Raw genomic sequence first — 110,027 nt, forward strand, 5'->3', positions numbered from 1 at the left:
TTGCGGTCGCCCTCGACGATGTCGAAGGGCGCGAAAACTGTGGATCGGGTCATTGGCGGAAAATGGTCGTTCGCTGGCCTTCGGGGAGGATGCTATCGTCATTCCACGAAGACGACGTGTACGCAATGCCGTTGTTTAGCCAAGGTTTCCCGGGAAATCTGGCACGGGGCGACGGTCGTGCGCCGGGAGCCTTCCTAAATCGATTGGAATTGGTCAAAACGGCGCGTTGACATGCGCCCGGACTTTTCCGAAAAGGGGCGCAGAGAGATGCTGATGTGGTTCTTGAGGGGTTTTAGGATGGGTTCCGACGGCGGGCAGCGCGCGCGCTTTGCCTTAGCCATGCCGCTCCTGACGCTCGCCGTGGGACTGTCAGCGATGGTCACAGCTTCACCGGCGCGCGCCGACTTCCGCGTCTGCAACGCCACGCAGAACCTGGTCGGCGTCGGAATCGGCTATCGGGCCAAGGCCGGCTGGATCACCGAGGGCTGGTGGCACATCGAGGGATCGAGTTGCAAGACGTTGATCGAAGGGCCGCTGTCATCAAGGTTTTACTATCTTTATGCAGAAGACGCCGAGCGCGGTGGACGCTGGGACGGCCCGATCAACATGTGCGTGGCTGAAAAAGAGTTCAAGATTGCCGGCGTAAGCGACTGCGTCGCCAGGGGCTTCCAGCGCGCCGGATTCCAGGAATATGACACGGGCGAGCAGGCAAGCTGGATGGTCCAGCTCACCGACGAGCCCGCAACGGGAGGCGCTCCAGCCGCCCCGGGAACGAATAGTCAATGAGACGTAGCCGCAAGGTCAAGATCCTAGCCACAATCGGTCCGGCATCTTCCTCCGAGGAGATGCTGAAAAAGCTGTTCGAAGCCGGCGCCGATGTGTTCCGCATCAATATGAGCCATACCGATCATGAGCTGATGCGCACGCTGGTCGCCCGCATCCGCGCGGTCGAGGAAAGAGTTGGCAGGCCGATCGGCATCCTGGCCGACCTGCAAGGCCCGAAGCTGCGCGTCGGCAAGTTCGCCAATGGCAAGGAAGTCTTGACCCTGGGCCAGACATTCACCCTCGACGACAATCCCGAGCCCGGCACCTCGACAAGGGTCTACCTGCCGCATCCTGAAATCCTGAGCTCGGTCGAGGCTGGCCATCGCCTCCTGATCGACGACGGCAAGCTCGAACTGAAGGCGGTAAAGAGCGACGGCAAGTCGATAGTCTGCACCGTTATTGCCGGCACCACCATTTCCGACAAGAAGGGCGTCAGCCTGCCAGATACCGACCTGCCGGTCGGCGCGCTGACCGAGAAGGACCGCAAGGACCTCGACGCGGTGCTCGCCACGGGCGTCGACTGGGTCGCGCTATCCTTCGTGCAGCGGCCGGAAGATCTGGCCGAGGCGCGCAAGATCGCCCGTGGCCGCGCGCTGATCATGGCCAAGATCGAAAAGCCACAGGCCGTGGCCCGGCTGGCCGAGATCATCGAACTGTCCGACGCGCTGATGGTCGCCCGCGGCGATCTCGGCGTCGAAATGCCGTTGGAAGCGGTGCCCGGCATCCAGAAGCAGATCACGCGCGCCGCGCGCCGCGCCGGCAAGCCGGTGGTGGTCGCGACGCAGATGCTGGAATCGATGATCACCGCCCCTGTGCCGACCCGCGCCGAAGTGTCCGACGTTTCGATCGCCGTCTTCGAAGGCGCTGATGCCATCATGCTGTCGGCGGAATCGGCGGCGGGCGCCTATCCGGTCGAGGCGGTGGCGATGATGAACCGCATCGCCGCCAAGGTCGAAACCGATCCGACCTATGCCGGCATCATCAACGCGCAACGCTCCGAGCCGGAAGCGACCGGCGCCGATGCCATTTCGCTGGCCGCCCGCGAGATCGCCGAAACGCTGAAACTGTCGGCGATCATCACCTACACGGCATCGGGCACCACCGGCCTGCGCGCCGCGCGCGAGCGTCCGCAGGTGCCGATCATCGCGCTGTCGCCGATCCTCAACACGGCGCGACGGCTGTCGCTTTTGTGGGGCACGCATTGCGTCGTCTCGCCCGATGCCACCGATCTCGACGACATGGTCAACCGCGCCTGCCGCATCGCGCTGGAAGAAGACTTCGGCAAGCCGGGCGACCGGGTCATCATCACCGCAGGCGTGCCGCTGCGGACTCCGGGATCGACCAACATGCTGCGCATCGCCTATGTCGGATCGGAAACAGCCGGCCGGTAGTCGGCCGCCAGCGTCGTTGCAGTCCCCAGCGCTCTTGCCGCGGCTTCCGCGTGGTTTCTTCGCTGGAGGAACCGTCGCGCGCGAGGAATGGGGTCATGCAGATATTGATTTGGGCCGAGCATCTTTCGCCGGTTGAGTTCGGTCTTATCGAGCAGATCGAAATCCACTTTCGCAATCGTGCAACGCCATCCGGCGTTGCGCGAAGCCCAGCTTCTTTCATGGTGTTCGAGCAACCGCTCTCGGGCGCAATAGCCATGATAGTCGAAAGCGATCAGGCCGTTCGTCACATAGATATGGTTTCCTGAAAAACCTTCGTCAGGAATGATCCGTTCGCCGTAAAATCCCTCCAAAGGCGGATGCTTGAGGAAGGTGCCGGCGAGAATGGCGCATGCGCCGTGACCGAAAAAGATGCGATCCGGCAGCGCCGATCGCTTTTCCGGATTTCTCTTTATGCCGTGTTTCAGGAGGTACATGCCGCTCTGATCCCAATGGCGGGCTGCGATGGCCGTTTTCGGTTGGCACGCATCAGGTCGGCGCGAGCTCCGCCTCAGGTTCTTTGATGTCGGCGCATTTGCCCGTGCCATATGTGTCGCCGGCAATCCGTGCCTCCACCGTCCTGGCGATTGCTTCCAGATCGATAGCCTTGCCGCCGACTTTCTCGATGGCGCCGACGACGAGGTCGGATGCGATCCAGTCTGGCTTATGACCGAGATTATGCACCCAGACGAGCTCGGCACCCGGGATGTCGCGCACCAGGCCGACGGAGTGGATCCGGGCATAGACGACCTTGTCGCGGTCGCCGGAGATGACCACGGTCGGGGCCGTGATCTCTTTGTAGTGCGGTGCGGCGGCGAGCGCATAGCGATAGAGGCCGGCAACGTCGGTGGCGTTGGCGCGAAAGGCCGACGGCCGCAGCACCAGCGGGATCGAGGTTGCGGCGAGATAATTGTCGGGCACCTTGTTGGGTGAGAAGACGCAGGTCGTTGCGTCCGCCATCCACAGCGTCCCGGCAGGATAGGTCAGCGTCTCGGAAAACAGCCGGCCGATCACCGGAATGGTGGTCAGGTCGTAGTACCAGGACGTCGCGCCGCCCGGCCAGGGATGGGTCGCCGGCGCCAGGAAGACCAGCCCGAGCGTCTTGTCCGCATGCTCGCGGCCGAAAGCCGCCGTCACCACGCCGCCGAAGGAATGGCCGACGATGATTGCCTTCTTGATGCCGAGACGGTCCATCAGGGCGGCGATGGTTGCGGCTTGCGCCGATGGGTCCTCATTGTTGCCTGGACCGCGGCCGGACCAGCCAAAACCAGGCCGGTCGAAGAACAGCATTTCGGCGCGGCTTTCAAGCAGCGGCCTGAGTGGCAGCATCTGGTCTTTCAAATTGGCGCTGGCGCCATGGATGAAGACGATCGGCGGCAGATCCGCACTGGCTGGGGCGGGGAGGTGGACGTAGTGGATGCGGGCACCGTCGATGTCGGCGAACGCCCCGACCGAAGGACCGCGGCGCTCGATCAGCCACGAGCCGGCGCGGGTGACGCCGACCAGGGCAAGGACAAGCGCCATCAGGAAGGCGAGCGCGGCATAGATCAGGTTCATGCAGGGATATACGGGATGGAGGGGGATAAGTTGTGGGGTAGGGCAGTAGGGCTGGCTCCAGCGCCAGCGCCTAATGGCTATTTCCTGATCTATCAAATGCCTTCGCCGGCAAGCTCTTCCGACAGGGTCGCGACCTGGTTCTGGGCGCTGCGCATCATCGGGTAGATGGCCAGCACCTTCTGCCAGGCCTCGAGCGCCGATTGCTTGTGGCCGGTCTCGGCCATGATCTGGGCCAGGCCCGACAGCGCGCCAAAATGGCGTGGCTCGAGCTGCAGCGTGCGGTCGATGTCGGCCATCGACTTGCCGTAGTTCTTCATCATGAAATGCACGGTGGCGCGACGGTTCCAGCCTTCGGCGTAGCTAGGCTGCAAGGTCACCACCTGGTCCAGGAAATCGAGCGCGACGTCGAATTTCTGATCATTCATCGCTTTTTGCGACCACTGCATCATCAGGTCGATCGAGGCGCTGCCGGACTGGAACCATTCGTTCCAGATGCTGCCGGCGATGCGCTCGGCGGCCTTTTCGTTGCGCTCGCGCTTCAGGTCGGAGAACAACTTGTCGAGCCGGGCCTGTTTCGTCATCGGCGTGGCCGGAGTGTCCGGAGCCGCTGGCTGGGCATCGGCGGGCGCCGGCTGACCATCCGCGGCCGCCACCGCGATCGGCCGATCACCGGCTTGGGCCGGCAGGGGGATGACGCCGGAAACCAGCAAAGTCGTCAAGAATACAAAAAGAATCCGCATCGCCCGAGTTTAATCCCGGGCGGCGGAACATCAAAGTGATTTTAGCGTGGGAAGGTCGGCTGGCCGACAAGCATCAGTGGGCGGAGACGAAAAAGCCTCCGGCCGAAAACTCAACCCTGGCGCGCCTTGTAGCGCGGGGCGGTCTTGTTGATGATGTAAACGCGGCCCTTGCGGCGAACCAGCTGGTTGTCGCGGTGACGCGCCTTCAACGCCTTGAGCGAATTCTTGATCTTCATGGTCTTGCCTGTCGGTCTGGACCCGGTTCGGGGTCGAATTTTTAAGGCGCGCCAGAAGACGCGCCTTTTGAACGGTGGGTGGCTCATAAACGAGGAGACTTGCCCATGTCAACCGTAAGTCAACCGCAAGCGCGCTCCGCGTCCCGATATCATCAAATATCCGCCATGTCGGCCCCGTGGCATTGCGCGGCCATGAGCCGGCTGGGATGATGTCGTCCATCGCAAGCGATTTGGGAACGACCATGCGCCGAATATTCCTCTCCTCCTGCCTCGTCATCCTGGCGGCGAGCTCGGCTGCCCGAGGGCAAGAATGCGACCGCTCCGACGACAGCCAGCAGATGATGAATATCTGTGCCGGCGAGGACTATCAGGCGGCCGACGCCAGGCTCAATGCGGCCTACCAGGCGCTGATTGGCTCCGATGATGCCGATGGCAAGAGATTGCTTCAGGTGGCACAACGCGCCTGGATCAGCTTCCGGGATGCCGAATGCGCGCATAACACCGCCGCCAGCCAGGGCGGGTCCATCCATGCGATGGAGGTCTCGCAATGCCTGACCAGGCTGACCAATGATCGCATCAAGCAGCTCGCCGCCTCCGCCAATTGCGAGGAAGGCGATGCAAGTTGCGCCAGCCCCGACGCGGACAGCGACGAGGTGCAATAGGCGTGTCTGGTATCAGCCGCGGCGGCTGATGCGGGTGAAATGACCCATCTTGCGACCGGGCCGGGCCTCGGCCTTGCCGTAGAGGTGCAGCATCAGGTCGGGCTCGGCGAGCAAGGCGGGAACGCGCAGCACGTCGTCGCCGATCAGGTTCTCCATCACGCAATCGGAATGACGGTTCGAGCTTCCCAATGGCAGGCCGGCAATGGCGCGGATATGCTGCTCGAACTGCGAAACGATGCAGGCGGCTTCGGTCCAATGGCCGGAATTGTGGACGCGGGGCGCGATCTCGTTGGCCAGCAGGGAGCCGTCGGCCGGTACGAAGAACTCGACACCGATGACGCCGACATAGTCGAGCGCCGACAGGATTTTCGTCGCCGCGTCTTTCGCGTCCCGCGCGGTCGCCGGCGCAACGCCGGCCGGCAAGGTCGATGTGTGCAGAATACCGTCGCGGTGCACATTCCAGGCTGGATCGTAGGCGGCGACAGTGCCGTCCAGCCCTCGCGCGGCGATGACGGAAATCTCGCGCTCGAACTGCACGAAGCTTTCCAGGATCAGCGGCACATTGCCCATCCCCTCGCAGGTGCCGGCGAAACCGCCGGCTTCCATGTTGCGGAAGACGCGCTGGCCCTTGCCGTCGTAACCCATTCGCCGCGTCTTCAGGATGCCGCTGCCGCCGAAGGCCTTCAGCGCCGCCGCCAGCTCGTCGTCGGTGTCGACTTGATGGAACGCGGCGGTGGCGATGCCGATGCCGTTGAGGAATGTCTTTTCGCTCACCCGGTCCTGCGCCACGTCAAGCGCCCGCGGCGGCGGATAGACCGGCACTTTGGCGGCAAGCGCGGTTGCGGCGGCGACCGGCACGTTCTCGAACTCGTAGGTGACGACGGCGCTTGCAGCCGCCAGTTCGGCAAGTGCTGCCGGATCGTCATAGGCGGCCGTAATCTGCCGGTTGGCGACCTGTGCCGCCGGGCAATCCGGTTGAGGCTCCAGCACGATGGTGCGATAGCCGAGCCGGGCGGCGGCCATTGCCAGCATGCGGCCAAGCTGGCCGCCGCCAATGATGCCGATGGTCGATCCGGCGGGCAGGCTCACGGCGTATCCGTCGGTTCGGCCGCGACCTTGGCGGTCTGCGAGGCGCGCCAGGCATCGAGGCGCTGGGCAAGCTTGTCGTCGTTGAGCGCCAGCACGGCGGCGGCCAGCAGGGCGGCGTTGGCCGCACCAGCCTTGCCGATGGCCAGCGTTCCCACAGGAATGCCGGCCGGCATCTGGACGATCGAGAGCAGCGAATCCTGGCCCGACAGCGCCTTCGATTCCACCGGCACGCCGAACACCGGCAGTGGTGTCATCGCCGCCGTCATGCCGGGCAGATGCGCGGCACCGCCGGCGCCGGCGATGATGACCTTGTAGCCGGCGGCCTTGGCGCCTTTGGCGAATTCGTAAAGCCGGTCGGGCGTGCGGTGCGCCGAGATGATCAGCCGTTTGTGGGGCACACCAAGCGCCTCCAGCGTCTCCGCTGCCTGGCGCATCGTCGCCCAATCGGATTGGCTGCCCATGATGATGGCGACGTCGGCGCGTTGATCGTCCAAGCTTCTGCTCCCCGGCGACAAAGGCGCGCCTTAGCGGAATTCGCGCGGGGCCGCAAGGATTTCAGGCCATCGGCGAGATGCCGACGGCCATATTCCGGCTCATGCCGCCGCCTTGCGGAAGCGAGCGACGAAGTCGTCGAGCTCGGGGCGCTCCATGTCGGAGATCGCCCAATAGGAGAAGGCGCCGTCGCTCCAGTGCACCATCGAAAAGCCGCCGGAGGAAAGATCGTCCGGCTGGGTGGTCTTGCCGCCCTGCTGCGGTTCGGCGACCAGGGTGATCAGGTGCTCGCGGTGGCGGTAGACCAGTGCCGGTACCGGCCGGCCCGATATCACCTCGACCCGGCCGCCGATAAGAGCGAAACCCTCCTGGGCAAGATCCGGCGCCGGCGGCGAGACGCCGATGCGGGCGTCCAGCCACGGTTTGACCGTATGGCGGTCGGAGGAGACGATGTCGATCGGGCTCGCGGCGAGCAGGCTGCGGCGATGGCCGCTGGCGACGGCCGCGGCCAAGCCGTCTTCGGCGCCGTTGAACATTACCCATTGCGTTGCGCCGCTGGCCAGCACCGCGCTGATCATGATCGATGCCGCCATGGCGCGCCAGTCGAACGAGCCGAAGCGGCTTGCCCTCGGCGATCTCCGCGCCAGCGAAGGACGCGTCCCGGCTTCACGCCGCTGGCCGACGCCAGCGCCGGCAATCAAGCCCGGCAGCGCCGACGGCGTGCCGCGCTGCGGCTCTGCTGCCTCGGCTGTCGCCGGCTGCTCGGTGCTGACCATGCCGATCGCCGCGATGCGGGCCCGAAAGGCGTCGCTCACGTCGGGGCGCGGCAAGCGGCTGACCGCGCCTCGCAAGGCAAGGATGCGGGCATGTTCGGCGGCAAGCCGGGGATCGGCGGCGATGCGACGCTCCACCGCAAGGGCCGCCGCCGCATCAAGCTCGCCATCAACAAGGGCGTGGATCATCAGTCTGACACCTTCGGGATCATTGGGCAGTCCATCGTCATGGCCGGTCATGGCGCTCTCCCCAGTTCGGACGCCAGCAGGCCGCGGGCGCGGGCCAGCCTGGACATCACCGTACCCATCGGCACGTCGAGCATGGCCGCTATCTCGCGATAGCTGAGGCCGTTGATGTCGCGCAGCACCAGCGTTTCGCGAAACGGCTGCGGCAGGGCAGCGATCGCAGCCTCCAGTGCCGCCGTGTCGGCCCTGGCGATCAGGCTCGCTTCCGGACCATCCTCGTCCGGCAGGCTGGTGCCATGGGCGGCCGCCATGTCGTCGAGATCGCCGAGGTCGCCGACGGCCATCATGCCGCGCGGCCGGTTGCGCGCCATCCAGGTGTAGGAGGTGTTGCGCACGATGGTGAGCAGCCAGGCACGCGCATTGCCGCCGGCGTAGCCTGATATGCCGGCATGCGCCTTGATGCAGGCGTCCTGAACGACATCCTCGGCGTCGGCGGCATTGCCGGTCAGCCAGCGGGCAAGCGCCAGCGCGTCGCCGAGATGCGGCAGCACTACGTCGTTGAAACGCTCTGCCAGGGCCCTGTCGCTCAAAGCAGCACCATGATCCTCTCCGGAGCGGACAGGCCGTGCCGCCTCAAGATGCGACAGCGATTTTGCCTGGCTTGCAGGAGCAAAGCCCCCGGAAACGGGCAAAGTCGTCTGCCTTGCTGAAAGTGAATTCATCTGCGTCACCAGTGTCAAGCGCTATGAAAGGAGGGGCGCTATGAAAAGGAGGGGCGCCATGGAGAAGGGATTGATGACGATCATGCTCGGCAGCGCATGACGGCGGCTGACGCCGCAGCCGTGTTCGCTGTGCTCGCGATGATGGGGCATGCCAGTCTCCTCAACGCCAGCCGTGGCGTATGTCGAGGAGACTTGTTGAAGAGAGGATTTATTCCCGCGTGGGCAAATTCCGGCTGTTCACAGTCGCGTGATCAGCCGATGCCTTCGGCATGGTCGGTTTAGCGATCAATCCGGCCAGCGCAAGACGCCTGACGAATCCTTGCGGGCGACCTTCATCGCGTCGGCCGGGCGCTCCTTCGCGGTCAGCACGGCGCGCAGACGTTCGGCGACAATCTCCGCCTCGCCGGGGTGAAGGTTGCAGGGGTCGAGGAAAAAATGGCCGCGCTCGACCTCGTGATTGCGCACGATGATCGGCGGCGAGCCGGCGGCAAGGGCCGAGGCAAGACCGGCGGCGGTGAAGCGGCTCTCTGGGGAGACGAATATCTGCAGCCGGTCGAGTGGATTGGCGGTGGGGTCGGGAATGATGATGGCGACGATGCCGGGCAGTCCCTGCAGCGCGTCCTTCCACAGGTTCAGCGCTGCTTCCTCGCGCCGGCGGATTCCGGCATGGTCGCGCTTCTCCCAGGCTTCGAGCGCCGCCATGGTGCCGGCGATGCTTTCCTTGCCGACCTTCATGGCGCGCGCGACGCCGCGGTTCTGCAGATAGGCGGCCCGCACCAGATCCTTGCGGCCGGTGACGATGCCGCTGGTCGGCCCGCTCAGGAATTTATGGCCGCTGTAGATGACGACATCGGCGCCGCGCGCCAGAAAACCGCGCAGATCATACTCGGACGCGGCGTCGACGATCACCGGCACGCCCTTGGCGTGGCAGATATCGCAGAATTCCTCCAGCGACAGCATGCCGTATTGCACCGTGTGGTGGGCCACGACGTAGAGGGCCGCCGCCGTGCGCTCGTTGATCGCCTCGCTTACATGATAGTCCTGGGTCACGCTGACCGTGCCGGCGGGCACCACCCTGGCGCCGGCGACGCGGACCGACTGGTCGATCGGGGCGCCGTAATTGACGATGTGGCCGAGCTGGATGACGACCTCCGACTTGAGGTCGCCAGTGTCGTCGGGCAGGCGCTCGATGGCGAGCAGGCTGGTTCCGGTCATCGCACCGGCGATCGCCATGGTGATGCCGCTAGCGCAGCAAGCGGTGATGAAGCCGGCCTCGCCGCCGGTGAGGCGCGCGACGACCGTGCTCGCGGCGCGCTGCAGATCGTCCATTTCCACCCATTGCGAGGCCATTTCAGCCATGGCGGAGATCGCTTCCGGGACGATGATCGAGGCGCCGAGCGCGGTCATGGTGCCGGAGACGTTGATGATCGGCCGCAAGCCCAGCCGTTCGCGGATGGTGGTGTTGGAGCCGGTGCCGGAAGAGGTTTTCATGTGAGCTAATCCCGTGGGTGGCAGGTCAGGCGGCGATCTCGACGACCGCTTCGATTTCGACGGTGATGTTTCCAGGCAGCGAGCCGACGCCGATCGCCGAGCGGGCATGGCCGCCGATCTTGTCGAAGACATCGGCGAACAGGTCCGAGCAGCCATTGACCACTTTCGGGTGATCGCTGAAGGTCGGCGTCGCGTTGACGAAGCCGAGCAGCTTGACGACGCGCACGATACGGCCGAGATCGCCGGCGGCTGCATGCATGACGGCAAGCAGATTGAGCCCGGTCAGCCGGGCATGCTGATAGGCCTGCTCGACCGTCACGTCCTCGCCCACCTTGCCGGTGCAGAGCGTGCCGTCGGCGCGCAGGGGCCCTTGGCCGGAGAGGAAGATCAGCCGCCCGCTCTCGGCATGGGTGACGAAGTTGGCGATCGGCGTCGGCGGCTCGGGCAGCGTCAGGCCGAGTTCGGCGAGCCTGATATAAGGCGTCATGGATGAAGGCTCCTTGGGCGGCTTTGGCCGCCTGAGTTTAGAAATGCGAGGCTCGGAAGCGCGCCAGGAAAGTGCGGAGGCGTTCGTTGCTGGTCTCCGCCGCGAGGATCTCCTTCGGCGGCCCGACGGCGCTGACGCCGCCATCGGCCATGAAGACGATGCGGCTCGAAGCGTCGCGGGCAAAGGCCATTTCGTGGGTTACCATCAGCATGGTCATGCCATCCTCGGCGAGGCTGCGCACCACGGCCAGCACCTCGCCGACGAGTTCGGGATCGAGCGCGGAGGTGATCTCGTCGAGCAGCAGGATCTTCGGTTCCATGGCCACGGCGCGGGCTATGCCGACGCGCTGCTGCTGGCCGCCGGAGAGTTCGGCCGGCAGGCTGTCGGCCTTGTGGCCAAGGCCGACGCGCCCGAGCCAGTGTTCGGCAATCGATCGCGCCTCGGCTTCGTTCTTTCCCCTCACCTTGGTCAGACCCAGCATGATGTTGCCGGCCGCCGTCAGGTGAGGGAAGAGGTTGAAGCTCTGGAACACCATGCCGGTCTCGGCGCGCATGGCGGCAAGATCGCGTTCGCTACGGCGCTGACGCGTTCCGGCTTCGCGAAAACCGACCTCCTTGCCGTCGATGCGGATCGAGCCGCTGTCGTAGCTCTCCAGGAAGTTGACGCAGCGCAGCAGCGTGGTCTTGCCGCTGCCGGAAGGGCCGATGACGGTCACCACTTCGCCGCGCTTCACCTGAAGGCTGACGGAGCGCAACACGTCGACGGCGCCGAAGGCCTTGGAGACATCGCGCACGTCGAGCAGCGCGGGACTGGCGTTTGGGGCTTCGGACATCGTTGCTATTCCCGGATGAAGGAGAAACGCCGCTCGAGCCGCCGGCTGGCGAGCGAGAGTGCGTAGTTGACCGCGAAATAGAGGAGCGCGCCCAGTATATAGAGCGGCATCGCTTCATAGGTGCGGCCGATGACCTGGTTGATAGCCTGCATCAAATCGGTGATGCCGAGCAGCGACACCAGCGCGCTGCCCTTGACCGCGTCGGTGACGCCATTGATCCAGGGCGGCAGGAAGCGCCTGAAGGCCTGCGGAAAGATGACGTAGGTGAGCCTCTGGCGAAAGGTCAGCCCGATCGCCATCGCGGCTTCGGACTGTCCCTTCGGGATCGAGCCGACCGCGCCCCTGAGATACTCGATGACCTGCGCCGTCTTGAACAGGGTGAGCGCGGACACCGCGGCCCAGAACGATGGCAGATGCAGCCCGATCGCCGGCAGGCCGTAATAGACGAAGAACATCAGCACCAGGATCGGAATGCCGCGAATGGTGTCCGAGAAGATGCGCACCGCCCAGCGCAAAGGGGCGGGACCATAGACCAGGCCGACGCCCAGCAGGACGCCGGCGATGAGCGACAGCACCACCACCAACAGCGAGACCCACAAGGTCACGGCGAAGCCCTGGGCAAGGAAGGGCAGTGCGTAGAGGATCTGGCCAAGCATGTCAGCGCGCCGCCCTGAACCGGCGCTCGACGAGCCGCAGCCCGAAAAGCAGCGCATAGCCTGTTACCAGATACATCGCCGTGGTGACCAGGTAGACCTCGACGATGCGGAAGGTGTTGAAGTTGATCCACTGGGCGCCGAAGGTGAGTTCGGGCACCGAGATGACCGAGGCGATCGAGGTGTCCTTGAACAGCGAGATGAAGGTGTTGGAGAGCGCCGGCAGCGTGATGCGCAGCATGGTCGGCAGGCGCACGTGCAACAGCCTCTGCCACGGGGTCAGGCCGATCGCCTTGCCGGCGTCGAGCTGGCCGCGCGGGACAGCCTCGAGCCCGGAGCGAAACACCTCGACCAGATAGGCGCCGCTATAGACCGACAGGGTCAATACAAACGAGGTTGGTGCGCTGTAGGCCAGGTCGACCACGGTCGGCAGGCCGTAGAAGACGAGATAAACCAGCAGGATCAGCGGCACATTGCGGATGAATTCGACATAGGCGGCGATCACCGCCCGCACCACGCGTCCGGCCGAGACGTACCAGACAGCGAGCACCAGCCCGATGACAACGCCGATGGCGATCGAGATCACGGCAAGCTCGAGGCTGAGCAGCAGGCCGCCCCAGAGCTTGTCGAAATGCCGCCAGATCAGGTTGAAATTGAGGGCATAGCCCATGCATCCGCCTCGGTGTGAAGGACGTCGAGTCGATAACGGAAGGGCGACAACGCCACCCTTCCGCAATCCGGGATCAGATGACCGGGAAGCCGGGGTGACGCGCCGGCGGCTCCTGGCCGAAATAGTCCTTGAAGGCGGCGTCGTAGAGCGCCGATTCATGGCCGAACATGGCGATGGTGAAAGTCTGGTTGACGAAGGTCAGCCAGTCCAAATCGCCTTGCCGCAGTGCGGCGCCGTAAAGCATCGAATACCAGCTCTTGCCGGCATCGAAATACTTGTCGGGATTGCGCGAGGCGAGCCAGCGCACGGTGGACAGGTCGACCGCGGCGGCGTCGGCGCGCTTGGACTCCAACGCCTGCAGCACGTTCGCCTGGGTGTCGATCTGCAACACCTGGGCCTGCGGCAGAGCGTAGTGGACGGAACTTTCGGCGTCGACATTCTGCAGGATGGAAATGCGTGTCGCCGAACCACCGGCCAGCAGCTTGTCGAAGGTCTTGTTCTCGGCGGTCGGCAGGGTCAGCAAGGCAACGCCTTCGACATAGTAGGGCCGGGAGAAATTGATCAGTTGCGAGCGCTGCGCCGTCATGGTCATGAACTGAATGGTGATGTCGACCTTGTTGGTGGTCACGTTGGGAATGCGCTGGGCCGGATCCTGCATGACGAACTCGACCTTGGTCGGGTCGTCGAAAAGGCCCTTGGCGAGAATGCGGCCCATGGTGATATCCATGCCGACCAGTTCGCCGGCATCGTTCTCGAAATGCCAGGGCGCGTTGGTGCTGCCGGTCCCGACAATCAGCTTGCCTCTGTCGAGCACGGTGCGCAGCAGGCTGTCGGATGCGGCCTGTGCGGCGGCCTTCTGCGCATCGACGGCTGCCAGCACGCCGGCCGTGGCAAGTCCCGCCATTCCCAATTTCAGAAAATCACGTCTTCCGGATGTGTCGTTCACGGCGACCTCCTTTCGTGTTGTGTTCCCCTATGCACAGCCCATACACGCGGCAGTGATTATCAAAGATTGTCTCTTACAAGAGACGCATGTATCCTGTACAAGACAGATACTAGCACCGGGAATCGACAATGCAAGATGGTAGTGTTTTGGCTGCTTCGGCCGACGAGAAGGCGCCGGGGTCCCGTGAAAAGGGCCTCAACCGGGTCCTGGAGATCCTGGAGTTCCTTCACATGACGCAGCGTGCGATCGGGATTGGCGATCTCGCCAAGGGCGTCAATGCGCCGCGTTCGACCACCTACACGCTGGTGCGGTCGCTGGTCGACGCCGGCCTTCTGGAAATGGCCGGCGACGGCAATCGCGTCTATTTCGGCAAGAAGCTCTACCTCTACGGGATGGACTATGTGCGCGGCAACGACCTGTTGCGGCGCGGGCGACAGGAGGTCGACCATCTGTCGCGCGAGACGGGCGAGACCTCGGAATTGTGCATGCTGCAGAGCGGCCGCTACACGATCGTCCATTCCAGCCCTGGTAGCAGGCCGTTCCGCATCAGTTCGGCCACCGGCCTGCAGATACCGCTGCCCTGGACCGCGTCTGGACGGCTATTGCTTGCGGGGCTGGATAGAGCCGCGATCGAAGCCATGGTGTCTGATGACGATCTCGTGCTGCCTGACGGGCGCAAGCTGCGGCTCGACGATTTCATCGCGGACATCGCAAAGGCAGGGGTGACCGGCTACTGCGTCACCTCGGGCCTGGTCGACGCTTACACGAAATGCCTTGCCGTGCCGGTCTTTTCAGCGCCAGGCAAGGTCGAGGCGACGATGTGCCTGGTGGTTCCGATCGATACGTCGGAGGAGCGGACCGCCGATCTCATCGGCCTGCTGCGCGGCCGCGCCGCCGGGCTCTCGATCGGCGCATAGGCGGAAAGTGCCGGCGGCGCGATTCCGTCTCAGGCGATGATGTCTGGAATGATCCTGTCTTCCAGCTTCATCAGCCGGTCCTTGAGGAACAGCTTCTTCTTTTTCATGCGCTGGATCTGCAGCGGGTCGCAATTCATGGCGATCATCGCGTTGATCGCGGCATCGAAATCGGCGTGTTCCTGCTTCAGCCGGGAAAATTCGAGGCGAGTATCGGCCTGTTCCTGATCGGACATTCTCTACCGTCTGCACGTCTGCGGCGCCCAAAACTGGGCCTGGTTGGGCGGGGGCGGCAATTTCTGCCACCGGCGCGCAGCCCATATCACATTTCACGTTGTCGTGGAATGCTACCACGCAGCATTCGACATCGCTGCTCGATGGTGGCACACTGTCATTGTGCCGTCACAGATACGACCTGCGGTGGACGTGCCTTGGCGGCTGCAATCGAGGAAACCATGAAAGGGAGAACCAATCATGTCTCTTGCATCCCATCTTGATGAGTTGCAGCGGAAACACGGCGACATCGAACGCGAAATCGATGACGCGATGAATCACCCGTCGGTTGATGACCTCGAAATCGGGAATCTCAAGCGACGCAAGCTGGCACTCAAGGATGCGATTGAGAAACTGAGGGCGCAACCAACCACGCATTGATCCTCACCTGACATAGCCGCTCACCACTGGCGGTCTTCCTTGCCGGCGGCGCCAGCCGCCGGTGCAGTGATTGCGATTTTCAGCGCTGCACCATAAGCGGAAACTAATATCCTTCGGACCCATCTTGCCCGCTTGGCCGCTGCCAGCTCGTGGGCTGTTTCAGGTCCCGGCCGGGACCAATTGCTGCCAGTGGCGACCTGTCGCCATTGACAAGCCATCTTTGCTCCTCCACCTCATGCCGGACTTCAACGCATCGGCCCCGGCTTGTGCGTCCGGGTGGACGCACGCGCTTCAGAGAGACGCATAGCGCTCCAGAGACAAAAGGCTGCCGGCATGACCGGATATTTTTCTTCTCCCTTCCCCCGCCGCACCTCGGTCGGCGTCGATGTCGGCGGCGTGGTCGTCGGCGGCGGCGCGCCGGTGGTCGTTCAGTCGATGACCAACACCGACACGGCCGATATCGACCAGACAGTCGCGCAGGTCGCGGCGCTGCACCGCGCCGGCTCCGAGATCGTGCGCATCACCGTCGACCGCGACGAAAGTGCCGCCGCCGTGCCGCGCATTCATGAGCGGCTGCAGCGGCTTGGCATCAACGTGCCGCTGGTCGGCGATTTCCACTATATCGGACATAAGCTCCTGGCCGATCATCCGGCTTGCGCCGAGGCGCTGGCCAAGTACCGCATCAATCCCGGCAATGTCGGCTTCAAGGATAAGAAGGACCGGCAGTTCGCGGCGATCGTCGAGATGGCGATCAAACATGACAAACCGGTGCGCATCGGCGTCAACTGGGGCTCGCTTGACCAGGAGCTTCTGACGCGGCTGATGGACGACAACCAGGACAAGGGTTTCCCGCTGACGGCGCAGGAAGTGACGCGCGAGGCAATCGTGCAGTCGGCGATCCTGTCGGCCGAGATGGCCGAGGAAATTGGTCTTGGCCGCGAAAAAATCATCCTGTCGGCCAAGGTCAGCGGCGTGCAGGACCTGATCGCCGTCTACACCGAGCTTGCGACCCGTTCCAACCATGCGCTGCATCTCGGCCTCACCGAGGCCGGCATGGGCTCCAAAGGCATCGTCGCGTCTTCCGCGGCCATGGGCATCCTCTTGCAGCAAGGCATTGGCGATACCATCCGCATCTCGCTGACGCCGGAGCCCAATGGCGATCGCACCCGCGAGGTGCAGGTGTCGCAGGAACTGCTGCAGACCATGGGTTTCCGGCAGTTCGTGCCGATCGTCGCGGCTTGCCCGGGCTGCGGCCGCACCACCTCCACCGTGTTCCAGGAACTGGCGCAGAACATCCAGGCGGACCTGCGCAAGAACATGCCGGTGTGGCGGGAGAAATACCCGGGCGTCGAGAACCTCAAGGTCGCGGTGATGGGCTGCATCGTCAACGGTCCCGGTGAATCCAAGCATGCCGATATCGGCATTTCGCTGCCCGGCACCGGAGAAACGCCGACCGCGCCGGTCTTCGTCGACGGCAAGAAGGCGGCGACGCTGCGCGGGCCGTCGATCGCGGCGGATTTCGAGAAAATGGTCGCCGACTATATTGACCAGCGCTTCGGTCGGGGCGGCAAGGCCGCGGCAGAGTAAGCCAGATGCGGCGTTTCCCGTGGGTGGCGCTGATTTTCCTGTGTGGCATGGGCTGGTCGACGCTTGCCCAGGCGGATCCACCGCAATCGGCCAAGCAGCGGCTGATCGACAAGGTCTGTAACCTGATCCAGGCGCATGCCGATCAGAACGGCCTGCCTCGGGATTTCTTCGCCCGCCTGATCTGGAAGGAAAGCCGGTTCGATCCCAACGCCGTGAGCCCTGTCGGCGCCGAAGGCATTGCCCAGTTCATGCCGGGCACCGCCAAGATGCGGGGGCTTGAAAATTCCTTCGACATCAACCAGGCGATTCCGGCGTCGGCCAGATATCTCGCCGAAATGAAGGCCGGCTATGGCAATCTCGGTTTGGCGGCCGCTGCCTACAATGCCGGCGAGAGCCGGGTGTCGCGCTGGCTGAATTCCGGTGGCTTCCTGCCGATGGAGACGGAAAGCTATGTCTTCGACGTGATGGGCGAGCCGGTCGACAAGTTCACCGACCGGGCCTATGCCGGCAAAGTCGAGCCACTCGACGCCAAGCTGGATTTCGCGGTCGCCTGCCGCAAGCTGCCGGTGATCATGTCCAGAACCGTGGCGATGGCCTCAATCAACATCAAGCCATGGGGCATTCAGGTGGCGGGCAATTTCCGCCGCAGCGCCGCGATCAGCCAATGGCTCAGGGTACGGGGCCGTTTTCCGGCCCTGCTTGCCGGGCATGATCCGGTGGTCAGCCGAGTGCGTACGCCGATCGGCCGGCGCGGCATCTACGCGGTCCGGATCGGCGTCGACGACCGCGCCGCCGCCAATGTCATCTGCCAGAAACTGCAAAGCATCGGTGGCGCCTGCGTGGTGGTGCGCAACCGGTAGCCGAGGAGGGTTGGGCTGCACGGGGCACACGCCGTTGGAATGTGCCCATCGTATCCAGCAACGATTTCAGCTATAGCGGCGCCGGACCGGTGGGCTGGTCCGCCTTCGGCAGCTACAGGGACAGCGATGTTCGACGCGTACATTATCTGCGGCACGCCCAGAACCGGCAGCACCTTGCTGTGCAAACTGCTGGCGGCCACCAGAACGACCGGCGATCCACACTCATTCTATCGGCGGCAGGATGTGTCGGAGTGGGCCGAAGAATGGAACCTGCCGCCTCGCGACACGATGGGCGAGCTTGAATTCCAGCTTGCCTATCTCAATGCGGCGATCGATGCCGGCAAGGGTGGTACGGAAATCTTCGGTCTGCGCCTGATGCGAGAAAACCTGGACGAGCTTTCAGCGATCCTCGACCGGATTTTTCCGGGGCTTGTGTCGGACAAAGCGCGTTTCGAAAGGGCTTTCGGTCGCGTTCTCTACGTGCATCTGTCGCGTGAGAACAAGCTTGCGCAGGCTGTCTCCCTGGTCAAGGCGGAGCAGACCGGCCTTTGGCACGTCGCTCCCGATGGAACGGAGATCGAAAGGGTCGGATCGCCAGGAGAACCGCGGTACGATTTCCAGCGTATCAGGGACGAAGTCGCCGAGCTTGAGGCCTATGACGCAGCGTGGAACACATGGTTCGCCGAGCAAGACATAACGCCACTGCGGATTGGCTACGAGCGGCTTTCAAGCAGCCCGGCGGCGACACTGATTTCCATCTGTCAGGCCTTGGGCGTACAGTCGCCGAACGCCGGGGATGTGAAACCGGGTGTCGCGAAGCTCGCCGACGCGACAAGCCTCGACTGGATGCGCCGCTACCATCTGGACGCAACCGTCTGACGCCGGACGGAGTTCAGGCCGTCTTGGCCACCACCGTTTCGCTGAGCCAGGTGCCTATCTTGGCGCCGAGGCGATCGGGCGAAACGGGCTTGGGCAGATAGTCGTCCATGCCGGCCTCGATGCACTTGTCGCGGTCGCCCTTCAGCGCATGCGCGGTGACGCCGATGATCGGAATGTGGCCGCCCGACGACGCCTCGATCGCCCGAATGGCGCGTGTCGCCTCGTAGCCGTTCATTTCCGGCATCGAGACGTCCATCAGAACCAGCCTCGGATGCAGCGACCGGTACATCTCGACCGCGGTGCGGCCATTGCCTGCGATGCGGTAGCTCAAGCCCAGCCCATTGAGGATTTGGCCGAACACCATCTGGTTCACGTCATTGTCCTCGGCGATGAGGATGTCGATCGGGCTGTTCGGCGCGGCATTCGATTCCGGCACTGCCGCGATCGGCATGGCGGGGCCGCGGATAACCGTGAAGGCCGGCGGAGCCGGCTGAGGCATCGGTTGGATCGGTTCGCGAATGAAGTGCGCCTTGCCGACCTGCGAGCGCGCCTTCTGGATGACCGAGATGACGGTGCCGAGCAGGACCGCCGAGCGCGCCGGCTTGGTCAGATGCGCCGATATACCGAAGTCGATGATCATCTTGCCGAAATCGACCTGGTCGACCGAGGTCAGGATAACGACTGGGATGGTGGACAGCCGGCTGTCGGCGGCGATGGCCCGGGCGACATCGGCGCCGTTCATGCCGGGCATCTGATAATCGAGGATGATGCAGTCGACGCTGGCGCCGAGCTGGCAGGCGCGATCGAGGAAGGCGAGGCCAACCGCGCCGCTTTCGGCGGCGGCGCAGTCGAAGCTCCAGCTTCTGAGCTGTTCTAGCAGGATCTCGCGGTTGACCGGATTGTCGTCGATGACCAGCACACGCGCGCCGGTGACGTCGACCGGCACGATGGCGTCGCGCGCCTCGGCACGGTGGACCGGCAGCGGCACGGCGAACCAGAAGACGGAGCCGCGGCCGATCTCGCTCTCGACGCCGATCTTGCCGGCCATCAGGTCGACGAGGCGGGCGGCGATGGCGAGCCCAAGGCCGGTACCTTCGTGACGGCGGGTCGAGGAGCCATCGACCTGAGCGAACTTCTCGAACACGTTCTGCAATTTCTCGGCCGGGATGCCGATGCCGGTGTCCTCGACGCGCAGCTTGAGCTGGACGACGTCGTTGACGGTTTCGCCGCCGACATCGATCAGCACATGGCCCTTCTCGGTGAATTTCACCGCATTGCCGACCAGGTTGGTGACGATCTGCCGGAAGCGGCCGGCGTCGCCGACGACATAGGCCGGCAGCCTGGGATCGACGCGCACGATGAGTTCCAGGTTCTTCTCGGCGACGCGCGCCGAGACAAGCGTCGCCACGTCCTCCACCGCTTCCGAGAGGCGGAAGGGGGCGGGGTCGAGCGTCAACTGCCCGGCATTGATCTTCGAGAAGTCGAGGATGTCGTTGATAATGGTGAGCAGCGCGTTGCCCGATTTGACGATAACGTCGGTGAACGTCTTCTGGCGCGGGTTGAGCTCGGTCTTGGCCAGCAATTCGGCCATACCGAGCACGCCGTTCATCGGTGTGCGGATCTCGTGGCTCATATTGGCCAGGAATTCCGACTTGGCGCGGTCGGCGGCCTCTGCCTTGAACAAGGATTCGGCCGACTGGGCAAAGGCGCGACGGATCGCCTGTTCCATCGGGCGGAAGATCCAGAAAGCGACGATGCCCAGGACGGCAAACAACAAGCCGCTTGCCCACAAAAGCAGCCGGTCGCTGGACGCGTCCGCCTGATGGCGTTCGTCGTCCATCGCGGTGCGGACACGCACCAGCATGGGCTGAACGAACAGGTCGTTCTGGTTGCGGATCTCGCGAGTGCTCCATTCATCGGTCTTTTGCGCCACCGACATCAGGTTGAAGTTGCGAACCATGTCACGCGGCGACCAGAACAGGTCGCCATTGACCGAAGCGGCCGCGAGCTCGCTGACGGTCTTGGCCGACAGGCGCGGGCGGATCGCGGCGAGCTGGGCGGTCAGGGTCTCGATCTCGCCGGTCAGCCGCTCGGAATGGTCGCGCGCCGAAGCCGTCAGCGCATCGCGCGTCTCGATCCGCCAGGCGGAACTGGTTGTCTCGGCGAAGCTGGTGGCGTTGCGCAGATCGCGGGTGAAAATGACGAGATTGCTGCTCAGCGCATCGATTTCATGGCGCAAGGAATTGACGCGATTGAGCGCAACCATGATGGCGGCTGAAGCCAGCGCGAAAACCAACAATCCTGAAAGATAACGTATCCGGACGGACCGGATAAAGGAAGAATATTCCGGCATGCGCAACCCCAACACATACGCATCATTCTAAGGATTGGGATTACGCTTCATTTACATTAAGATTTCGTTGGTGGACCGCAGGTGCACCGCGCAACCGACATGAGCCTGCCGTCAGCTGTTACGGGTTGCGACGAAGATCGCCGCGGCCTTCAGCAGGGCAGCCTTTTCGCCATAGGGTTCGAGCAGCGCGTGCGCCTGGCCGACGAGGCCGTCGAGCTGCTTGCGTGCCCAATCCGCACCGTGCAAGGCCACCAGCGTACCCTTGCCCGCGGCGGCATCCTTGCCGGTCGCCTTGCCCATCTGCTCGGCGTCGGCCGTCAGATCCAGCAGGTCGTCGGCGAGCTGGAAGGCCAGGCCGATCGCCGAACCGAACTCGGCAAGCCTTTCCAGGTCATCCGACTGTGCGCCGGCCAGGATCGCACCCGCCTCGCAGGCGAAGCGGATCAGCGCGCCAGTCTTCATCGCCTGCAGTGTTATGATGCCGGCCTCGTCCGGTCGCACCTGCTCGGCTTCGAGGTCTAGTTTCTGGCCGCCGACCATGCCACCGGCTCCTGCGGCGCGGGCGAGCGCCAGCACCAGGGCTGCGCGCCGTTTGGCCGGCAGCGCCGTCGCTTCGCCGGCGATGATGTCGAAGGCAAGCGTCAGCAAGGCGTCGCCCGCGAGGATGGCGGTGGCTTCGTCAAAGGCCTTGTGCACGGTCGGCTGGCCGCGGCGCAGGTCATCGTCGTCCATCGCCGGCAGGTCATCGTGGATCAGCGAATAGCAATGCACGCATTCGAGCGCCGCCGCGACGCGCAACGCCGCTTCGCCATCGGCGGAAAACAGGGCGGCACTTTCCATGACCAGGAAGGGGCGCAGGCGCTTGCCGCCGTTCAACACGCCATGGCGCATCGCCGCCATCAGACGATCGGGCCGAGCGATCTCACCCGAAAGCGGTCGGTCGTCGAGCAAGCGACGCAGCATCACCTCGACGGCGGCCGCGCGCCTGATGAGCGCCATTTCGAACGCCATTTCGTCGTCATTCGTCATGGCCGGGACCGGTAGCCGACACTCAGACGTTGCGCAAGAAGGCAAGCGCCATTATGCCGGGGCGGTAAGAGCCCGTTTGGAAACTCATCTCCTGCGGTCATCTGAAGGCGTTTTCCGCGCTTCCGGTGTTCACGTACTCGAATGTACGCTCCGCTCCGGTTCTCGAAAACACCCTCACATGACTCACGGGAGCCAGTTTCAAAGCGAGTTCTCTGGCATGGGTTGGGCGGCTTGGCGGAACCGATCGTCGATCATGAGACCGAAAAGCTGGACATGGCGACGAGATCGCGAGGCGTGAGCCGCCGCAGTCTCAGGCGCTGGGTCCGGCGCGGCATCGTCGTGGCCGCCGTGCTGGCGCTCATCCCGGTGGTGCTGACCTTTCTCTACCTGCCGTCCTTCGTGCATCCAGTGTCGACGCTGATGCTGAAGGATCTCGCGACATTCTCCGGCTACGACCGGCGCTGGGTGTCGATCGATGATGTCGCGCCTGTGCTCGCCCATTCCGTCATCATGTCGGAGGACGGGCAGTTCTGCTTTCATCGCGGCGTCGATCTTGGCGAGCTCAGGGGGGTCGTCGATGATGCGCTGGCCGGCGAGGCGACGCGTGGTGCCTCGACCATCACCATGCAGACGGTGAAGAACCTCTTCCTGTGGTCGCGGCCGCTGGGCTCGGTGCGCAAGGTCGTCGAACTGCCGCTGGCCGTCTATTTCGACGCGGTGATGTCGAAGCGGCGCATTATGGAGATCTATCTCAACATCGCCGAGTGGGGGCCCGGCATCTACGGCATCGAGGCGGCGGCGCGGCACCATTTCGGCATTTCGGCAAAGCAGCTGTCCAGACGGCAGGCGGCCCTTCTCGCCGTCACGCTGCCCAATCCGATCGCCCGCAATCCGGCAAAACCAGGGCCGGGCTTGAGAAGGCTCGCCAATCTGATCGAGCGGCGCGCCGGCCGCTCCGGCGCCTATGTCGGTTGCCTGGACTAGCCGGTATAAAAAAGATTCACCACAGTGCTGGCCAAAACGGTGTCAGGCGTGTATAGGCACCCGACTTTCTCAGATTTAGGCCCCGACATGGCCCTTTCACGAGGGCGGGCGGGGCTTTTGACCATGTAGTGGAGCATATCCATGGCCGTTCCGAAACGCAAAACCTCTCCGTCCAAGCGCGGCATGCGCCGCTCGGCCGACGCCCTCAAGGCCCCGACCTATGTCGAGGACAAGAACTCCGGCGAAATGCGCCGCCCGCACCACATCGACCTGAAGACCGGCATGTATCGCGGTCGCCAGGTGCTGACGCCCAAGGAAAGCTGAGACCAGCTTTTCCCAAGCAACCGAGTTACAAAAGACCGGCTTCTGGCCGGTCTTTTTGCGTTTTGGCCTTGCCCTGCGCGCCGGCTACTTCAAGCGCTGAGCTTTTTTGTCTCGTCTTTCATGTCGGCCGGGCAACCGGCTGACATGGTTGTTGCATCCGGTATTCGACCGTGTTTGCGGCCGCGCACGAAAAATCTTGACGCCGTGCCTGTGGGGCATTCTACAGAAGGTGCCCCCATATGGAGACGCCAGATGTTCGGTGCCGTCCCGCTTTTGATCGTGCCTTTCGTGCTCTACAATCTCGGCCTGCTCGGTATATTCGGCGGCGGCGACGATCCGTGGGCGAGCGAGATGTTCTCGTTCCGCATGATGTCGGGCGGGGTGTTCTCGATGACGCTCGGCGACCTGATCGTGCTGATCGGGCTGATTTTTCTGTTCCTTGAAATGGTGAAGTCGGCGCGCACGACCACCGCCTCGATCATGGACCATCTGTTGTCGACGCTTGTCTTCGTTGCTTTCCTGGTCGAGTTTCTGCTGGTGAAGGGTGCCGCGCACTCCATCTTCTTCACGCTGCTGATCATCGCGCTGTTCGACGTGCTGGCCGGGTTCGCGGTGTCGATGCGGTCGGCCAGCCGCGACATCAATTTGAGTTAGACCGGAACCTCAGCCCGGATCGGCGGCGAAGCCGGCGGCTTCGATGCCGGCAATCGCGGCCGCCTCGTCATTGTCAGACGTGTCGCCGGAAATGCCGACAGCGCCGATGACACTGCCTGCCTTGTCGCGGATCAGCACGCCGCCGACGACCGGCAGCACGCGTCCACCCGACACGTCGGAAATGCCGGCAACCAGATGCGGGCGCTCCTTGGCGAAGGCCTCGACCCTGCGCGAGCCCATGCCGATCGCCAGCGCGCCATAAGCCTTGCCGGCCGACATTTGCGGGCGCAGGAACGAGGCGCCGTCCTGGCGCTGGAAGGCGACCAGGTGCCCGCCGGCGTCGAGCACCGAGACGCCGAGCGGCTTGAGCTTGAGGTCGGCGCCCCTGGCGAAGGCGGCATTGATGATCTCGACGGCTTTTTCGAGCGACAGAGCGGTCATGGCAATCTCCTGTTGAACAGCCCAATCATCGCCGGCCAGCCGGACCAGGCAATCCCGCTTTCGGTTGAAATTGCTTCCCGCGCAGCAGCGGGACGAAGGCGTGCCTGTCGGATGCGTTACGACCGCTCGATCCAGGACGAGGCATTGGCGGAGAGACGGGGCTATTTTTTCTTGGCGCGGGCCGGCTTCTTGGCAGGTGCGGCAGGCGCGTTGGCTAGATCTTCGGCTTCCTTGGCCAGCCGCAGCGCCCGCAGCTTGTCGGTCTTGGCCTTGCGGGCATCGCTCTCGGCGACGTATTCGGCCATGGCTTTCTGCCGGACCGTCGCCGCCTCTTCCTGCTTCTTGAAGCGCAGATCGGCACGCGCGCGGGCAGTGTCCCTAGAGTTCTCAACCAAGAGCGTATCCAATCCCGTGAAGTGTGATTTCCGTCCTTTGTAGCAGAGCCGGCCTTTCAACGGGGAAAATAGTTGGTCAGACGGCCGGGCTGGCGTTGCGGGCCTTTTCGGCAACCACCGCTTCATAGGCGGCCTGCAGCGTCGCGCGGACAGAGGAGCCGGGCGCTGTGTCGAGGGGGGTGCCGAGATGCTCATGGCGCAATTCGTCCATGAATTTCTCCCACATTGGAGGTCCGCCCTTTTCCAGGAGTTCGGCGCGGATCGAGAGTTCCTCGCTTGTCGGCAGCCAGACGCGGCCCCAGGCGCCGAGATGGGCCAGGATGGGCACCAGCGTGATGGCCATCTCGGTCAGGCTGTAGATCGCCTTCTGCTTATGACTGGGGTCGTCCGCCTTGGTCAGCATGCCGAGCTCCATCAGCCGCTTCAAACGGTCTGCGAGGATGTTGGAGGCGATACCCTCCATCGAGCCGTTGAGCAGCTCGCGAAAATGGCGCCTGCCGCCGAAAATCATATCGCGCAGGATGATCAGGCTCCAGCGATCGCCGAACACCTCGAGCGAAAGGTTGATCGGGCAGCCGGACCGGCGATCGAGGGTCATTCCATTTTCTCCACAAAAACCGGTTGCATTATTGTATCGGTTTTATTATCGTGCAACCGATTGCAAAATGCAAGCAGATGAGGAGGCCATGAAACGACGAGCAAAGACCGTCCCGAGATCGTATCGGAAGCCTTTGGCGATCCGGCGGATCCGGCGCTGCTGCTGATCATGGGCGCGATGGCCTCGATGCTGTGGTGGCCGGAGGCGTTTTGCCGGAAGCTCGCGAATGCCGGCCTTTACGTGATCCGCTACGACAATCGCGACACCGGTCGGTCGACCAAATATCAGGTGGGGCAGCCGCCCTACACTTTCGACGACATGGCTGACGACGCGATAGCCGTTCTCGACAGTTACGGCATCGGCAAGGCGCATGTCGCGGGCATGTCGATGGGCGGCATGATCGCGCAGTTCGTCGCGCTCCGGCACCCTTTGCGCGTCGCTTCGCTGACCGTGATCAGCAGTTCGCCCGTGGGGACCGACACGTCGCATCTGCCGCAAACGACCGATGCCTATATCGAGCATTCGGCCGATGGGGCCAAAGTCGACTGGGCGGACCGCCGCCAGGTCATCGACTTCATGGTCAGCGATGCACGCGCGATCGCCAGCACCGCGCATCGGTTCGACGAGGCCGGGATGAGGGCGTTCATCGAGCGGGATTATACCAGGTCCGGCGGCTTGCTCAGCGCCACCAATCATTTCATGCTCAAGGGCAATGACCAATGGAAGGGTCGCCTGCACGAACTGGCGGTGCCGCTTCTGGTCATCCACGGCACGTCGGATCCCATCTTTCCGGTCGAGCATGGCGAGGCCTTGGCCCAAGCAGTTGCCGGCGCGAAACTCCTTCGTGTCGAAGGCGGCGGTCACGAACTGCATCCGGATGACTGGCCTGATATAGAAGCCGCCATTGTCGAGCATGTCCGATCCAGCTGAGACTTCGTGGGCGAGCCTTGACGAGCGAGGCCTGCCGCAATAGTTAAGTAAATGCTTCAGTGTTTCCACAGAACAGATGAGCACAAGAATGTCCCTGACGCTGCATTTCCATCCGCTGGCCTCCTTTTGCTGGAAGCCGCTGATCGCGCTCTACGAGAACGCCACGCCTTTTGCGCCTGTCATCGTCGATCTGGGCGACGAGCAATCGCGCGCGGCCTTTCTGAAGATATCGCCGACCGGCAAGATGCCGGCGCTGCGCGACGACGCGCGTGACCGGACGGTGCTGGAATCGACCATCGTCGTGGAATATCTGGCCACGCACTATCCGGGACCGGCCGAACTCATTCCAGCCGACATCGATTTGGCGCTGGCTGTCCGCCAGGCCGACCGCTTCTATGATTTCTATGTGCAGGAGCCGATGCAGAAGATCGTCGGCGACAGGTTGCGGCCGCAGGACAAGACCGATCCATTCGGTGTCGAGCAGGCGCGGAGCCAGCTGCGCAATTCTTACGCCATCATCGAACGGGAGATGCAGTCGAGGGAATGGGCTGTGGGCGATGTCTTCACCATGGCCGATTGCGCGGCGTCTCCGGCGCTTTTCTATGCCAACAAGGTCGAACCGTTCGGCGATAGGCATCCCGCCGTGAAGCGCTATCACGACCGCCTGCTGCAGCGTGCCGCCTTCACCAGGGTGATCGAGGAGGCGCAGCCTTACTTCAAGTTCTTTCCCTACAACAACGGCTGATCGCGATGCTGCACGATCCCGCCCAACTCGACCTGATGTTCCAGGCGCTCGCCGATCCGGCGCGGCGGCAGATGGTCGACCGGCTATCACGCGGCCCGGCGTCGGTGAGCCAGTTGGCCGAGCCGCTGGCGATGTCGCTGTCGGCGGTCGTCCAGCACCTCAATCTCCTGGAGGCGAGCGGCCTCGTGCGCACGCAAAAGGTCGGACGGGTGCGCACCTGCCAGATCGAGCCGAAGGCGCTGCGCGCGGCCGAACACTGGATCAATGAGCGGCGCCTCTCATGGGAACGCCGGCTGGATCGGCTCGGCGATTTTCTTGCGGAGAACTGAAGAGGAGCATGCCATGTCAAAGAGAAAATCCGATCTGGTCCGCGGCTATTTCGCGGCCTTTCAGGCCGGCGACCGCGCCGTCATGGAGGCGACCCTTGCCGACGATTTCACCTTCACCAGCCCCTATGACGACGCCATCGATCGCAAGGCCTATTTCGAGCGCTGCTGGCCGAACGGCAAGCTTTTCCGGTCGATGACGATCGAGCGGATCTGCGAAGACGGCAATGACATGTTCGTCCGATACAGCTGCGAGACGCTTGAAGGAAAGACCTTTCGCAACACCGAGCTGCATTCGTTTCGCGGCGACCAGTTGCGCAGCGTCGAGGTCTATTTCGGCGCCAGCTATCGCGGTGGCGCCTTCATTCCGCAGAATCCATCAAGCTGATCAACGAGGACCCAACCGTGGCCGAACGTTCCGTCGTTCATTCCACTTTTGTCATCGAGCGCTTCTATCCGGCCGCGCCGGCGAAAGTCTTCTTCGCGCTTAGCAACCCTGACGCCAAGCGACAATGGTTCACCGATCCAGACAATCCCCTGCCTGGCCGCTTCGAGATGGACTTTCGCGTCGGCGGCAAGGAGATCAACGCTGGTGGGCCAAAGGATGGGCCGATCCATGTCTACACTGCCACTTACTGGGATATCGTGCCCGACCAGCGCATCGTCTACAGCTACGACATGCTGTTCGGCGATATCAGAATCTCGGTGTCGCTGGCCACGATCGAATTTTTTGCCGAAGACAAGGGCACGCGCCTGGTGCTGACCGAGCAGGGCGCTTTCCTCGATGGCCATGACACGTCCGGCACACGCGAGCATGGGACCGGGGTGTTGCTCGATCTGCTCGGCAAGTTTTTGCGGATGGAAACCTGATCGTTGTGGCTGCTGATCGAAGAAGATCAGGCTTCCCAGAATTGGTCGAGCCAGATGTTGAGTCTGAGGAAGCCGGCATTGCTCACCGTATAGACACGCCGCGTGCCTTCAGCCTTGGCATTGACCAGCCCGGCGTCGAGCAACACTTTCAGATGCTGTGATACCGCCGGGCGGGAGACTGGCAGCCCGGCCGCCAATTCGTTGACGGTCTTCGGACCGCGTCGAAGTTCTTCCAGAAGATGGCGCCGATTGGGATCGGCGATCGCCATGAAGGCGTCGGAAAACATCATGCCTCATTTGTGAGGCAAAGTTTTTCAAATCTCAACTGTTTGCTTCTGCTTTTCTTCTCGGATCGAGCCGCAATGCTTCGGGGGTCACCGAACGGTCGGCCGGCTGCGTCTTGAAGGCATCGCGATCTCCGATCGGCACCGGCGCGCGGCGGCTGATGCGCAGCAGCGTGTAGCCGGCCAGCGACAGATGCGCGAAGGCTGTCGCCAGGAACAGGCCCTCCGGGCGCATCCAGCCCATCAGGGCGGCGGCCAGCAACGGCCCGATCATGGTGCCGAAGCCGTAAAGCAGCAGCAGCCCGCCCGACACCTTGACGAAATCTTCCGACCGGGCGTGGTCGTTGGCATGCGCTACGGCGATCGAATAGAGCGTGTAGGCGAAAGCGCCGTAGGCGGCGGTGAAGACGAGGACGAAGACCGCCGAGCGCGGCTCGAACAGGAAGATGAGCAGCGCAAACAGCGCCGCGCCGAAGGCGGCACCGGCCAGCACGAAACGCCGGTCGGTCTTGTCGGAGAGGCGCCCGGCCGGAAGTTGCATGGCGGCGCCGGCGACGACCACCAGGCTCATCATCAAGGCGATCTCGGCGGTGGAGATTCCGATGCGGGCGCCGTAGACGGCGCCGAGCGTGCCCCAGGCGCCATTGGCGATGCCGATCAAAAGGCAAGCGATCGCCGACACCGGCGAGTTGGCGTAGAGTCCTTTGACGTCGAGCTTGACGTCCTGCAGCGGCTTGGGATGCGAGGCGGTCGACACGGCCGTCGGGATCAGTGACAGGCAAAACAGGATGCCGGTGATCATGAACAACGACGCCGATTTCACGTCGCCGCCGGCGACGATCATCTGGCCGCCCATGATCGAGGCATAGGTGACCATCATGTAAAGGCCGAAGACGGTGCCGCGGTTCTCGTTGGTGGCCTTTTCGTTGAGCCAGCTCTCGATGACCATGAAGGCGCCGGCCATGGTAAAACCGGTGAAGGCACGCAGCAGGATCCAGACATACTCGTCGATGACCAGGCCCGTCAGCAGTGCCACGATGGCGCCGGACGCGGCAAAGGCGCCGAAGGCGCGCACATGTCCGGCGCGGCGCACGATGCGCGGCGCAAAGAAACAGCCGGTGACGAAGCCGCCGGCCCAAGCCGTCCCCATCAGGCCGAGCGAAGCGGTCGAGAACCCTTCCACCTGGCCGCGCAAGGGCAGCAGCAGCCCGTGCAATCCCGATGCCGCCAGAAGAAAGGCGGTGCCGCGAAGCAGGGAAAGGATCGGTCTGTAGGCTGCGAGCATTTTTTGATCCGACTGGGGGACTGGGCGGGGACGCGGCTTTGAAGACAGTCGCATTCGGGCTTTTCGGCGGCGGGCGATTGCCCCAGCGATTTATCCGCGGCGGAACAGCGCCTCGGCAGCCGATTTGGTGGTGTCCTTGGTCTTGAGTTCGGCCTCCAGCCGGGCGATCTCGTCGCGCAGGATACCGATGCGCTCTGACAGTTCACCGACGGAAAGCAGCGACAGGTCTTGCCCGATCTCGTGCGGACGTGCCTTCTTCTTGGGTTCGTCGTCGAAGATCGCCATGGCTGCTCCTCCTCCGCCAGACCAGATTGGCCATTTGCCTGATTTGGCAATGAGCATACATAGGGCAAGGGCGTCGATGCAAACAGCCGGTAAGAGTGCGGCGAGGAAAGACGGAAAACTTCATGGCGAGCGGACAGAAAATTCCGGCACGAATGACGGCGATCGCTATCTCGGAGCCGGGTGGCCCAAGGGTGCTGAAACCGGAAACGCGCGACGTACCGCAGCCCGGCCCCGGCGAAATCCTGATCAAGGTGCATGCCGCCGGCGTCAACCGGCCGGACGTGCAGCAGCGCAAGGGGGCCTACCCGCCTCCGCCCGGTGCATCGGACCTGCCGGGCCTCGAGGTGTCGGGAGAAGTGGCCGCTCTTGGCGACCAGATATCGCGCTGGCGCATCGGGGACAGGGTCTGCGCGCTCACGCCCGGCGGCGGCTATGCCGAATATGTCAGGGTTCATGCAGGCAGCGTTCTGCCACTGCCGGCGGGCTTCACCCACACGGAAGCGGCGGCGGTGCCGGAAAACTATTTCACCGTCTGGCACAATGTGTTCGAACGCGGCGGCCTGAAGAAGGGTGAGACGCTGCTCGTCCATGGCGGCTCGTCCGGCATCGGCACCACGGCGATCCAGCTCGCCTCGGCCTTCGGCGCTTATGTGATCACCACCGCCGGATCCCAGGAGAAATGCGACGCCTGCCTGAAGATCGGTGCCGACCGTGCGATCAATTACCGCGAGCAGGATTTCGTCACCGCGGTCAAGGAGGTGACCGAAGGCCGAGGCGCCAACGTCATCCTCGACATGGTCGGCGGCGACTATGTCCAGCGAAACTACGAGGCCGCCGCTGTCGAGGGCCGGATCGTGCAGATCGCGGTTCAGGCAGGCGCTGTCGCCAGTGCCGATTTTTCCAAGGTCATGGTCAAGCGGCTGACCCATACGGGCTCGACGCTCAGGCCGCGCACAGTCGAATTCAAGGCGGCGATCGCGGCGGCGCTGGAGGCACAGGTGTGGCCTCTGCTGGGCACGCGCAAGGTGGCACCGGTGATGGACATGATCTACCCGCTCACCGACGCCTGGCGTGCGCATGAGCGGATGGAGGAGGGCGAGCATATAGGCAAGATCGTGCTCGACGTCGGCTAGGACGTCGGCATTTTCGGCTCGGGCTGACCGGCTCGACACGGTCTGACCAGCGCCCTTGTCTCCTGCCTACAAGATGAACAGAAGCTTAATGGTGCAATGCAGCATTTGCATCATTGCTATGCAAAATCGGCTGTTCAAGTCCCGCCCGATGATCACTATTTGAGCATCATCGAAACGAACCCAATTCAGGAGGACTACCATGAACCCGATCCGTGCTTTCCGTAACTGGCGCATGTACAACGAGACCGTTCGCGAACTGAACCGCCTCAACGCCCGTCAGCTCAGCGACCTCGGCATCAACCGCGGCGACATCGAGCGGATCGCCCGTCAGGCGATCTGATTGCAAGCGCGACCCGCCGCAAGGCACGGTCGCAATGCAGAGCCGCCGCAGACGCTTGTCGTCGCCGGTTCCAAACCCGCTGGACCCTGTCCGGCGGGTTTTGTCTTTTGGGGGGGATTGGATTCATCTCGGCTTCGGCGTGATATGCCATGGCGATCCGCGGCAAATGCGGCGGCAGGGTTTGGACCGCCGTGGCAAACGTTAGCCTCACCGCGTGCCTTGGTTGGCCACGTCGTTCCCAGCTCTTCCAAAAACGTTGCGAAACGACCTGAGAGCAGTTATACAGGCCGCGAATTTCCCATTTTGGTGGCTCTAAACCACCGCCCGCGCGGGAACGCGGGCGAACGAGAAGGATTTGCACATGGCCAATACGCTGCTTATGCCCAAGGCGACCGCCGTCTGGCTGGTCGACAACACCGCGCTTTCCTTTGAGCAGATCGCGCAGTTCTGCGGGCTGCATCCGCTCGAGGTCAAGGCGATCGCCGACGGAGAATCAGCGCAAGGCATCAAGGGCATGGATCCGATCATGACCGGCCAGCTGACCCGCGACGAGATCGCGCGCGCCGAGAAGGATCCGAACCAGCGCCTGAAGCTTTCCGACCCCAAGGTGCGGGTACCCGAATCCAAGCGCAAGGGTCCGCGCTATACGCCGCTGTCGAAACGTCAGGACCGGCCGAACGCCATCCTGTGGCTGGTGCGCAATCATCCCGAACTGAAGGACGCGCAGATTTCGCGCCTCGTCGGCACCACCAAGTCGACGATCGAGCAGATCCGCGAACGCAAGCACTGGAATTCGGCCAATCTGCAGCCGATGGACCCGGTGACGCTGGGTCTCGCCTCGCAGATCGACCTCGACATGGAAGTCAACCGCGCCTCGCGCGGCCGCGAGCAGGCGCAGCCGGTCGGCGACACGCTGCTGCCGGCGGCATTGACCGAGCGGTTGGTGCCTGCACCGGAGAAGCCGAAGGACGAGGACGCGGAGCTCGATGCAAACGCCGTCTTCGCCAAGCTGTCGGCGCTGAAGTCGAAGGACACCGATACGGACGACGAGGAATAGACTTTTCGCCAACGCAACAAAATAGCCCGCTTCGAGCGGGCTATTTTGTGCGGCCCGGCAAGTCTCAGCTTCGCGCCGCGCGGTCGGGCGCCATGCCGTAGTCCTCGCTGCGCTCCACCGCCCGGTAAAAATCGGCAAGCTGCTTGCCGCGCTCCGGCTTGAAGATCCGGCCGGCGATGACCACGGAGGCAATGCGGTCGATGCGGAAGGCGCGGAAATCATCGCGCATCTCGCACCAGGCGACCAGCGTCCACACCTTGCCCCAGAACCACAGGCCGAGCGGCCTGATATCGCGCGCGGTACCGCGGCCGGCTTCGTCCGAGTAGTCGATGGTCAGCACCTGGCGCTTTTCGACCGCGCGCTCGATCAGGTCGATCGCCTCGCGGGCGGCATCGCTGACCACCCACATCGGCGTGTGGATCTCGGTGCGGGCGATGCGGTCTTTCTCGGCATCGGGCAGCACGGCACCGATCTTGACCAGTGCTTCGTCGGCGGCCCGCGCCATGGCGGCGCCGCCAAAGGCGCGCACCATGCGGGCGCCGGCTACCAGCGCCACGATCTCGTCACGCGTGAACATCAGCGGCGGAAGGTCGAAACCCTCCCTCATCATATAGCCAACGCCAGCCTCGCCGTCGATCGGCACTCCGGTCGACTGCAGGTCGGCTATGTCGCGGTAAATGGTTCGCTCGGAAACCTCGAGCCATGTGCCGAGCTTCTGGGCGGTGACAAGGCGGCCACCACGCAGATGCTGCACGATTTGAAAGAGCCTGTCGGCGCGGCGCATCGTTTGCTTCCCCAGTGTTTTTCCCATGCATGCCGTGGCTCCCTGACCGGATCCACTTCCACATGACATGCATTACGGCTTCAGCCCTTCGCGCTTGCGCTGCGCGGCGACGAATTCCGCGCCGAAGGACAGTTTCCTCGTTGTCGGCGTCTTCGCATCGAGAACGCGCCAGAAGGGAGCGACGTCGCTGAGCGTCATGCCGCGCTCGAGATCCTCCTTGGCAGCCTCGGCGACCGTGCGCGGATGATAGCCCATGGTGACCGGGCATGTCACTTCGGCGCCATGCTCGATGGCAAGGGCCGTGCGCAGCGCGAGAACGTCCATATCGACGCCTTCGGGGATGGAGCGGATGAAATCGTCGACCTGGCGCGCGGTCGGCACCAGCATGGGCTGGCCTTCGATAACGTCCCCTACCGTGCGCGGCGTTGGCTTCACGCCGTTGATGCCAGGCGCGTTCAGCCTGTCGTTCCAGTGTTTCATCGATCGTCCTTGGCCGGCCATGCGCATTGTCCCACCATCGCACGCACCTCTTGACAGCATACTGTCAGGAGGCTTCAGCATACTCCTTGGCGAACAGCGTCCGCATCCGCGCGAGTTCGCTGCCTTTTTCCGGGTAGAGCGTCTGCAGGAAGGCAAGGGCGAAAGTGCCGGGCGCCGAACCTGGCGCGGACACGATTTTGCCGTCGGCCACGGCATGTGGCACATCCTGATAATTGCCGTCGCCTGCATAGCCGGACTCGTGACGGCTGATCCAGTCACGGCCATTGCTGGTATGTCTGGCGTTCTCGAACATGCCGGCTCGGGCCAGCGCCAGCGTTCCCGCACAGATGCCACCAGCGACACCGCCGCGCGATGCGACAGCCATCAGCAGTTCGGCAGCATCCGGCGGCGTCTTGCCCGCCCAGTGGTCGGAACCGATGACGGCCACGGCATCGAGATCGGTATTCTCATTGATGCTGGCCGAGCGGTCTGGCGTCAGCTTAAAACCGCTGATTCCGGTCACCGGCTTGCCGTCGGGCGTCAGCGACACGGCGCGAGCGCCGAACCATTCGACCGCCGAGGCCGCCAGCAGCCCATATTCCCAGTCGGCAAAACCTTCGATGAACAGAAAGCCGATTGTCTTCTGATCGGACATGAGCTCGCTCCATCCCTCGCGCGCCGGACTTGATATCTGGGTGCTGACGCGTGAGCATCCAACCGCTGCGTTGAAAATTTTCGTCTCAATTGCCGTGATGTCGACGCTCGGCATACATGTCCGGCCAGCCGATATCCTTGCGAATGTCTGCGGGCAGCGCGTTCATGAACCGCTGGGTCCGGATCTCGTTGCGCATCGTGCGGATCTTGCCGACATAATGCTGCATGCCGCGCAGAATGGTAAAACCGTTCATGACCAATCTCCTCTCTCTAACCGGAGACACTATCGCACACCCCTCCTGACAGCAGTCTGTCAGGAGGATGGCAGGTCGTGTGGCGACTGTTCCGTTCTTGTCGTGACGGGTCGCGCGAGCGCGGATTGTTCACTAAGGAAGGGTTAATCGAGGCAGTATTGTTCATAGCTTGGCGACGAACTGTCGGGATAGGCGGCCTTCAGCGAAGTGACCGGAGTTCTGATATGAAAGGAGAAAATTCTTCCCCAAAAACAGGGAGACCACCATGAGCTTGCAACTGACAGGAATTCACCACCTGACCGCCATCACCGCCAATGCGCCCGGCAATCTTCACTTCTACACGAAGGTGCTGGGGCTGCGGCTGGTCAAGAAGACAGTGAACCAGGACGATACCTCGGCCTACCACCTCTTTTACGCCGACGGCGAGGCAACGCCGGGTACCGACCTCACCTTCTTCGACTGGCCGATCGGCCGCGAACGACGCGGCACACACAGCATCGCGCGGACCAGCCTCAGGGTCGGCAGCCAGGAGAGCCTTGGCTGGTGGAAGCAGCACCTTGCCAGCGAGGGCATCGTGACAGGAGAGATTGCCGATATCGGCGGCTACAAGTCACTGGATTTCGAGGACCCCGAAGGCCAGCGCCTGCGGCTCGTCAGCGATGGCGGCAAGGGCGGCAGCCATCCCTGGGCGCAAAGCCCGGTGCCGGCCGAGCATCAGATCCGCGGACTGGGGCCGATCGTTATCAGTGTTCCCGACATCACCAACACCGAGGCGGTGCTGGCCGGGGTGATGAACATGCGCAAGGTCCGCGACTATGCCTCGCCTGATGGCGAGGGCCAGGTCCACGTCTTCGAAATGGGCGCGGGCGGGCCGGCGGCGGAGCTTCATGTGGCCGTGCAGCCCGGGCTGGCACCCGCAAGGCAAGGCGCCGGTGCGGTTCACCATGTCGCCTTCAGGGCGCCAGACGAGGAGACGCTGCATCAGTGGACGGCGCGCCTGGCGGAATTCCGGCTGCCGTCAAGCGGCGAGGTCGAGCGCTACTACTTCCGCTCGCTCTATTTCCGTGAGCCGAACGGCATCCTATTCGAGATTGCCACCGACGGGCCAGGGTTCACCGCCGACGAGCCGCTGGAGACGCTGGGCGAAAGCCTTGCCCTGCCGCCGTTCCTGGAGGCAAAACGCGCATCGATCGAGGCTGGCCTCAAGCCGCTGAAGTAGATTGCTGCGCGGTCAAGGCGTGCGTCGCGTTCCGCTTCGGGTTCGCGGCGCCTTTTCTTTCCCGGAGACCGAACGAACCGCTTTGACAGGCGCAAGCGTTGCTGGTCAAAGGCAGCATGACGAAACTCCTCGCCCTTGTCATCGTCGGGTTCATGGTCATCCAGCTCATCAAGCCGCTCGGCTGGCCGGGGCTCAGGCGCCGCGGCGATTTCTGGAAATTGGCATTGCTCGCCATGGCGGCGATCTCACTGGCGGCCGTGCTCGGGCACTTGACATAGGGCCTGGCGACAGCTGCGGTCGCTCTTCAGCCGGCAAGCACTGGGCCGACGAGATGTTCCGCCCAGGCCCGGTAGCCGGCCTCCGAGGCATGAAACCCGTCGGAAGCAAAACCGGCCTCGGGGTTGGTGATCGGCAGGCGCGGCGCCGGCACCGCGCCGCGCTCCAGGCAGAGGCGCTCGCCCATCCGGTTCATCGCGGTGGCGCGGATCTCGAGGATCTTGCCGAGCAGCGATGGCATGGCTGGTGCACGCGTGAACTCCAGCACCGGCGACCATACCACGCGCGCCTCCGGCCATTTGGCGCGCAGCGCGTAGAGGAGGCCGCCGAACTCCTTCTTGAAGCGCGGCACGGAATGAAAATTCTTGGTGTCGTTGGTGCCGATGGCGAGCACGATATGCGTCCACGGATCAGCCGACAGATTGGGCAGGACATGGTCGCGGATCTGACCAGATGTCGCCGAATTGAAGCCGGCGGCACGCCAGCGCACAGCGCCGCCGGTGCGCTGTGCAATCATGACGGCAAGCTGCGCGGCAAGCCCGTTTTCGGAATTGCCGATGCCGACCGAGGCGGCGGAGGAATCGCCCAGCACCAACAGCGAGATCGCCGGAGCCTGGCCCGAGATCTCGTGCATGACCGGTCCCCGCGCCGGCAGCATGCGCGAGGTGCGGCGGCGGACACCCAAGCCCTGCCAGACATAGATCGGGAAGGCGAGCCAGGTGAGGAAGGTCGGAAAGCGTCGCATCGCTGGTCCATTGAACTGGTTTGCGACCAGCATCTAACGCATGTCGCGAGAGAGGTGAACGAGCATCTCCGGCGAAAACAGGATCGCCTCGAACGCTCTACCCCTTTGTTTTACGCAATTCCGAAGGCGCTCCGCACTTTTGCTGGTCAGCCATCGTGGCAATCGTGCTCCGCTTGCGGCTCGCCTGCATATTCGTCATGCAGCCGCACCCAATCCATCAGGTTGCGGTAGAGGCCGGTCTCACCCCGGCCCTTCGGCGTCAGGTCCAGATAGTGGTAGGCGCCGATCAGTTGTTCGCCGCCACGGGCACGCGAAACGAAGGTCAGGAAGATATCGCCGTTCTCGTCCCTGTAGAAAACGCTGGCGCCCGGAAGCTCCTTCGATGTCCGGGGTCGGGTCTCGAAGTTGTAGGTGGTGTCGCCAGCCGCGATCTGCCTGTCGGTGAAGGAGACCTGCATGTCGAAGTTGAAATCCGACGCATAGGACGACACCCAGTCGAACTTCCAGCCCATGCGCTGCCTGTAGGCTACAAGCTCGTCCAGCGGCGCGCGCGAGATCACTACCAGCGATACGTCGTGGTGCATGAGGTGCTGGTTGGCACCGTCGATATGATCGGCAAGAAAGGAGCAGCCTTCGCAATGATTGACGCAGCCCGGCCCGAACATGAAATGGTAGACGATCAGCTGGCTGTTGGCGCCAAACAGATCGGCAAGTTTCTTCGGCCCCCTTTCGGTCTCGAAGACGTAGTCCTTGCGAATTTTCAACCAGGGGAGTTCGCGCCGCTCGGCCGCGACGCGCTCGCGAAGCCGCGTCAGTTCCTTCTCGCGGGCCAGATGTGCCTTATGAGCCTCGAACCATTCTTCGCGCGAAACGACCTTGTTGCGATGCATGAACTTCTCCCTGTCTGCACCCCAAGGACGTACGGGATGGGCTCGCCCCGACATCGCCGCTGTCAGGAATGCTCAGAGAAAATAAGAATTCGAATGCCTTGACCCAAGGCCGGTGCGCCAAACAAAACCCGGGCACGTCTGCCCGGGTTCGAAGGGACGGATAGCAGGGGCTTCAGGCAGCCTGTTCCAGGCTCGCCTTCCATTTCCCAAGTGCCGCCAGGTGGTTCATGTGGGCGCGGTGGGTGAAGGCGGCCTGGCCGGCGGCGATGTTCGAGGCCTTGCCGCTCCATGCCTTCTGCGGGGCGGCCTGCAGCGCGCGGCCATAGGAGAAGGTCAGCTTCCACGGATGCGGGCCGATGGCGTTGATGGCATTGAGGTTGGCGGTCGCTTCCTCGTCATCCTGGCCGCCGGAGAGGAAGGCAATGCCCGGCACCGCGGCCGGCACCGTCTCGCGGAACAGCTTTATCGTCTTCTCCGCGACTTGCTCAGGACTGTCCACCGTGCCCGACTTCTTGCCAGAAAGCACCATGTTGGGCTTCAGGATCGTGCCTTCGAGGACGACACCGGCAGCGTGGAGCTCGTCATAGAGTTTTATCAGCGTCGCCTTGGAGACCTCAAAACAAGTGTCGATGTCGTGAGCGCCGTCCATCAGCACTTCGGGCTCGACGATCGGCACGATGCCGGCCTCCTGGCAAAGTGCGGCATAGCGGGCAAGCGCATGGGTGTTCGAGTTGATCGAATTGACCGAAGGCACGCCCTTGCCGGTGTCGATGTCGATCACCGCGCGCCATTTGGCGAAGCGGGCGCCGAGCTTGTAATAGTCGGCAAGCCGCTCGCGCAAGCCGTCGAGGCCTTCGGTAATGGTGTCGCCGGGAAAGCCGGCCAGCGGCTTGGCGCCGGCATCGACCTTGATGCCTGGAATTGCGCCCGCCGCCTTGATGATGTCGACCAGCGGCGTGCCGTCGGCGGCCTTCTGGCGAATGGTCTCGTCATAGAGGATGACGCCGGAAATGTATTTGGCCATCGCGTCCTTGGCGCGGAACATCATCTCGCGGTAGTCGCGGCGGCTGTCGGGGGTAGATTCGACGCCGATGACGTCGAAGCGCTTCTTGATCGTGCCGGAGCTTTCATCGGCGGCCAGCAGGCCCTTGCCGTTGGCCACAATCGCGGCGGCAATGTCTTCGAGACGTTCGCTCATCATGCTTCTCCTAACCGGTTGGTATCGGCCAGCAGGACACTACCGCCAAAGGAATGACGCCGGAAAGCTCGAATCGAGCGAAAATGGCCGGCGCTGCCGCCAGCTCCCTTCGAGTTGATCGAATTGCCGGTGAGCCGTGGTGCCCTCAGCGCTTCAGCACGTCCACGCCGGGCAATGGCTTGCCTTCCATCCATTCCAGGAAGGCGCCGCCGGCGGTCGAGACATAGGTGAAGTCGTCGGCGACACCGGCGTGGTTCAATGCAGCCACGGTATCGCCGCCGCCGGCGACCGAAACCAGCTTGCCCGCCTTTGTGCGCGCCGCCGCATGCTTGGCCGCCGCCACCGTGGCGTGATCGAACGGCTCGATCTCGAAGGCGCCGAGCGGTCCGTTCCAGACAAGCGTCGCGGCGCGGTCGATCCACTCGCCGATCATCGTCACGGTCTTGGCGCCGACATCGAGGATCATGCCATCGGCCGGCACGTCGGAGATGGCGATGGTCTCGCAGGCCGCACCCGCCTTGAATTCCTTGGCGACGACGCCGTCGACCGGCAGGATGATGGCGCAGCCGGCCTCCGCCGCTTCGATCATGATCTGCTTGGCGGTCGGAGCCAGGTCGTGCTCGCACAGCGACTTGCCGACATCGGTGCCGCGCGCGGCGAGGAAGGTGTTGGCCATGCCGCCGCCGATGACCAGCGCATCAACCTTCTTCACCAGGTTCATCAACAGGTCGATCTTCGTCGAGACCTTGGCGCCGCCGACGATGGCAACGACCGGACGGACCGGGTTGCCCAGGCCCTTCTCCAGCGCCTCGAGTTCGGCCTGCATGGTGCGGCCGGCGAAGGAGGGCAAGAGGTGCGCCAGCCCTTCAGTCGACGAATGGGCGCGGTGGGCGGCGGAAAAGGCATCGTTGACGAAGATGTCGCCATTGGCGGCGAGCCGTTCGGTAAAAGCGGGATCGTTCTTCTCTTCGGCCTTGTAGAAGCGGGTGTTTTCCAGGAGCAGCACGTCGCCCTTGTCCATTGCGGCGACAGCGCTGCCTGCCGTGTCGCCGATGCAGTCGGAGGCGAATCCAACGGGACGGCCGAGCACCTCAGCCGTCGCCCTGGCGATCGGCTCCAGCGAGAATTCAGGCGAGGGACCATCCTTGGGCCGACCGAAATGGGCGAGCAGGATGACCTTGGCGCCCTTGCCGGACAATTCGGCGATGGTCGGCGCGATGCGTTCAATGCGGGTGGCGTCGGTGACCTTGCCCTCAGCGACGGGAACGTTGAGGTCGACGCGCACCAGCACGCGCTTGCCGCTGATGTTGCCGATATCGTCCAGTGTCTTGAAGACAGCCATGCCGGTTCCCTTTCGTCTGAAATCGCCGGGACCATACCTCGCATCAATGACGATGCAAGGCTTTGGCTGGGGCCGGGTGCGAAATTTTGAGGCGGACGGGGACATAGTCCGTGAAGACCGCCCGGCCTATGTCAGCGGGCAAACGGTCGCCCGCCTCAGCTTTCGGCCGACGCTTTCTCGACCGGGGGCTCAGGGGCGTCATCCGCCTGTGTTGCCCCCCGCGCCTCAGCCGGCTTGCGCCAGCTGCGGATAAAGGCGGCGAGACGGTCGCCGATCTCGCCGGCGCTCAGGAAGACAGGCACGCGCGCCACCGGCGCGGTCGGCTCGAAGGACAGGCCGAGCCCGGTGATTTTGCCCTTGTCGTCGACGTCGCGCACAATCAGCTCGATCGGACCAAGCAGCACGCGGTCCGCATATTCGGCATGGCCGCCGAGCCGCGCCGTGACCAGCGCACCGACGGTCTGTTTCTGCTCGGCCTCGCTGAGACCGGGCGCATAGGCTGCTTCCAGTTCGGCGGCGGACCGTGCCGGATCGACGGCGAAGGCGCCGAAGAAATCGGCATCCTCCGGGTCGACGACGGCGCGGCTGGCGAACAGCTTGTCGAGCAGGCGGGGATAGCGATCGGGCACGAAGATGTAGACTTGATCGCCGGCGGCGAGCCGGCCCATGTCCTGGAAACGCATCGAGCGGCCGTCACGCAGCACCAGCGAGGGCCGCGCCCATCGCGGGATGCGTTCGCCGCGCGCCACCGGACTGCCCGGCGCCACACGATAGGCAAGGAGTTCGTGATGCGCGGAGCCGGGCAGTTCCAGTTCGACCTTGTCCAGCGGTCCGAGCCGGGCCGGCACGATTAGGCCGAGGCGCCGCGCCAGCGGGCCGACGGTCCAGCCCTGGATGACCAGGGACACCAGAACGATGATGAAGGCGGCGTTGAAGATGGTGCGGCCGTTTTCCAGCCCGCCGAGCAGCGGTGTGATGGCGAGCAGGATGGACACGGCGCCGCGCAGGCCGACCCAGGAGACGAAGGCGACTTCGGGACGCGGCAGGCGGAACGGGACCAGGCAGAGCCAAACCGCGACAGGACGGGCGACGAACATCAGGAACAGGCCAAGCGCTATCGCAGGCACCATGATCGCCGGGAACTGCGAGGGCGTCGCGAACAGGCCGAGGATGAGGAACATGATGATCTGCGCCAGCCACGACATGCCGTCCTGGAAGCGCTTGAGGATGGTGACAGCGCGGATGTCGGAATTGCCGGCGATGAGCCCGGCGATATAGACCGCCAGGAAGCCGGAGCCGCCGATGGCACCGGCGGCGGCAAAGACCATCAAGGACAGGGTCAGCACGAAGATCGGCAGCAGGCCATGGTCGAGGTTGAGCCGGTCGACAAGGCGCACGATGGCGAGGCCGCCGAGCACGCCGACGATCGCGCCAAGCCCCATGTTGATGAGGAAGCCGAGGATGAGATTGGTGACCAGGACATTGGCTTCGGGGTTGGCGTGGGCGGCGATGATCTCGACCAGCGTGATGGTCAGGAAGATGGCGATCGGATCATTGGTGCCCGATTCCACCTCAAGCGTGGAGCGCACGCGCTCGCGCAGATTGATCTCGCCGGCGCGCAGCAGGAAGAACACCGCCGCCGCGTCGGTCGAGGCGACGGCTGCGCCAAGCAGGAAGGATTCCAGCCAGCTGAGGTCGAGCAGGTAGTAGGCGGCGGCGCCGAACAGGCCGGTGGTGAGAAGGACGCCGAAGGTCGCCAGCGACAGGGCTGGTCCTGCCGCCTGCCGCAGGGCGTTGAGCGGCGTGCCGAAACCGGAATCGAACAGGATGACGGCGAGCGCCAGTGAGCCGGCAAAATAAGCGATGCGGGCATTGTCGAACTGGATGCCGAGCCCGTCGGTTCCGGTGGCGAGCCCGATGCACAGAAACAGGAGCAGGAGCGGGGCGCCGAAGCGAAAGGCGATCAGGCTCGAAAACGCCGCGGCGACAACAAGCGCCGTGCCGACCAGCGTAACGAGATAGATCGCATGCTCCATCCGTGATTTGCCCCTCGAATTCCTCTGCCTCCTGGCTTCACGGCAGAGTGGGGCGAAGGCGTGACCAGTGCAAGGCGGGAGGGTGGTTTTTTGCCCGGCGCCGCCGATTTTCGCGTTGCTGCTCCGGCAAATGAAAACGCCCGGACGAGGCCGGGCGTTTCGAGTGTCGGGAAGATCGATCTTCGATCAGGCGATGGTCTTGCCGAAAGCGACCGCGGTGTCGCCCATGCGGTTGGAAAAGCCCCATTCATTGTCGTACCAGGACAGCACCGAAACGAAGTTGCCGTCCATCACCTTGGTCTGGTCGAGCGCCATGATCGAGGAGCGCGGATCGTGGTTGAAGTCGATCGACACGTTCGGGTGATGGGTGACGCCGAGAATGCCCTTCAGCCTGCCGTTGGAGGCGGCGATGACCGCCTCGTTGATTTCCTGGACCGTGGTCGAGCGCTTGGCGATGAACTTGAAGTCGACGACCGAGACGTTCGGCGTCGGCACGCGGATCGAGATGCCGTCGAGCTTGCCCTTGAGGTCGGGCAGGACGAGGCCGATCGCCTTGGCGGCACCGGTCGAGGTCGGGATCTGCGACAGTGCGGCGGCGCGGGCGCGGTAGAGATCCTTGTGCATGGTGTCCAGCGTCGGCTGGTCGCCCGTGTAGGAATGGATCGTCGTCATCATGCCCTTTTCGATGCCGACCGTCTCATGCAGGACGGCCGCCAGCGGCGCCAGGCAGTTGGTGGTGCAGGACGCATTCGAGATGACGATGTGGTCCTTGGTCAGCTTGTCGTGGTTGATGCCGTAGACGACGGTCAAGTCAGCGCCGTCGGCGGGCGCCGAGACCAGCACGCGCTTGGCGCCGGCGGTCAGGTGCGCGGCGGCCTTGTCGCGGGCGGTGAAGATGCCGGTGCATTCGAGCGCGATGTCGATGCCGAGTTCCTTCCACGGCAGCTGCGTCGGATCCTTGATCGCGGTGACCTTGAACTTCTCCTTGCCGACGCTGATCTGGTCGCCGTCGACCGACACTTCATGCGGAAAGCGGCCGTGCACGCTGTCAAAGCGCAGCAGGTGGGCGTTGGTCTCGACCGGACCGAGATCGTTGACGGCGACGACATCGATATCCTTGCGGCCGGACTCATGGATGGCGCGCAGGATGTTGCGGCCGATGCGGCCAAATCCGTTGATGGCAACTCTGACAGTCATTTTTCTCTCCCGGGGAGCTGGAGGGCAGACGATTGATCCGCAGCTTCATAGCGGCGGACGGGCAAAGAATCCAGCCGCAGCGGGCTGGATTTAAATCGATTAGGTTGGGCCAGCCTGGCAAAACCGCTTTTCACGCGATCTCGCCGGGTATTTTGTTTCGTGCATGTCGTTATCTCAAGACCGCGACACACTTTTGGGCGACATGCCCGGGCCTCATCTGCCGTGCAGGCGGGCTTCCGCCGCCTTGGCGGCCGCCTCGGCGGTGATGCCGAAATGCGGATAAAGCTGTTCGATCGTACCGCTCGCACCGAAGCCGGTCATGCCGATGAAGATGCCGTCCGAGCCGATGAGATGATCCCAGCCCTGGCGGATGCCGGCCTCGATCGCCATCTTGATCGGTGCGTCGCCGATCGTCTTCTTGCGATAGGTGTCGGTCTGCTTGTCGAACAGTTCGAAGCAAGGCACCGAGACGACACGGGTCGGGTGGCCATGTTTTTCCAGAAGGTCGCGTGCGCCAAGCGCGATCTCGACCTCGGAACCGGTGGCGAAGATCGTCACGGCGGCCTCGCCGCTGGCGGCGGCGAGTTCATAGGCCCCCTGGCTGCTCAGGTTCTTTTCGGTGAACTCGGTGCGCACCGTCGGCAGGTTCTGGCGGGTCAGCGCCAGGGTCGACGGCGTCTTTTCGGATTCGAGCGCGATCTGCCAGCATTCGGCGGTTTCCACCGCGTCGGCCGGACGGAACACATTGTGGTTGGGAATGGCGCGCAGGGCCGCCATGTGCTCGACCGGCTGGTGGGTCGGCCCGTCTTCGCCCAGACCGATGGAATCATGGGTCATGACGAAGATCGAGCGGATACCCATCAGCGAGGCAAGCCGCATCGAGGGGCGGGCATAGTCGGAGAAGCACAGGAAGGTGCCGCCATAGGCAATGAGGCCGCCATGCAGCGTCAGGCCATTGATCGCGGCAGCCATGCCGTGTTCGCGGATGCCGTAATGGACATAGCGCTGGCCGTAATCGTCCGGCGTGATGTTCTTGGTCTGGCTGGTCTTGGTGTTGTTGGAGCCGGTCAGGTCGGCCGAGCCGCCGATGGTTTCCGGCACCGCGCCATTGATGACTTCCAGCGCCATTTCCGACGATTTGCGGGTCGCGATCTTCGGCTTGTCGGCTGAAAGCTTCTTCTTGTAGTCGGCGATGACGGCGTCGAAATTCGCCGGCAGCTTGCCACTGGTGCGGCGCTCGAACTCGGCCTTCAGCTTTGGATCGGCCTTGGCCAGGCGGCCTTCCCAGTCCGTGCGCGCCTTGACGCCGGCCTTGCCGGCGGTGCGCCAGGCGTCGAGAATGTCAGCCGGGATCTCGAAGGGCGGCGAGTCCCAGTTGAAGAACTTGCGCGCGCCAGCGATCTCATCTGGGCCGAGCGGCGAGCCGTGCGCCTTGTTGGTGCCGGCCTTGGTCGGGGCACCGAAGCCGATGGTCGTCTTGCAGGCGATCATCGTCGGCTTGTCGGAATGGCGGGCGGCCTCGATGGCATAGGCGATCGCTTCCGGATCGGTGCCGTCGATGTGGCTGGCGTTCCAGCCGGAGGCCTGGAAGCGCGCGACCTGGTCGGTGTTGTCGGCGAGCGACACCGGACCGTCGATCGAGATGTTGTTGTTGTCCCAGAAGACAATCAGCTTGTTGAGCTTGAGGTGACCGGCAAGGGCGATGGCTTCCTGGGAAACACCTTCCATCAGGCAGCCGTCGCCGGCCAGCACATAGGTGTAGTGGTCGACAAGGTCGTTGCCGAAGGCGGCGTTCATGATGCGCTCGCCGAGCGCGAAGCCGACCGAATTGGCGAGGCCCTGGCCCAGCGGGCCGGTCGTGGTCTCGATGCCGGTGGCGTGGCCATATTCGGGGTGGCCGGCGGTTTTCGAGCCCAACTGGCGGAAGTGCTTGATCTGGTCGATGGTCATGTCTTCGTAGCCGGTCAGGTGCAGCAACGAATAGAGCAGCATCGAACCATGGCCCGCCGACAGGATGAAGCGGTCACGGTCGGCCCAATGCGGGGCCTTGGGATCGTATTTCAGGAAGCGGGTGAACAGCACCGTGGCAATGTCGGCGCAGCCCATGGGCAGGCCGGGATGGCCGGAATTCGCCTTCTCGACGGCATCCATGGAGAGAAAACGGATCGCATTGGCCATCCGGTCATGTTGTTCACGCGACGTCATGGTACCTCCAGGGTGGGGGTTTGGGGGCTTGGGAGAGCCCTTGAAAAGGGTGCGCGACACATAGCAGGCGCGGGCTTTTAGTCAACAAATCGGGTGCAGATTTGCCGGTCTTGTGATGTCGGCGGTGGACCTACTTTAGCGTTAGCGGGGGACAGTCGCGAGAGCTTTATTGACGTTGCCTTCACCCGGTGCCTAATGTTTCCGGGATAACGCGTTCTGAACGCGAACGATTCGGTGATGGGCAGGGCACAGGACGAAGCCATGACCGGGGAAACCACGCTCAAGGAAGTGATCGCCAGGCTGAGCAAGGCCATCGAAGGGCTGGAAAACGCCGTCGCGGCCAAGCTCGAGCATGAACGCGACTATTCGGAAGCCGAGGCCGAAGTACAGCGGATGAATGCCGACCGCTCGCGGTTGGCGCAGGAACTCGACAATTCCGAAGCGCGCGCCGAACGGCTGGAAGACGCCAACAAGGAAGTGTCGCGACGGCTGGTGACCGCGATGGAAACCATCCGCGCCGTGTTGGACAGATAGGAGCTGGCCCGATGGCACAGGTCACGGTTTCAATCGACGGCAAGCAGTACCGCATGGCCTGCGACGAGGGCCAGGAAGAGCATCTGATTGATCTCGCCGAGCGTTTCGACCGCTATGTCTCGCACCTGAAGGATTCCTTCGGCGAGATCGGCGACCAGCGGCTGACCGTCATGGCCGGCATCATGGTGATGGACGAGCTTTCCGAGCTGCAGAAGCGCGTCAAGGGCATGGAAAGCGAAGTGCTGACCTTGCGCAAGACGCGCGACGAGGCGCTGACCAAGGCCGACAAGAGCGACAGCGTGCTGACCAGCGCGCTCGGCGCCCTGGCGCAGCGTATGGAAGATTTGTCGGCGACGCTGGCAATCAACAAGGCCTGAGGCGTCTTCGCTGATCCCTGCCGCTTGTCTCATGCCCGATACCACGACGTATTTTTGGCCTGATCCCGCGTGTGGGGAAAAATTTTTGCCCATCGAGTGAATGGCCGTCATCTCCAGCGTTTAATCAGTCGCGCTGCGGTGCTACGATCAGGTGCCGGGCGCCGGGCGGCGAAGATCCGGCCACATTCACAAGGGGTAGGGATAGGTCATGAGTCTTCGTATCAACGATATCGCGCCGGACTTCACCGCCGAGACCACGCAGGGAGCCATCAAATTCCATGACTGGATCGGCGACGGCTGGGCGATCCTGTTCAGCCATCCGAAGAATTTCACGCCGGTCTGCACGACCGAGCTTGGCACGATGGCCGGGCTCGAGGGCGAGTTCAAGAAGCGCAACGTCAAGATCATCGGCATTTCGGTCGACCCGGTCGAAAGCCATGGCAAATGGCAGGACGACATCAAGACGGCGACCGGCCATTCGGTGCATTACCCGCTGATCGGCGACAAGGATCTCAAGGTCGCCAAGCTTTATGACATGCTGCCAGGCGGTGCCGGCGAAACTTCGGAAGGCCGCACACCCGCCGACAACGCCACCGTGCGCTCGGTCTACGTCATCGGGCCGGACAAGAAGATCAAGCTGGTGCTTACCTACCCGATGACCACGGGGCGCAACTTCGACGAGATCCTGCGGGCGGTCGATTCCATGCAGCTCACCGCCAAGCATCAAGTGGCGACGCCAGCGAACTGGAAACAGGGTGAGGACGTCATCATCACCGCCGCCGTTTCCAACGAGGATGCGATCAAGCGCTTCGGCGCCTACGAGACCATCCTGCCCTATCTCAGGAAGACCAAGCAGCCCTCCGCCTGAGCCAGCACGCCGGAATGGTTTCCGGCGTTTTCCGCTCCTGTGAACCAAGTCATGCTTGACTGGTTCGTCGGGGCGGACAACCATGCTCACGGTGGGTTCCGGCGGAGAAAATCGTTCCTGCCGGCTAGGTCTGGGGAAGCCGGGCGTGCAGATAACTTTGGCGAAGCCGCAGGTCAGCGGCTTTTATGACAAGCCGACCGGGGCCATCCAGTATGTCGTCGCTGACCCGGCGACGAAGCGATGCGCCATTATCGATCCGATCCTCGACTTTGATGAAAAATCCGGCGCGACGAGTACGATGAGCGCGGATAGCTTGCTCGATTTCATTGGGGAAAACGGGCTGGAGCTCGAGTGGATCCTCGATACCCATCCCCACGCCGACCATTTCTCGGCGGCGCATTACCTGAAACAGAGGACCGGCGCGCCGATGGCCATCGGCGACAGGGTCGTCGACGTCCAGGCACTGTGGAAGGTGACCTATAACTGGCCGGACTTTCGGGCTGACGGCTCACAATGGGACAGGCTGTTCGCCGAGGGCGAGACCTTCCGGATCGGAACTCTTCCGGTCAGGGTGCTGTTCTCGCCTGGACATACATTGGCATCGATCACCTATGTGATCGGTGACGCCGGCTTCATCCACGACACCCTGTTCATGCCCGACAGCGGCACGGCAAGAACGGATTTTCCCGGTGGAAGCGCCGCGCGGTTGTGGCGCTCGATCCAAGGCATCCTGGCCTTGCCGGAGGAAACCCGGCTGTTCGTCGGCCATGATTACCAGGCCGGCGGGCGCGAACCGATGTGGGAAAGCACGGTCGCGGCGCAGAAGGCGACCAACATCCATCTTGTCGCCGCGCGTACAGAGGCCGAGTTCGTCGCGCTACGCGAGGCGCGCGATCGCACATTGCCGATGCCGCGGCTGATCCTGCATGCGCTGCAGGTCAACATCAATGGGGGGCGGCTGCCGGAGCCGGAAGCCAATGGCCGGCGCTACCTCAAATTTCCGCTGGATTCGCTTTGAGGCAACGGTCGTCCCGGCTGCGGCGTACAAAAAAAGGCGGCGCCAGTTTCCTGACGCCGCCCTGCTACTTCCTGCGCGAAGCCGGCTTTAAGCCGCCGGCTGTGCCTCGATCGTGCGCAGCGCCTGCATCTGGCGCTTGGCGGCGGCCTTGACCGCATCCTGCACCTTCTCGAAGGCGCGCACCTCGATCTGCCGCACGCGCTCGCGGCTGATGTCGAACTCGGCCGACAGTTCCTCGAGCGTCAGCGGCTCCTCGGCGAGGCGGCGCGCCTCGAAGATGCGCCGCTCGCGATCGTTGAGCACGGCCAGAGCGCCCGACAGCATGCCGCGCCGGTTTTCCAGCTCGTCCTGCTCGATCAGCATCTCTTCCTGGCTTTCGTGGTCGTCGACTAGCCAGTCCTGCCATTCGCCGGACTCGCCTTCCGTCGCCCGGATCGGCGCGTTGAGTGACGCGTCGCCGGACAGGCGGCGGTTCATCGACACCACTTCGGCCTCGGAGACGTTCAGCCGCGTGGCGATCTCGGCGATCTGGTCGGGCTTGAGGTCGCCATCGTCCAGCGCCTGGATCTTGCCCTTCACCTTGCGGAGATTGAAGAACAGACGCTTCTGGTTGGCGGTCGTGCCCATCTTGACCAGGCTCCACGAGCGCAGGATGTATTCCTGGATCGAGGCCTTGATCCACCACATGGCGTAGGTGGCGAGGCGGAAACCGCGCTCGGGTTCGAATTTCTTGACGGCCTGCATGAGGCCGACATTGCCTTCCGAGATCACTTCGCCGATCGGCAGGCCATAGCCGCGATAGCCCATGGCGATCTTGGCGACGAGCCTCAAGTGGCTGGTGACGAGCTTGTGCGCGGCCGTGGTGTCTTCATGCTCGGCGTAACGCTTGGCGAGCATGTATTCTTCCTGCGGCTGAAGCATGGGAAAGCGGCGGATTTCTTCCAGATAGCGGCTGAGGCCGCCTTCACCGGAAACGATACTGGGTAATGACTGGGCCATGATAGCGCCCCCTCTCTATTGGAGTGATGCCCCCGAAACGCGGCAGGCATGTGACGCGAACACCAAAAGGCTCGCTCGCGACAACGGATCTTATACAGGAACAAAACCAGAAAAGACAGGCTTTTGTTCAACACGAAACAGTGTGTCACGCTGAAGTGAACAATGCCACTCAGGTTTTTTGATGGCAGGTTCAGAGCTTGCGAAACCCGCCGACGAGTTCCTCCATGTCCCCCGGTAACGGCGCCTCGAACCTCATCGTTAGATGGGTAGTCGGGTGCCGAAATGCAAGGAGCCATGCATGCAAAGCTTGCCGGGAAAATGCCTCGACCTGGCGTTTCAGCGGTTCGGGCAGCCGATTGGCCTTGGTGCGGAAGGCTAGCCCGTAGTCCGGGTCGCCAATCACGGGATGGCCGATATGGGCCATGTGGACGCGGATCTGGTGGGTGCGACCGGTTTCCAGCCGGCATTCGACGAGGCTAGCGGCAGCGAATTCCCGCTGGCCCTCGCCGAAACGCTCCTGCACGGCAAAACGGGTGACGGCGTGGCGTGCGTCGTCGCGGCCTTCCGGCACCACGGCGCGGCGAACCCGGTCGGAGGCGCGGCCAAGCGGTGCATCGATCGTGCCGGTCGGCCTCTGCGGTATGCCCCAGACCAGCGCCAGGTAGGCGCGCTCGAGATCGCCGGTCAGGCCGTGGTCGGCGAACGCCTCCGACAGAGCCTTGTGGGCACGGTCGGTCTTGGCGACCACCATGACGCCGCTGGTCTCCTTGTCGAGGCGATGGACGATGCCCGGGCGGCGCACCCCGCCAATGCCTGACAGGCTGTCGCCGCAATGATGAATCAGCGCATTGACCAGCGTGCCGGTCCAGTTGCCGGCGCCGGGGTGCACGACGAGCCCCGCCGGCTTGTTGATGACGATCAACTCGTCGTCTTCGTAGAGCACGTCGAGCGCAATGTTCTCGCCCTGCGGCTGCGCCGGCTCCGGTTCCGGCATGGCGACCGACACATTTTCGCCCGCGCGCATCTTGCGCTTGGTTTCGTCGACCGGCTTGCCGTCGATGACGACGGCGCCTTGCCTGATCAGCATCTGCACGCGACTGCGTGACATGTCCGGGCCAAGGGCTGTCGCCAGCCACTGATCGAGGCGTTGGCCGGCCGCGTCCGCGCCGGCGACCAGTAAGGTGGGCGCGGCCTCTATCAACAGGTCCTCTATCAATTCGGGGGCCTCTTCGCTATGAGCGCTCATCGAAAAACCATTCCGGAATGTTTGCCATGGCCCGGCCCGATGCCGATGAAGAGCAGGAAAAGCCGCTCGCCCCCGAAGTCGACAAGCTGCGCGGCAAGCTCATCCGCTTCATGGCCATCAATCTCGGCCTGCTCTTTCTGGCTCTTATGGTGGTGATCGCGGCGATTGTCTACAAATCACGCAAGGCAACGCCGGTGAGCCCGCCGCTGGCCGGCGACGTCCAGGTGCCCGCCGGCGAACCGCTCAGCGGGGACATCGTGCTGCCGGTTGGCGCCAGGGTGGTCGGTCAGTCACTGTCGGGCAGCCGCCTTTCGATCGACGCCGAGCTTGCCGACGGCAGCCGTGCGATCTTCGTCTATGATATCGCCGAGCGCCGCCTGATTGGCCGTTTCGCGATCCGCAACAAATAGGCAGGCGCCAATGCGGCAAACACATTTGCCACGGACATGACCGGCTTCGCCGAACACCGTCGTGTCGCGACAGTGGCGCTGGCCGTCGCCAGCTATGACGAGGCGATCGCCTGGTATGTCGAGCGGCTGGGTTTTACGCTGACGGAGGATATCGATCTCGGCGGCGGCAAGCGGTGGGTCACGGTCGCGCCGTCCGACGGGCAGGGCGCCAGGCTGCTGCTGGCCGAGGCGTCCGACGAGACGCAGAGGAAAAGCATCGGCAACCAGACCGGCGGCCGGGTTTTTCTCTTCCTCGAAACCGACGATTTTGCCGGCGACCATGCAGCGATGCTGGACAAGGGCGTCGAATTCCGCGAGGCGCCGCGTCACGAAGCCTATGGCATGGTGGCGGTTTTCGCCGATCTGCATGGCAATCTGTGGGACCTGATCCAGCCGAAACGGTAACATGGGGGCGGCTTTTCATTCGATGCGGCAAAGCCGCCGAACCCCAGTTGCTTTTTCCCGGCCGTCAGCCTATATCGCCCCTTCTTGAGCGCGCCCATCGTCTAGCGGTCAGGACACCGCCCTCTCACGGCGGGAACAGGGGTTCGATTCCCCTTGGGCGTACCAGGCAACGTTCCTGTCGTTGACCTCCAGACAATCCTGCAGTTTCGGACCCGTCCCCCATGGGCTCCGCATGCCTCGAAAGAGCGCGCAAAGCCTGCGAGAGCCCGGGGCTTCCCATACCCCGAATCCACCCAATTTAAGTCAAGCCGCGACGCTTGAAAGCACTGCGATCTCTGATACTTGCGGTGCGGGGATAGCTTTCGCGGCAACGCGGGTTTTGGGTCGGGTAGAGTTTGGAATGGCCTCTGTTGGGACGACATGCACGCACTGCCATGGCGGTGGAAAGGTTTTCGACTGCTCGAGATGGCGTGCCTCAAAAGGGTATTGCTGCCCGCACGGGACACATCAAAGCGGTTGCCCGGGAAAGACCATGATATGCGCGCAGTGTGCCGGACTTGGAACGATACCAGAAACCGAGTTCAGGGCCGTCGCGTAGGCCGTCCTATCGCGACAATCATGGACATCGCGGCCATCTATTCCTAGCCTTGCGGGTGGGGACGGCAGGCAGGTTAAGGTTTGGTTTACCAATAGCCTGTCTACTGGGGACAATTCGCTTTCGGCCTGCGACCACGGATGTACTGGCGCAGTTGTCGAGGCGGAAAGGAAAGGTCGGCTCCGTGCCGGCCTTTTTGCTTTTTCGGGCTACATGGCTCGCATCGGCCAGGCGCCAGGGCGGCTTCGCAGTCGGCTTTCTTCGAACAACTTTTTGGCAAGGGATATTGTCATTGCCCATGTCGGCTCTACCATCGATCCCAGCAGTCCGGCGGGTTGCCGGACTGTCGTGACGATGAGGGCTTGCGATGAAACGTGTTGCAAAACTGGTGATTGCGGGTGTGATGTCGGCAGGTGTCGTATATGCATCGGCCGCAACGCTCAACACTATGGACGATGTCGGGACCGCGATCCAGTCCTGCTGGACACCGCCTGCCGGTGCCGGAGATTCGACTGTAACCCTGAGTTTCAGTTTCAAGCGCGACGGCACTCTGATAGGGCCGCCGCGACCAACCGCCGCCAAGGTGGCGGGCGACGACAAGGCACGTAAGGCATTCATCGATGCGGCAATAGCGGCGGTGAAGAATTGCACGCCGCTGAGTTTATCGCCGGAGCTGTCGCAAGGGATTGCCGGCAACGTGTTCACGCAGCAATTCGTTTCGCCCAAGCAATAGCGGTAGCGCCCAAAGAACGCCTGCCATGGAGCGGGCATCGGCACGGGTGTTCGTCGAACCGGAGAACCGGGTCGGGTGTCGTTTCCCCCGATCGCCGCAGATCAATGGCTCAGGCGCCGTGCTTCGGCATGCCGTGCCAGATCCGGGGTCTCGAAGACGTAGTCGCTCCAGGCCGATTCCGGAATCTGCCCGGCCAGATAGCACTCCAGTAACAGGTTTTGCTCGGGGTTGAGCGGCCGTGGGGCACGCCCGTGATCCAGCCCGAGGGAGTGAAAAAGGTTTCTTGTCAGCTCCGATACGGTGAAATGCATCGACATCGCGCGTTCTCCTTTGCGCCTCAACGCGGCAGTACGGGCAAAGGTTTCAGTGCCGGACACCGGTAACGCCTGATTGATCGCAGGCTCGACGCATCGGCCCGCCGACGGCCACCCAGCTCCAGTCGATCGAGGCCGGCCAGCGGACAGTGCGTGTGGTCGGCCCCGCCTTTTTCCCGGCTGAATGACCCACGAGTGTTCTCGCGGGAACGGCCGTCTTCGGAACAGGGGCCCGCTTCCCGGCGTTGTGGTCGATATCAGGCAGGGAGAAGCGCCATGGCCACGTTCAGGGAAATGCGGGTACTGGAGATCGTCGAAGACGGCTCCCTGACTACCGACCAGAAGATCGCTGAATTGCGCAAGATCGAATCCGAGGCGCGCGGGCTGCAACGGGCGGCGTCGGAGAGCCCGATGGGCGACGATGACGGCTGGCAGGACGATCTGCGCCAGGTTCGGCTTGCTCTCGACAAGCTCGGCGCCAAGGAACCGAGGAAGGGCGCGGCAACGCTATAGAGCCGAACCGTTCCAAAGCACGCCGCGTCGAAGCGGATTCAGGCGCCGCGCTTTAGGTCTTTGTTTTTATGCATTAGTCGCAAACCATGCGAACTCTTTGGCCGGGAGCGCTTACGTTCCTGCATGCCAATTGTTTTTCGGGGCCCGATGACGGAGGAGAGGGCGTTGTCGCCCTGGTCTGAGACCGTCTGTGAGGCGCAGGCTTAACGACCCTGCGCTCGTAAAACCGCCCAGGAGGCTGGGGTGGACCCGGAAAGGCGCTGTTGTCGACCTGCGGCTGGTAGTCGACATTGGGCGGCGGCCGGTCCCAGATTCGCCTGGCGTCGAGCGGCCGCGGAATAACCACCGTGCCGTCATAGCTGCGAGAGCAGCCGCCGCCGAAAAGCAGCGCCACGCCCAGCAAGAAAGGCCCTATCCGTCCGTACATTAGCAACACCCCTGTGCATGCTTATAGCGCGGCCTTGCTCCGCGCCACAACCGGACGGAATAACGCAGCAGGAACAGGCCGGTTGCGCCGTTAAGGTTAGCGGATCGTTAATGCTTCTGCGGCACATTCCGCCGACGGACCGCGGAGGGAGGGTTCGGCCTTGATTTTCGGGGTGGGGACAGCATGGCGGAATCGGACGAAGCAATCGGCGTGCGCGGCAAGCGCAAGCCCGGCAAGGCAGCCGCGCCTGGCGGCGATGGGCCATCCGGCGTCGACATGGATTGCGCCGACGCGCTGCGCCAACTCGTCGAAGCGGGCTCGGACTGGATTTGGGAAACCGACGCGGAATTGCGCTTTTCCTGGCTTTCCCAAGATTACCAGGCGGCAACCGGTATCGATCCGGCAATGGTGCTTGGCCGGTTCCGCTTCGATTTTCTCAACCAGGTCCTGAAGGGCAACCGCGGTGCGGCGGCGCATCTGGAGGATTTGCAGGCGCACCGGCCGTTCCGCGACTTCGTCTACGAACTGAAGGGAGGCCGCCCCGACTGCCGCTGGGTGCTGACGTCAGGCTTCCCGCGTTTCGACAGCGAAGGAAAATTCGTCGGCTATCGCGGCCTGGGCCGCAACGTCACCGCGCTGGCCAGCGCCTTCGAGGCCATGCAGCCGGCGGCTGGCGGCGATGCCGTCCAGCATCTCGCCGATCTCGAGCGGACGATGGATGCCATGCATATGGGCGTCGTGCTTCTGGACGCCAGGCTCGATACGCTCATCGTCAACAAGGCCTACCGCGATCTCTCCAGGATTCCGGACGGGGCCGTGACGGTAGGCGCGCCGTTCAGCCTGCTGATGGAACTCAATCGCCGCAACGGCATCTATGGCGACATCGACGAAGAGCAATGGCAGCGCTACCTCGCCACGCGCATCGAAGAGATCAAGGCCGGCACCGTGGCACCTCGGGAGTTTGCCCACACCGACGGGCGCACCATGATGTTCTCCGTCACGGCTCTGTCGGGAGGCAAACGCCTGCTGACCTACTATGAGGTCACCGAGGTCAAGCGGCGGGACGCCGAGATCGAGAATGCCAACGCCAAGATAGCCGAGACTTTCGCCAATCTCCGCACCATGGTCGATCAGATGCCGATCGGTGTTCTTGTCCTCGATGCCGACATGCGTGCCGAGGTCATCAACCGCGCCTTTTACGATTTCTGGCAGATCGACGCCCGGCGCGCCGAGACCGGCTGCAGCTTCCTCGATCTGATGGAAGCCAGCCGCGACATCGACCCGTATGGTTCGGACGACGCGACATGGCACCGGCATGTCGCCGAACGCGAGGCTGAAATCAGAGCCGGCACAGCTGGAGCGAGGCAGTTCCCGCGCAATGACGGCAGGACGCTGATCTCGTCGATGGCGCCGCTGGCCGGCGGCAAGCGGTTCATTTCCTATGTCGATGTCACCGACATGAAGGATCGCGAGGCCGAACTTGCCGAAGCGCTGGAAAAGGCGCGGCTGGCGGAAGCAGTAATCAACGGGGTCAAGGATCCGATCTTCGTCAAGGACGACAATCTGCGCTTCGTCTTCGTCAACGAGGCCTTCGCGGCGCTGTTCAAGCAGGCGCCGCAGGCCATGCTTGGCAGGCCGGGAAGCGATTTCCTCGGGCCGGACGAGGTCGCGCTGTTCGAAAGCAGCGAACGCGAGGTGCTGGCCGGCGGACAGCAATACGAAGTGGAAGAAAGCTTCAAGGCCGGCGGCGGCACCCGTTCGCGTATCGTCAGGAAGAACCGCGTCCGCATGGCAAGCGGCCGCGACTATGTCGCCGGCTTTCTGTTCGACATCTCCGACATGAAGCGGCGCGAGACCGAAGCCGAAGATGCGCGCAAGCATCTCGCCAGCGTGCTGGAATCGCTGCCGGCGGGGGTCATCATCTACGACCGCGACGACAAGTTCGTCTTCGCCAACCACAGGCTGCAGGATACGTTGCCGGCGCTGAAGCCTTTGTGGCAGCCCGGCCGCACCTTCCGCGAAGCGCTGGAGTTCGGCCATTCGGTGGGTTATTTCCGTTCGAGTGGCGATCCTGGGATCGACAGCCTGTACGAAGGCGATTCCGAACGCTGGCTTGACGGCATCCTGGCGCGTTACCGTCTGCCGAATTCCTCCTATGAGCGCCTCAATGCGGATGGCCGCTGGTACCAGGTCTACGATATGCGCACAGGCGACGGCACGTTCATCGGGGTGCGCGTCGACATCACCGACCTCAAGAGCCGCGAGGCGGCGCTTCATGATTCGATGCGCCAGATCGATCTCTTCCGCCATGTCATGGACGAGTTGCCGGTAGCCGCCTTCATCAAGGCGCAGGACCTGAGCATCGAATTCGTCAACAAGGCCTGGTGCGCGCTGACGGGTCTCGCCAAGGACGACGTCATCGGCCGGACCGACCGTCAGCTGTTCAACGGCGAGGAAGCGGAGGGCTTCAGCCAGGACGATACCGATGTCGTGACGAACGGCAATGTGCGCGAGGTCGAGGAGCCCGTCACCCATCGTGACGGAACGGTGCGGCAGTTGATGACGCGCAAGAGCCGCCTGGTGGCCACGGACGGATCGGTGCATCTGGTCGGATCCAGCACCGACATCACCGACGTCAAGGCGCGCGAGCAAGCTCTGGAAGAGAGCATGCGCGAGAACGAGGTGTTCCGCAGCCTGATCGACAACGTGCCGGTGTCGATCTACGCCAAGCGCTCCGATCTCAGGCAGTTCTATGTCAACAAGGGCTGGTGCGATCTCACCGGCTTCAGCAAGCAGGAGGCGATCGGCAAGACCGACGTCGAGATCTTCGGGCCGGATGGCGAGGCCTTCGTGGCCAGCGATCTCGCCGTGCTGCGTACCGGCGAGACCCAGGAGATCGAGGAGACGGTGCGCCTTTCAGACGGCAGCGTCAGGCATCAGTTCGCCCGCAAGGGCGCAATGATCGCCTCTGACGGTTCGCTCTACCTGATCGGTTCGACCACAGATATTACGGAACTCAAGCAGCGCGAGGCGGAGCTCAGCGAGGCGCGCCGGCGCGCCGTGCTCGCCGACCGCGCCAAGTCGGAGTTCCTAGCCAATATGAGCCACGAGATCCGCACGCCGATGAACGGCGTGCTGGGCATGGCTGAACTCCTGGCCAAATCCAATCTCGATCCGAAGCAGAAGACATTCACCGACATCATCGTCAAATCGGGCAACGCGCTCTTGACCATCATCAACGACATCCTGGATTTCTCCAAGATCGATGCCGGCCAGCTGGTGCTCGACCCGGCGCCATTCAATCTCGCCGAGGCGATCGAGGACGTGGCGACGCTGGTGTCGACACGGGCCAAGGAAAAGGATCTGGAGCTCATCGTGCGCATCGAGCCACGGCTCGAAAGCCTGTTCATCGGCGATGTCGGCCGCATCCGGCAAATCGTCACCAACCTGCTCGGCAATGCGGTGAAGTTCACCGATGAAGGCCACGTGCTGGTCGACGTGACCGGCGAACGGGTTCCAACGGGAACCAGGCTGACGATCTCGGTCACCGATACCGGCATAGGCATCCCCGAGGAAAAACTGAAACTGGTGTTCGAGAAATTCAGCCAGGTCGATACGTCCTCGACAAGGCGCCACGAGGGCACCGGGCTTGGCCTTGCCATCACCTCGCGGCTGGTCGATCTGATGGGCGGCGACATTGGCGTCGAGAGCGCCGAAGGCAAGGGGTCAACCTTCTGGTTCACCGTAACGTTGCCAGGGGCCGGGCAGCAGAGCGGGCAGCGCATCACGCCGGTGGACGTGACGGGCGCACGCGTGCTGATCGTCGATGACAACGCCGTCAACCGCGCCATCCTGACCGAGCAGATGACCTCGTGGACGTTCGATTCCTGCGCGGCCGAAAGCGGCGCCGAAGGTCTCAAGGTGCTGATCGCCGCGGCAGCTTATGGCGTGGCGGTCGACTGCGTCGTGCTCGACTACCAGATGCCTGAAATGAGCGGCGCCGAAATGGCGCGTATCGTGCGCAACACCGAGGGCCTCGCGGACACGCCGATCATCATGCTGACATCGGTCGACCAGTCGCTTGCCAACACCAGCTACCGCGATCTTGGCATCGACGCCCAGCTGATCAAGCCGGCGCGCTCCTCGGTGCTCCTGGAAACGCTGGTCGCGACCATCCAGCGCCATCGCCACGCCACCAGCGGCCACGCCGTTCAACCGCTCACGGGCGAGGCGCCCGAGGCGTCCCGGCCGCCGCCCCTGGCACCATCCGAGCAGCGCGCGCAATTGCAGCCGCCACAGGTTCGCCCCAGGTTGCCCGCGACGGCCGGCGGGCACAGGCTGGATATACTGGTGGCCGAGGACAATGAGGTGAACCAGATGGTGTTCACGCAAATCCTCGGCGAGACCGGCTATGGTTTCGAGATCGTCGGCAATGGCCGCAAGGCGCTCGACGCCTTCGGTACGCTCAATCCGTGCATGATCCTGATGGATGTCTCGATGCCGGAGATGAGTGGTCTCGAAGCGACGGCCGCGATCCGCCTGCTGGAGCAGGAGACCGGCACGCATGTGCCGATCGTCGGCGTCACCGCGCATGCGCTCAAGGGCGACCGCGAGCGCTGCCTGGAGGCAGGCATGGACGACTATCTGCCCAAGCCGATCAGCCCCAGGGCCCTGCTCGAGAAGGTCGAGCGCTGGGTCGGCGCCGGCCGTCAGGTCCACCGCAACGCGGGATAGAGCCCGCGTCGCCTGAATTGCAGGATCCGGGGAGGCAACAAGGAATCAGCGGAGATTCGCTGCTACCGCTGCGTGCAATGACTATGGTGCGATCGCGCCATATCAAAGGCCGTGTCCAGCCGGAACAATAGCGAAATCGAATTCCGCTCTTCTCAGTTACGGGCGGGAGCAGCGACCGCCTGCAAGAAACAGTGTCACTCTACCCCAACGGACCTGTTTTTGGCGATGGCCCGGCCATGACACGCTCTGGCTGCGAGCAACGCGCTCCCGTCCGGATTTTCTTCATTTGGGAAAAGCCTGGTCGAGTCCGGGGTGATTTCAGCCGGTCGGACGGCTCAAGCCCCTGATTCCGGGGGTAAACTCGGACCGCGCCGCGAGCGCCCGAGATCGGCGTCTTTCGCGTTACCGGCAACGCGTTACCGGGCTGACATGAAACTGTCATGCGACTGTTATAATCGAAGGCTATTGGCCTCAGCGGGCGCCGGCAAGAAGTGGCGCCGAGAGACCATCTTCCGAACAGGAGCAGGCCACATGAGACATTTCATCCGCTCGGCGGCCGTTGCGATTGCAATGGCTGCGGCGTCCACCCTCACCCTTTCCGCAGCAATGGCGGCTGACCTTTCCGGCGCCGGCTCGACCTTCATCTATCCGGTGTTCGCCAAATGGGCCGACACCTACAAGAAGGACACCGGCATCGGCCTCAACTATCAGTCGATCGGTTCGGGCGGCGGTATCAAGCAGGTCATCGCCAAGACCGTGACCTTCGGCGCCACCGACAAGCCGATGTCCGACGCCGATCTGGAAAAGAACGGCCTCGTGCAGTTCCCGATGGTGATGGGCGGCATCGTGCCGATCGTCAACCTCACGGGCATCAAGCCGGGCGAACTCGTCCTCGACGGCAAGACGCTGGCCCAGATCTATCTCGGCGCGATCACCACCTGGGACGATGCCGCGATCAAGGCCCTGAACCCGGACCTTAAGCTGCCGTCGACCGCTATCGCCGTCGTTCATCGTTCGGACGGCTCGGGCACGACCTTCAACTTCACTGACTACCTCGTGAAGCTCTCGCCCGACTGGAAGGACAAGGTCGGCTCGGATACGGCCGTCGAATGGCCGACCGGCGTCGGCGCCAAGGGCAGCGAAGGCGTTGCCAACACCGTCAAGCAGACCGACGGCGGCATCGGCTATGTCGAATATGCCTATGCCAAGCAGAACAATCTCTCCTACTCCAAGATGCTGAACGCCGCCGGCAAGGTCGTCGAGCCGTCGCTCGAATCCTTCGGCGCGGCTGCTTCGAACGCCGACTTCAAGGGCGCCAAGAACTTCAACGTCATCATCACCAACGAGCCGGGCGACGCCACCTGGCCGATCGCTGCCTCGACCTGGGTGCTGATCCACAAGACCCCGGACGATGCCGCAGCCACCGGCGAAGCGCTCAAGTTCTTTGCCTGGGCCTACAAGGACGGCAAGGAAACCGCCAAGGCGCTCGACTATGTGTCGATCCCCGATAGCGTCGTCGACCTGATCAAGGCTTCGTGGAAGGCCGACATCAAGGCCGACGGCAAGCCCGTCTACGCCGGCGAGTAATATCTTTCTGGAGGAGCGCCGCCCCGCGGCGCTCCTTTTCAATCAACACAAAGAGCCGAGCTTGACATGAGCGCTGCCCACGAAGCCTTGCCAGCCATTCGAGGTTCACGCGACGCCACCGTCAGACGGTTCGCGTTGACCGATTCGATCTTCCATGGGCTGACCCGCGCCGCCGCCATTCTCGTGCTGGTGCTGCTCGGCGGCGTCGCCATCTCGCTGTTCGCCGGTTCCTGGCAGGCACTGTCGACCTTCGGCTTCTCCTTTCTGACCACCGAGAGCTGGAATCCCGTCACCGAGAAATTCGGCGCCCTGGCGCCGATCTATGGCACCATCATCACTTCGGCCATCGCCATCCTGATCGCTGTGCCGCTCGGCATCGGCATCGCCATTTTTCTTACCGAGCTTTGCCCGCGTCCGCTTCGGCGCCCGATCGGCATGGCGGTGGAACTGCTGGCCGGCATTCCTTCGATCATCTACGGCATCTGGGGCCTGTTCGTGCTGGCACCGTTCCTGCAGACGACAGTGCAACCTTTCATCATCAACGTGTTCCACGGCATTCCCGGCCTTAACAGCCTGTTTGCCGGGCCTCCTTATGGCATCGGCCTGCTGACCTCGGCGATGATCCTGGCCATCATGATCCTGCCTTTCATCACCTCGATCACCAAGGATGTGTTCGATACGGTGCCGCCGGTGCTGAAGGAGTCCGCCTACGGCATTGGCTGCACGACCTGGGAGGTAACACGCCGGGTCGTCGTCCCCTACACCCGCATCGGCATCATGGGCGGCGTCATGCTTGCGCTCGGCCGTGCACTCGGTGAAACCATGGCGGTCACCTTCGTCATCGGCAACGCCCACCGGATCAGCGCCTCGCTGTTCGCGCCGGCAACGACGATCTCGGCAACCATCGCCAACGAATTCACCGAAGCCGTCGGCGATCTCTACACTTCCTCGTTGGTGGCGCTCGGCCTGATCCTGTTCGTCATCACCTTCCTCATCCTTGCCATCGCCCGCTACATGCTGATGCGCATCGATGCCCGTACCGGAGTCTGACCGATGTCGACAGCCGCATCGCTTCACCAGAGCCGCAAGCGCAAGAACGGCGTGATGATGACGCTCTGCGTCGTCGCCGCCGGCATCGGCCTTGCCTGGCTGGCGCTGATCCTCGGCGCGCTGCTCTATAAGGGCCTGTCGGGCGTTTCGCTCTCAGTGTTCACGGAAATGACCCCGCCGCCCGGTGATGCCGGTGGCCTGCTCAACGCCATCTACGGCAGCATCGTGATGACTATTATCGGCATCGTCGTCGGCACGCCGATCGGCGTGCTGGCCGGCACCTACATGGCCGAATATGGCCGCTTTTCGAAGCTCACCACCGTGGTGCGCTTTATCAACGACATCCTGCTGTCGGCGCCCTCAATCATCATCGGCCTGTTCGTCTACGAATTGATGGTGCGGCCGATGGGACATTTCTCGGCCATCGCCGGTGCCGTGGCACTGGCCATCCTGGTCATTCCCGTCGTGGTGCGTACCACCGAGGACATGCTCAACCTTGTGCCGAACGCTTTGCGCGAGGCCGGCACGGCGATTGGCGCGCCGCGCTGGGTGGTGATTCGTTCGGTGGCCTACCGCGCGGCGATGTCCGGCATCGTCACCGGCATATTGCTGGCCATTGCCCGCATTTCCGGCGAGACGGCGCCACTTCTTTTCACGGCGCTCAACAACCAGTTCTGGTCGAGCAATCTCAATGCGCCGATGGCCAGCCTGCCGGTGACCATCTTCCAGTTCGCTCTCAGCCCTTACGAGGAATGGCAGCAACTGGCGTGGACCGGCGCACTCATAATCACATTGACGGTTCTCGCGCTCAGCATCTTTGCGCGCAGCCTGACCGGACGCAGAGAGGACAAATGAGCCAGATGTTGTCTCCAGACATGACGATTGCGACAGACGCAGCCGCCAAGGCGAAGATCGAGGTCAAGAACCTCAATTTCTACTACGGCCAGTCGAAGGCGCTGAAGGACATCACCTTGTCGCTGCCCGAGCGCAGCGTGACGGCCTTCATCGGACCATCGGGTTGCGGAAAGTCGACGCTGCTGCGCGTCTTCAACCGCATCTACGAGCTCTACCCCAAGCAGACCGCCGAGGGTCAGGTGCTGCTCGACGGCCAGAACGTTCTCGACCGCTCGCAGGACCTCAACCTGTTGCGCACCAAGATCGGCATGGTGTTCCAGAAGCCGACGCCGTTCCCGATGTCGATCTATGAGAACATCGCCTTCGGCGTCCGCCTCTACGAGAAGATCGGCAAGGCCGAGATGGACGGCCGTGTCGAGCAGGCGTTGAAACGCGCCGCGCTGTGGAACGAAGTCAAGGACAAGCTCAACGCCAGCGGCCTCAGCCTGTCGGGCGGCCAGCAGCAGCGGCTTTGCATCGCCCGCACCGTGGCGGTCAAGCCGGAGGTCATCCTGCTCGACGAGCCGGCCTCGGCGCTCGACCCATTGTCGACCGCCAAGATCGAGGAATTGATCGACGAGTTGCAGGCCGACTACACGATCGTCATCGTCACCCACAACATGCAGCAGGCCGCGCGCGTGTCGAAGCAGACGGCTTTCATGTATCTGGGCGAGCTGGTCGAATTCGACAAAACCGAGAAAATCTTCACGTCGCCTCGCGAGAAGCGCACGCAGGACTATATCACCGGCCGCTTCGGCTGATCTCACGCATACGAGGACCAGGATCATGGCCGAACACACAGTCGCAGCCTTCGACGAGGATCTCGGACAGATCAGCAGGCTGATCAGCGACATGGGGGATCTCGCCGGCACGATGGTCGGCGGCGCCACCAAGGCGCTGCTGAATTCCGACAACGCGCTGGCACAGCGCGTCGTCTCCGACGACGCCATCATGGACGCGCGCCAGCGCGAACTCGATGATCGCGCCATCACCCTGATCGCCAAGCGCCAGCCGATGGCCGACGATCTGCGTCATGTCGTCGGCTCGATCCGCATGGCGGGCGATCTCGAACGCATCGGCGACCTTGCCAAGAACATCGCCAAGCGCGTCGGCTCGGTCGGCCTCACCGCCACGCCGCGCGACCTGTCGCATTCCATCGACTCCATGGCGCAGCTGGTACTGATCCAGGTGCAGGGCGTCGTCGAGGAATATGCGGCGGGCGATGCCGCCGCCCTCGCCAAGCTCAGGAATGACGACGAACGCATCGACGTCAAATACACTTCGGTCTTCCGCGAACTCCTGACCTACATGATGGAGGATCCCCGCAACATCACGGCTTGCACGCATCTTTTGTTCTGCGCCAAGAATCTCGAACGCATCGGCGACCATGTGACCAACATCGCCGAGAATGCGTATTATGTGCTGACCGGCACGCAACTGCCCGCCAACCGTCCGAAGCAGGACGAGACGGCGATGTCGGTGCCGGCGGCTTGACGGCAGGGATGATCGATCGATGATCGCGCCACGCATCATGGTGGTGGAGGACGAGGAGCCGCTGGGCGTGCTCCTCCGCTACAACCTGGAGTCCGAGGGTTACCAGGTCGAGGTGGTGACACGCGGCGACGAAGCCGAGATACGCCTCCAGGAAAACGTGCCCGACCTCCTGGTGCTCGACTGGATGGTGCCGGCGGTTTCCGGCATCGAACTCTGTCGGCGCCTGCGCATGCGGCCCGAGACGGAGCGATTGCCGATCATCATGCTGACGGCGCGCGGCGAGGAGAGCGACCGCGTGCGCGGCCTCTCGACCGGCGCCGACGACTATCTGGTCAAGCCGTTCTCGACGCCGGAATTCATGGCCCGGGTCAAGGCGCTGCTGCGCCGCGCCAAGCCGGAAGTGCTGTCCAGCGTGCTCAAGGTCGGTGACATCGTGCTCGACCGCGAATCGCACCGGGTCTATCGCAAGAAGAGCGAGATCCGGCTCGGACCGACCGAGTTCCGGCTGCTCGAATTCATGATGCGCCATCCCGGCCGCGTGTTCTCGCGCAGCCAGTTGCTCGACAATGTCTGGGGCGAGACGATCTACATCGACGAGCGCACCGTGGATGTGCATGTCGGCCGCCTGCGCAAGGCGGTCAACAATGGCCGCATGCCCGATGTGATACGCACCATCCGTGGCGCGGGCTACGCAATCCGCGAGGATTGAGATCAGGCCACGTTCTTGCCGGATCTCACCTGCACGCCCGGCGCGAAGATCTCCTGGTCGACGAAGGTGAGCGCGCGCATGGCGCAGCCCTCGCGGATCAGCGGCAATTCGTTCGGCTCTGTATCGAAGGAAATCGACGTCGAATGCTGGCCGCCGGCGGTCTGGGCGATGGCCTCACGCAAGGCCGGCTCGATCAGATCGAAGGCGGCGGCGCTGACGCCGACCATCGCAACCGGCGCCGGATCGATCAGCGCGAACAGGCTGCCAAGGCCATAGCCCAGCGCCTCGCCGGCCTTGCGATAGGCCTCGCGCTCCGGTCCGTCTCTTTCGCGCGCCGTAGCCGCCAATGCGCGCATGTCGGCGTCGCTGACGTCGACCGGTTTGGCGTCCTCACCCATCTTTCCTGCATTACGCCAGATGGCATAGTTGCCGGCATAGGCCTCGACGCAGCCGCGCCGCCCGCAGCGGCAGAGCGCGCCGCCCGGGCGATGGATCATGTGGCCGAACTCGCCGCCGGAGGAATGGGTGCCGGTGAACAGCTCGCCCTTCAGCACCAGGCCCATGCCGATGCCGTGCGAGAGCAGGATGGCGATGAAGTCGTCGCGGTAGCGCTCGGGGTCGCGCCAGCGCAGCGCCACAGCCATCATGTTGCAGTCGTTCTCCATGGTGGCGGGGATGCCGAATTCGGCTTCGAGTATATCGGCGAAGGCAATGTCCGTCTGCGGCGTGATCGGCGACCACAGCATGGCGCGCGCCTCGGTGTCTGTGATGCCCTGGATCGCCAGCGCGATGCGGGCAATGCTGGCGACATCGAGGTCGGGATCCTCGAGGCGGCGCCGGACGATGGCCACGCATTCGCCGATCAGCGCCTCGCGCGACATGGTCAGCGTGTCCAGCCGGCGCTGCTCCTCCGATATCACCTGGCCGGCGTAGTCGATGAGGGCGACGGAGAGGAAATTCAGCGACAGCACCACGGTCATGACCGCCGCGGCCTCGGGGTTGAGACAAAGGCCCACCTGCGGCCGGCCGCGTTTCAGTGAGCCGGCCTCGTTCGGCTTGCCTTCGCTCAGGATACCTTCGCCGATCAGGTCGGCTGATATCGCCGATATGGTCGAGTGGCTGAGGGCGGTAGTAGCGGCGATCTCGGTGCGCGAGGGCTGGCCACCCCGGCGCACGGCTCCAATCACCATTGCGCGGTTGCGCCGGCGCAGATCGTCGTGGCGGATTCCGACCGACATCATTCCCTCCCCGTCGCCGTGGTTCTTGACGCCCCCTCGAACACCTCCGGCAACGGGTCGAATACTGGCAGAAGCGGCTGGGGCTGTCATTTATTTATTGCGGGGCTCGAAAAAAGGCTTCTGGCACCTCAAAATGCGTCAGAATCAATGTTGACAGTGCTCAGGCGATGGACCAGTGTTTTTTCGAGGCTCGAAAAAATAGGGCCTTTGTGCCGGCCTTAGGGCCAGTTTGGTCGCGCCACACGCGGGCGCAGGGAGGATATCATGAAGAGATTCACAGTCGCCATTCTGGCGGGTGTCGCCATGTCGCTGACGCTGGCGTCGGTCGCGCAGGCAAAGGACAAGGTCATCGGCGTGTCGTGGTCCAACTTCCAGGAGGAGCGCTGGAAGACCGACGAGGCGGCCATGAAGAAGGCGATCGAGGCCGCGGGCGACAAGTACATTTCCGCCGATGCGCAGTCCAATCCCGGCAAGCAGCTGACCGATGTCGAGAGCCTGATTTCGCAGGGTGCCAATTCGCTGATCATCCTGGCGCAGGACGCGTCGGCCATCGGCCCGGCGGTACAGAAGGCGCTCGACGAGGGCATTCCGGTCGTCGGCTATGACCGCCTGATCGAGAACAAGGACGTCTTCTACCTGACCTTCGACAACAAGGAAGTTGGCCGCATGCAGGCCCGCGAAGTGTTCAAGGTGAAGCCTGAGGGCAATTACGTCTTCATCAAGGGCTCCGGCGCCGATCCGAATGCCGACTTCCTGTTCTCGGGCTCGATGGAAGTGCTGAAGGCGGCCATAGACAGCGGCAAGATCAAGAATGTCGGCGAAGCCTATACGGACGGCTGGCTGCCCGCCAACGCCCAGAAGAACATGGAACAGTTCCTCACCGCCAACGACAACAAGGTCGACGCCGTGGTCGCCGCCAATGACGGCACCGCCGGCGGCGTCGTCGCGGCGCTGACGGCGCAGGGGCTCGCCGGCACCGTGCCGGTCTCCGGCCAGGACGGCGACCACGCCGCGCTCAACCGCATCGCGCTCGGCACCCAGACCGTGTCGGTGTGGAAGGACGCGCGCGAACTCGGCAAGAACGCCGCCGAGATCGCCTCGCAACTCGCCGACGGCAAGAAGATGACCGACATCGCCGGCGTGAAGGACTTCACGACGCCTGGCGGCAACACCGTCAAGTCGCTGTTCCTGACCCCGGTGGCCATCACCAAGGACAATCTCAACCTCGTCATCGACGCCGGCTGGATCAAGAAGGACGAAGTCTGCACGGGCGTTGCCGCGGGCAGCGTCGCGGCCTGCAACTGAGCTTGATCGCCTGAAAAGTCGGAAACGCCGCGGCGTGGAACGGTCAGTGTTCTGAACACTGGCCGTTCCAATTTCCTTGTCTTCGCAATTCCGGACGAAAAACCCTTACGCACTTTTCCTGGAATTGCTTCCAAGCCGCGGCGTTTTCCCGACAAGATTTGTGTTTCCGCCGCTGGCGGCTAACTTCTGGGCTCTGGTCCGGCTCCGCGTCAGACGGCAAGCCGCTGGGAGGACATCATGACCGACACGACCTCAACCTCGCAGGCCGATACGGCGCGTGCGTCGGAACTCGGCGCGGTCGCGCGTTTCCTGAAGGCGACCGAGATCGATACCCGCATGCTCGGCATGATCGGCGCGCTGCTGCTGATCTGGGTCGCGCTGCATGTGATTTCGAGCCTGCGTCTTGGTGTCAATCCGCTCGATTTCGACAGCCGCACGTTCCTCACGCCACGCAATCTGTGGAACCTGTCGGTGCAGACGTCCGCGGTCGCCATCATGGCCTGCGGCATGGTGCTGGTCATCGTCATGCGCAACATCGACCTGTCCGTCGGTTCCGCCGAGGGCTTGATCGGCATGGTCATGGGCTTTGCGCAGGTACATTTCCTGGTTCGGTTCGTAGGACTTGAACTCGGCAACCCATGGATCTGGGTCCTGGCACTAGTCATCGGTCTGGCGCTCGGGCTTTTGATCGGCGCCTTCCAGGGCTTCGTCATCGCCTATCTCGAAGTGCCGGCCTTCATCGTCACGCTGGGTGGCCTGCTGGTCTGGCGCGGCGCCGCCTGGTGGGTCACGTCAGGCCAGACGGTGGCACCGCTCGACGCCACGTTCCAGCTTATGGGCGGCGGACCGGCCGGATCGATCGGCGCCACCTGGAGCTGGGTCGTCGGCATCGTCGCCTGCCTGGCCGTCGTGTTCGCGCTGTTCAACGGGCGGGTCCAGCGCAAGCGCTTCCGCTTCCCCCTGCGGCCGATCTGGGCCGAGACGCTGCTCGGCGTCGTCACCTGCGCCGTCATCATGGGCGCGGTCTGGCTGGCCAACTCCTATCCATGGCCGATCGGGATCGTGAACCGGTACGCGGCCGCCAACAACATCACCGTGCCGGAGGGCGGGCTGTTCATCGCCCACGGCATCGCCATACCGGTGCTGATGGCGGTCGCCGTCGGTCTGGTCATGACCTTCATCACCAACCGCACCCGTTTCGGCCGTTATGTCTTTGCTATCGGCGGCAATCCGGAAGCGGCCAATCTCGCCGGCATCAACACGCGCTGGATCACCATGAAGGTGTTCATGATCATGGGCGTGCTGGCCACGATCGCCGCCGCCATTTCGTCGGCCCGGCAGAACTCGTCCACCAATGTGCTGGGAACATTGGATGAGCTGCTGGTCATTGCCGCGGCCGTCATCGGCGGCACCTCGCTTGCCGGCGGCTCGGGAACCATCATCGGCGCCATGCTCGGTGCATTGCTGATGCAGTCGCTGCAGTCGGGCATGGTGCTGCTCGGTGTCGATTCGCCGTTGCAGAGCATCGTCGTCGGCGCCGTGCTGGTCATCGCCGTCTGGCTCGACACCGTCTATCGCAAGCGGGTTTAGGGATACGACCATGGCTGACAAAACCGCTCCCGTAAGGGCCCTCGCAACTGCGCCCACTGGCACGCCGCTGGTCGACATGCGCAACATCTCGATCGCCTTCGGCGGCATCCGCGCCGTCGACGACGCCTCGATCGATCTTTTCCCCGGCGAGGTCGTGGCACTGCTCGGCCACAACGGCGCCGGCAAGTCGACGCTGATCAAGATCCTGTCCGGCGCCTACAAACGCGATGCGGGCCAGATCTTCGTCAATGGCGAGGAGGCAGCGATTTCCAACCCGCGCGACGCCAAGAAATACGGTATCGAGACGATCTACCAGACGCTGGCGCTGGCCGACAATGTCGATGCCGCCGCCAACCTGTTCCTCGGCCGCGAACTGATGACCGCCTGGGGCACGCTCGACGACGTCGCCATGGAGGCCGAGGCGCGCAAGGTGATGGGGCGGCTCAATCCCCGCTTCCAGCGCTTCAAGGAGCCGGTGATCAAGCTGTCAGGCGGTCAGCGGCAATCGGTGGCGATCGCCCGCGCGATCCTGTTCAATGCCCGCATCCTGATCATGGACGAGCCGACGGCGGCACTTGGGCCCCAGGAAACCGCCCAGGTCGGCGAGTTGGTCAGGCAGCTCAAATCCGATGGCATCGGCATCTTCCTGATCAGCCACGACATCCACGACGTCTTCGAGCTGGCCGACCGTGTCTGCGTGATGAAGAATGGCCAGGTGGTCGGTACCGCCCGCACGACTGACGTCACGCAGGACGAGGTGCTTGGGATGATCATCCTGGGCAAATGTCCTCCAGGTGCCATACCGGGGCCGGGCGCGCTGAAGATCGCCGCCTGAGGCCGGTCAGGCCGCTTCGGGCACGCCCCGTTGCCGGTCACGTGATATGCCAGTGATCACGATGGTGTGGCCTGACCATTGTGTTGGCCCGGCGACTTGCCCATAAAAGGTCCTGTTTTGCTCATGGACCGCATCATCCGTTGAAGAAGCTTTTTCCAATCGTCGCGTTCATTGCCGTTGCACTGATCAGCATGACCATGGCGGGGTTCGCTTATTTCGCGACGCAGGAAGCCGCCCGTATCAAGTTCGAAGGGGCGGCCGATGACGCCCTCAACCGGATCGAGAGCCGCATCGACCTGCACCTGTCGCTGCTGCGCTCGACACAGGCCCTGTTCGACGCACGCAACGGCGATATTTCCCAGAACGAGTTCAAGGCATTCTTCAAGGCGCTGGATGTCGACAACAATTTCGCCGGCCTGCGAGGCATCGGCTTCCTGCGGCTGGTCAGGACGGGCGACGAGGCAGCGGTGGAACGCGACACCCTCCACGATTTCGGCGCCAGTCATCCGGTCTATCCGGATACGACGCAGGCCTGGCGCACGCCGATCGCGCTTTTCGAGCCGCTCGATCCGTCCAACCAGACCATCATCGGCTACGACATGTTCAGCGAGCCGGTGCGGCGTGCGGCGATCGAAAAAGCCATGGCCGACGACCAGCAGCATGCGAGCGGGCTGGTGCAACTCGGCCAGGGCATGGGCGTGGCGCAGACTTTCACGGGCTTCCTGGTCTATGTGCGGCTCAATGTGGAAACCGCACCGGAGGTCATCAACGCATCGCGGTCCTCGACCGCCGGCTTTCTCTATGCGGCCTTTCGGGCCCGGGACCTGTTCCAGATCGCGCTCAGCCGTGCGCCGCTGCTGCCGGTCAACACCGAGATCTATGATGGAGCGGTGAACGGCGACAATCTGTTGTTCCGCTCGGAGACGCCACCGGCCTCATCCCTGGGAGACCGGCTGCTGGTCACCCGCAAGATGACCGTGGCGGGACGCCCGTGGACCGTATTGTTCAGGCCAACCAGCGCCTTCTCGCAACCCTCTTCGCGCGCCATCCCCGTGATGCTGGGGCTGTTCGGCCTGCTCCTGGCAGGCGCCATCGCGCTGGTGGCGCGCTATCAGGAGCGAGCCTATGACGCGGTGTCGGCCTTGCACGAGACGACGGAAAAAAGCCTTCTCGAAAAGGACCTGATGCTGCAGGAGATGAAGCATCGCATCAAGAACTCCATCACCAGGGTGCTGGCGATCGCGCGGCAGACGGCTTCGCGGGCAACCGACGTCAATGAGTTTTCCGCTTCCTTCTCGGCCAGGCTGCAGGCGATGGCCGCCTCGCAGGACATGTTGACGCGCTCGCGCTGGCAGAAAGCCGACCTTGCCGATCTGCTGCGCATCGAGCTTGGCCAAGTGTTCGGCAAGGAACTGCCGGACGGGCTCCTGTCAGGCCCGGAGGTGCTGCTCGATGAAACAACGACGCAGGCGCTTGGGCTGACCTTTCATGAACTCGCCACCAACGCGCTGAAATACGGCGAAGCCGGCAATTTCGTTGGCGCTCTCAAGGTGAACTGGTCGCTGGAAGGGCGGGGGCGCGAGCGGACGCTGGCGCTGAACTGGCGGGAGGCGGGGAAGAAGAGGGTAGAGGCGCCATCGCGGACGGGATTCGGCACCAAGCTGATCGATCTCAATGTCACGCGCGAGCTGCGCGGCACGATCAGACGCGATTTTCAGGCCGATGGCCTCAAGGTGGAAATCAAAATTCCACTGGCCGGCTGAAACCCACCCGTCAGCGGCCCTAGCGGCCGACCCCCAGCCACGAAAATCCGGAGGCCCCTGGGCCTCCGGATTTTGACTTGTTATCGCTGAATCAGTTGCAGCGGGCCGTGTAGATCCGACCGCGATGGTCGCGATACTGGCAGTAGCCGTTGCGCAGGTTGCGAACCAGCAGGCCGGAACCGGCACCGACGGCCGCGCCGATCAGGGCACCCTTGCCGCCGCCGACCAACCCACCCACGCCCGCGCCGATCAAGCCGCCGCCGACGACGTCCTGCTCGGTCGAGGTACAGCCGCTGACGGCAACCACCGCAACCATGGCAATAAGTATTTTCCGCATAGAGTCACTCCTCACTTGTGTCCACACTTTGGTAAGCTCCAACCGCCATTTAGCACGAAACGACGGCCTTTGCTGCTGCAATTTATTGTTGGCTAAGGTCGTCTTTTTCTGGGCGGTTCGTGTTCGATGCCATGACGACGTTGGATACGGCCAACGAAGCGTCAAGACTACCATCTGGCCGCACCTTCCAGACAATCTGATCGTAGTCGTCCTCCAAGGCGGGATCGACCGCGAGGCATTTGGCGACGACATGCTGCGCCTGCCCCTGCACGTCGCCCATCGCGAAGGGGCGCTCAGCGGTGCATTCGTCAGCAGTCGCAAAAACACTGACAGGGACCTGCAATTCCCGACATTCGGCCATCGTGTTCGAGCAACCGATCACCAGCAGCAACGCGGCTATGTGTTCCATGACAGATGTTCCTCTGGCCGCATTAACGGCCGGCATCGTCAAAAAGTTCCTGTCATTCCAACAGCGTTACGCGAATAGTTCGGAGAAAACCGCGGCTCCTCACGCTGCGGCGTTAGCCTGCCCGGCGACTTCAATTGGCGCGACGGAGAGGAGAGCAGATTTAGTCAGGTCAACTGCCAGAAAATGGCCAGCACCATGATCGCGGCCGCGGCAAGAACGATCCCCTTCATCAACCCCCTACCTGCTTCAGGGAGTGCCTCCATGGAGGGTTCGGATTCCAGAAATTCGCCCATCGAAATACGGGCGGCTTGTTCCAATCTGTTCATGTCGGCAATCGTCAAGACATTCCTCCCGTACCGTGCTTCGAGCCTGCCAACAATCTCCGAAGGCGGGGCAGGTTCCGACGGTATCTGGGAAAAACAGCATCCGCGCTTATGGTGAACAGCCGGTTAAGGATTGTTGTTTGCCAGGCTCTCACTGCGTCTCGAAATTGCTGTGCGGCACGACAAGGCGATATTCGAGGTGGCCCTCGCCGATATCCAGGTTCGCGGTTCCGTTCAGGGATGCCGGCACCACCCGCTCCAACGCAACGCTTCCGAAGCGCCGTTGACCGCCGCCACCGCGATTGGCTTCTATCGTTTCGGCCCATGTCAGCGACAGCGCAACCTCCCCCGTGGCGGCAGCGTCGAGTTGGGCGGTAACCTCGACGAAGCCATCCGGCCGGGACAGGGCGCCGTAGCTCAACGAGTTGACGGCAAGTTCATGCATCGCCAGCCCGATATGCAGCGCGGCGTTGGGATTGAGGTAAGGATTGGCGCCACGAAAACGGAGGCTGTGCGACGGGTTCGCGCCATAGCGGCCGACCTGGCCCGCCACCAGTTCATGAAGGGCTGCCCCTCGCCAATTGGAGGATGTCACCAGATCCTGGGAGGAGGCCAGCGACTGCAGCCGGCCGCGGAAGCGCGTCAGGAAATCGCCGATGCCGTCGGAATAGCGACCGGTCTGGGTCGCGATGCTCTGGATGATCGCCAGGAGGTTCTTCGAGCGATGGCTGACTTCCCGCAGCAGCGTCGTCAACGTCTGTTCACGCCGCTTTTGCTCGGTCGTCTCGACCATGGTGGTGACGACGCCCTGTACATCGCCATCGTCGCCTCGGTCGGCATCGACCCAAATCTGAAACCAGCGAACGCCATTCTCGACCGGGACACTGATTTCAAGGCGCTGGGGATTGCCGGTCGCGATCACATCGCGCTTGGCGGCGCCGATGCGGTCGGTCTGCGCCGTCGGCAAAATGCCGTTGCCATCGACATCGTCGGAGGCCCACGGGGCGCGCATGTTGCGGGCCCATACGGTCTTCATCTCACGATCCTGATAGAGGACGGAAATGCCGGCATTGTGGAGCGCGTGGAGAAGAGCCCGGCCAAGCTGCATGCCGCTCTCGGCGGGATGCATGGCGATCACTTCATCGCCCCGTGCGCCTTCCTCTCTATCTGAAGTCCTCGAGCGCATCGGTCAACCTGTCCACCCCAACTCAGACTGAACCGCTCACCTGCCACATCGGTTCCAAATGAATCGGCATAACCACCCTTCCCAAAGCGGTCCGCCGGACGGCGTCCAGTAAAGGACACCGCCCGGCGGTGGCTGGAAACCGTTTGAGGGGTGCGGCTTCCAGTGTTCCTCTATTCAGTCGCCAGGCTCACGCCCGTCTGAAAAGGCCGGCCAAAAGCGAAATGACCAGGAATGCGAGGAAGATGAAGAACAATATCTGCGCGATACCGGCGGATGTGCCGGCGATGCCGCCGAAACCAAGCGCGCCGGCAATAATCGCCACGACGAGAAATACGAGCGCCCAGTAAAGCATGGTTCATCTCCTTCCAATGATACGGTGAAAACGTGGGTAAATGCGGTTTGTTCCACCATTCGCCGAAAAAGCCGATGCTTGCAAACCGTTCCAGGCAGCGCGGGCTGGAAATTCGCTGGCGGCCGATCCGGCTTGTCAAGAAGGCCACCGAATGCATCGCACCCAGTGGCCTTTATGTCCTTGTCCGGCTCGCGGAGGCCGCGATTTATGCAGCGGCCTTGGCCTGCCGGTCGAAGAAGAGCGCCTGGCTGATCAGCGCCTTCACCATGTCGGGATTGAACGGCTTGGTCACGAGGAAAGCAGGCTCCGGACGCTCTCCGGTCAGCAGACGCTCGGGAAAAGCGGTGATGAAGATTACCGGCACCGATGTCGACGAGAGGATTTCGTTCACCGCCTCGATGCCCGAGCTGCCGTCGGCGAGCTGGATGTCGGCGAGCACCATCTTCGGTCGGGTCTTGCCGAACATCGTCACCGCTTCGGCATGGGTGCGCGCCGTGCCCACCACCCGATGGCCGAGGCTCTCGACCATCTCCTCTATATCCATGGCAATGAGCGGCTCATCCTCGATGATCAGCACGTCGGTCGCCACCTGACGGGAAATCTCGTTGCTTGCCTGGGCAAGCAGCTCGGAGAACTGCTGGTCGCCGACATCGAGGATCTCGGCCGCCTCGTCCTCGCTGAAACCTTCGACGGCAACCAGCAGGAAGGCCTGGCGGGGAAGCGGCGCGATCGCATTGAGATTGGCGGCCGCGCGCTGTTCCCAGCCCGCCTGTGTCTGCTCTTGCGGAACGCGGATGGCAACCGATGTGAAGAGCTTGGCGAAAACCTTGTATAGTGCGATCCGGTCACTCGACGCCTCGGGGAAGATGTCGACATCGGCAATGATCGCCTCAAGCATCGCGGCGACCAGCGCGTCGCCGCTCTCCTGCGATCCCGAGACGGCACGCGAAAAGCGCCGCAGGAACGGCAGATGCGGAGCGATGGTGGCGGACAAGCTCATAATAGACGTCTCCCTCAGATGACGCGTTGAACGGATTCCAGGCTATGCCGATTGCAAGCCCCGTGGGAAACAACGCCGCTTTTCTGAAAAAGTTCCGCCGATATGGAACGAATCACCGGCAATGGCGTTTTAGTGCCGGGATGGGCAACCAGACGAGGGTGCCGCTTGCCTTGTGTTGTGTTGTGAGCGGCTTGAGTTCTGGGAAATAAAGGGCGAAATGAAGGACATGACCAAAGATATTCTGGCTGGCGTCACGGGCAGGCGCCGGAACGGCGACGGCGATCCGTTAGGGCCGAATTCCGAAATCGGACGCAAACTCAAACAATATTACGACGAGCTGGTCTCCGACAATGTGCCGGATCGCTTCGCCCAGTTGCTCAGCCAACTGGAACAGGCCGAACCCGCACAGAAGAAGGACTAGGGACATGGCAGCGGTCTCCCAAGGCTTCAAGACCGATCTGCTTGGGGCGATCCCGAGCTTGCGGGCCTTTGCCGTGTCGCTGACGCAGAATGCCGACAAGGCCGATGACCTCGTTCAGGAAACGTTGGTCAAGGCCTGGGACAAGCATGAAAGCTTCCAGCCCGGCACCAACCTCAAGGCATGGCTTTTCACGATACTGCGCAATGAATTCTATTCGCAAATGCGCAAGCGCGGTCGCGAGGTGCAGGACAGCGACGGCATCATGACGGCCCGGCTTGCAGTGCACCCGGCCCAGCACGGCCAGCTCGACCTCAAGGATTTTCGCGGGGCACTCGAGCAATTGCCGGAGGACCAGCGCGAAGCCATCATCCTGATCGGCGCATCGGGTTTTTCTTACGAGGAGGCCGCCGAAATCTGCGGGTGCGCGGTCGGAACGATCAAAAGCCGCGTCAGCAGGGCCCGCACGCGCCTGCAGGAAATCCTGAAAATCTCAGGTGAGGACGAGTATGGCCCCGACGCGATCTCGGCTCAGGTCACGGGAACGGCCGCGCATTGAAATGCGGGGCCGCATAACGGCGATTCGGGCGTTGTCGCGTCAGTCTCAGCCAGGGGAGCCGCGACCATAGGCCAGCGCCACGGCCTCGACGAGGTCTTCGCCCGAATAGGGCTTGGTGACCAGCCTTACCCCCGGGAAAGACGCCTTGATCTCATCCGCATCCGAATAACCGGACGCAAACACGAACGGGACGCCGGTCTCACGAAGGCCCGCGGCAAATTCGAGCGTCGAGGCGCCACCCAGCATCAGGTCGACAATGGCCGCGTCGAAATCCTTCGCGACCTTCCGGCCATCGACCTCGGCCAAATCGCGGGCAACCACCACCTCGCCTGCACCGTGGTCACGGCAGAGTTGCTCGACATCCATGGCGATGAGGAATTCATCCTCCAGGACAAGAATGCGCAATCCATCAAGTAATTGGGGCACAGGCAATTGCTCCTTGAAACGCCGGGAGTCATGATCGTAATTTGGTGTGTTGTCATTTAAAAAAGACATCCGCCGACAGGCCGATCTCGGCAACGCGCAAAAACAGACCTGCTCACGGCAGGCATTCGCAAGGGGTCGAAATGCCGAGCCAGACCGGGCGCTCTTCCTCAAGCCGTCAATACCCCTGCGAGCAATGCCCGTTGCGGGCCCTGCCGGTGTTCCGGGAGTTCGAGAAGCCGGAGCTTGCCTTCATCAGCAAGTTCAAGAAGGGAGAACTCGCGGTCGACAAGGGTGCCACGGTCCTCGTGGAAGGAAGCCACAGCGCGCATCTCTACACGGTGCTGTCCGGCTGGGCGTTCCGCTACAAGCTGCTGCAGGACGGCCGCCGGCAGATCCTCAATTACCTCATGCCCGGCGATCTCATCGGTCTGCAAGGCAGCGTCATGGGGGAAATGCAGCATTCCGTCGAGGCGCTGTCGCCAATGCTGCTTTGCGTGTTCGAACGCGACAATCTGCTCGAGATCTACCGCAACCATCCGGGCCTCGCCTACGACATCACCTGGATCGCTTCGCGTGAAGAGCGGATGCTGGACGAGAACCTGCTCAGTGTCGGCCGCCGCAGCGCAATAGAACGCGCCGCCTATCTTGTCGCCTTCATCGCCAGCCGCGCCAAGGTCGTGGGCCTGAACGGCACGCAGTCCATCCAGATACCGATCACGCAGCAGCACATCGCCGATACGCTTGGCTTGTCGTTGGTTCACACCAACAAGACGATCCGCAAGCTGATGGACCGTCAGCTGATCGTCTGGCGCGACGGCGGTTGCGGTGTCGTCGACATTGAAGGTCTGAAACAGCTCGCCGGCTGGGAGGGGCTGTCCGAGGGCCGCCGGCCGCTGATCTGACCGACACCTTGCCGGGGCGGATCGGGTGCGCGTGACCGGGTTTTCGGGTAGTTTGTCCCGACATCGGAACCTTGAGACGCAAGGCGCGTTTGAAATCGAGCAATCACAAGGAGTTAAGCAATGGCCACCGTCGCAGGGAAGACAGCCAACGAAGCGCGGACGAATCCGGATCTGGAAGCCGACATCAGGCAGCTGAAGGCCGATATCGACAAGCTCACCAAGCAATTGGCCAAGACCGGTGAACACGGCTACGGCACTGCGCGGCGCGCGGCAGCCGAAGGCGTCGAACAGTTGCGCGCCCAAGGGGAGGCCGCCTTCGACAGCTTGCGCGGTAATGCCAGGGATATCGAGGCGCAGATGGTGGCAAGCGTACGCGAAAAGCCGGTGACGTCGCTGGCTATCGCCGCGGGCGTCGGCTTCCTGTTCGCGCTGCTCACGCGTCGCTAGTTCCGCCGAGATGGGACTGCTGGCATCGTTGCTCTCGGGTTTCGCCTCGGGCGAAACCGTGGCCGCCATACGTCGAGCACGGACGGCGGCCATCGTCTATATGCTTGCCGCGCTGGCGGTGTTTTGCGGTATCGGCTTCCTGGTCGGCGCGGCCTATATCTGGGCATCGGCCCGCTATGGATCGCTGGCGGCGGCGATTGGTTTCGGTGTCGGCTTTCTGGTCATCGCAGGCCTTGTTCTTTTGACCCATCGGCTGATGTCGGGCACGCGGATGCGCCGCGAGGCTAGGCGGCGCAAGACCGACATGAAAGCGATCGGCATTACGGCCGCGCTCGCTGTGCTTCCGGCATTGCTCAAAGGTGGGCTCAAGGGAAAAGGTGGGCTCGGGGTTATTCTTGGTCCGGCCGTGGCACTCGCGGCCTATGCCATCTACCGCGAGAATGTGAAGTCCGACACCGACCACCACCCGGATGCCGGCGAGGGGTAGTCGCGCCGGCGGCCATGCTCACGTCATCTCGACAGATCTTCCAGCGGCATCGATATTTCGGCGAAGACCCCATCGCGCCGGAATTCATGGGTTACTTCGCTCGAAATGACCTTGGCCAGGCTGCGCCGGATGAGGATCGAGCCGAAGCCTTGCCGCTCGGGCCGCGCGACTTCAGGACCGCCGCTTTCGCGCCAGGTGAACACCAGGCGCCTGTCACCATTCTTGCCTTGGGCTTTCCAGTCGAGATCAACCTTGCCTGACGCAACCGACAGTGACCCATACTGCAGCGCGTTGCTGGCCAGTTCGTGCAAGATCAGCCCGAGGCCGACGGCCTGATCGGGCGACAGCAGCAGATCGGCGCCCGAGATTGCCAGCCGCGGCTGGGCGGCGTTGTCGAAAGGCCTGATCTCGATCTGGACGAGTTCGCGGATGCCGATACCGCGCCACTCGCGGTCGGACAGCAGGCCATGGGCGATACCCAGGGCTTGAAGCCGCGCGCTGAAGGCTTTGAGGAATTCGCTCGGCTGGCGGGCATGGCGCACGGTCTGCGTCGCTAGCGCCTGGACCGTCGCCAGCGTGTTCTTGACCCGGTGGTTGAGTTCACGCAGCAGGAGCCGTTGCCGTTCGTCACCGAGCTTGCGTTCCGAAATGTCGTAGTTGACGCCGAAAATCAGCGTCGGCTTGCCTTCGCCATCGCGCTCGATGACACGGCCGCGCGTGGCCACCCATCGCGGTGGATGGAAGCCATTCACCCGGTATTCGCCAAAATAGTCGTCACTGCCGGTCAAGGCATCACGAAAGCTGGTTTCGGTCTGGTGGACGTCGCGTGGATCGATGGCTGTCAGAACATCGCGGGCCCGCAACCGTGTCGAGCGCGGCAGGTTGAACAATTCCGGCAATCGGACGTCGCAGTCGATGACGTCGGTGCGGACGTCCCAGGCCCAACTTGCCAGCGAAGCAGCATCGAGGGCGACGGCGCGCCGCTTTTCCTCGCGCGCGAGCGCGGCTTCGGCGACAGCGCCGGTGCGGGTCGCGTGCTTCAGGGTGAACAGGCTGCCGGCGAGGCCGGCGAGCGTTTTCAACTGGTCCAGCTTGGACCGGGACGGGTGGGCACACGGCTTGCGGTGCATGACGCACAGGGTTCCGATCCGCGCTCCCGCGACAATGATCGGGACGCCGGCATAGAAGCGCACATGATGCTTGCCGGTCACCAGCGGATTGGCGTGGAAACGCTGGTCGGCCGCTGCGTCCGTCACCACCATCGGCTCATCGCCAGCGGCGATGGCGTGCGCACAGAAGGAAATGGCTGTCGTAATCTGTGTTTCTTCCATGCCAGAACAGGATTTGAACCATTGCCGATCGAGGTCGACAAGTGTGACCAGGGCGATTGGCGCGCGCATCACGGCGGCGGCAAAGCCGCCGATGCGGTCGAAATCCGGGTCGGCCGCCGTATCCAGCATCTCAAGCCAGTGCAGCACGGCCAGCCGGTGCTCGTCGTGCACAGCGCGCGCAACCTCGGCCGGCAGACCGGCTGCTGTTTCCACCCTGCTATTCAAACCAAGTTCCCGTGACTTGTCTTGATGTCCTTGCCGTCGCCCCGGGACAGCCCTGCAGCCGGAACCATCCTTGCGAGGGACCGTTACCCGAGCGTGATTTGCCGATCGCGTCAGCCGACGCGAAACCAGACGAGGACCCGCCATGGCCAGGAACATTCCCGAAAACAAAGCGCGTCAGGGGCGGTGGGGCTGGCATGGGTTCCGAATCCTGATCGCCGGACTGCTCCTGGTGCTCGTCGCCTGGGGCGTCGCCGAGATCTACGGCGTGTTGATCAAGGCGCCGAACAGCGACGAGCAACATGTCCCCACGCCGCCGAGCACCGGTCCGGCGCCATCCGGCTGAAGTCAGCACCCTGATGGCTTCACACAGCATCAGGCGGCCTTCACCTGGGCGACGCTGGCCGGCACCAGCACATTGAGCGCTCCAGGTTTGATTTCGATCGTCGTCTCACGATCGAGCCTGACCAGTTCGCCGTCCATGACGGCGCGGAATTTCCTGCCGCCGGAATGAATTTTGAGGGTCACCCTGTCGGCCTGGTGGATTTCGACATGTTCGTTGTCACGCCACTTGCCGAGCGCCACGTTAAACAAAAACTTGGCCAGTTCGGCGCGCTGCTGCGCTACCGTGACGTAAATGCCGAGCACGCCACCGGCCGGATTGTCGGCATAGGGCAGGTGACCTTCGCCGAAGAGATTGTTGGTCACGCCGAGGCCGGATATGCGGGCAGTCATCTCCGCTTCACCGATGCCGAGCGTGACCTTCATTGCCGGCGGGTTCTTGATCGTTGCCCAGGCTGCCTTGGCTGAAGCGCCGATCTTGCCCAGGCGTGAGCCGAATTCCATGCCCTGGCGCAGTTGCACCATCTTGGCATGCATGCCGATCGAGAACTGATGAACGAAAGGCTGGCCATTGGCCGTTGCCATGTCGACCGCGATGATTTCGCCGTCGGCAAAGGATTTCAGCGCCGCATCGAGCGACTGCGGAATACCAAGGCCGCGCGCGAACAGGTTCATGGTGCCGGCCGGCAATATGGCGAGCGCCTTTTTCCTGCCCATCAGCCTGGCGGCCGCGGCCGAGATGGTGCCGTCACCGCCTCCGGCGAGCACGACGTCGACGGTGTGGCGCGACGCAGCGCTGTCGAGAGTGTCCACGACGTCCTTGCCGGCAACGATGTCGATGCTGAGAGAGTGGCCCGCCGATTCCAGCGTCTGACGCATCCGGTCCGAAAAGGCGGCAAGATCGGTGGTGCGCAAGGTGCCGCCGTCCCGGTTCAGCACCGCCGCGAATTTCATGCCCCGCTCCGCTGATCACCTCAAACCCGACCGGGGTATCCCAGCCAGCGGCTGAAACGCGTCAAACCAGGAATAGTTCCGGCAGGGCGGAAACTCCGGCCAGACCCAGGTTTTCGGCAATGGGCAGTCAGATCCGCTTCTTGGGTTTTGGCTTCGGCCATCGCGGTTTTTGTCGGAACAACGGCATGGTCACGACGTTGTGAACCTGCAGAGATGTCGCGTCCGATCCCCAGCGAGGGGTTCAACCGGGCGCGGCATGTACGAAATCAGGCACGAGGAGAGACCATCATGATCCGCACCCTTTTAGCGACGACCGCCCTTGCGACAATGGTTGCAACCGGCGCCTTCGCGCAGAGCGCCGCAACCCCAGCCCCCGCGAACCAGCCCGCCGCCCAGGAGCCGGCCGCGACGGCGCCGGTACCGCGCGCTGAAGGCAGCATCGTCACCAACATCATCGGCGAAACCGTCTACAATGGCACTGGCGACAATGCCGAGAATATCGGCAAGGTCACTGACGTGGTCTTCGACAAGGACGGCATGGCGAAATCCGTCGTCATCGGCGTCGGCGGTTTCCTTGGCGTGGGAACCAAGAATGTCGCCTTCGACTACGACAAGCTGCAATGGGCCGAGAAGAACGGCGATCGCTGGCTGGTGGCGCAGACCACCAAGGACGAACTGAAGGCGCATCCGGAGTTCGACAGCAAGGCTTACGCGCCGGCCCCGGCCGCAGCGACGACCGCACAGGCGCCGGCCACATCGACCGATACCGCGCAGCAGTCCACGAACGCCGAGCCGGTCAAACCGGCTGATGGCAACCTCGCCACAAACATCATCGGTGAAAATGTCTACAACGGCACCGGCGATGACGCCCAGAAGATCGGCGATGTGAACGACATCGTGCTGACCAAGGAAGGCAAGGCGCAGTCGCTGATTATCGGCGTCGGCGGGTTCCTGGGCATGGGCGAAAAGAACGTGGCTTATGATTTCGCCAAGGCGCAGTGGGCACAGAAGAACGGCGACCGCTGGCTGGTGGCGCAGACCACCAAGGAAGAGCTGCAGGCGCAGCCGGATTTCAACCGCAAGGCCTATGATCCGGCGCCGGCAACGACGGCATCCAATGAACCGGCGCCAACCGCGCCCGCAGCGGCGCCGTCCGCCGCGACAGCTCCCGCCGCCGCTCCGGCGGACAAGACCGCGGCGGCGCCGGCTGACGCCACGGCTCCTGACCAGACACAGACCGCGGCCATCGACAAGTCCAAGCTTACCGAGATGCCGGTTGGAGAGATCAGGGGCGACGACCTGAAGGGCACGACGGTCTATGGCGCCAACGACGCCAAGGTCGGTGAGATCGGCGATGTGGTGCTGACCCCCGACAAGAAACCCGACGCCGTGATCGTCGATGTCGGCGGCTTCCTCGGCATTGGCGAGAAGGAGGTCGCGGTCGGCATGGATAATTTGAAGTTCATGACCGACAAGAACGGTAAGAAGTATCTTTATACGACCTTCACCAAGGAGCAGCTCGAGAAGCAAGCGGCTTACGACAAGGACTCCTACGCCCAGAAGCGCGACGAGCAGCGTCTGATCGTCCGGTAGAATACTTCGACAGACAAGGATACTTCGATAGGGAAGGATACAGGGCGGTAGGGTAATACCCTACCGCCCTGCTTGCGACGTGGAATATCCAGCCACTCCGTTTTCCGTCAGTTCCAAGAGGGCAAGCGACTGGTCGAGATGTTCGGCCCGCCAGGCGAGCAGCCTTTCGGCGAATTCCAGCCGGGTGGAACGATGTGCTGGGCTGCCGGCGAGGTTCTTCAATTCGCCAGGGTCGTCCTCCACATCGAAAAGCAGCGGCGGCAGGCCGCCGCCAAAATGCACGTATTTGAATTTCTTCGTGCGGATGACAGCGAGGTTGCACTGGCGCGAGGTGATGCCGAAGTGCCGTTCGGCTTCACCGCCGGCGATCGAGCGAAAGTCGAACTCCCAGTGCGCGGCGTCGCGCCAAATGGCGGGCGTTCCACCGCTCAGGAAGGGTTTCAGCGAGCATCCGTCAAGGTGCGGTTCGGGAGCCACGCCGAGCAGGTCGATGAGCGTAGGCAAAATATCCACCGCTTCGGTGAAGCGATCGACAGCGCTGCCGGCAGCCTTGCGGTGGCGTGGATCGCGGATGATCAGCGGGATATGGTAGCTGCCGTCGAAATAGCCGCCCTTACCCAGCATGAAGTGGTCGCCCATCATTTCGGCATGGTCGGAGGTGAGCACGATGATGGTGTTGTCCCACGCGGCTTCGGTCTTCAGCGCTTGCCACAGGCGGCCGAGCTGCGCGTCCACTTCCGAGATCATGCCGTAATAGATCGCCCTGATGCGGCGGAAATCATCCTCGCTCCAGTCGTGCACTTTGCCCGCGGCGCCGGGGCGGAACTTCGCTCGTTTTTGGCGATCGAGATCATAGGCGACGTAGGGGTGGCCCTGAGATTCGGCGCGCCAACTTTCCGCGCGGTGAAAAGCGGGGCCGTCCGCGGGATCGTATTGAGTGTTGTACGGTTCCGGTACGATGAAGGGCGGATGCGGGCTGATAAAGGAAAGATGCGCAAACCACGGCGTGGCCTCGTCCTGCTCGCCCAGCCAGCGGATGAACTCGCCGGCAAGGAAGGCCGTCGGCGTCTGGTCCCTGGAGTAGACGGGTGGCGCTTCGGTCACCGCACCGTCGACCTCGCCCACCGGACGATGAATGTCAGGACTTCCAGCGCCGGCATCGATGCCTTGCTGCCTCAGCCAGGACAGCCACTGCTTCTGATGTTCGGGCAGCAATTGGCGCGCCGTGAAGCCGGGCAGAACACCCTCATAGCTGTGCAACCGCGGATCGGCCGGTGCAAGCTGGCGCGGATCGAGCGACACATCGGTATAGCCGAACAAGGTCGGATCGTAACCGACGCTGCGCGCGGCGAGCGCAATATTGCCATGGCGGGCGTCGAGCGGCGTGCCGTTGCGGCAGACACGATTGTTCATCTGATAGAGGCCGGTGTAGAGGCAGGCACGGGCCGGTGAGCAAGGCGCCGCGCCGCCGTAATGGCGCTTGAACAGCACGCCGTCGGCGGCCAGCGCATCGGCATTCGGCGTCTTCACCTGGGGATGGCCGACAGCCGACAGGCAATCGCCGCGCCACTGGTCGCAAGTGATGAGAAGGACATTTGGCCGCCTGCCTTTTCCAGTCACTTGCGCTTACCCCTCTCCAGCACGTCGAATGCGCACATGGAACCGATTCCATCCACCGCGCAAGACCAGGGCTGTTTGCTAAACGGTGAACAAGGATCTTGGGATTGTTCACTTTTAAGGCACAGTCCATCCTGTGTTTGCAGCCTTTGCCTACTCGCTCGTATCCTCATATTGGCCAGGAGAGCGGCGAGGGCCGCACAAACACCAAGGGAAGGAGCAGAGACCATGCTCGACCAGATCAAGGGCCTGCATCACGTCACCTCGATGGCCAGGGATGCACGGCAGAACAATGATTTCTTCACCCACAAGCTCGGCCTGCGCCGGGTCAAGAAGACCGTCAATTTCGACGCGCCCGACGTCTACCATCTCTATTATGGCGACGAGGCCGGCACACCCGGTTCGGTGATGACCTATTTCCCGTTTCCCAACATCGGCAAGGGCCGTCCTGGCGTCGGCGAAGTCGGCACCACGGTCTATTCCGTGCCGGAAGGAACGCTCGCCTCTTGGGAAAAACGCTTCACCGACGAAGGCGTAACCAATGTCGCCCGCGAGGAAAGCTTTGGCGAGAAGCGGCTTGCATTTGCCGGCCCGGACGGCGATGGCTTTGCACTGGTCGAGGACAAGACCGACGGCAGAGCGCCCTGGGTGAAGGGCGGTATTGCCGCGGACGAGGCGATCCGCGGCTTTCACTCGGTTTCGCTGAGACTGAAGGATGGCGGCGCCACCGAGGAGCTGTTGAAGTTCATGGGTTACGAGGAGGTCGACAAGTCAGGCAATGTCAGGCGGCTCGCCGTCAAGAACGGCAATGGCGCCGATTTTGTCGATATCGAAACGCTGCCGACCGCACCCTTCGCCGATCTCGGCGCCGGCTCCGTTCATCATGTCGCCTTCGCCGTCGAGAATCGCGCCAAGCAGCTCGAAGTGCGCAAGGCGCTGATGGACACGGGTTATGGCGTGACGCCGGTGATCGACCGCGATTATTTCTGGGCGATCTATTTCCGCACGCCGGGCGGCGTGCTGTTCGAAGTCGCCACCAATGAGCCGGGTTTCGACAAGGACGAGGACACCGCCCATCTCGGCGAGGCGCTGAAGCTGCCGACGCAGCATCAGCATCTGCGGCAATATCTCGAACAGCATCTGCAGAAGCTGGAGGGCTGAGACGATGAGCAAGGACGCTTACGCCCACAAGGTGCTGCCTGGTTCGCCGGGTGGTCCGCTGCTTTTCGTTTTCCATGGCACAGGCGGCGACGAGAGCCAGCTTGTCTCGCTGGGGCGCGATCTCGCGCACCAGGCCACCATCGTCTCGCCGCGCGGCGATGTGTCGGAGCAAGGTGCCGCGCGCTTCTTCCGCCGCACCGGCGAGGGCGTCTATGACATGGACGACCTGGCGCGGGCCACGGCCAAGATGGCGGGCTTCGTCCAGGCCCATGTCGAGGCGGCGAAGCCATCGGCCGTGCTCGGCCTCGGCTATTCCAATGGCGCCAACGTCCTGGCTTCGCTGGTGTTCGAAACCCCTGACCTGTTCGACGCCACGGTGCTGATGCATCCGCTGATCCCGTTCGAGCCGCAGGTGAAGGGCAGCCTTGCCGGTCGTCACATCCTGGTGACCGCCGGCAGGCGCGATCCGGTCTGCCCGCCGAACCTGACGGCGCGGCTCGAAGCCTATTTGCGCGCCGACGGAGCCGATGTCACAGTGGAGTGGCACGAAGGCGGGCACGAGGTGCGGCCAAACGAAATCGAAGCGGCGCGGCGGCTTTTCGCCCCCATCGCCCAAGGAGTGTAGAGATGCCCGATCAATTGCCAGAGATCGAACTTGAAGATCGCGGCTCCAAGGGTCGCTACGTGCTGCGCGGCGCCGGCGGCGCCGAGGCGGAGATGACCTTCACCAAAATCGGCGAGCACCAGCTGATCATCGACCACACCGAAGTGCCGGACGCCTTTCGCGGTCAGGGCGCCGGGCTTCGGCTCGTCACCCGTGCCGTCGAGGACGCGCGGGCGGCAGGCAAGAAGATCATTCCGCTCTGCCCGTTCGCCAACGCCCAGTTCCGCCGTCACCCGGAATGGGCGGATGTGCTGAAGCAGTAGCCCCGCAAACACAAAGCGGATGTGCAGGAACAGAGCTAAACGGGCGGCCATAGCCGTCCCGTTGGCTTTGTAATTTGCCCCGGCGGCACATCTTGCCTAGATATGATACATCGCCCCGCCGACAAACAGACCGAATGATCCCCCATATGACCGAAACAGACCTCGTCCCCGTCTTTGACGGCCACAACGACACGCTGCTGCGTTTGCACCAGGCGAAAGACGCGGACGTCGAGAAGCTGTTCATCGAAGGGAAATCGGGCGGCCATATCGACTTGCCGCGCGCCAGGGCCGGCGGATTCGCCGGCGGCATGTTCGCCATCTTCCCGCCGCCGGTCGAGAAAGCGCGGCGCAGCGCCGTGCCTTCGGCGCCGAGCGACAGCGAACCGCTGCCGCCCGAGGTGCCGCGCGCCGATGCGCTCAACTCGACGATCGCGATGGCGTCCATCCTCTTCCGGCTGGAGCGCGCCGGTGCATTGGCGATCTGCCGCAGCGCCGGCGATGTGCGCAATGCCATGGCGCAAGGCACGATCGCCGCGGTGTTCCATATCGAAGGCGTCGAGGCGATCGATCCCGAACTCACCATGCTCGACGTGCTGCATGCCGCGGGCCTGCGCTCGCTCGGCATCGTCTGGAGCCGGCCCAATGCGTTCGGTCACGGCGTGCCGTTTCGCTTTCCGTCCTCGCCGGACACCGGTCCGGGCCTGACCGATGCCGGCAAGGCGCTGGTCAAGGCCTGCAATGAACTGAGGATCATGATCGATCTCTCGCATCTCAACGAGAAGGGTTTTCGCGACGTCGCGGCGCTTAGCGATGCGCCGCTGGTCGCCACCCATTCCAACGTGCATGCGATCTGCGGCCATTCGCGCAACCTCACCGACTGGCAGCTCGGCGCGATCCGCGACTCCGGCGGCATGGTCGGGTTGAACTTCGCCACCGGCTTCCTGCGCGAGGACGGCCGCATGAATGCCGACACCAGCCTCGACATCATGGTGCGCCATATCGATTCCCTGCTGCAGGCTTTGGGCGAGGATGGCGTCGGTCTCGGTTCGGATTTCGACGGCGCCATGATCCCGGCGGTCATCGGCGACGTTGCCGGCCTGCCGAAACTCATCGATGCACTGGCGGCGCGCGGTTTTGGCCGCGCGCTGATCGAAAAGATTGCCTACCGCAACTGGCTAAGCATGCTGGAAAGAACGATAGGTTAGGACGCCTTATTCGAAGCCCATGCGCTTCAGCCAGTCCTTGCCAACGCCGCGATCGCGAATGATCGGCAGCGGGTTTTCCGCATCGAGCCGAGCGCAAATGCGATAGACCTCCAGCGTCTCGGCGCTCATCTCGCCACGCTTATAGAAGAACATGGCGGCGGCATAGCGCGTGCGGCCAGACCATTTCTCGCCGAGCGGCGTGTTGACCAGCTCCCACTGTTCGGCGGCTTCACCTTCTTCCTGTTGCTTGCCCGCTTCCTCGGTCATGGTCAGAAATCCGCCGGCGGATTGGCGGTACGGCGGTCGAGCTTGATGAAGGGTCGCGCCACCACCTTGGCCCGTTTCATCAGCTTCTGGTACTGCAGCTCGCGCATGGCGTAGATCTCGACCCAGAGGTCTTCCACGACAGTATCGCCATAGGGCCGCGCCAGCGAGGCGATGGCGATGTTGCGCTTGGCCATCGGCGACCACATGGCGGCGCTGACCAGGCCGACCTCCTGGCTCTTCCTGTGATAGACGATCGCGTGTTCGGCTGGGACGTTGCCTTCGATCTCCAGTCCGACGAGGACATGCCGAAGCTTGCGTTTGGCGCGGGCCTCGAGGATGGCGCGGCGGCCATTGAAATGGCCCTTGTCCAGATCGACCATGAAGCCGAGCCCGATCTCGTCGGGCATGCGCAAACGGTCGGCGCGGATGGCATGTTCGGCGGTGGTGAAATCGGCGTTGGCGACTATCAGCCCAGCCTCGATACGGGCACGGTTGAGGGCGGTGTAGCCGATTGCCCTGATGCCGCGCAGTTCCCCAGCTGTCATCAGCCGATCCCACAGGCTCAGCGCCTTTTCGGCCGGAACGAACAGTTCGTAACCGAGATCGCCGGTAAAGCCGGTGCGTGAAATTATGGCCGTGCCGCCGTCGTGCGGGAATTCGGCAAGGTCGAATATTTTCAGCCTCTCGACACCGGCAAAACCGGCGTCGCGCAGCACAGCGAAGGATGTGGGCCCCTGCAAGGCGAGCCCGGCGACGGCCTCGGTCTCTTCCTCGACGATGACGTCGAAACCAAGGGCGCTGTCCAGCAGCCACGGCAGATGCCGCTCCTGCGAACACAGCCGGAAGCGGGTCGGCGAAAGTCGGAACAGCGTCCCGTCGTCCAGCACAAAACCCTCGTCGTCACACCAAGCGGTGTAATGAACGCGGCCGGTCCTGAGCTTGGTGACATCGCGCAAGGTGACGCGGTCGAGGAAGGCCTGGGCATCCGGTCCTTCGATCCGGTATTTGGTCATCGGCGAGATGTCGAAGAGTGCTGCCTGACTGCGGATGGCGAAATATTCGAGCTCCTCGTCCCAAAGCGAATGCGGCGCGCGGTAGCCGGCCCAATTGTACCAGTCCTGGGTCTTGGCCAGCGCGTCGAGGCGCGGCTGGAACGGCGTGCCGAGGCGCAGCGTGCGGAAGTGGGATTGGGCTGCGATGCGGGCTGTCAACGGAATGGAGGCTTGATGGGTCATGATGGCGCCATGGAGTGCAGCGTCGGCCAGTTGAGACATCAAGTCACCCCTTCATCGCAATGACGCGCCGCGCGGCATTCAATCCTGGCGCACCGGAAACTCCACCACCAGGATGCGAACCCGCGCCGGCCAGGAACAGCCCGTCGAGCGGCGTGTCGTAGCCCGACCAGCCGGACACGGGACGCGAGATCAGCATCTGATCGGCCTGCAACTCACCGTGATGCCAGTGGCCACCCGGCATGCGGTAGCGCTTCTCGATGTCCGCAGGGGTGAGCAGTTCGGCATGAATCACCGTCTTGCCGATGCCAGGCGCATAGGCTTCCAACTGGGCCATGATTGCCTCGAGGAATTTCGGCTTGCCGGCATCCCAGCTCTCTTTCAACCGATAGGGCGCGTATTGCACCACGGCGGACAGCACGCAGGCGCCGTCGGGCGCGAGCGACGGATCGGCGAGACTGGGCAGCGTGATTTCCATCACCGGCTCGGGCGAGAACTCGCCATATTTGGATGGATTGAAGGCACGTTCGACGTGGTCGGGAGAGGACGCGATCACCAGTCGGCCCTTATGGCCGGCGGCGTCGACACCGGCAAACCGCGGCGGCCGGTCGAGCGCCAGATGGAGCTTGGCGGCATCGCCCCTCATGCGGATGTTTTTCACTTTGCGCACGAAGCCGGTGTCGATCTCGCGCGGTCCGACGAGATCGAGGAAGGTGGTCGTCGGATTGATGGCCGAGACGATCGTTCGGGCGCGAAGCTCCTCGCCATTGTCGAGGGCAACGCCGACGGCGCGGCCTTTCTCGACAATGATCCTGGCGACGGGCATCGATGCGCGGATCATGACGCCAGCCTTTTCGGCAGCCGTGCGAATGGCGGCGACCACCGCGCCCATGCCGCCCTTTGGCAGCCATTGCGCTCCGGCAACACCGCCGCTCTCTCCGCTCAGACGATAATAGAGGCCGAGCAGCGAGGTCGGCGAGCGCGGGCCGAGATGGCTGCCGAGCGTGGCGTCGAAGGCGAGCAGCCCCTTCAGCCTGATATCGGCGAGCTGTTCGTCAAGCAGGTCGGCAACATTCATCAAAAGCACGCGCAGAAAGTCGCGCATGTCTTCCTTGCCAAGTTTCTTCAACGCCACCGCGGTGTGGCCGAGCGAAGCGGCCTCCAGCAGCGACATGCCGCCGAGATCGGGCGGTCGGTGCGACAGGAAGGGTTTCAGGATGCCGGCATAGCGCAGCAATTGTGCGCGCAATTCCTTCCAGGCGGACTGTTCCGACGGACTGGCGCCGGTCAGCATCTCGCCATAAGCGCCATGCAGGACAAGCGGCGGTCCATCTTTCGACAGTGCGACCGACGGCAGGAAGTCGGCGCGAGCGATCTGCAGCCCGTGCTTTTCCAGCTCCAGCGTTTTCACCACATCGGGATGCAGCCGGTTCAACACATGCGCGATGGACGAAGCGCGAAAACCGGGCGCAAATTCCTCGGTCCGCGCGGCGCCGCCGGGTTCGGCTCCTGCTTCCAGCACCAGCACCTTGCGGCCGGCCTTCCCCAGCGTGGCGGCAGCGACAAGCCCGTTGTGGCCGCCGCCGATGACGATGGCATCAGATGACGTCATGGGCCGGGCTCATATGCGAGGTGGATTTTGCGAGATCGCGCAGGATTTCGGCGGCTGCGTTGCGGCCGGGCGCACCCATCACGCCGCCGCCGGGATGGGTCGAGGAGCCGCATATATAGAGGCCGCCGACCGGCGACCGATACTGCGCGTAACCGGGCACCGGGCGGTTGAACAGCAGCTGGTCAAAGGTCAGCTCGCCCTGAAAGATGTTGCCTTCGGTGAGGCCGACCTCGGCCTCGATCTCGCGTGGCGTGCGCACCTCCATATGGACGATGCGGTCGCGGAACCCGGGTGAATAATCCGATATCTGCGCAATCACGCTTTCAGCAAAACCGTCACGATCGGCGTCCGTCCACTCGCGACCAGCGATCTTGGGCGGAGCGTACTGAACGAAGCAGCTCATGAAATGCTTCCCTGGCGGCGCCATGGTCGGGTCGAGCGTCGTCGGGATGACCATGTCGAGGAACGGATCGGCGGACCAGCGGCCGGCCTTCCAGTCGTCATAGGCGCGCTCCATGCGCTCCATCGAATCGGTGAAATGCATGTCGCCGCGATAGACCGGCGAGTCCTTCGGCAGCGCCGGGAATTCCGGCAGCGAATCGAGTGCTATGTTGACCTTTCCGGAGGATCCGCGAATCTTGAAGTTCTTCACCCGGCGAAGGAAGATGTCGGGCAGTTCCTTCTCCTCGACCAGCTTCAGGAAAGTGCGCTTCACGTCGGCATTGGAGACGACCAGCTTGCCGTAAACCTCCTCGCCGCCGGCCAGCACGACGCCCCTGGCTTTGCCACGGCTCACCAGCACATGGTCGACCTCGGCGCCGGTGCGTATGGTTCCACCCGAGGCCTTGAACGAGGCGGCCAGCGCCTTGGTCACGGCGCCCATGCCGCCGCGCGCATAGCCCCAGGCGCCGACCGATCCGTCGACCTCGCCCATATAGTGGTGCAGCAGCACGTAAGCGGTGCCGGGCGACATCGGCCCGAGTGCCGTGCCGATGATGCCAGACAGGGCGAAGTTCGCCTTGATGACGTCGGTCTCAAAATATTCGTCGAGGAACTCAGAGATAGACATGGTCCAGAAGCGCAGCGTCAGTGCCATTTCCTCGGCGGAGAGACCCGCGAATTTCTTGCCGAGATAGAGCAGTTCGCCGAGGTCGCGCGGGCGCAGGCTGGTTGGGTCCGGCGCGGTGCGCATCAACAGCGGCTGGATGAAGCGGCACTGCCGCGTCACGTCGCGGGCGTAGCGGTCATAGGCCTCGGCATCCCTTTTGGAGAAACGAGCGAATTCCCGTCGGTGCGCGTCGTGGTCGCGATAATTGGCGAGATAGTCGCCATCCCGGGTGAACACCGCGCCGCCCTCATAGGAGATGACTTGCAGGCCGAAGCGGGGGAGCTCCAGATCGCGCATGATCTCGGGTCGGAACAGCGAGCAGACGTAGGAGCAGTTGGAGTAGAGGAAGCCCGGCGTCAGCTCGCGGCTGGTGGCCGCACCCCCGACCCAGTCGTTCTTTTCCACAACCAGCACGTCGAGACCCGCGCGCTGTAGGTAACAGGCGTTGACCAGGCCATTGTGTCCGCCGCCGATGATGATCGCATCCCAAGCTTTCATTGTGGCCCAGTGCTCATCTGCGTCCCGCTCTTCATTTTCTGCGTGATCTGTCCCCTAATGCGTGGAATTTGGCACGGCACCAGCCATTGTGTCCAGCCATTCTGAATGAATGTTCAACAAATGATGTTGCGTTTTTCCGGACATGAGTTACGCTTTGCCGACGTTCGAACCCAGTAATCCGTCCATCGGGAACCGAGGCTGATGATTTGAATGGCAGACGCCACCCCGGAATATGACGAGGCCGCCATCATGAGCTGGGAGGCCATGCAGAAGGTGCTTGACAGTGCGAGCACCGTCCCACTCATCTTCGCGGGTGGAAGCCGGATGCAAAGGGATAGCCGGCGATGCTGGAGACCATCACACGCATGAAAACGGCAGACGCCAGGGACGCGCTTCTTGAACCGGCGCGGAAAGCCGAATCCGAGAAGCGCGGGCGCAAGGCCTCGAAGGAGGTCAGGCAGCTTCAGCTCATCGAGGCGACGATCGATTCGCTCGCCAAGCGCGGCTATTCGGAAACGACGATGGCCGATGTCGCCGACGGCGCCGGCCTGTCGCGCGGCATCGTCAATTTCCATTTCGAGAGCAAGGAAAAGCTGCTCGTCGCGACGCTGCAATATATGTACGACGAGTATTCCGCGCACTGGCGCAATGCCTTGCAAAAGGCAGGAGACGACCCCGCGCGGCAACTCCAGGTCCTCGTCGCGGCCGATTTCGACCGCTCCATCTGCAACAAGCGCAAGCTTGCCGCATGGTGCGCCTTCTGGGGAGAGGCCAAGTCGCGGCCGACCTACCAGGCGCTGAGCAGCGCGCGGGATGCCGTTTACCAGAATATATTCATCGACCTGTGCGCGGCTCTGAAACAGAGCGGCGACTACGCCTATGAGCCGCAGGTCATGGCGCTGGCGCTCAGCGCCATGCTGGAAGGCTTGTGGCTGCGGTTGATGATGGGAACCGAGGACACCACGCGGGAGACCTCCTTGCAGGCGGCCAATGAATTCCTGTCGGCGGCTTTTCCGAAACACTACCCGCTGAAGGCCGCCAGCCCAACGAGATCATAAGAAGAGACGAAACCATAAGAAACCGCAGAGGATGGAACAGCAATGAAGACACTGACAAGGCGCCTGACGCTGACGCTCGCGCTGGCGGGAACACTGGCGGCTTCGGCCGCGGCGCTGGCGATCGCGGCCGACAAGGATCTGATCGTGTTCGACTGGTCAGGCTATGAGGATCCGAGCTTCCACCCGAAATATGTCGAGAAGAACGGCGATTCGCCGACCTTCGCCTTCTTCGGCGACGAGGACGAGGCGTTCGAAAAGGTCCGTTCCGGCTTCAAGGCCGACCTTGGCCATCCCTGCTCGCAGAGCGTGACGAAGTGGCGCGAGGCGGGCCTGCTGCAACCGCTCGATACCTCGAAGATCACGGGCTGGAAAGACCTCAATCCCGGCATCATGGCGATGAAAAATCTCGCCACGACCGAGGACGGGAAAGCCTGGTTCATGCCTTGGGACTGGGGCAACACGCAGCTCACCTACAACTCCTCCAAGATCGACGAGAAGGACGTGCAGTCGCTGAAGGCGTTCGCCGATCCGAAGTTCAAGGGCCGCGTTTCGATCGGCGACAATGTCGACGATGCCTATGCGCTGGCGAGCCTCGCCATCGGCCTGAAGGACTGGACCAAGATGACCGACGACCAGTTCAAGCAGGCCTCCGACTTCCTGCGCCAGGTGCACAAGAACGTGCGCTCCTACTGGACCGATACCACCGACGTCGTCCAGCTTCTGAGCGGTGGCGAAGTCGATCTCGCCTGGGGCTGGAACGATGCGACCGTACAGTCGGTCGCTGCCGGCGTGCCGATCAAGTCTAAGAAGGACACGGCGGAAGGCATCTCGACCTGGGTGTGCGGCTACGTGCTGTTCAAGGATGCGCCCGGCAATACCGACAAGGCTTATGACTATCTCAACGCGGTCAACGATCCGGAGACCGCCAAGGTGCTGGTCAAGGACTGGGGCTACGGCCAGGCCAACGCCAAGGGCATGGCCGGCGTCGATCAGGCCATCCTGAAGGAAAAGGGCTATGACGACGTGCAGAAATTCGTCGACAAGACGCTGTTCCAGCAGCCGCTCCCGTCAGATCTCAAGCTCAAGATGATCGCCGAGTTCGAGAAGATCAAGGCTGGCTATTGAACGACAAGACAGAAAGAACCGACGTCGTCATCGTCGGCGCCGGCTTCACCGGGCTGTCGGCGGCGCTCGAGCTGAAGAGGGCCGGCGTCGGCTTCCTGCTGCTCGAGGCACGCGACCGCGTCGGTGGGCGGGTCGAGGCCATGTGGAACGGGCTTGGCGAGCGCATCGACAGCGGCGGCCAGTTCCTGTGCGAGGACATGCCGCAGCTGATGGAACTGGCCCAGGCTCGCGGCAAGACCTTCGTCGAGACTTATATCGAGGGCGATTTCATCACTTGCCCGTCAATGTCGGTCGGCCGGGCCGAACGGACCTATCACGCCTCGATGGCGATCCGCGAACGCATGAACAGCATCGAGCCCAACGATCCCGCCATTGCGGGATTGACCGTTGCCGAGTGGCTGGAGCGGCAGGATGACGTGGGCGAGGTCAAGGCGGCCTTCCGGTCGATGATCGAGGGCCTGTGGTGCCTGGCATTGGAGAGGGTGCCGCTCTGGTATCTGATCGACAATGACCGGCGTATCACCAATGAGGTGCCGGAGCTGCAATATTCCCTACGCGAGACCATGCAGTCGTTGGCCGATGATCTGGCGGAGGACCTCGGCGGCCGGGTGAGGCTCGGTGAACCTGTCACCCGCATCGAATACGGTCCGCCAGGGGTTCGTGTCGTCTCGAGCAATAGCGTGATCGAAGCGCGAGAAGTTCTGGTCGCCGTGCCGCCGGCGACAGCCGCGAAGCTCGATTTTACGCCCGCCTTGCCGGCAGCCCTGGAAGCGGCGCTCGGCGCCTGGGAAAGCGGCGCGGTGATCAAGGTCCTGGTGCGCTATCCCAAGCCGTTCTGGCGCGAGCGGGATTTGAGCGGGATGGTGATGTGGCGCGATCTGCCGGGGCTGTTTGCCTGCGACGCCAGCAGGGATCCCGATCATGCGGCGCTTGTCGTCTTCGTTGGCGGACCGCTGGCGCTGCGCTGGCACGAACTCGGCGAGTCGGATCTGCGGACGCAGGTGACGACGGAGCTTGTGGAGGCGCTCGGTCCGGAGGCGGCGGATGTTCTCGATTTCAACCGCCGTGACTGGACGCATGATCGCTGGAGCGGCGGTGCCTATAGCGACCTGATCGTCGATGTGTCGGCGAGGGGTGCCGAGGCCACCATTCTTGCCGGCGCACCGCCGGTGCATTTCGCGTCGTCGGAATTGGCGCCGTCATTCCCGGGCTATGTCGAGGGCGCGATCGTGGCCGGGCGTATCGCGGCGCGCAGGATCATCGCCGGAGTTCAGTCGGCCATCGCGACCAACGCTTCCGGATCATAGGCGAGGCGGATCGAGGTGCCGACTGGAATGTCATCGGCGCCGAAATCGTTGGTCTCGGTCACCGAGAGCGGCTTCTCCAGGCCAGGGATTTCGACGATCAGATGGGTGATCTCGCCGAAATAGTGGCGTTCCACCACCTTGCCGGCGACCTCGAACTTGGCTGTCGCATTGTCCCATAGCACGCGCAGGCGCTCCGGTCGGATGCCGAGCGTCGCGCCGCCGCCATTGCGCACGAAAGCCTTCGGCTTGTCGGTCTTGATACGGCCGAAACCCAGCGTATCGACGATCAGCGAGGTGCCGTTCTCCTCGACGATCTCGGCCTTGACGAAATTCATGCCGCCAAGGAAGTCGGCGACCTGGCGGTTGACCGGGTGCTGGTAGATTTCCTTCGGGGAGGCGACCTGCGCGATCTTGCCGCCGAACATCACGGCGATGCGATCGGACATTGCGAGCGCTTCATACTGATCGTGGGTGACCAGGACGAAGGTAATGCCGACGGCCTGCTGCAGGCGGCGCAGTTCGACCTGCATCTGCTCGCGCAGCTTCTTGTCGAGCGCCGACAGCGGCTCGTCGAGCAACAGCACCTTAGGTCGCATCACCAGGGCGCGGGCGAGCGCGACGCGCTGCCGCTGGCCGCCGGAAAGCTCCGTGGCAAGCCGCTTGCCGAGGCCGGTGAGCGAGACCTGCGCCAGCGCCTCCTCGACCCGGCGCTTCTCTTCGCCAGCCTGCAGCTTCAATCGTTTCAGCCCATAGGCGACGTTCTGCTCGACATTGAGGTGCGGGAAGATCGCGTAGCTCTGGAACACCATGTTTGTCGGCCGGCGATTGGCCGGTATGCCTTCCATGGGCTGGCCGCCAACCGCGATCGAACCGCTGGTCGGATTGTCGAAGCCGGCGATCATGCGCAAGAGCGTGGTCTTGCCGCAGCCCGACGGCCCGAGCAGCGAGAAGAACTCGCCTTCCCTGATGGTCAGGGAGGCGTCGTCCAGCGCCTTGAACGCCCCATAGCTGCGGGTGACATTGCGGATCTCGATCATCGCTCTTTCGGATTGGATCCCGTCCGCGTGAGGACGCTCGATCCGCGGCTGCTCAGGCATAGAGGCCTCCCTCGTTCTGGGTGCGTCTGGCCGCGCGGCGACGCAGGATTTCAGCAATTGTCATCAACAGGAAAGAGGCAACCAAAAGCAGCGTGCCCAGCGCCAGCACACCAGGCAGTTTCGAGGCGAAACGCAACTGGCCCCAGATGTAGATCGGCAGCGTCGCCTCGGCGCCGGTGAGGAAGAAGGCGATGATGAATTCGTCCAGCGAGATGGTGAAGCAGACCAGCAGGCTGGAAATGATCGCCGGCGCCACCATCGGCAGCGTCACGCGCCGGAAAGTGCCGAAGGCGCTTTCGCCGAGATCGGCGGAGGCTTCCTCGAGGCTGCGGTCGAAACCCTCGAAGCCGGAAGTCAGCACCGTCATCGAATAGGGAATGCAGACCAGGACGTGGCCGAGCACGACGGTGAACAGCGAAAGACTGAGGCCCAACTGCAGCATCACCAGCAGCATCGAGATGGCGACGATCACTTCGGGCAGCACAAGCGGGGCCATGATCAGACCGTTGATGGCGCGGCGGCCGGGATAGCGGTAGCGGGTGATCGAGCGCGCGGCGAGGATGCCGAGTACGGTGGAGAGGATGGCTGCCGAGACGCCGACGATCAGGCTGTTCCAGGCGGCATCGAGCAGCGCCGGCGTGCGCGGCAGGTCTTCGTACCATTGCAGGGTGAAGCCGGTCAGCGGGAATTTCGGCGTCGCCGCCGTGTTGACCGAGAAGATCGGCAGGAAGATGACGGGCAGATAGAGGAAGACGATATAGAGGAACGCATAGGCCGACAGCCAGCCGCCCGGCAGGAAGCGCCGCGCCTTCATCGCGCCATCCTTTGCAAGCCGCGGATGATCAGCACCGTGCCGCCGGCCATCAGAGAGACGATCAGCATGGTGGTGACGGAAAGTGCGGCACCGAGCGGCCAGTTGGCGGCTTTGCCGAACTGCGCTTGGATGGCATTGGCGATCATGACGCCATCCTTGCCGCCGACGAGCTTTGGCGTGACATAGTCGCCGACAGTCGGGATCATGACGATCAGCGCCGCGGAAATGATGCCTGGCGCCGACAGCGGCAAGGTCACGCGCAGGAACGACCGGAAGGGTCCATCGCCAAGGTCGGTGGCCGCTTCGACCAGCGTGCGGTCGACCTTCTCCAGGGACACGAAAATCGGCAGGATGGCGAAGGCCGCCCAGGCATGGGTGAGCGTGATGATGACGGCGCTCGAATTGTAGAGCAGGGCGGTCGACGGTTCGTCGATGATGCCCAGACCCATCAGGCCGGAATTCAAGACGCCGTTATAGCCCAGGATGACCTTCCACGACATCACGCGCAAGAGATAGCTGGTCCAGAACGGGATGGTTATGAGGAACAGCCACAGGCTCTTGTGACGGCCGCCATGGAAGGAAATGAAATAGGCGATCGGGTAGGCGAGGACGACGGTGAACAGGCTGACCGTCAGCGAGATGTAGAGCGAGCGCCACAACAGATCGCGGTAGATCGGCTCGGTCAGTGCGACGCGATAGTTTTCCAGCGTGAAGGTGCGGTCGATGGTCAGGTAGTGCTGCGTCCAGAAGGAATGGGCGATGACCACCAGGATCGGCAGGACCAGAAGGATGAGAGCGTAGAGAAAGGTCGGGCTGATCAGGGCAAAGCCTTGTACAGGCTCGGATTGCAGAAGGGCATTTCGTCTGGCCCGCGTCAGGCCCAACGGGGGCGACCCTTCCGCAGCCACCGTCATTGCCAGACCCCGGGGGGACGGGCTCCGGGTGCGATCTCGATTGCTGGCCTGGACTGTCCCGCCATACGGCATCCCATTGGGCTGGCGCCGGCTATTGTTCCCCTTGCCGGCTTTCTTTCATCATGCGCGCATCCGCGGATTGAAATCAAGCGCTAATTCTGCAATATTGATTGAACGGACATTCAAAATCATGCGAGCGGGGCGGCGATTTCGGCCGTGGCGAACCGGATTGATGCCCGGAAAATTCGGGGATGATGTGGAGGCGATGATGGCGGCTGTGAGGGATCTGAAGGCACGCGAAACGGCTGGCTCTGGCGGCGACGATGCGGTCGAGCTGGCCAGGCGTCATCTCATCCAGCCCTGGCCCTACGCCGGCTCCGTCGGTTCGGAGGCACGCGCGCTGATCGGCGAGGGCGATGGCATCTACATTACCGACAGCACCGGCAAGCGGCTGATCGACGGCCCGGCCGGCATGTGGTGCGTCAATGTCGGGCATCGTCGCGAGGAACTCGCCAAGGTGATGTACGACCAGGCGATGGCGCTGTCCTACAACACGCCCTGGTACACGATGAACGCGCCGTCGGCGGAGCTTGCCAAGCGCATCGCCGGCCATGCTCCAGGCGACCTCAGCCACGTCTTCTACACCACGGGCGGTTCCTCGGCGGTCGAGACGGCGCTGCGCTTCATGCAGTTTTACAACAATGTGCGCGGCCGGCCGGAAAAGAAGCTGATCCTGAGCCGTGGCGGCGCCTATCATGGCTCAACCTATCTCTCGGCCTCGCTCAATGGCCGCCCGCGCGACCGCGACTGGATGGATGGCGCCGACGAACTGGTGGTCAAGCTCGCCTCCCCCGACCCGTTCCGCCGGCCGAAAGGCATGAGCATCGCCGCTTTCACCGATTTCCTTGTCGACCAGTTCCGCGATACGGTCGCGCGTGTCGGTGCCGACAGAATAGGCGCGTTCGTCGGCGAACCCATACAGGCGTCCGGCGGCGTCATCATTCCGCCGGACGGCTACCTCAGGCGCATCCGCGAGATCTGCCGCGACAAGGATATTCTTTATATCTCCGACGAGGTGGTGACGGGCTTCGGACGTCTGGGCCATGTCTTTGCCTCGGGCGAGGTGTTCGGCATCGACCCCGACATGATCACTTTCGCAAAGGGCGTCACCTCGGGTTATTTCCCGCTTGGCGGCGTCATCATCTCGGAGCGGCTGCTGGAGGAATTACGCCGTTCCAATCATCCCGACGCGATGTTCGGCCACGGCCTGACCTACACCAGCCATCCGGTCGGCTGTGCCGTGGCCTTGAAGAATCTCGACCTGCTGGAAGAAAGCGTGCTTGCTCACACGCAGGCGGTCGCGCCCTATTTCCAGGCGCAATTGAAGACGCTGGAAGAGCTGCCGCTGGTCGGCGAAGTGCGCGGCGTCGGGCTGATGGGCTGTGTCGAATGCGTCGCGGATCGTGAAAGCAAGGATCCGCTGCAGCTCGACAAGGATGTCGGCAAACGCATCGACGCCCACTGCCACGAGCTTGGCCTGCTGGTGCGGCCGCTGATCAACATGTGCGTGATGTCGCCGCCGCTCGTCATTACGCGCGAGCAGATCGACGACATGGTCGGCATCCTGCGCGAGGGTATTTCACGCACGATGGAAGATCTCAGGAAAGAGGGTGTGTGGCAGGGGTGAGTTTCTCCTTCTCCCCGTTTTTACGGGGAGAAGGTGCTCGAAGACGGATGAGGAGCAGCGCTGATGGGGAGAGGGGCGCTATCATCGGCGGCTTCGCCAATCAGCAGGGTTGTTACGCCCGGCTCCGCAGCGCGTCGTTCAAATTCCACATGTCCTTTTCTTCCGGCGCTGTTTCCAGGCCGAGCACCGGAACCTGCTTGCGCAGGTGGTCGTGGTGGGTGCGCACGCCATATTCGAGGTCGGAGAGATAAAAGCCCTCGAAAGCCTCGGACAGCATGGATTCGTTCGACCAGACCGAGAGCTGCACATCTTCCGACATGGTGTCGCGATCGATGCGGAAGGAGAGGTAGCGGGCGGCGGCCTGCTCTCGGCTCTCGTCGCGGTAGCGATAGATGGCGCCGCGCAGCAGCGTCTCACCCGTCGACAGCGGGAACTCCTGATAGAACTGCACTGATTCCGGCATCACCGACAGAACGGCGTTGGGGAAGATGCCGTAATAGACCCAGGCCTTCCTGAGATGGTCAGGCAGATGCGTCGGCTCCGGCGCGATCTTGACGTAGTTCTTCACGCTCCAGCGGCGGCCGGCATGCGGGTTGTAGGTGGCGAAGGAGCGCGAGACGCCATTGACGAAGGGCTCGTCGAAATAGGTGGCGCCATAGAGATCCTGCAAGGCCGGATGCGCCATGGCGACATGATAGCCTTCATTGTCGACGTCGCGCACCGACTTCCAGTTGACCGGCGTCTTCTGGGTCCAGATGCCCCAGGAAGGCACCATGTCGGCGGCCTTGTAATGCGCGAATTCGGGTTCGATCGGCCTCAGCAGCTCGGCGACGGAGGGCTGTGGCCCGCCATTGCGGAAGCGGATGAAGATGAAGCCCATCCAGATTTCGAGGTCGAGCGGCATCAGGCCGAACTCGGTCTTGTCGAGGTCGGGGAAGGAGCGCGGGCGGGCGGCGCCGCGCAGCGTGCCGTCGAGATTGTAGACCCAGCCGTGAAACGGACAGACCAGCGCGTTCTTGCAATTGCCCTGGCTGTCGGCGACGACGCGGCTGCCGCGATGGCGGCACATGTTGTTGAAACCGCGTACCACGCCGTCCTTGCCGCGCACGATCAGGGCGCGTTCGCCAATGACATCCATGGTGAGGTAATCGCCGGCGTCCGGTATGTCGCAGACATGCCCGACGATCTGCCAATGATTGCGGAACACATGCTCCTTCTCCAGTTCGAGAAGGGCGTCGGAATGGTAGCTCCAGCCCGGCAGTCCCCGCCGGTCCCAATCGTTCGGGATTGCCACGTCACGGAGGTGCGGGTTCATAAAACGTCTCTTCTTTTATTGAATATGCATTCAATGTAATCATATTTTGCATTGAAATGCAATGGCTTGTGGAAATGTGACTGTTCCGCAGCGAAAATGTCGGCGCTGGTTCCATGGGAATCCCGCGCCGTTGCGGGCTTCGAAAACCCCGGAAAATCCGGATCTTAGCCAGAGTTCCGTAACTGCCCCCGATCGCTGGCTCGCGCCGCCAATCGTTCACGCGGCTACCGGTCGTGCACGTCTTGCAACCGCCACCCCCCGGGCCAAAACAGCCAATGACCGACCCTGCCCGGTTTTGCCCGTATCGATGTTTCAATCCGGTTACATTGCCGGGCTCTCGTCACCTTTGCGCCGTTACAAGGCGCGATTAAATTCGTTTCATCGCAAAAAGAAAATCAACGAAGGGGATGATCATGCATGCGAAAGTCCAGATCACCAGCGGCAACCGCTTTCAAGCTCCAGAGCGCGCTGACCGCCGCCCGAAGCTGGCCCTTCGCCAGCGCGCCAGCGACCACCCGATGGGAATGTTCATGGCGCTGGCTGCTTGCGCCTTCGCCGGCATGGCGTTCACGCCGACGGTCGGCCCAGCCTTCGCTTCGTTGAACCCGCCCGCCAACGTCATCGAAGGCGCGCCGACCACGACCACGACCGCCCGCCTGCCTATGCCGGCAATCGATTTCGCCTGCAGGGGGCAGGCCTGGGGCGCCGAGAGCGTGGATTGCCTGCGCGCCATTGCCGAGCAGTCCGGAACGCACAAGACCCGCGCGATCCGCATGATCGCCAACGCCGCGCCGCTGACCAGCACGCCCAACATCTTCTGATTTCTGCCTCTGCGTTTCTGCCGGGGCATGATCCCGAAACCGGTTCCCGTTTGGGGATCATGCCCTACCTCCCCGAGCGCTTCTCGGCGCTCGCTTCGGCTCCCGCCGCGATGTCGGCCGGGAGCCTTTTTTATGCTTTCAACGCGGCCTGCTCGGCGATGGTCGAAAGCACACTGCGTACATCCAGCGTGCTGAACGGTTTTTCGAGGATCTGTGGCCGCTGCTGCGACGGCAAGGCTTCGACTTCCGCCTTCGCGCCGATCAGGTCGCCGGTGACGAGCACGAAACGCCGCGCCAGGTCGGGCCGTTCGGCGAGCAGTTCGCGGTAGATCGAAATGCCTGATATGCCGGGCATGCGCAGATCCGAAAAGACGATATCGGGGGGCATGTGGCCACCCAAGGTGGCGGCGCCCGATTCCCAGAGCGGCGCGATCCGCGACTTGATGCCCATCAGTTCGAGAATATCGGACAGGGAACCGGCGACGTCAGGCTCGTCATCGATGATCAGCGCATGGCGCAGGCCGCTCGATCGTGGCTGGCTTTCGCCGGCGGCGGCGATGCCCGCAGAGATCGCCGGCAACTGGACGACGAAACGCGCGCCTCTCGGCAACACCTCCTCGAACCAGACATTGCCGTTGTGTCGTTCGATGATCGATTTCGAGATCGACAGGCCAATGCCGGTGCCGACGCCGACCGGCTTGGTGGTGAAATAGGATTCGAAAATGCGCGAACGGATGGCTTCGGGAATGCCGGGCCCGTTGTCCTCGACCGAGAAGCCGGGATTGCCCCGATCGCTGCGGAAGCTCCGCACCTTGATCAGGCGGTCGCCGGCGACGCCGGCCAGGGCATGCTGGCTGTTGATGAGGAAATTGGCCGCCACCTGTGTCACGTGGTCGGCATCGGCCATGGCGAGCAGCGGACCTGGCGCGAAATCGGTATCGATGACGATGCCGCTCGAGCGCGCGCCGTAGGCGGTCACTTCGAGAGCGGCGCGGATCACCTGGTTGAGATCGGTCTCGGCATGTGCCGCCGGATGGAGGCGGACCATCGACAGGAAGCTTTTGACGATGCGCCCGCAGCGCTCGGCGGCGGCACGCACCTTTTCGGCACGGACCTTGGTCTGCGGATCCGAGGCGAATTCATGCAGCAGCGTCGACTGGGCCACGACGACGGCCAGCGGATTGTTGAGTTCGTGCGAGACGCCGGCAAGCAGCGAGCCCATCGCCGCCATCTTCTCGTTCTGGTGCAGCTTCTCGCGCTGCCGGTTGATCTCTTCCTCGGCGCGCAGCCTGTCGCGCAGGTCGCGGATCGAGCCAAAGATCAGACGGCGGTCGGCGACCCGCATCTCGGTCGCCGTCAGTTCGATCGGAAACACCTCGCCGGCGGCATTCTGCGTCACGGTCTCGAGCCGCTGGCCGACCATCGGGGCGCCACGGCCGGACATGTAGTCGGCGCCCGAGGCATAGCCCTTGCGGTAGTATTCAGGAACGACCGTGTCGAGCAGGTCTTTGCCGAGGATATCGCTGCGCAGGAAGCCGAACATCTTCTCGGCGGCCGGATTGAATTCGATGATCGACCCGGCCTCGTCGATGACGATAATGGCGTCGAGCGAGGCCTGCAGCATGGTGCGGCGGATCACTTCGCTGGCATGGGCGTCCGAGGGGGAGTGTTCGATGGCGTCGCCTATGGCGAGGGCGATGATGTGCAGCGTCGCCTCCTCCTCGTCGGTCCATTCCCGCTCTTCGACGCAGTCATTGACGGCCAGCGTGCCCCACAAATGGCCGTGCGCGAAGACCGACACCGACAGGAACGACTTGATGTTCTGCTTCTCGAAATCGGCCCTCAGGAATCCTTCGAGATCGCGCGTATGGCCAGCGAAAATCTTGCCCTGCCGCTCATCCTCGGCCAGCCGCTCAAGCAGCGGATCCGAATTGACGATCGACTGCATGATGACGGTCGGTGAGGCCAGTTCGCCGCCGAAGTCGGGATCGATCCAGTAGGCAGCGACCGACTGGGCGAAACCCTGGCCGGGCAATTCGCGCAGGCGGAACAGGATGCCGCGCTGGCACTCCATGGCGTGGCACAGCGTCTCCAGTATGCCGTCCATTTCGCGCTGCCAGTCGCCGGCCTCGCGCAGCCGGCGCACGACACGCACGGCGGCCATCGCCGCGCCCTGCCTGAAACCCTGCATGTCCGTGCTTGCCGTGTCGCCCGTCATTGTCAGCCATTAGTCCAGAGTCACGCCAATCGATCGGCTGGCAACGGCTGCGGAGCGGAAACCTCCTCGGTCTGACGCTCAGTTGCCGTCGCCGGCCGACAGCGAGAAGATATAGCCTTCGCCACGCACCGTGCGCAGGAATTTCGGGTTGGCCGGGTCCGTCTCGATCTTCTTGCGCAGGCGCATGATGCGGATATCGACGGCGCGCGACGATTCCGGATCCTCGGTGAAGCCGATCGCCTCGGAGATCGCAGCCCTGGTCAGCAGCCGGTTGGCGCGGGTCAGGAAAACCTCCAGCACGTCGAATTCGCTCTTGGCCATGTCGATCACCGTGCCGTTGGCGCCGGTGACCATCCTGCCGTCGAGATCGGCCTGGAAGGGGCCGAAAGCGACGGAGCGGCGATCCGTGCTGGCTTTCCTGTCCCGCGGCTCCGTCGGCTGGGGAACACGGCGCAGCACGCTGCGCACCCTGGCCAGCACCTCGCGCAGTTCATACGGCTTGACGATATAGTCGTCGGCGCCGAGTTCCAGTCCGACGATGCGGTCGAGCGCGGTGCCGGCAGCGGTCGCATAGATGATGCCGATCGGCATTTTCGAGCGCAGCCAGCGGCCGAGCGACAAGCCATCCTCGCCCGGCATGGCGATGTCGAGGATAGCCAGATGGAAGGACTGCGTCTCGATCAGGCGGCGCGCGGCGGCCGCGGTTTCAGCGGTCGAAACATCATAGCCGGCGGCGCCGAGATATTCGGCGACCGCGTCCCTGAGGTCGGGCTCATCCTCGACGATGACAATTCTTGCCCGCACGATGCTCTCGCTCCCACTTTCAGTGGAAAGTAGATTGGGTATAAACATGATGTCCAGCACTCATATCCGGTTGCCAGGGAACGGTTGGAAAACATGGCCGCACGAGCCATCATTGCGCTTGTTTCCGTCGCCGAGGTCGTCGCGAGCGAGCTTGCCGACCATCTCGAGCGGCGCGGCCACGACGTGCGCCGGGCGCGGCAGCCCTGGGAGGCGGAATCGCTGCTGTCGGGCGGCGGCATCGACGTTGTCGTTGTCGGGGACAGTCTCAGCCAGGCGGAAGGGCGGGATCTGCTCAGGCGTTTTGGCGGCCAAGCTGGGGGTGGGGAGCATGGACCGGATTTCATCCTGATATGCCGGCCGGCCGATCTCCTCGACAAGGTGTTGGCGCTCGAGCTCGGCGCCGCCGACGTCGTCGAAAGTCCGCTCAATGTCAGGGAACTCGCCGCGCGTGTCGGTGGCCTGCTTTCGCGGCGCGGCAGGGGTACCCAGGAGCTGATCGTGCTGGAGAACGCAACCGTCGACCTGAGATCGGCGATGGTCATGCATCGCTCCGGTACGCAGGAGCAGCTCTCGCCCGGCCAGGTGGCGCTGCTCAGGCTGTTCCTGGCGAGCCCGCGCAAGGTACTGACGCGGGACGACATTATCGCAGCCGCGCCGGCCGAGAATGCCGACGCCTTCGATCGCTCGATCGACTCGCGCATCGTGCGACTGCGCCGCAAGCTCGACACCGAGACCATCACCACCATACGCGGCGCCGGCTACAGGTTCGATCCGCCACGGCAATTCGCCGACTGACGGCTGTGTTTTCCTGCTGGTTCGTCGGATGAGCATCGACTTTCCATTTTCCCGCGCCGATGCCCGCGAGGTTCAGCGCACCACCAGCAATGACGGGCCCGAGGCCATTTCGCCGCCGACGGCGAACTCGCTTGCGTGAGCGCGTTCCTTGAGCAGCACGCTGGCGAGTGCGGCAAAGCCGAGCAGGCCCTGCGCATAGAGCAGTGCGGAAAGCACGGAAGCCGCGAATTTTGTCTTCATGATCTGAATTCCCCAAAAAGATGACTGTGTAGCGGGTCGCTTCAGGAACTCCCGAAGTGCCCGCGCCGCCCACGGAGCCCCCCGTCGCGGCGCGGGCCTTCGGTCCTCTCGGCAGCAAGTTGCCGGAGGGGCCGCGCAATGCCAGCAGCCGAAGGCCAACCCGCCAGAGGGCCTTCAACTGGGCGATGCGCAGGCTGGAAACGATCCAGACCGTGGCGCAAACAGGGCGACGTGCAGGGTCGAAATGTCGCTCGAACTCATCGCCGCCAGCCGCGCACGGGGCCGCCGGCAATGGTGCCGCCGCCGACAGCCGCCGCCGTGATACTGATCCTGAAGAGCCAGGAGCGTATGTTCGTTTTGGTTCCCTTGGTCGTTGCCGTCTGCTTTCGTTGCGTCAACTTTTGCATCCGGTCGGTATCCGGATCATGCCGCCCAAAACCGCACTTTGTTGCAGATTGGTTTCGGATTGAGACAAACTCTTTCATGTAGGAGACAACTCGAACTTTCGTTTCAGGGTGAATACCTGTGTCCTTTATCCCTTGGTTCCATGTCCGGAATGGAGCGCACTCAAACAGGGTGATTTATCCTGTTAACCAATGGAAACATATTCGAAACACAAACGAGCATTTCGCGAAATCTTTCCGAAACATGCCGCTGGGATAAGCCGCCTCATCGAATTGGAGCCGGCCGGACCGGCAGAGAGAGGGGACATCATGCACACCACCATTTCCGCAAAGTTCATCAACATCACCGCCACCGCGCTCATGGGCAGTGCACTTCTGTTCGGCGCCAACGCCGCCCATGCCGCCAACAGCATCGTTGCCCGCGTTTCGCTGTCGCAGCAGGTCATGGAAGTCTCGGTCGACGGCCGGCCGACTTTCGCCTGGAAGGTTTCCACTGGCGACAGGGCGCACGTGACGCCGACCGGCTCGTTCAAGCCGACGCGCATGCATGAGATGTGGTATTCGAAGAAATACGACAACGCGCCGATGCCACATTCGGTGTTTTTCAGCGGCGGCTACGCGGTCCACGCCACCTATGCCATCAAGCGCCTCGGCCAGCCCGCCTCGCATGGCTGCGTACGGCTGCACCCGGACAACGCCGCCGATTTCTACCAGCTCGTCGAGACGTTCGGAGCGGCCAACACCAGCATCGTCATCGTCAAGTAGCAGGCAGGTTGCCGCATTCGGCCATGTGCCGGAGTTGCTGGAGCGATCGCCAAAAAAAGGCCGGAGAAATCCCGGCCTCTTTTTGTGTCTTGCGCCCCGTGCCTCAGCTCGGCAGCGCTGGCATCAGCTTGGGATCCGGCTTTTCCGCCAGATGCGGCAGGTCCTTGCTGGCGATGAAAGTATAGAACATCGGCACGACGAACAGTGTGAACATGGTGCCGACCAGAATGCCGGTGAAGATGACCAGGCCCATCGAATAGCGGGCCGCGGCACCGGCGCCGCTGGAAACGATCAGCGGCACCACGCCCAGCGCCATCGCCGCCGTCGTCATCAGGATCGGCCGCAGGCGCACCTTGGCCGAGGCGATGATGGCGTCACGCCGCCGCATGCCATGCAGTTCTCGCTGCTGGTTGGCGAATTCGACCAGCAGGATGCCGTGCTTGGTGATCAGGCCGATCAGCGTGATCAGTCCGACCTGGGTATAGATGTTGAGCGTGCCGAGGCCCAGATTGAGCGGCACGATCGCGCCGAAGATCGACAGTGGCACCGCCATCATGATGATCAGCGGATCGCGGAAGCTTTCGAACTGCGCCGCCAGCACCAGGTAGATGACGATGACGGCCGCGCCGAAAGCGATCAGGATCGTGTTGCCCTGTTCCTTCTCCTGCCGGGACTGGCCGGAATAATCGATGAAGAAAGTGTCGGGCAGGCTCTCCCTGGCGATGTCCTCAAGCACTTTCAAACCGTCGCCCGTGGTGACGCCGGGCAGCGGCAGCGCCGAGATCGTCGACGAATTCAGCTGGTTGAACTGCTCGATCGCCGCCGGCGACGCATTGTTCGAAATCGTCACCACGGCCGACAGCGGCACCATCTCGCCCGTCACGCTGCGCACGAAGTATTCGCCGAGCTTTTCAGGGTTGTCGCGGAATTCCTGCGGCACCTGCGGGATGATGTCATAGGAGTTGGAGTCGCGGTCGAATTGCGCCACTTCGGCACCGCCGACCAGCAGCGTCAGAGTCCGGCCGATATCGGCGATCGGCAGGTTGAGCGCGGCGGCGCGGTCGCGATCGATGGTCACCGTCACCTGCGGTGCGTCATAGGCCATCGAATTCTGCACGACGATGAAGCGGCCCGAGGCCTGCGCCTTGTTCTTGATCTTCTCGGCTTCCTCGTAGACCTGAGCGGAATCGCCGGTCGAGCGCACCACCATGGAAATCGGCAAGCCGCCGCCAGAGCCCGGCAGAGTCGGCGGCGCGAAGACGAAGGCCTGGACACCCGCCACCTTGGCGATACGAGCCGTAATGTCGGCCTGCAGCTCCTTCGAATTGCGCTTCCGCTCCGCCCAATCCTTGAAGGCAAAACCGACGAAGGCGCTGTTGGTCGTACCACCGAAGGCGACGGCCGAGAATTGCGCCCGCGTTTCGGGAATGTCCTTCACCAGGCCCAGGATCTGATTGACGTACGTCTCGGTATAATCGGAGGTCGCATAGCGCGGCCCCGTCACCAGCGAGAGCAGGAAGCCCTGATCCTCTTCCGGCGCCAGTTCCGTCGAGGTCTTGGTGAACATGAAGCCGGTCACACCGACAAGCGCCAGCACGATGAGCAGCGTCAGCGGGCGATAGTTAAGAGATCCGGTGACGGCGCGCTCGTAGACATGCTCGACGCGCGCGAAGGTGCCGTCGACGATGCGCTGGAAACGGCCGGCATTGCCGGGCTTCAGGAGGCGCGCCGACATCATCGGCGTGATGGTGATAGCAATGATGCCAGACAGCACCACCGATCCGGCGAGCGTCACCGCGAATTCGCGGAACAGGGCGCCGGTCAGGCCGCCGGTGAAGGCCAGCGGCGCGAACACGGCGGCCAGCGTCATGGTCATGGCGACGATGGCCGACGCGATCTCGCGCATGCCGCTGAAGGCTGCCTGCATGGGCGGCATGTGATCCTCTTCCATGTGACGGTGGATATTTTCCACCACCACGATGGCGTCGTCGACCACAAGGCCGATCGCCAGCACCATGGCCAGCAGCGACAGAAGGTTGATCGAATAGCCTACCGCGAACAAAAGGAAGCAGACGC

At 63.2% G+C, this 110,027-nt stretch carries 120 protein-coding genes and 1 tRNA gene (2 of these 121 running past the window's edge); 59 read left to right on the forward strand and 62 right to left on the reverse strand.

The features are described 5' to 3' along the window. Positions 1-53, reverse strand: partial view of an N-formylglutamate amidohydrolase gene (locus LB555_RS25650; protein WP_140662695.1) — the 5' portion only. Its footprint begins 745 nt before the window's first position; the window shows 53 of its 798 coding nt (coding positions 1-53); it begins with the start codon at positions 51-53; its stop codon lies off the left edge, out of view. 286 nt (positions 54-339) lie between these two features. Here LB555_RS25650 and LB555_RS25655 point away from each other — a divergent pair, with 286 nt between their 5' ends. Beyond that, positions 340-786 carry a DUF1036 domain-containing protein gene (locus LB555_RS25655; RefSeq protein WP_174361986.1) on the forward strand — a complete coding sequence of 149 codons (447 nt, stop codon included), beginning with the start codon at positions 340-342 and terminating at the stop codon, positions 784-786. Next, positions 783-2,216: a pyruvate kinase gene (gene pyk, locus LB555_RS25660; RefSeq protein WP_140616672.1), complete on the forward strand. Its 1,434-nt coding sequence runs from the start codon at positions 783-785 to the stop codon at positions 2,214-2,216. Before LB555_RS25655 ends, pyk begins: the two co-directional genes overlap by 4 nt. Here pyk and LB555_RS25665 read toward each other — a convergent pair. From LB555_RS25665 to ykgO, 4 genes are all read right to left on the reverse strand, one after another. Next, on the reverse strand, positions 2,186-2,689 hold the full coding sequence (locus LB555_RS25665) for a hypothetical protein (protein ID WP_224684082.1): 504 nt from the start codon (positions 2,687-2,689) through the stop codon (positions 2,186-2,188). The two genes, pyk and LB555_RS25665, sit on opposite strands and share 31 nt — an antisense overlap. Before the next feature lie 52 nt (positions 2,690-2,741). After that, positions 2,742-3,809, reverse strand: coding sequence for an alpha/beta fold hydrolase (locus tag LB555_RS25670; RefSeq protein ID WP_224684083.1), 1,068 nt, complete (start codon positions 3,807-3,809; stop codon positions 2,742-2,744). A gap of 92 nt (positions 3,810-3,901) precedes the next feature. Further along, positions 3,902-4,549 carry a tetratricopeptide repeat protein gene (locus tag LB555_RS25675; protein WP_140616674.1) on the reverse strand — a complete coding sequence of 216 codons (648 nt, stop codon included), beginning with the start codon at positions 4,547-4,549 and terminating at the stop codon, positions 3,902-3,904. Between the two features lie 110 nt (positions 4,550-4,659). Further along, on the reverse strand, positions 4,660-4,785 hold the full coding sequence (ykgO, locus tag LB555_RS25680) for a type B 50S ribosomal protein L36 (RefSeq protein ID WP_006327841.1): 126 nt from the start codon (positions 4,783-4,785) through the stop codon (positions 4,660-4,662). A gap of 242 nt (positions 4,786-5,027) precedes the next feature. On the opposite strand from ykgO, the gene LB555_RS25685 reads away from it, so the two are divergent. Continuing rightward, complete coding sequence (locus LB555_RS25685; RefSeq protein ID WP_015315324.1) at positions 5,028-5,447, forward strand: lysozyme inhibitor LprI family protein; 420 nt, start codon at positions 5,028-5,030, stop codon at positions 5,445-5,447. A 12-nt stretch (positions 5,448-5,459) separates the two neighbouring features. Here LB555_RS25685 and LB555_RS25690 read toward each other — a convergent pair whose 3' ends face one another. The 10 genes from LB555_RS25690 to LB555_RS25735 all read right to left on the reverse strand — a co-directional run bounded on the left by LB555_RS25690 (position 5,460) and on the right by LB555_RS25735 (position 13,746). Further along, entirely contained in the window at positions 5,460-6,536 is a 1,077-nt protein-coding gene (locus LB555_RS25690; RefSeq protein ID WP_015315325.1) for a 5-(carboxyamino)imidazole ribonucleotide synthase, read from the reverse strand. Then, on the reverse strand, positions 6,533-7,030 hold the full coding sequence (purE, locus tag LB555_RS25695) for a 5-(carboxyamino)imidazole ribonucleotide mutase (protein WP_023773946.1): 498 nt from the start codon (positions 7,028-7,030) through the stop codon (positions 6,533-6,535). Before purE ends, LB555_RS25690 begins: the two co-directional genes overlap by 4 nt. 99 nt (positions 7,031-7,129) lie before the next feature. Continuing rightward, on the reverse strand, positions 7,130-8,041 hold the full coding sequence (locus tag LB555_RS25700; protein WP_224684084.1) for an anti-sigma factor family protein: 912 nt from the start codon (positions 8,039-8,041) through the stop codon (positions 7,130-7,132). After that, positions 8,038-8,577 carry a sigma-70 family RNA polymerase sigma factor gene (locus tag LB555_RS25705; RefSeq protein WP_041163301.1) on the reverse strand — a complete coding sequence of 180 codons (540 nt, stop codon included), beginning with the start codon at positions 8,575-8,577 and terminating at the stop codon, positions 8,038-8,040. Before LB555_RS25705 ends, LB555_RS25700 begins: the two co-directional genes overlap by 4 nt. A 417-nt stretch (positions 8,578-8,994) precedes the next feature. Continuing rightward, the gene (locus LB555_RS25710) at positions 8,995-10,200 is read right to left on the reverse strand and encodes an aminotransferase class V-fold PLP-dependent enzyme (protein WP_140792679.1); all 1,206 of its coding nucleotides are present in this window, start codon (positions 10,198-10,200) and stop codon (positions 8,995-8,997) included. 25 nt (positions 10,201-10,225) lie between these two features. Next, complete coding sequence (locus LB555_RS25715) at positions 10,226-10,687, reverse strand: RidA family protein (RefSeq protein WP_015315331.1); 462 nt, start codon at positions 10,685-10,687, stop codon at positions 10,226-10,228. Positions 10,688-10,724: 37 nt separating this feature from the next. After that, positions 10,725-11,519: an amino acid ABC transporter ATP-binding protein gene (locus LB555_RS25720; protein ID WP_140822516.1), complete on the reverse strand. Its 795-nt coding sequence runs from the start codon at positions 11,517-11,519 to the stop codon at positions 10,725-10,727. 5 nt (positions 11,520-11,524) lie between these two features. Beyond that, the gene (locus LB555_RS25725) at positions 11,525-12,175 is read right to left on the reverse strand and encodes an amino acid ABC transporter permease (RefSeq protein ID WP_140720061.1); all 651 of its coding nucleotides are present in this window, start codon (positions 12,173-12,175) and stop codon (positions 11,525-11,527) included. Position 12,176: 1 nt separating this feature from the next. Beyond that, on the reverse strand, positions 12,177-12,842 hold the full coding sequence (locus LB555_RS25730; protein WP_015315334.1) for an amino acid ABC transporter permease: 666 nt from the start codon (positions 12,840-12,842) through the stop codon (positions 12,177-12,179). Positions 12,843-12,915: 73 nt separating this feature from the next. Beyond that, the gene (locus LB555_RS25735) at positions 12,916-13,746 is read right to left on the reverse strand and encodes a transporter substrate-binding domain-containing protein (RefSeq protein ID WP_174361987.1); all 831 of its coding nucleotides are present in this window, start codon (positions 13,744-13,746) and stop codon (positions 12,916-12,918) included. Between the two features lie 170 nt (positions 13,747-13,916). On the opposite strand from LB555_RS25735, the gene LB555_RS25740 reads away from it, so the two are divergent. Continuing rightward, positions 13,917-14,705 (forward strand): IclR family transcriptional regulator, encoded by a 789-nt coding sequence (locus tag LB555_RS25740; RefSeq protein WP_140616682.1) that lies wholly within the window; start codon positions 13,917-13,919, stop codon positions 14,703-14,705. A gap of 29 nt (positions 14,706-14,734) precedes the next feature. Here LB555_RS25740 and LB555_RS25745 read toward each other — a convergent pair whose 3' ends face one another. Then, on the reverse strand, positions 14,735-14,938 hold the full coding sequence (locus LB555_RS25745) for a YdcH family protein (protein ID WP_015315337.1): 204 nt from the start codon (positions 14,936-14,938) through the stop codon (positions 14,735-14,737). Positions 14,939-15,176: 238 nt separating this feature from the next. On the opposite strand from LB555_RS25745, the gene LB555_RS25750 reads away from it, so the two are divergent. The 4 genes from LB555_RS25750 to LB555_RS25765 all read left to right on the forward strand — a co-directional run bounded on the left by LB555_RS25750 (position 15,177) and on the right by LB555_RS25765 (position 18,682). Then, entirely contained in the window at positions 15,177-15,356 is a 180-nt protein-coding gene (locus LB555_RS25750) for a YdcH family protein (RefSeq protein WP_015315338.1), read from the forward strand. 333 nt (positions 15,357-15,689) lie between these two features. Further along, positions 15,690-16,943, forward strand: coding sequence for a flavodoxin-dependent (E)-4-hydroxy-3-methylbut-2-enyl-diphosphate synthase (gene ispG, locus LB555_RS25755; protein WP_140616683.1), 1,254 nt, complete (start codon positions 15,690-15,692; stop codon positions 16,941-16,943). A gap of 5 nt (positions 16,944-16,948) precedes the next feature. After that, entirely contained in the window at positions 16,949-17,803 is an 855-nt protein-coding gene (locus tag LB555_RS25760) for a lytic transglycosylase domain-containing protein (RefSeq protein ID WP_140792673.1), read from the forward strand. Between the two features lie 39 nt (positions 17,804-17,842). Continuing rightward, positions 17,843-18,682 carry a Stf0 family sulfotransferase gene (locus tag LB555_RS25765; RefSeq protein WP_224684085.1) on the forward strand — a complete coding sequence of 280 codons (840 nt, stop codon included), beginning with the start codon at positions 17,843-17,845 and terminating at the stop codon, positions 18,680-18,682. 13 nt (positions 18,683-18,695) lie between these two features. Here LB555_RS25765 and LB555_RS25770 read toward each other — a convergent pair whose 3' ends face one another. Continuing rightward, the gene (locus LB555_RS25770) at positions 18,696-21,035 is read right to left on the reverse strand and encodes a response regulator (protein WP_015315342.1); all 2,340 of its coding nucleotides are present in this window, start codon (positions 21,033-21,035) and stop codon (positions 18,696-18,698) included. 111 nt (positions 21,036-21,146) lie between these two features. Continuing rightward, on the reverse strand, positions 21,147-22,064 hold the full coding sequence (locus LB555_RS25775; protein WP_140712667.1) for a polyprenyl synthetase family protein: 918 nt from the start codon (positions 22,062-22,064) through the stop codon (positions 21,147-21,149). Between the two features lie 222 nt (positions 22,065-22,286). Here LB555_RS25775 and LB555_RS25780 point away from each other — a divergent pair, with 222 nt between their 5' ends. The 3 genes from LB555_RS25780 (at position 22,287) to LB555_RS25790 (ending at position 24,026) form a co-directional block, all read left to right on the forward strand. Then, positions 22,287-23,048, forward strand: coding sequence for a biosynthetic peptidoglycan transglycosylase (locus LB555_RS25780; RefSeq protein WP_140712669.1), 762 nt, complete (start codon positions 22,287-22,289; stop codon positions 23,046-23,048). Between the two features lie 141 nt (positions 23,049-23,189). Continuing rightward, on the forward strand, positions 23,190-23,372 hold the full coding sequence (rpmF, locus tag LB555_RS25785) for a 50S ribosomal protein L32 (RefSeq protein ID WP_008834724.1): 183 nt from the start codon (positions 23,190-23,192) through the stop codon (positions 23,370-23,372). 252 nt (positions 23,373-23,624) lie between these two features. Next, positions 23,625-24,026: a hypothetical protein gene (locus tag LB555_RS25790; protein WP_015315345.1), complete on the forward strand. Its 402-nt coding sequence runs from the start codon at positions 23,625-23,627 to the stop codon at positions 24,024-24,026. Positions 24,027-24,035: 9 nt separating this feature from the next. Here LB555_RS25790 and LB555_RS25795 read toward each other — a convergent pair whose 3' ends face one another. From LB555_RS25795 to LB555_RS25805, 3 genes are all read right to left on the reverse strand, one after another. Beyond that, positions 24,036-24,467: a GlcG/HbpS family heme-binding protein gene (locus tag LB555_RS25795; protein ID WP_015315346.1), complete on the reverse strand. Its 432-nt coding sequence runs from the start codon at positions 24,465-24,467 to the stop codon at positions 24,036-24,038. Between the two features lie 161 nt (positions 24,468-24,628). Further along, positions 24,629-24,862, reverse strand: coding sequence for a hypothetical protein (locus tag LB555_RS25800; RefSeq protein WP_023773965.1), 234 nt, complete (start codon positions 24,860-24,862; stop codon positions 24,629-24,631). A gap of 76 nt (positions 24,863-24,938) precedes the next feature. Beyond that, positions 24,939-25,460, reverse strand: a complete 522-nt coding sequence (locus LB555_RS25805; RefSeq protein ID WP_015315348.1) for a winged helix-turn-helix transcriptional regulator — start codon at positions 25,458-25,460, stop codon at positions 24,939-24,941. Between the two features lie 117 nt (positions 25,461-25,577). Between LB555_RS25805 and LB555_RS25810 the strand changes: the two genes are divergently transcribed. The 5 genes from LB555_RS25810 (at position 25,578) to LB555_RS25830 (ending at position 28,331) form a co-directional block, all read left to right on the forward strand. Then, positions 25,578-26,390: an alpha/beta hydrolase gene (locus LB555_RS25810; RefSeq protein ID WP_318013045.1), complete on the forward strand. Its 813-nt coding sequence runs from the start codon at positions 25,578-25,580 to the stop codon at positions 26,388-26,390. A gap of 88 nt (positions 26,391-26,478) precedes the next feature. Further along, positions 26,479-27,135 (forward strand): glutathione S-transferase family protein, encoded by a 657-nt coding sequence (locus LB555_RS25815; protein ID WP_224684086.1) that lies wholly within the window; start codon positions 26,479-26,481, stop codon positions 27,133-27,135. Positions 27,136-27,140: 5 nt separating this feature from the next. Continuing rightward, positions 27,141-27,464, forward strand: coding sequence for an ArsR/SmtB family transcription factor (locus LB555_RS25820; protein ID WP_015315351.1), 324 nt, complete (start codon positions 27,141-27,143; stop codon positions 27,462-27,464). Between the two features lie 13 nt (positions 27,465-27,477). Continuing rightward, positions 27,478-27,849: a nuclear transport factor 2 family protein gene (locus tag LB555_RS25825; RefSeq protein ID WP_224684087.1), complete on the forward strand. Its 372-nt coding sequence runs from the start codon at positions 27,478-27,480 to the stop codon at positions 27,847-27,849. A 17-nt stretch (positions 27,850-27,866) separates the two neighbouring features. Next, complete coding sequence (locus LB555_RS25830; RefSeq protein WP_224684088.1) at positions 27,867-28,331, forward strand: SRPBCC family protein; 465 nt, start codon at positions 27,867-27,869, stop codon at positions 28,329-28,331. A gap of 26 nt (positions 28,332-28,357) precedes the next feature. On the opposite strand, the gene LB555_RS25835 is transcribed toward LB555_RS25830, so the two are convergent. The 3 genes from LB555_RS25835 to LB555_RS25845 form a co-directional block, all read right to left on the reverse strand. Next, entirely contained in the window at positions 28,358-28,621 is a 264-nt protein-coding gene (locus tag LB555_RS25835) for an ArsR/SmtB family transcription factor (RefSeq protein WP_010911936.1), read from the reverse strand. A gap of 31 nt (positions 28,622-28,652) precedes the next feature. Further along, complete coding sequence (locus LB555_RS25840) at positions 28,653-29,900, reverse strand: MFS transporter (protein WP_140822493.1); 1,248 nt, start codon at positions 29,898-29,900, stop codon at positions 28,653-28,655. Between the two features lie 90 nt (positions 29,901-29,990). Further along, a complete protein-coding gene (locus tag LB555_RS25845) occupies positions 29,991-30,185 on the reverse strand; it encodes a DUF1192 domain-containing protein (RefSeq protein WP_015315356.1) in 195 nt (64 codons plus the stop codon). A gap of 122 nt (positions 30,186-30,307) precedes the next feature. Here LB555_RS25845 and LB555_RS25850 point away from each other — a divergent pair, with 122 nt between their 5' ends. The 3 genes from LB555_RS25850 (at position 30,308) to LB555_RS25860 (ending at position 32,715) form a co-directional block, all read left to right on the forward strand. Next, positions 30,308-31,318 (forward strand): NAD(P)H-quinone oxidoreductase, encoded by a 1,011-nt coding sequence (locus LB555_RS25850; RefSeq protein ID WP_140662729.1) that lies wholly within the window; start codon positions 30,308-30,310, stop codon positions 31,316-31,318. Positions 31,319-31,517: 199 nt separating this feature from the next. Further along, positions 31,518-31,658, forward strand: a complete 141-nt coding sequence (locus LB555_RS25855) for a DUF1127 domain-containing protein (protein WP_013892619.1) — start codon at positions 31,518-31,520, stop codon at positions 31,656-31,658. Between the two features lie 361 nt (positions 31,659-32,019). After that, on the forward strand, positions 32,020-32,715 hold the full coding sequence (locus tag LB555_RS25860; RefSeq protein ID WP_015315358.1) for a DUF1013 domain-containing protein: 696 nt from the start codon (positions 32,020-32,022) through the stop codon (positions 32,713-32,715). 64 nt (positions 32,716-32,779) lie between these two features. On the opposite strand, the gene LB555_RS25865 is transcribed toward LB555_RS25860, so the two are convergent. From LB555_RS25865 to LB555_RS25880, 4 genes are all read right to left on the reverse strand, one after another. After that, positions 32,780-33,499, reverse strand: a complete 720-nt coding sequence (locus LB555_RS25865) for a helix-turn-helix transcriptional regulator (protein WP_013529238.1) — start codon at positions 33,497-33,499, stop codon at positions 32,780-32,782. Positions 33,500-33,571: 72 nt separating this feature from the next. Then, complete coding sequence (locus LB555_RS25870; protein WP_224684089.1) at positions 33,572-33,979, reverse strand: hypothetical protein; 408 nt, start codon at positions 33,977-33,979, stop codon at positions 33,572-33,574. A 64-nt stretch (positions 33,980-34,043) separates the two neighbouring features. Beyond that, a complete protein-coding gene (locus tag LB555_RS25875; RefSeq protein ID WP_224684090.1) occupies positions 34,044-34,634 on the reverse strand; it encodes a DJ-1/PfpI family protein in 591 nt (196 codons plus the stop codon). Between the two features lie 85 nt (positions 34,635-34,719). Further along, positions 34,720-34,887 (reverse strand): hypothetical protein, encoded by a 168-nt coding sequence (locus tag LB555_RS25880; protein ID WP_015315361.1) that lies wholly within the window; start codon positions 34,885-34,887, stop codon positions 34,720-34,722. 265 nt (positions 34,888-35,152) lie between these two features. Here LB555_RS25880 and LB555_RS25885 point away from each other — a divergent pair, with 265 nt between their 5' ends. Next, the gene (locus tag LB555_RS25885; protein ID WP_140663007.1) at positions 35,153-36,106 is read left to right on the forward strand and encodes a ring-cleaving dioxygenase; all 954 of its coding nucleotides are present in this window, start codon (positions 35,153-35,155) and stop codon (positions 36,104-36,106) included. Between the two features lie 116 nt (positions 36,107-36,222). Then, the gene (locus LB555_RS25890; RefSeq protein ID WP_015315363.1) at positions 36,223-36,384 is read left to right on the forward strand and encodes a hypothetical protein; all 162 of its coding nucleotides are present in this window, start codon (positions 36,223-36,225) and stop codon (positions 36,382-36,384) included. Between the two features lie 26 nt (positions 36,385-36,410). On the opposite strand, the gene LB555_RS25895 is transcribed toward LB555_RS25890, so the two are convergent. The 7 genes from LB555_RS25895 to tkt form a co-directional block, all read right to left on the reverse strand. Continuing rightward, positions 36,411-37,127 (reverse strand): SGNH/GDSL hydrolase family protein, encoded by a 717-nt coding sequence (locus tag LB555_RS25895; RefSeq protein WP_015315364.1) that lies wholly within the window; start codon positions 37,125-37,127, stop codon positions 36,411-36,413. A gap of 146 nt (positions 37,128-37,273) precedes the next feature. Continuing rightward, positions 37,274-38,017, reverse strand: coding sequence for a DUF899 domain-containing protein (locus tag LB555_RS25900; protein ID WP_015315365.1), 744 nt, complete (start codon positions 38,015-38,017; stop codon positions 37,274-37,276). A gap of 172 nt (positions 38,018-38,189) precedes the next feature. Further along, positions 38,190-39,215 (reverse strand): class I fructose-bisphosphate aldolase, encoded by a 1,026-nt coding sequence (locus LB555_RS25905; protein WP_015315366.1) that lies wholly within the window; start codon positions 39,213-39,215, stop codon positions 38,190-38,192. A gap of 145 nt (positions 39,216-39,360) precedes the next feature. Then, a complete protein-coding gene (locus LB555_RS25910; RefSeq protein ID WP_224684091.1) occupies positions 39,361-40,557 on the reverse strand; it encodes a phosphoglycerate kinase in 1,197 nt (398 codons plus the stop codon). Positions 40,558-40,712: 155 nt separating this feature from the next. After that, positions 40,713-42,593 carry a potassium/proton antiporter gene (locus LB555_RS25915; RefSeq protein WP_140720087.1) on the reverse strand — a complete coding sequence of 627 codons (1,881 nt, stop codon included), beginning with the start codon at positions 42,591-42,593 and terminating at the stop codon, positions 40,713-40,715. A gap of 186 nt (positions 42,594-42,779) precedes the next feature. Next, the gene (gap, locus tag LB555_RS25920) at positions 42,780-43,790 is read right to left on the reverse strand and encodes a type I glyceraldehyde-3-phosphate dehydrogenase (protein ID WP_224684092.1); all 1,011 of its coding nucleotides are present in this window, start codon (positions 43,788-43,790) and stop codon (positions 42,780-42,782) included. Positions 43,791-44,003: 213 nt separating this feature from the next. Continuing rightward, on the reverse strand, positions 44,004-45,995 hold the full coding sequence (gene tkt, locus LB555_RS25925; protein ID WP_224684093.1) for a transketolase: 1,992 nt from the start codon (positions 45,993-45,995) through the stop codon (positions 44,004-44,006). A gap of 261 nt (positions 45,996-46,256) precedes the next feature. Here tkt and LB555_RS25930 point away from each other — a divergent pair, with 261 nt between their 5' ends. The 4 genes from LB555_RS25930 to LB555_RS25945 all read left to right on the forward strand — a co-directional run bounded on the left by LB555_RS25930 (position 46,257) and on the right by LB555_RS25945 (position 48,792). Then, a complete protein-coding gene (locus LB555_RS25930; protein WP_015315371.1) occupies positions 46,257-46,529 on the forward strand; it encodes a DUF4164 domain-containing protein in 273 nt (90 codons plus the stop codon). Positions 46,530-46,540: 11 nt separating this feature from the next. Continuing rightward, positions 46,541-46,906, forward strand: a complete 366-nt coding sequence (locus LB555_RS25935) for a cell division protein ZapA (protein WP_015315372.1) — start codon at positions 46,541-46,543, stop codon at positions 46,904-46,906. Positions 46,907-47,114: 208 nt separating this feature from the next. Continuing rightward, positions 47,115-47,774 carry a peroxiredoxin gene (locus LB555_RS25940; RefSeq protein WP_015315373.1) on the forward strand — a complete coding sequence of 220 codons (660 nt, stop codon included), beginning with the start codon at positions 47,115-47,117 and terminating at the stop codon, positions 47,772-47,774. A gap of 145 nt (positions 47,775-47,919) precedes the next feature. Next, positions 47,920-48,792, forward strand: coding sequence for an MBL fold metallo-hydrolase (locus LB555_RS25945; protein ID WP_224684094.1), 873 nt, complete (start codon positions 47,920-47,922; stop codon positions 48,790-48,792). 87 nt (positions 48,793-48,879) lie between these two features. On the opposite strand, the gene rpoH is transcribed toward LB555_RS25945, so the two are convergent. Together rpoH and LB555_RS25955 are read right to left on the reverse strand one after the other, a co-directional pair. Beyond that, positions 48,880-49,791 carry an RNA polymerase sigma factor RpoH gene (rpoH, locus tag LB555_RS25950; RefSeq protein ID WP_015315375.1) on the reverse strand — a complete coding sequence of 304 codons (912 nt, stop codon included), beginning with the start codon at positions 49,789-49,791 and terminating at the stop codon, positions 48,880-48,882. 190 nt (positions 49,792-49,981) lie between these two features. Continuing rightward, positions 49,982-51,037 carry an RluA family pseudouridine synthase gene (locus LB555_RS25955; RefSeq protein ID WP_224684095.1) on the reverse strand — a complete coding sequence of 352 codons (1,056 nt, stop codon included), beginning with the start codon at positions 51,035-51,037 and terminating at the stop codon, positions 49,982-49,984. A 26-nt stretch (positions 51,038-51,063) separates the two neighbouring features. On the opposite strand from LB555_RS25955, the gene LB555_RS25960 reads away from it, so the two are divergent. From LB555_RS25960 to LB555_RS25975, 4 genes are all read left to right on the forward strand, one after another. Further along, positions 51,064-51,447 carry a fimbrial protein gene (locus tag LB555_RS25960; RefSeq protein WP_140616707.1) on the forward strand — a complete coding sequence of 128 codons (384 nt, stop codon included), beginning with the start codon at positions 51,064-51,066 and terminating at the stop codon, positions 51,445-51,447. Positions 51,448-51,483: 36 nt separating this feature from the next. Continuing rightward, positions 51,484-51,891: a VOC family protein gene (locus LB555_RS25965; protein WP_224684096.1), complete on the forward strand. Its 408-nt coding sequence runs from the start codon at positions 51,484-51,486 to the stop codon at positions 51,889-51,891. A 90-nt stretch (positions 51,892-51,981) separates the two neighbouring features. Next, positions 51,982-52,056, forward strand: a tRNA-Glu gene (locus LB555_RS25970). Positions 52,057-52,853: 797 nt separating this feature from the next. Further along, positions 52,854-53,219: a hypothetical protein gene (locus LB555_RS25975; RefSeq protein ID WP_224684097.1), complete on the forward strand. Its 366-nt coding sequence runs from the start codon at positions 52,854-52,856 to the stop codon at positions 53,217-53,219. A 101-nt stretch (positions 53,220-53,320) separates the two neighbouring features. On the opposite strand, the gene LB555_RS25980 is transcribed toward LB555_RS25975, so the two are convergent. Further along, positions 53,321-53,536: a hypothetical protein gene (locus LB555_RS25980; protein ID WP_140720378.1), complete on the reverse strand. Its 216-nt coding sequence runs from the start codon at positions 53,534-53,536 to the stop codon at positions 53,321-53,323. Positions 53,537-53,809: 273 nt separating this feature from the next. Between LB555_RS25980 and LB555_RS25985 the strand changes: the two genes are divergently transcribed. From LB555_RS25985 to phoB, 8 genes are all read left to right on the forward strand, one after another. Then, on the forward strand, positions 53,810-54,046 hold the full coding sequence (locus LB555_RS25985) for a hypothetical protein (RefSeq protein ID WP_015315381.1): 237 nt from the start codon (positions 53,810-53,812) through the stop codon (positions 54,044-54,046). Between the two features lie 610 nt (positions 54,047-54,656). Further along, entirely contained in the window at positions 54,657-59,207 is a 4,551-nt protein-coding gene (locus tag LB555_RS25990; RefSeq protein ID WP_224684098.1) for a PAS domain-containing protein, read from the forward strand. A gap of 531 nt (positions 59,208-59,738) precedes the next feature. Then, positions 59,739-60,794: a phosphate ABC transporter substrate-binding protein PstS gene (gene pstS, locus LB555_RS25995; protein WP_015315383.1), complete on the forward strand. Its 1,056-nt coding sequence runs from the start codon at positions 59,739-59,741 to the stop codon at positions 60,792-60,794. 66 nt (positions 60,795-60,860) lie between these two features. Further along, on the forward strand, positions 60,861-61,844 hold the full coding sequence (gene pstC, locus LB555_RS26000) for a phosphate ABC transporter permease subunit PstC (protein ID WP_140712709.1): 984 nt from the start codon (positions 60,861-60,863) through the stop codon (positions 61,842-61,844). A gap of 3 nt (positions 61,845-61,847) precedes the next feature. Continuing rightward, on the forward strand, positions 61,848-62,699 hold the full coding sequence (gene pstA, locus LB555_RS26005) for a phosphate ABC transporter permease PstA (RefSeq protein WP_140662985.1): 852 nt from the start codon (positions 61,848-61,850) through the stop codon (positions 62,697-62,699). Then, positions 62,696-63,499, forward strand: coding sequence for a phosphate ABC transporter ATP-binding protein PstB (pstB, locus tag LB555_RS26010; protein WP_224684099.1), 804 nt, complete (start codon positions 62,696-62,698; stop codon positions 63,497-63,499). Before pstA ends, pstB begins: the two co-directional genes overlap by 4 nt. A gap of 25 nt (positions 63,500-63,524) precedes the next feature. Further along, positions 63,525-64,232 carry a phosphate signaling complex protein PhoU gene (gene phoU / locus LB555_RS26015; protein WP_015315387.1) on the forward strand — a complete coding sequence of 236 codons (708 nt, stop codon included), beginning with the start codon at positions 63,525-63,527 and terminating at the stop codon, positions 64,230-64,232. A 19-nt stretch (positions 64,233-64,251) separates the two neighbouring features. After that, a complete protein-coding gene (phoB, locus tag LB555_RS26020) occupies positions 64,252-64,941 on the forward strand; it encodes a phosphate regulon transcriptional regulator PhoB (RefSeq protein WP_010911896.1) in 690 nt (229 codons plus the stop codon). A gap of 2 nt (positions 64,942-64,943) precedes the next feature. Here the strand turns inward: phoB and LB555_RS26025 are convergent, their stop codons facing one another. Then, positions 64,944-66,179, reverse strand: a complete 1,236-nt coding sequence (locus LB555_RS26025) for an ROK family protein (protein WP_224684100.1) — start codon at positions 66,177-66,179, stop codon at positions 64,944-64,946. A gap of 264 nt (positions 66,180-66,443) precedes the next feature. On the opposite strand from LB555_RS26025, the gene xylF reads away from it, so the two are divergent. The 4 genes from xylF (at position 66,444) to LB555_RS26045 (ending at position 71,672) form a co-directional block, all read left to right on the forward strand. Next, positions 66,444-67,484 (forward strand): D-xylose ABC transporter substrate-binding protein, encoded by a 1,041-nt coding sequence (gene xylF / locus LB555_RS26030; RefSeq protein WP_140789808.1) that lies wholly within the window; start codon positions 66,444-66,446, stop codon positions 67,482-67,484. Between the two features lie 237 nt (positions 67,485-67,721). Further along, a complete protein-coding gene (locus tag LB555_RS26035) occupies positions 67,722-69,074 on the forward strand; it encodes a sugar ABC transporter permease (RefSeq protein WP_015315390.1) in 1,353 nt (450 codons plus the stop codon). Between the two features lie 10 nt (positions 69,075-69,084). Further along, on the forward strand, positions 69,085-69,909 hold the full coding sequence (locus tag LB555_RS26040; RefSeq protein WP_224684101.1) for an ATP-binding cassette domain-containing protein: 825 nt from the start codon (positions 69,085-69,087) through the stop codon (positions 69,907-69,909). Positions 69,910-70,049: 140 nt separating this feature from the next. Continuing rightward, complete coding sequence (locus tag LB555_RS26045) at positions 70,050-71,672, forward strand: CHASE domain-containing protein (RefSeq protein ID WP_015315392.1); 1,623 nt, start codon at positions 70,050-70,052, stop codon at positions 71,670-71,672. Positions 71,673-71,763: 91 nt separating this feature from the next. Here LB555_RS26045 and LB555_RS26050 read toward each other — a convergent pair whose 3' ends face one another. The 6 genes from LB555_RS26050 to LB555_RS26075 all read right to left on the reverse strand — a co-directional run bounded on the left by LB555_RS26050 (position 71,764) and on the right by LB555_RS26075 (position 75,279). Further along, positions 71,764-72,009, reverse strand: a complete 246-nt coding sequence (locus LB555_RS26050) for a YMGG-like glycine zipper-containing protein (RefSeq protein WP_015315393.1) — start codon at positions 72,007-72,009, stop codon at positions 71,764-71,766. 82 nt (positions 72,010-72,091) lie between these two features. Further along, entirely contained in the window at positions 72,092-72,418 is a 327-nt protein-coding gene (locus LB555_RS26055) for a hypothetical protein (RefSeq protein ID WP_015315394.1), read from the reverse strand. Between the two features lie 164 nt (positions 72,419-72,582). Then, entirely contained in the window at positions 72,583-72,759 is a 177-nt protein-coding gene (locus LB555_RS26060; protein ID WP_015315395.1) for a hypothetical protein, read from the reverse strand. Between the two features lie 133 nt (positions 72,760-72,892). Continuing rightward, positions 72,893-73,927, reverse strand: a complete 1,035-nt coding sequence (locus LB555_RS26065; protein ID WP_224684102.1) for a sensor histidine kinase — start codon at positions 73,925-73,927, stop codon at positions 72,893-72,895. A gap of 187 nt (positions 73,928-74,114) precedes the next feature. Continuing rightward, a complete protein-coding gene (locus LB555_RS26070; protein WP_010911886.1) occupies positions 74,115-74,279 on the reverse strand; it encodes a DUF1328 domain-containing protein in 165 nt (54 codons plus the stop codon). Positions 74,280-74,484: 205 nt separating this feature from the next. Continuing rightward, on the reverse strand, positions 74,485-75,279 hold the full coding sequence (locus tag LB555_RS26075; RefSeq protein WP_015315397.1) for a response regulator: 795 nt from the start codon (positions 75,277-75,279) through the stop codon (positions 74,485-74,487). Between the two features lie 217 nt (positions 75,280-75,496). Between LB555_RS26075 and LB555_RS26080 the strand changes: the two genes are divergently transcribed. Together LB555_RS26080 and LB555_RS26085 are read left to right on the forward strand one after the other, a co-directional pair. After that, on the forward strand, positions 75,497-75,700 hold the full coding sequence (locus LB555_RS26080; protein ID WP_140616734.1) for a NepR family anti-sigma factor: 204 nt from the start codon (positions 75,497-75,499) through the stop codon (positions 75,698-75,700). A 4-nt stretch (positions 75,701-75,704) separates the two neighbouring features. Further along, complete coding sequence (locus LB555_RS26085) at positions 75,705-76,256, forward strand: RNA polymerase sigma factor (RefSeq protein ID WP_010911883.1); 552 nt, start codon at positions 75,705-75,707, stop codon at positions 76,254-76,256. A 45-nt stretch (positions 76,257-76,301) separates the two neighbouring features. On the opposite strand, the gene LB555_RS26090 is transcribed toward LB555_RS26085, so the two are convergent. After that, positions 76,302-76,751, reverse strand: a complete 450-nt coding sequence (locus LB555_RS26090; RefSeq protein ID WP_015315399.1) for a response regulator — start codon at positions 76,749-76,751, stop codon at positions 76,302-76,304. A gap of 71 nt (positions 76,752-76,822) precedes the next feature. Here LB555_RS26090 and LB555_RS26095 point away from each other — a divergent pair, with 71 nt between their 5' ends. From LB555_RS26095 to LB555_RS26105, 3 genes are all read left to right on the forward strand, one after another. After that, positions 76,823-77,584: a Crp/Fnr family transcriptional regulator gene (locus LB555_RS26095; RefSeq protein WP_224643045.1), complete on the forward strand. Its 762-nt coding sequence runs from the start codon at positions 76,823-76,825 to the stop codon at positions 77,582-77,584. Positions 77,585-77,704: 120 nt separating this feature from the next. Beyond that, positions 77,705-78,031 (forward strand): YqjD family protein, encoded by a 327-nt coding sequence (locus tag LB555_RS26100; protein ID WP_015315401.1) that lies wholly within the window; start codon positions 77,705-77,707, stop codon positions 78,029-78,031. Between the two features lie 10 nt (positions 78,032-78,041). Continuing rightward, positions 78,042-78,518, forward strand: coding sequence for a hypothetical protein (locus LB555_RS26105; protein ID WP_015315402.1), 477 nt, complete (start codon positions 78,042-78,044; stop codon positions 78,516-78,518). Between the two features lie 23 nt (positions 78,519-78,541). Here the strand turns inward: LB555_RS26105 and LB555_RS26110 are convergent, their stop codons facing one another. Continuing rightward, a complete protein-coding gene (locus tag LB555_RS26110) occupies positions 78,542-80,074 on the reverse strand; it encodes a sensor histidine kinase (RefSeq protein WP_224684103.1) in 1,533 nt (510 codons plus the stop codon). A gap of 142 nt (positions 80,075-80,216) precedes the next feature. On the opposite strand from LB555_RS26110, the gene LB555_RS26115 reads away from it, so the two are divergent. After that, entirely contained in the window at positions 80,217-80,417 is a 201-nt protein-coding gene (locus tag LB555_RS26115; protein ID WP_015315404.1) for a hypothetical protein, read from the forward strand. Positions 80,418-80,446: 29 nt separating this feature from the next. Here LB555_RS26115 and LB555_RS26120 read toward each other — a convergent pair whose 3' ends face one another. Continuing rightward, positions 80,447-81,367 carry a diacylglycerol/lipid kinase family protein gene (locus LB555_RS26120; protein WP_224684104.1) on the reverse strand — a complete coding sequence of 307 codons (921 nt, stop codon included), beginning with the start codon at positions 81,365-81,367 and terminating at the stop codon, positions 80,447-80,449. 288 nt (positions 81,368-81,655) lie between these two features. Here LB555_RS26120 and LB555_RS26125 point away from each other — a divergent pair, with 288 nt between their 5' ends. Beyond that, entirely contained in the window at positions 81,656-82,960 is a 1,305-nt protein-coding gene (locus LB555_RS26125) for a PRC-barrel domain-containing protein (RefSeq protein ID WP_224684105.1), read from the forward strand. 60 nt (positions 82,961-83,020) lie between these two features. Here the strand turns inward: LB555_RS26125 and LB555_RS26130 are convergent, their stop codons facing one another. After that, positions 83,021-84,580, reverse strand: a complete 1,560-nt coding sequence (locus tag LB555_RS26130) for an alkaline phosphatase family protein (protein ID WP_224684106.1) — start codon at positions 84,578-84,580, stop codon at positions 83,021-83,023. A gap of 225 nt (positions 84,581-84,805) precedes the next feature. Here LB555_RS26130 and LB555_RS26135 point away from each other — a divergent pair, with 225 nt between their 5' ends. The 4 genes from LB555_RS26135 (at position 84,806) to LB555_RS26150 (ending at position 87,870) form a co-directional block, all read left to right on the forward strand. Further along, the gene (locus LB555_RS26135) at positions 84,806-85,738 is read left to right on the forward strand and encodes a VOC family protein (protein WP_224684107.1); all 933 of its coding nucleotides are present in this window, start codon (positions 84,806-84,808) and stop codon (positions 85,736-85,738) included. Positions 85,739-85,742: 4 nt separating this feature from the next. Next, on the forward strand, positions 85,743-86,363 hold the full coding sequence (locus LB555_RS26140) for an alpha/beta hydrolase (protein ID WP_224684108.1): 621 nt from the start codon (positions 85,743-85,745) through the stop codon (positions 86,361-86,363). A 2-nt stretch (positions 86,364-86,365) separates the two neighbouring features. Beyond that, entirely contained in the window at positions 86,366-86,665 is a 300-nt protein-coding gene (locus LB555_RS26145; protein ID WP_015315410.1) for a GNAT family N-acetyltransferase, read from the forward strand. Between the two features lie 146 nt (positions 86,666-86,811). Then, positions 86,812-87,870: a dipeptidase gene (locus LB555_RS26150; RefSeq protein ID WP_140616741.1), complete on the forward strand. Its 1,059-nt coding sequence runs from the start codon at positions 86,812-86,814 to the stop codon at positions 87,868-87,870. Between the two features lie 6 nt (positions 87,871-87,876). On the opposite strand, the gene LB555_RS26155 is transcribed toward LB555_RS26150, so the two are convergent. Genes LB555_RS26155 through LB555_RS26170 form a run of 4 tightly spaced genes read right to left on the reverse strand, consistent with a single transcriptional unit; the run spans position 87,877 to position 92,587 of the window. Further along, complete coding sequence (locus tag LB555_RS26155) at positions 87,877-88,137, reverse strand: hypothetical protein (protein WP_015315412.1); 261 nt, start codon at positions 88,135-88,137, stop codon at positions 87,877-87,879. A gap of 2 nt (positions 88,138-88,139) precedes the next feature. After that, positions 88,140-89,372, reverse strand: a complete 1,233-nt coding sequence (locus tag LB555_RS26160; protein WP_140720380.1) for an aminomethyltransferase family protein — start codon at positions 89,370-89,372, stop codon at positions 88,140-88,142. 43 nt (positions 89,373-89,415) lie between these two features. After that, positions 89,416-90,981 (reverse strand): phytoene desaturase family protein, encoded by a 1,566-nt coding sequence (locus LB555_RS26165; RefSeq protein ID WP_224684109.1) that lies wholly within the window; start codon positions 90,979-90,981, stop codon positions 89,416-89,418. After that, positions 90,968-92,587 (reverse strand): phytoene desaturase family protein, encoded by a 1,620-nt coding sequence (locus LB555_RS26170; protein WP_224684110.1) that lies wholly within the window; start codon positions 92,585-92,587, stop codon positions 90,968-90,970. Before LB555_RS26170 ends, LB555_RS26165 begins: the two co-directional genes overlap by 14 nt. Before the next feature lie 344 nt (positions 92,588-92,931). Between LB555_RS26170 and betI the strand changes: the two genes are divergently transcribed. The 3 genes from betI to LB555_RS26185 are packed head-to-tail and all read left to right on the forward strand — an operon-like array spanning position 92,932 to position 96,077. Continuing rightward, complete coding sequence (gene betI, locus LB555_RS26175; RefSeq protein WP_411909909.1) at positions 92,932-93,645, forward strand: transcriptional regulator BetI; 714 nt, start codon at positions 92,932-92,934, stop codon at positions 93,643-93,645. Between the two features lie 42 nt (positions 93,646-93,687). Further along, the gene (locus LB555_RS26180; RefSeq protein WP_224684111.1) at positions 93,688-94,770 is read left to right on the forward strand and encodes an ABC transporter substrate-binding protein; all 1,083 of its coding nucleotides are present in this window, start codon (positions 93,688-93,690) and stop codon (positions 94,768-94,770) included. Beyond that, on the forward strand, positions 94,767-96,077 hold the full coding sequence (locus LB555_RS26185) for a flavin monoamine oxidase family protein (RefSeq protein WP_224684112.1): 1,311 nt from the start codon (positions 94,767-94,769) through the stop codon (positions 96,075-96,077). The genes LB555_RS26180 and LB555_RS26185 overlap by 4 nt, the downstream gene beginning before the upstream one ends. Here LB555_RS26185 and LB555_RS26190 read toward each other — a convergent pair. From LB555_RS26190 to LB555_RS26200, 3 genes are read right to left on the reverse strand one after another with little or no spacing between them, the layout of a single operon-like run. Further along, on the reverse strand, positions 96,041-97,114 hold the full coding sequence (locus tag LB555_RS26190) for an ABC transporter ATP-binding protein (protein WP_224684113.1): 1,074 nt from the start codon (positions 97,112-97,114) through the stop codon (positions 96,041-96,043). The two genes, LB555_RS26185 and LB555_RS26190, sit on opposite strands and share 37 nt — an antisense overlap. A gap of 52 nt (positions 97,115-97,166) precedes the next feature. Further along, a complete protein-coding gene (locus tag LB555_RS26195) occupies positions 97,167-97,988 on the reverse strand; it encodes an ABC transporter permease (RefSeq protein ID WP_224684114.1) in 822 nt (273 codons plus the stop codon). Further along, complete coding sequence (locus LB555_RS26200; protein ID WP_140712737.1) at positions 97,985-98,902, reverse strand: ABC transporter permease; 918 nt, start codon at positions 98,900-98,902, stop codon at positions 97,985-97,987. Before LB555_RS26200 ends, LB555_RS26195 begins: the two co-directional genes overlap by 4 nt. Before the next feature lie 268 nt (positions 98,903-99,170). Between LB555_RS26200 and LB555_RS26205 the strand changes: the two genes are divergently transcribed. Continuing rightward, positions 99,171-100,589, forward strand: a complete 1,419-nt coding sequence (locus LB555_RS26205) for an aminotransferase (protein ID WP_224684115.1) — start codon at positions 99,171-99,173, stop codon at positions 100,587-100,589. A 112-nt stretch (positions 100,590-100,701) separates the two neighbouring features. Here LB555_RS26205 and LB555_RS26210 read toward each other — a convergent pair whose 3' ends face one another. Next, positions 100,702-101,904 (reverse strand): aromatic ring-hydroxylating oxygenase subunit alpha, encoded by a 1,203-nt coding sequence (locus LB555_RS26210; RefSeq protein WP_140720132.1) that lies wholly within the window; start codon positions 101,902-101,904, stop codon positions 100,702-100,704. Between the two features lie 413 nt (positions 101,905-102,317). Between LB555_RS26210 and LB555_RS26215 the strand changes: the two genes are divergently transcribed. Further along, complete coding sequence (locus LB555_RS26215) at positions 102,318-102,725, forward strand: hypothetical protein (protein ID WP_140616753.1); 408 nt, start codon at positions 102,318-102,320, stop codon at positions 102,723-102,725. A gap of 130 nt (positions 102,726-102,855) precedes the next feature. Here LB555_RS26215 and LB555_RS26220 read toward each other — a convergent pair whose 3' ends face one another. Further along, a complete protein-coding gene (locus LB555_RS26220; protein WP_224684116.1) occupies positions 102,856-104,943 on the reverse strand; it encodes a PAS domain S-box protein in 2,088 nt (695 codons plus the stop codon). 78 nt (positions 104,944-105,021) lie between these two features. Then, complete coding sequence (locus LB555_RS26225) at positions 105,022-105,795, reverse strand: response regulator (RefSeq protein WP_224684117.1); 774 nt, start codon at positions 105,793-105,795, stop codon at positions 105,022-105,024. Between the two features lie 45 nt (positions 105,796-105,840). On the opposite strand from LB555_RS26225, the gene LB555_RS26230 reads away from it, so the two are divergent. After that, on the forward strand, positions 105,841-106,542 hold the full coding sequence (locus tag LB555_RS26230; protein WP_140662945.1) for a response regulator transcription factor: 702 nt from the start codon (positions 105,841-105,843) through the stop codon (positions 106,540-106,542). Positions 106,543-106,614: 72 nt separating this feature from the next. On the opposite strand, the gene LB555_RS26235 is transcribed toward LB555_RS26230, so the two are convergent. Then, positions 106,615-106,782 (reverse strand): hypothetical protein, encoded by a 168-nt coding sequence (locus tag LB555_RS26235; RefSeq protein ID WP_015315429.1) that lies wholly within the window; start codon positions 106,780-106,782, stop codon positions 106,615-106,617. A gap of 257 nt (positions 106,783-107,039) precedes the next feature. Continuing rightward, positions 107,040-107,267, reverse strand: coding sequence for a hypothetical protein (locus tag LB555_RS26240; RefSeq protein WP_224684118.1), 228 nt, complete (start codon positions 107,265-107,267; stop codon positions 107,040-107,042). 228 nt (positions 107,268-107,495) lie between these two features. On the opposite strand from LB555_RS26240, the gene LB555_RS26245 reads away from it, so the two are divergent. Beyond that, positions 107,496-107,951: a L,D-transpeptidase gene (locus tag LB555_RS26245; RefSeq protein WP_224684119.1), complete on the forward strand. Its 456-nt coding sequence runs from the start codon at positions 107,496-107,498 to the stop codon at positions 107,949-107,951. 103 nt (positions 107,952-108,054) lie between these two features. Here LB555_RS26245 and LB555_RS26250 read toward each other — a convergent pair whose 3' ends face one another. Beyond that, positions 108,055-110,027: the 3' portion of an efflux RND transporter permease subunit gene (locus LB555_RS26250; RefSeq protein ID WP_015315432.1), read on the reverse strand. The gene runs 1,111 nt beyond the window's last position; the window shows 1,973 of its 3,084 coding nt (coding positions 1,112-3,084); its start codon lies off the right edge, out of view; the stop codon is at positions 108,055-108,057.

The organism is Mesorhizobium sp. BR-1-1-10, assembly GCF_020165595.1.
Taxonomy (GTDB): domain Bacteria; phylum Pseudomonadota; class Alphaproteobacteria; order Rhizobiales; family Rhizobiaceae; genus Mesorhizobium; species Mesorhizobium australicum.

What these genes read in the sequence shown, in the direction of transcription:
- rpoH (WP_015315375.1), bottom strand. Translation starts at nt 49,791, where the DNA reads ATGGCCCAGTCATTACCCAGTATCGTTTCCGGTGAAGGCGGCCTCAGC.
- LB555_RS26055 (WP_015315394.1), bottom strand. Translation starts at nt 72,418, where the DNA reads ATGGAACACATAGCCGCGTTGCTGCTGGTGATCGGTTGCTCGAACACG.
- LB555_RS25915 (WP_140720087.1), bottom strand. Translation starts at nt 42,593, where the DNA reads ATGGAGCATGCGATCTATCTCGTTACGCTGGTCGGCACGGCGCTTGTT.
- ispG (WP_140616683.1), top strand. Translation starts at nt 15,690, where the DNA reads ATGACCGGATATTTTTCTTCTCCCTTCCCCCGCCGCACCTCGGTCGGC.
- LB555_RS25850 (WP_140662729.1), top strand. Translation starts at nt 30,308, where the DNA reads ATGGCGAGCGGACAGAAAATTCCGGCACGAATGACGGCGATCGCTATC.
- LB555_RS26210 (WP_140720132.1), bottom strand. Translation starts at nt 101,904, where the DNA reads ATGAACCCGCACCTCCGTGACGTGGCAATCCCGAACGATTGGGACCGG.
- LB555_RS26050 (WP_015315393.1), bottom strand. Translation starts at nt 72,009, where the DNA reads ATGCGGAAAATACTTATTGCCATGGTTGCGGTGGTTGCCGTCAGCGGC.
- LB555_RS26040 (WP_224684101.1), top strand. Translation starts at nt 69,085, where the DNA reads ATGGCTGACAAAACCGCTCCCGTAAGGGCCCTCGCAACTGCGCCCACT.
- LB555_RS25965 (WP_224684096.1), top strand. Translation starts at nt 51,484, where the DNA reads ATGACCGGCTTCGCCGAACACCGTCGTGTCGCGACAGTGGCGCTGGCC.
- LB555_RS26190 (WP_224684113.1), bottom strand. Translation starts at nt 97,114, where the DNA reads ATGATCGAGATCCGCAATGTCACCCGCAGCTATGGGGCGTTCAAGGCG.
- LB555_RS26140 (WP_224684108.1), top strand. Translation starts at nt 85,743, where the DNA reads ATGAGCAAGGACGCTTACGCCCACAAGGTGCTGCCTGGTTCGCCGGGT.
- LB555_RS25745 (WP_015315337.1), bottom strand. Translation starts at nt 14,938, where the DNA reads ATGTCCGATCAGGAACAGGCCGATACTCGCCTCGAATTTTCCCGGCTG.
- LB555_RS25865 (WP_013529238.1), bottom strand. Translation starts at nt 33,499, where the DNA reads ATGCGCCGCGCCGACAGGCTCTTTCAAATCGTGCAGCATCTGCGTGGT.
- LB555_RS26205 (WP_224684115.1), top strand. Translation starts at nt 99,171, where the DNA reads ATGGCGGCTGTGAGGGATCTGAAGGCACGCGAAACGGCTGGCTCTGGC.
- LB555_RS25905 (WP_015315366.1), bottom strand. Translation starts at nt 39,215, where the DNA reads ATGAGCGAACGTCTCGAAGACATTGCCGCCGCGATTGTGGCCAACGGC.
- LB555_RS25770 (WP_015315342.1), bottom strand. Translation starts at nt 21,035, where the DNA reads ATGCCGGAATATTCTTCCTTTATCCGGTCCGTCCGGATACGTTATCTT.
- LB555_RS26170 (WP_224684110.1), bottom strand. Translation starts at nt 92,587, where the DNA reads ATGAAAGCTTGGGATGCGATCATCATCGGCGGCGGACACAATGGCCTG.
- LB555_RS26075 (WP_015315397.1), bottom strand. Translation starts at nt 75,279, where the DNA reads ATGAGCTTGTCCGCCACCATCGCTCCGCATCTGCCGTTCCTGCGGCGC.
- LB555_RS26155 (WP_015315412.1), bottom strand. Translation starts at nt 88,137, where the DNA reads ATGACCGAGGAAGCGGGCAAGCAACAGGAAGAAGGTGAAGCCGCCGAA.
- LB555_RS26145 (WP_015315410.1), top strand. Translation starts at nt 86,366, where the DNA reads ATGCCCGATCAATTGCCAGAGATCGAACTTGAAGATCGCGGCTCCAAG.
- LB555_RS25735 (WP_174361987.1), bottom strand. Translation starts at nt 13,746, where the DNA reads ATGGCGGGACTTGCCACGGCCGGCGTGCTGGCAGCCGTCGATGCGCAG.
- LB555_RS25815 (WP_224684086.1), top strand. Translation starts at nt 26,479, where the DNA reads ATGTCCCTGACGCTGCATTTCCATCCGCTGGCCTCCTTTTGCTGGAAG.
- LB555_RS25885 (WP_140663007.1), top strand. Translation starts at nt 35,153, where the DNA reads ATGAGCTTGCAACTGACAGGAATTCACCACCTGACCGCCATCACCGCC.
- tkt (WP_224684093.1), bottom strand. Translation starts at nt 45,995, where the DNA reads ATGACGTCGCGTGAACAACATGACCGGATGGCCAATGCGATCCGTTTT.
- ykgO (WP_006327841.1), bottom strand. Translation starts at nt 4,785, where the DNA reads ATGAAGATCAAGAATTCGCTCAAGGCGTTGAAGGCGCGTCACCGCGAC.
- LB555_RS25930 (WP_015315371.1), top strand. Translation starts at nt 46,257, where the DNA reads ATGACCGGGGAAACCACGCTCAAGGAAGTGATCGCCAGGCTGAGCAAG.
- LB555_RS26230 (WP_140662945.1), top strand. Translation starts at nt 105,841, where the DNA reads ATGGCCGCACGAGCCATCATTGCGCTTGTTTCCGTCGCCGAGGTCGTC.
- LB555_RS25765 (WP_224684085.1), top strand. Translation starts at nt 17,843, where the DNA reads ATGTGCCCATCGTATCCAGCAACGATTTCAGCTATAGCGGCGCCGGAC.
- pyk (WP_140616672.1), top strand. Translation starts at nt 783, where the DNA reads ATGAGACGTAGCCGCAAGGTCAAGATCCTAGCCACAATCGGTCCGGCA.
- LB555_RS25720 (WP_140822516.1), bottom strand. Translation starts at nt 11,519, where the DNA reads ATGTCCGAAGCCCCAAACGCCAGTCCCGCGCTGCTCGACGTGCGCGAT.
- rpmF (WP_008834724.1), top strand. Translation starts at nt 23,190, where the DNA reads ATGGCCGTTCCGAAACGCAAAACCTCTCCGTCCAAGCGCGGCATGCGC.
- LB555_RS26225 (WP_224684117.1), bottom strand. Translation starts at nt 105,795, where the DNA reads ATGTTTATACCCAATCTACTTTCCACTGAAAGTGGGAGCGAGAGCATC.
- LB555_RS25750 (WP_015315338.1), top strand. Translation starts at nt 15,177, where the DNA reads ATGTCTCTTGCATCCCATCTTGATGAGTTGCAGCGGAAACACGGCGAC.
- LB555_RS26090 (WP_015315399.1), bottom strand. Translation starts at nt 76,751, where the DNA reads ATGTCTTTTTTAAATGACAACACACCAAATTACGATCATGACTCCCGG.
- LB555_RS25730 (WP_015315334.1), bottom strand. Translation starts at nt 12,842, where the DNA reads ATGGGCTATGCCCTCAATTTCAACCTGATCTGGCGGCATTTCGACAAG.
- pstA (WP_140662985.1), top strand. Translation starts at nt 61,848, where the DNA reads ATGTCGACAGCCGCATCGCTTCACCAGAGCCGCAAGCGCAAGAACGGC.
- LB555_RS25835 (WP_010911936.1), bottom strand. Translation starts at nt 28,621, where the DNA reads ATGATGTTTTCCGACGCCTTCATGGCGATCGCCGATCCCAATCGGCGC.
- LB555_RS26165 (WP_224684109.1), bottom strand. Translation starts at nt 90,981, where the DNA reads ATGACGTCATCTGATGCCATCGTCATCGGCGGCGGCCACAACGGGCTT.
- LB555_RS25980 (WP_140720378.1), bottom strand. Translation starts at nt 53,536, where the DNA reads ATGTCGATGCATTTCACCGTATCGGAGCTGACAAGAAACCTTTTTCAC.
- gap (WP_224684092.1), bottom strand. Translation starts at nt 43,790, where the DNA reads ATGACTGTCAGAGTTGCCATCAACGGATTTGGCCGCATCGGCCGCAAC.
- LB555_RS25940 (WP_015315373.1), top strand. Translation starts at nt 47,115, where the DNA reads ATGAGTCTTCGTATCAACGATATCGCGCCGGACTTCACCGCCGAGACC.
- LB555_RS26085 (WP_010911883.1), top strand. Translation starts at nt 75,705, where the DNA reads ATGGCAGCGGTCTCCCAAGGCTTCAAGACCGATCTGCTTGGGGCGATC.
- LB555_RS25860 (WP_015315358.1), top strand. Translation starts at nt 32,020, where the DNA reads ATGGCCAATACGCTGCTTATGCCCAAGGCGACCGCCGTCTGGCTGGTC.
- LB555_RS25795 (WP_015315346.1), bottom strand. Translation starts at nt 24,467, where the DNA reads ATGACCGCTCTGTCGCTCGAAAAAGCCGTCGAGATCATCAATGCCGCC.
- LB555_RS26240 (WP_224684118.1), bottom strand. Translation starts at nt 107,267, where the DNA reads ATGAAAGAGTTTGTCTCAATCCGAAACCAATCTGCAACAAAGTGCGGT.
- LB555_RS25820 (WP_015315351.1), top strand. Translation starts at nt 27,141, where the DNA reads ATGCTGCACGATCCCGCCCAACTCGACCTGATGTTCCAGGCGCTCGCC.
- LB555_RS25805 (WP_015315348.1), bottom strand. Translation starts at nt 25,460, where the DNA reads ATGACCCTCGATCGCCGGTCCGGCTGCCCGATCAACCTTTCGCTCGAG.
- LB555_RS25665 (WP_224684082.1), bottom strand. Translation starts at nt 2,689, where the DNA reads ATGTACCTCCTGAAACACGGCATAAAGAGAAATCCGGAAAAGCGATCG.
- LB555_RS25935 (WP_015315372.1), top strand. Translation starts at nt 46,541, where the DNA reads ATGGCACAGGTCACGGTTTCAATCGACGGCAAGCAGTACCGCATGGCC.
- LB555_RS25675 (WP_140616674.1), bottom strand. Translation starts at nt 4,549, where the DNA reads ATGCGGATTCTTTTTGTATTCTTGACGACTTTGCTGGTTTCCGGCGTC.
- LB555_RS26125 (WP_224684105.1), top strand. Translation starts at nt 81,656, where the DNA reads ATGATCCGCACCCTTTTAGCGACGACCGCCCTTGCGACAATGGTTGCA.
- LB555_RS26220 (WP_224684116.1), bottom strand. Translation starts at nt 104,943, where the DNA reads ATGACGGGCGACACGGCAAGCACGGACATGCAGGGTTTCAGGCAGGGC.
- LB555_RS25855 (WP_013892619.1), top strand. Translation starts at nt 31,518, where the DNA reads ATGAACCCGATCCGTGCTTTCCGTAACTGGCGCATGTACAACGAGACC.
- LB555_RS26070 (WP_010911886.1), bottom strand. Translation starts at nt 74,279, where the DNA reads ATGCTTTACTGGGCGCTCGTATTTCTCGTCGTGGCGATTATTGCCGGC.
- LB555_RS25740 (WP_140616682.1), top strand. Translation starts at nt 13,917, where the DNA reads ATGCAAGATGGTAGTGTTTTGGCTGCTTCGGCCGACGAGAAGGCGCCG.
- LB555_RS25760 (WP_140792673.1), top strand. Translation starts at nt 16,949, where the DNA reads ATGCGGCGTTTCCCGTGGGTGGCGCTGATTTTCCTGTGTGGCATGGGC.
- LB555_RS26150 (WP_140616741.1), top strand. Translation starts at nt 86,812, where the DNA reads ATGACCGAAACAGACCTCGTCCCCGTCTTTGACGGCCACAACGACACG.
- LB555_RS25955 (WP_224684095.1), bottom strand. Translation starts at nt 51,037, where the DNA reads ATGAGCGCTCATAGCGAAGAGGCCCCCGAATTGATAGAGGACCTGTTG.
- LB555_RS26235 (WP_015315429.1), bottom strand. Translation starts at nt 106,782, where the DNA reads ATGAAGACAAAATTCGCGGCTTCCGTGCTTTCCGCACTGCTCTATGCG.
- LB555_RS25685 (WP_015315324.1), top strand. Translation starts at nt 5,028, where the DNA reads ATGCGCCGAATATTCCTCTCCTCCTGCCTCGTCATCCTGGCGGCGAGC.
- LB555_RS26135 (WP_224684107.1), top strand. Translation starts at nt 84,806, where the DNA reads ATGCTCGACCAGATCAAGGGCCTGCATCACGTCACCTCGATGGCCAGG.
- LB555_RS25670 (WP_224684083.1), bottom strand. Translation starts at nt 3,809, where the DNA reads ATGAACCTGATCTATGCCGCGCTCGCCTTCCTGATGGCGCTTGTCCTT.
- LB555_RS26105 (WP_015315402.1), top strand. Translation starts at nt 78,042, where the DNA reads ATGGGACTGCTGGCATCGTTGCTCTCGGGTTTCGCCTCGGGCGAAACC.
- LB555_RS25880 (WP_015315361.1), bottom strand. Translation starts at nt 34,887, where the DNA reads ATGAACGGTTTTACCATTCTGCGCGGCATGCAGCATTATGTCGGCAAG.
- LB555_RS25985 (WP_015315381.1), top strand. Translation starts at nt 53,810, where the DNA reads ATGGCCACGTTCAGGGAAATGCGGGTACTGGAGATCGTCGAAGACGGC.
- LB555_RS25870 (WP_224684089.1), bottom strand. Translation starts at nt 33,979, where the DNA reads ATGAAACACTGGAACGACAGGCTGAACGCGCCTGGCATCAACGGCGTG.
- betI (WP_411909909.1), top strand. Translation starts at nt 92,932, where the DNA reads ATGCTGGAGACCATCACACGCATGAAAACGGCAGACGCCAGGGACGCG.
- LB555_RS25655 (WP_174361986.1), top strand. Translation starts at nt 340, where the DNA reads ATGCCGCTCCTGACGCTCGCCGTGGGACTGTCAGCGATGGTCACAGCT.
- LB555_RS26180 (WP_224684111.1), top strand. Translation starts at nt 93,688, where the DNA reads ATGAAGACACTGACAAGGCGCCTGACGCTGACGCTCGCGCTGGCGGGA.
- LB555_RS25715 (WP_015315331.1), bottom strand. Translation starts at nt 10,687, where the DNA reads ATGACGCCTTATATCAGGCTCGCCGAACTCGGCCTGACGCTGCCCGAG.
- LB555_RS26100 (WP_015315401.1), top strand. Translation starts at nt 77,705, where the DNA reads ATGGCCACCGTCGCAGGGAAGACAGCCAACGAAGCGCGGACGAATCCG.
- LB555_RS25910 (WP_224684091.1), bottom strand. Translation starts at nt 40,557, where the DNA reads ATGGCTGTCTTCAAGACACTGGACGATATCGGCAACATCAGCGGCAAG.
- phoB (WP_010911896.1), top strand. Translation starts at nt 64,252, where the DNA reads ATGATCGCGCCACGCATCATGGTGGTGGAGGACGAGGAGCCGCTGGGC.
- LB555_RS25725 (WP_140720061.1), bottom strand. Translation starts at nt 12,175, where the DNA reads ATGCTTGGCCAGATCCTCTACGCACTGCCCTTCCTTGCCCAGGGCTTC.
- LB555_RS25900 (WP_015315365.1), bottom strand. Translation starts at nt 38,017, where the DNA reads ATGCATCGCAACAAGGTCGTTTCGCGCGAAGAATGGTTCGAGGCTCAT.
- LB555_RS26025 (WP_224684100.1), bottom strand. Translation starts at nt 66,179, where the DNA reads ATGTCGGTCGGAATCCGCCACGACGATCTGCGCCGGCGCAACCGCGCA.
- LB555_RS26120 (WP_224684104.1), bottom strand. Translation starts at nt 81,367, where the DNA reads ATGAAATTCGCGGCGGTGCTGAACCGGGACGGCGGCACCTTGCGCACC.
- LB555_RS26095 (WP_224643045.1), top strand. Translation starts at nt 76,823, where the DNA reads ATGCCGAGCCAGACCGGGCGCTCTTCCTCAAGCCGTCAATACCCCTGC.
- LB555_RS25960 (WP_140616707.1), top strand. Translation starts at nt 51,064, where the DNA reads ATGGCCCGGCCCGATGCCGATGAAGAGCAGGAAAAGCCGCTCGCCCCC.
- LB555_RS25845 (WP_015315356.1), bottom strand. Translation starts at nt 30,185, where the DNA reads ATGGCGATCTTCGACGACGAACCCAAGAAGAAGGCACGTCCGCACGAG.
- LB555_RS26080 (WP_140616734.1), top strand. Translation starts at nt 75,497, where the DNA reads ATGAAGGACATGACCAAAGATATTCTGGCTGGCGTCACGGGCAGGCGC.
- pstS (WP_015315383.1), top strand. Translation starts at nt 59,739, where the DNA reads ATGAGACATTTCATCCGCTCGGCGGCCGTTGCGATTGCAATGGCTGCG.
- LB555_RS26195 (WP_224684114.1), bottom strand. Translation starts at nt 97,988, where the DNA reads ATGAAGGCGCGGCGCTTCCTGCCGGGCGGCTGGCTGTCGGCCTATGCG.
- LB555_RS25895 (WP_015315364.1), bottom strand. Translation starts at nt 37,127, where the DNA reads ATGCGACGCTTTCCGACCTTCCTCACCTGGCTCGCCTTCCCGATCTAT.
- LB555_RS26245 (WP_224684119.1), top strand. Translation starts at nt 107,496, where the DNA reads ATGCACACCACCATTTCCGCAAAGTTCATCAACATCACCGCCACCGCG.
- LB555_RS26215 (WP_140616753.1), top strand. Translation starts at nt 102,318, where the DNA reads ATGCATGCGAAAGTCCAGATCACCAGCGGCAACCGCTTTCAAGCTCCA.
- LB555_RS25875 (WP_224684090.1), bottom strand. Translation starts at nt 34,634, where the DNA reads ATGTCCGATCAGAAGACAATCGGCTTTCTGTTCATCGAAGGTTTTGCC.
- LB555_RS25700 (WP_224684084.1), bottom strand. Translation starts at nt 8,041, where the DNA reads ATGACCGGCCATGACGATGGACTGCCCAATGATCCCGAAGGTGTCAGA.
- LB555_RS26065 (WP_224684102.1), bottom strand. Translation starts at nt 73,927, where the DNA reads ATGCGCTCGAGGACTTCAGATAGAGAGGAAGGCGCACGGGGCGATGAA.
- LB555_RS26160 (WP_140720380.1), bottom strand. Translation starts at nt 89,372, where the DNA reads ATGACCCATCAAGCCTCCATTCCGTTGACAGCCCGCATCGCAGCCCAA.
- LB555_RS25775 (WP_140712667.1), bottom strand. Translation starts at nt 22,064, where the DNA reads ATGACGAATGACGACGAAATGGCGTTCGAAATGGCGCTCATCAGGCGC.
- pstC (WP_140712709.1), top strand. Translation starts at nt 60,861, where the DNA reads ATGAGCGCTGCCCACGAAGCCTTGCCAGCCATTCGAGGTTCACGCGAC.
- LB555_RS25710 (WP_140792679.1), bottom strand. Translation starts at nt 10,200, where the DNA reads ATGAAAACCTCTTCCGGCACCGGCTCCAACACCACCATCCGCGAACGG.
- LB555_RS25840 (WP_140822493.1), bottom strand. Translation starts at nt 29,900, where the DNA reads ATGCTCGCAGCCTACAGACCGATCCTTTCCCTGCTTCGCGGCACCGCC.
- pstB (WP_224684099.1), top strand. Translation starts at nt 62,696, where the DNA reads ATGAGCCAGATGTTGTCTCCAGACATGACGATTGCGACAGACGCAGCC.
- LB555_RS25790 (WP_015315345.1), top strand. Translation starts at nt 23,625, where the DNA reads ATGTTCGGTGCCGTCCCGCTTTTGATCGTGCCTTTCGTGCTCTACAAT.
- LB555_RS25825 (WP_224684087.1), top strand. Translation starts at nt 27,478, where the DNA reads ATGTCAAAGAGAAAATCCGATCTGGTCCGCGGCTATTTCGCGGCCTTT.
- LB555_RS25890 (WP_015315363.1), top strand. Translation starts at nt 36,223, where the DNA reads ATGACGAAACTCCTCGCCCTTGTCATCGTCGGGTTCATGGTCATCCAG.
- LB555_RS25975 (WP_224684097.1), top strand. Translation starts at nt 52,854, where the DNA reads ATGAAACGTGTTGCAAAACTGGTGATTGCGGGTGTGATGTCGGCAGGT.
- phoU (WP_015315387.1), top strand. Translation starts at nt 63,525, where the DNA reads ATGGCCGAACACACAGTCGCAGCCTTCGACGAGGATCTCGGACAGATC.
- LB555_RS25990 (WP_224684098.1), top strand. Translation starts at nt 54,657, where the DNA reads ATGGCGGAATCGGACGAAGCAATCGGCGTGCGCGGCAAGCGCAAGCCC.
- LB555_RS26115 (WP_015315404.1), top strand. Translation starts at nt 80,217, where the DNA reads ATGGCCAGGAACATTCCCGAAAACAAAGCGCGTCAGGGGCGGTGGGGC.
- LB555_RS26035 (WP_015315390.1), top strand. Translation starts at nt 67,722, where the DNA reads ATGACCGACACGACCTCAACCTCGCAGGCCGATACGGCGCGTGCGTCG.
- xylF (WP_140789808.1), top strand. Translation starts at nt 66,444, where the DNA reads ATGAAGAGATTCACAGTCGCCATTCTGGCGGGTGTCGCCATGTCGCTG.
- LB555_RS26200 (WP_140712737.1), bottom strand. Translation starts at nt 98,902, where the DNA reads ATGACGGTGGCTGCGGAAGGGTCGCCCCCGTTGGGCCTGACGCGGGCC.